Origin of the sequence: Marinobacter similis (assembly GCF_000830985.1) — a bacterium.
GTDB lineage: Bacteria > Pseudomonadota > Gammaproteobacteria > Pseudomonadales > Oleiphilaceae > Marinobacter > Marinobacter similis.
In genome coordinates, this window is sequence record NZ_CP007151.1 from 632,178 (window position 1) to 747,520 (window position 115,343).

Annotated in this window: 88 protein-coding genes, 4 tRNA genes and 27 pseudogenes (2 of these 119 cut by a window edge); 44 read left to right on the forward strand and 75 right to left on the reverse strand. The window is 55.9% G+C overall.

The genetic code is table 11. From position 1 onward, the window contains the following. From topA to fadB, 3 genes and pseudogenes are all read right to left on the reverse strand, one after another. Positions 1-822: pseudogene (topA, locus tag AU14_RS02800) on the reverse strand (type I DNA topoisomerase) (it extends 1,811 nt beyond the left edge of the window). Positions 823-1,071: 249 nt separating this feature from the next. After that, positions 1,072-2,246: pseudogene (gene fadA, locus AU14_RS02805) on the reverse strand (acetyl-CoA C-acyltransferase FadA). Between the two features lie 33 nt (positions 2,247-2,279). Beyond that, on the reverse strand, positions 2,280-4,427 hold the full coding sequence (gene fadB, locus AU14_RS02810) for a fatty acid oxidation complex subunit alpha FadB (RefSeq protein WP_041338737.1): 2,148 nt from the start codon (positions 4,425-4,427) through the stop codon (positions 2,280-2,282). A gap of 364 nt (positions 4,428-4,791) precedes the next feature. On the opposite strand from fadB, the gene AU14_RS02820 reads away from it, so the two are divergent. Together AU14_RS02820 and AU14_RS02825 are read left to right on the forward strand one after the other, a co-directional pair. Then, positions 4,792-5,610 (forward strand): hypothetical protein, encoded by an 819-nt coding sequence (locus AU14_RS02820; protein ID WP_041338743.1) that lies wholly within the window; start codon positions 4,792-4,794, stop codon positions 5,608-5,610. Between the two features lie 149 nt (positions 5,611-5,759). Next, entirely contained in the window at positions 5,760-6,191 is a 432-nt protein-coding gene (locus AU14_RS02825) for a universal stress protein (RefSeq protein ID WP_041338745.1), read from the forward strand. A gap of 55 nt (positions 6,192-6,246) precedes the next feature. On the opposite strand, the gene AU14_RS02830 is transcribed toward AU14_RS02825, so the two are convergent. From AU14_RS02830 to AU14_RS02855, 7 genes are all read right to left on the reverse strand, one after another. Further along, positions 6,247-6,915 (reverse strand): DUF6901 family protein, encoded by a 669-nt coding sequence (locus tag AU14_RS02830; RefSeq protein ID WP_041338748.1) that lies wholly within the window; start codon positions 6,913-6,915, stop codon positions 6,247-6,249. Then, complete coding sequence (locus AU14_RS24020; RefSeq protein ID WP_456237735.1) at positions 6,912-7,190, reverse strand: hypothetical protein; 279 nt, start codon at positions 7,188-7,190, stop codon at positions 6,912-6,914. Before AU14_RS24020 ends, AU14_RS02830 begins: the two co-directional genes overlap by 4 nt. Further along, positions 7,130-8,848 (reverse strand): ATP-binding cassette domain-containing protein, encoded by a 1,719-nt coding sequence (locus AU14_RS02835; RefSeq protein WP_456237736.1) that lies wholly within the window; start codon positions 8,846-8,848, stop codon positions 7,130-7,132. Before AU14_RS02835 ends, AU14_RS24020 begins: the two co-directional genes overlap by 61 nt. 8 nt (positions 8,849-8,856) lie before the next feature. Next, positions 8,857-9,651 carry an MOSC domain-containing protein gene (locus AU14_RS02840; RefSeq protein WP_041338751.1) on the reverse strand — a complete coding sequence of 265 codons (795 nt, stop codon included), beginning with the start codon at positions 9,649-9,651 and terminating at the stop codon, positions 8,857-8,859. 135 nt (positions 9,652-9,786) lie between these two features. Then, positions 9,787-9,862, reverse strand: a tRNA-Gly gene (locus tag AU14_RS02845). A 148-nt stretch (positions 9,863-10,010) separates the two neighbouring features. After that, positions 10,011-10,682, reverse strand: a complete 672-nt coding sequence (locus tag AU14_RS02850) for a murein L,D-transpeptidase catalytic domain family protein (RefSeq protein WP_407942810.1) — start codon at positions 10,680-10,682, stop codon at positions 10,011-10,013. 185 nt (positions 10,683-10,867) lie between these two features. After that, positions 10,868-11,470 carry a DUF924 family protein gene (locus AU14_RS02855; protein ID WP_041338757.1) on the reverse strand — a complete coding sequence of 201 codons (603 nt, stop codon included), beginning with the start codon at positions 11,468-11,470 and terminating at the stop codon, positions 10,868-10,870. Between the two features lie 100 nt (positions 11,471-11,570). On the opposite strand from AU14_RS02855, the gene AU14_RS02860 reads away from it, so the two are divergent. The 3 genes from AU14_RS02860 (at position 11,571) to AU14_RS02870 (ending at position 13,094) form a co-directional block, all read left to right on the forward strand. Then, the gene (locus tag AU14_RS02860) at positions 11,571-11,942 is read left to right on the forward strand and encodes a sirohydrochlorin chelatase (RefSeq protein ID WP_041338760.1); all 372 of its coding nucleotides are present in this window, start codon (positions 11,571-11,573) and stop codon (positions 11,940-11,942) included. A gap of 53 nt (positions 11,943-11,995) precedes the next feature. After that, the gene (locus AU14_RS02865) at positions 11,996-12,898 is read left to right on the forward strand and encodes a TIGR01777 family oxidoreductase (protein WP_041338763.1); all 903 of its coding nucleotides are present in this window, start codon (positions 11,996-11,998) and stop codon (positions 12,896-12,898) included. A 120-nt stretch (positions 12,899-13,018) separates the two neighbouring features. Beyond that, a tRNA-Glu gene (locus AU14_RS02870) sits at positions 13,019-13,094 on the forward strand. Positions 13,095-13,115: 21 nt separating this feature from the next. Here AU14_RS02870 and ccoM read toward each other — a convergent pair. Beyond that, positions 13,116-13,334, reverse strand: a complete 219-nt coding sequence (ccoM, locus tag AU14_RS23640) for a cytochrome c oxidase subunit CcoM (RefSeq protein WP_407942811.1) — start codon at positions 13,332-13,334, stop codon at positions 13,116-13,118. 173 nt (positions 13,335-13,507) lie between these two features. Here ccoM and AU14_RS02875 point away from each other — a divergent pair, with 173 nt between their 5' ends. From AU14_RS02875 to pta, 3 genes are read left to right on the forward strand one after another with little or no spacing between them, the layout of a single operon-like run. Then, on the forward strand, positions 13,508-15,925 hold the full coding sequence (locus AU14_RS02875) for a bifunctional diguanylate cyclase/phosphodiesterase (protein WP_041343533.1): 2,418 nt from the start codon (positions 13,508-13,510) through the stop codon (positions 15,923-15,925). Positions 15,926-15,946: 21 nt separating this feature from the next. Then, entirely contained in the window at positions 15,947-17,140 is a 1,194-nt protein-coding gene (locus AU14_RS02880) for an acetate kinase (RefSeq protein WP_041338766.1), read from the forward strand. 23 nt (positions 17,141-17,163) lie between these two features. Continuing rightward, positions 17,164-19,353 (forward strand): phosphate acetyltransferase, encoded by a 2,190-nt coding sequence (pta, locus tag AU14_RS02885; RefSeq protein WP_041338769.1) that lies wholly within the window; start codon positions 17,164-17,166, stop codon positions 19,351-19,353. Here pta and der read toward each other — a convergent pair. The 14 genes and pseudogenes from der to trmJ form a co-directional block, all read right to left on the reverse strand. Then, entirely contained in the window at positions 19,343-20,764 is a 1,422-nt protein-coding gene (gene der, locus AU14_RS02890; protein ID WP_041338772.1) for a ribosome biogenesis GTPase Der, read from the reverse strand. The genes pta and der overlap by 11 nt on opposite strands. A gap of 57 nt (positions 20,765-20,821) precedes the next feature. Continuing rightward, positions 20,822-21,988, reverse strand: coding sequence for an outer membrane protein assembly factor BamB (gene bamB, locus AU14_RS02895; RefSeq protein ID WP_094191271.1), 1,167 nt, complete (start codon positions 21,986-21,988; stop codon positions 20,822-20,824). 5 nt (positions 21,989-21,993) lie between these two features. Next, a complete protein-coding gene (locus AU14_RS02900) occupies positions 21,994-22,647 on the reverse strand; it encodes a YfgM family protein (protein WP_041338777.1) in 654 nt (217 codons plus the stop codon). Between the two features lie 42 nt (positions 22,648-22,689). Then, entirely contained in the window at positions 22,690-23,970 is a 1,281-nt protein-coding gene (gene hisS, locus AU14_RS02905) for a histidine--tRNA ligase (RefSeq protein WP_094191135.1), read from the reverse strand. A gap of 52 nt (positions 23,971-24,022) precedes the next feature. After that, positions 24,023-25,141, reverse strand: coding sequence for a flavodoxin-dependent (E)-4-hydroxy-3-methylbut-2-enyl-diphosphate synthase (gene ispG, locus AU14_RS02910; protein ID WP_041343536.1), 1,119 nt, complete (start codon positions 25,139-25,141; stop codon positions 24,023-24,025). A 35-nt stretch (positions 25,142-25,176) separates the two neighbouring features. After that, positions 25,177-25,539 carry a RodZ domain-containing protein gene (locus AU14_RS20410; protein ID WP_236744334.1) on the reverse strand — a complete coding sequence of 121 codons (363 nt, stop codon included), beginning with the start codon at positions 25,537-25,539 and terminating at the stop codon, positions 25,177-25,179. Next, positions 25,539-26,165 (reverse strand): helix-turn-helix domain-containing protein, encoded by a 627-nt coding sequence (locus AU14_RS20415; RefSeq protein WP_236744335.1) that lies wholly within the window; start codon positions 26,163-26,165, stop codon positions 25,539-25,541. The genes AU14_RS20410 and AU14_RS20415 overlap by 1 nt, the downstream gene beginning before the upstream one ends. Next, positions 26,155-26,963: pseudogene (gene pilW, locus AU14_RS02920) on the reverse strand (type IV pilus biogenesis/stability protein PilW). Before pilW ends, AU14_RS20415 begins: the two are co-directional and overlap by 11 nt. Positions 26,964-27,004: 41 nt before the next feature. After that, positions 27,005-28,117 carry a 23S rRNA (adenine(2503)-C(2))-methyltransferase RlmN gene (gene rlmN, locus AU14_RS02925; RefSeq protein ID WP_041338783.1) on the reverse strand — a complete coding sequence of 371 codons (1,113 nt, stop codon included), beginning with the start codon at positions 28,115-28,117 and terminating at the stop codon, positions 27,005-27,007. A 60-nt stretch (positions 28,118-28,177) separates the two neighbouring features. After that, a complete protein-coding gene (ndk, locus tag AU14_RS02930; protein ID WP_041338786.1) occupies positions 28,178-28,606 on the reverse strand; it encodes a nucleoside-diphosphate kinase in 429 nt (142 codons plus the stop codon). 68 nt (positions 28,607-28,674) lie between these two features. Continuing rightward, on the reverse strand, positions 28,675-29,823 hold the full coding sequence (locus AU14_RS02935; protein ID WP_041338788.1) for an IscS subfamily cysteine desulfurase: 1,149 nt from the start codon (positions 29,821-29,823) through the stop codon (positions 28,675-28,677). Between the two features lie 19 nt (positions 29,824-29,842). After that, a complete protein-coding gene (gene iscR, locus AU14_RS02940) occupies positions 29,843-30,340 on the reverse strand; it encodes a Fe-S cluster assembly transcriptional regulator IscR (RefSeq protein WP_041338790.1) in 498 nt (165 codons plus the stop codon). A gap of 77 nt (positions 30,341-30,417) precedes the next feature. After that, entirely contained in the window at positions 30,418-31,194 is a 777-nt protein-coding gene (gene cysE, locus AU14_RS02945; RefSeq protein WP_041338792.1) for a serine O-acetyltransferase, read from the reverse strand. Continuing rightward, positions 31,187-32,062 (reverse strand): tRNA (cytosine(32)/uridine(32)-2'-O)-methyltransferase TrmJ, encoded by an 876-nt coding sequence (gene trmJ, locus AU14_RS02950; protein WP_052472134.1) that lies wholly within the window; start codon positions 32,060-32,062, stop codon positions 31,187-31,189. The genes cysE and trmJ overlap by 8 nt, the downstream gene beginning before the upstream one ends. 183 nt (positions 32,063-32,245) lie before the next feature. Between trmJ and AU14_RS02955 the strand changes: the two genes are divergently transcribed. Then, positions 32,246-33,046, forward strand: a complete 801-nt coding sequence (locus tag AU14_RS02955) for an inositol monophosphatase family protein (RefSeq protein ID WP_041338794.1) — start codon at positions 32,246-32,248, stop codon at positions 33,044-33,046. Positions 33,047-33,119: 73 nt separating this feature from the next. Here the strand turns inward: AU14_RS02955 and secF are convergent, their stop codons facing one another. The 18 genes and pseudogenes from secF to AU14_RS03045 form a co-directional block, all read right to left on the reverse strand. After that, a complete protein-coding gene (gene secF / locus AU14_RS02960; protein WP_041338796.1) occupies positions 33,120-34,073 on the reverse strand; it encodes a protein translocase subunit SecF in 954 nt (317 codons plus the stop codon). Further along, on the reverse strand, positions 34,066-35,940 hold the full coding sequence (secD, locus tag AU14_RS02965; RefSeq protein WP_041338797.1) for a protein translocase subunit SecD: 1,875 nt from the start codon (positions 35,938-35,940) through the stop codon (positions 34,066-34,068). The genes secF and secD overlap by 8 nt, the downstream gene beginning before the upstream one ends. Positions 35,941-36,022: 82 nt before the next feature. Next, complete coding sequence (gene yajC / locus AU14_RS02970; RefSeq protein ID WP_041338799.1) at positions 36,023-36,385, reverse strand: preprotein translocase subunit YajC; 363 nt, start codon at positions 36,383-36,385, stop codon at positions 36,023-36,025. A gap of 41 nt (positions 36,386-36,426) precedes the next feature. After that, positions 36,427-37,548 carry a tRNA guanosine(34) transglycosylase Tgt gene (gene tgt / locus AU14_RS02975; RefSeq protein WP_041338801.1) on the reverse strand — a complete coding sequence of 374 codons (1,122 nt, stop codon included), beginning with the start codon at positions 37,546-37,548 and terminating at the stop codon, positions 36,427-36,429. Between the two features lie 14 nt (positions 37,549-37,562). Then, positions 37,563-38,665 (reverse strand): annotated as a pseudogene (gene queA / locus AU14_RS02980) (tRNA preQ1(34) S-adenosylmethionine ribosyltransferase-isomerase QueA). A 138-nt stretch (positions 38,666-38,803) separates the two neighbouring features. Continuing rightward, positions 38,804-38,890: transfer RNA gene (locus tag AU14_RS02985), tRNA-Leu, on the reverse strand. Between the two features lie 85 nt (positions 38,891-38,975). Next, the gene (gene flgL / locus AU14_RS02990) at positions 38,976-40,199 is read right to left on the reverse strand and encodes a flagellar hook-associated protein FlgL (protein WP_041338802.1); all 1,224 of its coding nucleotides are present in this window, start codon (positions 40,197-40,199) and stop codon (positions 38,976-38,978) included. 43 nt (positions 40,200-40,242) lie between these two features. Continuing rightward, positions 40,243-42,294, reverse strand: coding sequence for a flagellar hook-associated protein FlgK (gene flgK, locus AU14_RS02995; protein WP_041338805.1), 2,052 nt, complete (start codon positions 42,292-42,294; stop codon positions 40,243-40,245). Between the two features lie 5 nt (positions 42,295-42,299). Beyond that, complete coding sequence (gene flgJ / locus AU14_RS03000) at positions 42,300-43,295, reverse strand: flagellar assembly peptidoglycan hydrolase FlgJ (protein ID WP_041338807.1); 996 nt, start codon at positions 43,293-43,295, stop codon at positions 42,300-42,302. 8 nt (positions 43,296-43,303) lie between these two features. Further along, entirely contained in the window at positions 43,304-44,401 is a 1,098-nt protein-coding gene (locus AU14_RS03005) for a flagellar basal body P-ring protein FlgI (protein ID WP_041338810.1), read from the reverse strand. Continuing rightward, positions 44,398-45,099 carry a flagellar basal body L-ring protein FlgH gene (gene flgH / locus AU14_RS03010; RefSeq protein WP_052471948.1) on the reverse strand — a complete coding sequence of 234 codons (702 nt, stop codon included), beginning with the start codon at positions 45,097-45,099 and terminating at the stop codon, positions 44,398-44,400. The genes AU14_RS03005 and flgH overlap by 4 nt, the downstream gene beginning before the upstream one ends. A 3-nt stretch (positions 45,100-45,102) precedes the next feature. Continuing rightward, positions 45,103-45,890: pseudogene (flgG, locus tag AU14_RS03015) on the reverse strand (flagellar basal-body rod protein FlgG). Positions 45,891-45,972: 82 nt separating this feature from the next. After that, positions 45,973-46,724, reverse strand: a pseudogene (locus AU14_RS03020) (flagellar basal body rod protein FlgF). 86 nt (positions 46,725-46,810) lie between these two features. Then, positions 46,811-48,828, reverse strand: a pseudogene (locus tag AU14_RS03025) (flagellar hook protein FlgE). A gap of 27 nt (positions 48,829-48,855) precedes the next feature. Continuing rightward, positions 48,856-49,533, reverse strand: a complete 678-nt coding sequence (locus tag AU14_RS03030; protein ID WP_041338813.1) for a flagellar hook assembly protein FlgD — start codon at positions 49,531-49,533, stop codon at positions 48,856-48,858. An 18-nt stretch (positions 49,534-49,551) separates the two neighbouring features. Continuing rightward, positions 49,552-50,001 carry a flagellar basal body rod protein FlgC gene (gene flgC, locus AU14_RS03035; RefSeq protein WP_041338816.1) on the reverse strand — a complete coding sequence of 150 codons (450 nt, stop codon included), beginning with the start codon at positions 49,999-50,001 and terminating at the stop codon, positions 49,552-49,554. 34 nt (positions 50,002-50,035) lie between these two features. After that, positions 50,036-50,434: a flagellar basal body rod protein FlgB gene (flgB, locus tag AU14_RS03040; RefSeq protein ID WP_041338818.1), complete on the reverse strand. Its 399-nt coding sequence runs from the start codon at positions 50,432-50,434 to the stop codon at positions 50,036-50,038. A 239-nt stretch (positions 50,435-50,673) separates the two neighbouring features. Further along, the gene (locus AU14_RS03045; protein WP_041338820.1) at positions 50,674-51,228 is read right to left on the reverse strand and encodes a nitroreductase family protein; all 555 of its coding nucleotides are present in this window, start codon (positions 51,226-51,228) and stop codon (positions 50,674-50,676) included. A gap of 142 nt (positions 51,229-51,370) precedes the next feature. On the opposite strand from AU14_RS03045, the gene AU14_RS03050 reads away from it, so the two are divergent. Continuing rightward, complete coding sequence (locus tag AU14_RS03050; protein WP_041338822.1) at positions 51,371-51,682, forward strand: DUF962 domain-containing protein; 312 nt, start codon at positions 51,371-51,373, stop codon at positions 51,680-51,682. Position 51,683: 1 nt separating this feature from the next. Then, positions 51,684-53,110: pseudogene (locus AU14_RS03055) on the forward strand (adenylate/guanylate cyclase domain-containing protein). Positions 53,111-53,156: 46 nt separating this feature from the next. Here AU14_RS03055 and queF read toward each other — a convergent pair. The 3 genes and pseudogenes from queF to AU14_RS03070 all read right to left on the reverse strand — a co-directional run bounded on the left by queF (position 53,157) and on the right by AU14_RS03070 (position 55,709). After that, a complete protein-coding gene (gene queF, locus AU14_RS03060) occupies positions 53,157-53,975 on the reverse strand; it encodes an NADPH-dependent 7-cyano-7-deazaguanine reductase QueF (RefSeq protein ID WP_041338825.1) in 819 nt (272 codons plus the stop codon). Positions 53,976-53,989: 14 nt separating this feature from the next. Beyond that, on the reverse strand, positions 53,990-54,763 hold the full coding sequence (locus tag AU14_RS03065) for an ABC transporter permease (RefSeq protein ID WP_041338827.1): 774 nt from the start codon (positions 54,761-54,763) through the stop codon (positions 53,990-53,992). Next, positions 54,760-55,709: pseudogene (locus AU14_RS03070) on the reverse strand (ABC transporter ATP-binding protein). Before AU14_RS03070 ends, AU14_RS03065 begins: the two are co-directional and overlap by 4 nt. 275 nt (positions 55,710-55,984) lie before the next feature. Here AU14_RS03070 and AU14_RS03075 point away from each other — a divergent pair. Next, positions 55,985-56,746: a hypothetical protein gene (locus AU14_RS03075; protein WP_236744338.1), complete on the forward strand. Its 762-nt coding sequence runs from the start codon at positions 55,985-55,987 to the stop codon at positions 56,744-56,746. Positions 56,747-56,811: 65 nt separating this feature from the next. Beyond that, positions 56,812-57,102: a hypothetical protein gene (locus AU14_RS20425; protein ID WP_236744339.1), complete on the forward strand. Its 291-nt coding sequence runs from the start codon at positions 56,812-56,814 to the stop codon at positions 57,100-57,102. Here AU14_RS20425 and AU14_RS20430 read toward each other — a convergent pair. From AU14_RS20430 to AU14_RS03090, 5 genes are all read right to left on the reverse strand, one after another. Next, the gene (locus AU14_RS20430; protein ID WP_236744340.1) at positions 57,092-57,334 is read right to left on the reverse strand and encodes a hypothetical protein; all 243 of its coding nucleotides are present in this window, start codon (positions 57,332-57,334) and stop codon (positions 57,092-57,094) included. The genes AU14_RS20425 and AU14_RS20430 overlap by 11 nt on opposite strands. Beyond that, complete coding sequence (locus AU14_RS20435) at positions 57,334-57,837, reverse strand: HD-GYP domain-containing protein (RefSeq protein ID WP_236744341.1); 504 nt, start codon at positions 57,835-57,837, stop codon at positions 57,334-57,336. Before AU14_RS20435 ends, AU14_RS20430 begins: the two co-directional genes overlap by 1 nt. 103 nt (positions 57,838-57,940) lie before the next feature. Then, positions 57,941-58,396 carry a DUF3391 domain-containing protein gene (locus AU14_RS20440; protein ID WP_236744342.1) on the reverse strand — a complete coding sequence of 152 codons (456 nt, stop codon included), beginning with the start codon at positions 58,394-58,396 and terminating at the stop codon, positions 57,941-57,943. Positions 58,397-58,572: 176 nt separating this feature from the next. Continuing rightward, on the reverse strand, positions 58,573-59,145 hold the full coding sequence (locus tag AU14_RS03085) for a hypothetical protein (protein ID WP_094191136.1): 573 nt from the start codon (positions 59,143-59,145) through the stop codon (positions 58,573-58,575). A 1-nt stretch (position 59,146) separates the two neighbouring features. Beyond that, positions 59,147-59,425: a PilZ domain-containing protein gene (locus AU14_RS03090; protein WP_041343546.1), complete on the reverse strand. Its 279-nt coding sequence runs from the start codon at positions 59,423-59,425 to the stop codon at positions 59,147-59,149. A 182-nt stretch (positions 59,426-59,607) separates the two neighbouring features. On the opposite strand from AU14_RS03090, the pseudogene AU14_RS03095 reads away from it, so the two are divergent. Together AU14_RS03095 and AU14_RS03100 are read left to right on the forward strand one after the other, a co-directional pair. Further along, positions 59,608-60,623: pseudogene (locus tag AU14_RS03095) on the forward strand (Fe(3+) ABC transporter substrate-binding protein). Positions 60,624-60,770: 147 nt separating this feature from the next. Beyond that, a pseudogene (locus AU14_RS03100) lies at positions 60,771-62,458 on the forward strand (ABC transporter permease). 77 nt (positions 62,459-62,535) lie between these two features. Here AU14_RS03100 and AU14_RS03105 read toward each other — a convergent pair. After that, the gene (locus AU14_RS03105) at positions 62,536-62,964 is read right to left on the reverse strand and encodes a YiiD C-terminal domain-containing protein (protein ID WP_236744343.1); all 429 of its coding nucleotides are present in this window, start codon (positions 62,962-62,964) and stop codon (positions 62,536-62,538) included. Positions 62,965-63,094: 130 nt separating this feature from the next. Continuing rightward, positions 63,095-64,761, reverse strand: a pseudogene (locus AU14_RS03110) (AMP-binding protein). A gap of 285 nt (positions 64,762-65,046) precedes the next feature. Between AU14_RS03110 and AU14_RS03115 the strand changes: the two are divergent. The 15 genes and pseudogenes from AU14_RS03115 (at position 65,047) to AU14_RS03190 (ending at position 80,364) form a co-directional block, all read left to right on the forward strand. Beyond that, entirely contained in the window at positions 65,047-66,018 is a 972-nt protein-coding gene (locus AU14_RS03115; protein WP_041338832.1) for an ABC transporter substrate-binding protein, read from the forward strand. Between the two features lie 68 nt (positions 66,019-66,086). Continuing rightward, positions 66,087-66,987 (forward strand): annotated as a pseudogene (locus AU14_RS03120) (ABC transporter permease). 9 nt (positions 66,988-66,996) lie between these two features. Further along, positions 66,997-67,790: pseudogene (locus tag AU14_RS03125) on the forward strand (ABC transporter ATP-binding protein). A 552-nt stretch (positions 67,791-68,342) separates the two neighbouring features. Then, positions 68,343-70,478, forward strand: a pseudogene (locus AU14_RS03130) (adenosylcobalamin-dependent ribonucleoside-diphosphate reductase). Positions 70,479-70,506: 28 nt separating this feature from the next. After that, complete coding sequence (locus tag AU14_RS03135) at positions 70,507-71,205, forward strand: TSCPD domain-containing protein (RefSeq protein ID WP_041338835.1); 699 nt, start codon at positions 70,507-70,509, stop codon at positions 71,203-71,205. Between the two features lie 305 nt (positions 71,206-71,510). Beyond that, on the forward strand, positions 71,511-72,140 hold the full coding sequence (locus AU14_RS03140; protein ID WP_041338837.1) for a hypothetical protein: 630 nt from the start codon (positions 71,511-71,513) through the stop codon (positions 72,138-72,140). 136 nt (positions 72,141-72,276) lie between these two features. Continuing rightward, entirely contained in the window at positions 72,277-72,681 is a 405-nt protein-coding gene (locus AU14_RS03145) for a site-specific integrase (RefSeq protein WP_148312713.1), read from the forward strand. Further along, positions 72,663-73,730 (forward strand): hypothetical protein, encoded by a 1,068-nt coding sequence (locus tag AU14_RS03150; RefSeq protein WP_041338843.1) that lies wholly within the window; start codon positions 72,663-72,665, stop codon positions 73,728-73,730. Before AU14_RS03145 ends, AU14_RS03150 begins: the two co-directional genes overlap by 19 nt. Further along, positions 73,712-74,248 carry a hypothetical protein gene (locus tag AU14_RS03155; RefSeq protein ID WP_041338846.1) on the forward strand — a complete coding sequence of 179 codons (537 nt, stop codon included), beginning with the start codon at positions 73,712-73,714 and terminating at the stop codon, positions 74,246-74,248. Before AU14_RS03150 ends, AU14_RS03155 begins: the two co-directional genes overlap by 19 nt. Beyond that, positions 74,245-76,425: a hypothetical protein gene (locus AU14_RS03160; protein WP_041338849.1), complete on the forward strand. Its 2,181-nt coding sequence runs from the start codon at positions 74,245-74,247 to the stop codon at positions 76,423-76,425. Before AU14_RS03155 ends, AU14_RS03160 begins: the two co-directional genes overlap by 4 nt. Before the next feature lie 10 nt (positions 76,426-76,435). Then, complete coding sequence (locus AU14_RS03165; protein ID WP_041338852.1) at positions 76,436-76,618, forward strand: hypothetical protein; 183 nt, start codon at positions 76,436-76,438, stop codon at positions 76,616-76,618. Between the two features lie 313 nt (positions 76,619-76,931). Further along, positions 76,932-77,387, forward strand: a complete 456-nt coding sequence (locus tag AU14_RS03175; protein WP_041338858.1) for a VPA1267 family protein — start codon at positions 76,932-76,934, stop codon at positions 77,385-77,387. Continuing rightward, positions 77,384-78,481, forward strand: a complete 1,098-nt coding sequence (locus tag AU14_RS03180; RefSeq protein ID WP_094191137.1) for a helix-hairpin-helix domain-containing protein — start codon at positions 77,384-77,386, stop codon at positions 78,479-78,481. Before AU14_RS03175 ends, AU14_RS03180 begins: the two co-directional genes overlap by 4 nt. Continuing rightward, the gene (locus tag AU14_RS19300) at positions 78,415-79,599 is read left to right on the forward strand and encodes an ATP-dependent DNA helicase (protein ID WP_148312714.1); all 1,185 of its coding nucleotides are present in this window, start codon (positions 78,415-78,417) and stop codon (positions 79,597-79,599) included. The genes AU14_RS03180 and AU14_RS19300 overlap by 67 nt, the downstream gene beginning before the upstream one ends. Positions 79,600-79,713: 114 nt before the next feature. Beyond that, the gene (locus AU14_RS03190) at positions 79,714-80,364 is read left to right on the forward strand and encodes a metallophosphatase domain-containing protein (protein ID WP_041338867.1); all 651 of its coding nucleotides are present in this window, start codon (positions 79,714-79,716) and stop codon (positions 80,362-80,364) included. Between the two features lie 140 nt (positions 80,365-80,504). Here AU14_RS03190 and AU14_RS03195 read toward each other — a convergent pair whose 3' ends face one another. Together AU14_RS03195 and AU14_RS03200 are read right to left on the reverse strand one after the other, a co-directional pair. Continuing rightward, a complete protein-coding gene (locus AU14_RS03195) occupies positions 80,505-80,861 on the reverse strand; it encodes a DUF3703 domain-containing protein (protein ID WP_014420763.1) in 357 nt (118 codons plus the stop codon). Positions 80,862-80,925: 64 nt separating this feature from the next. After that, a complete protein-coding gene (locus tag AU14_RS03200) occupies positions 80,926-81,822 on the reverse strand; it encodes a cation transporter (RefSeq protein WP_014420764.1) in 897 nt (298 codons plus the stop codon). A 172-nt stretch (positions 81,823-81,994) separates the two neighbouring features. Here AU14_RS03200 and AU14_RS03205 point away from each other — a divergent pair, with 172 nt between their 5' ends. Further along, positions 81,995-82,462: a hypothetical protein gene (locus tag AU14_RS03205; protein ID WP_041343552.1), complete on the forward strand. Its 468-nt coding sequence runs from the start codon at positions 81,995-81,997 to the stop codon at positions 82,460-82,462. 468 nt (positions 82,463-82,930) lie between these two features. Here the strand turns inward: AU14_RS03205 and AU14_RS03210 are convergent, their stop codons facing one another. Further along, the gene (locus tag AU14_RS03210; protein ID WP_041338873.1) at positions 82,931-83,908 is read right to left on the reverse strand and encodes a hypothetical protein; all 978 of its coding nucleotides are present in this window, start codon (positions 83,906-83,908) and stop codon (positions 82,931-82,933) included. A 526-nt stretch (positions 83,909-84,434) separates the two neighbouring features. Between AU14_RS03210 and AU14_RS03215 the strand changes: the two genes are divergently transcribed. After that, positions 84,435-85,130 carry an aspartate/glutamate racemase family protein gene (locus tag AU14_RS03215; protein WP_041338876.1) on the forward strand — a complete coding sequence of 232 codons (696 nt, stop codon included), beginning with the start codon at positions 84,435-84,437 and terminating at the stop codon, positions 85,128-85,130. Here the strand turns inward: AU14_RS03215 and AU14_RS20445 are convergent. From AU14_RS20445 to AU14_RS20455, 3 genes are read right to left on the reverse strand one after another with little or no spacing between them, the layout of a single operon-like run. Continuing rightward, positions 85,105-85,947, reverse strand: coding sequence for a hypothetical protein (locus tag AU14_RS20445; protein WP_236744345.1), 843 nt, complete (start codon positions 85,945-85,947; stop codon positions 85,105-85,107). The genes AU14_RS03215 and AU14_RS20445 overlap by 26 nt on opposite strands. Then, the gene (locus AU14_RS20450) at positions 85,917-86,600 is read right to left on the reverse strand and encodes a hypothetical protein (protein WP_236744346.1); all 684 of its coding nucleotides are present in this window, start codon (positions 86,598-86,600) and stop codon (positions 85,917-85,919) included. The genes AU14_RS20445 and AU14_RS20450 overlap by 31 nt, the downstream gene beginning before the upstream one ends. Beyond that, complete coding sequence (locus tag AU14_RS20455) at positions 86,582-87,187, reverse strand: hypothetical protein (protein WP_041338879.1); 606 nt, start codon at positions 87,185-87,187, stop codon at positions 86,582-86,584. Before AU14_RS20455 ends, AU14_RS20450 begins: the two co-directional genes overlap by 19 nt. Positions 87,188-87,352: 165 nt before the next feature. Between AU14_RS20455 and AU14_RS03230 the strand changes: the two genes are divergently transcribed. Next, complete coding sequence (locus tag AU14_RS03230) at positions 87,353-88,366, forward strand: class I fructose-bisphosphate aldolase (RefSeq protein ID WP_041338882.1); 1,014 nt, start codon at positions 87,353-87,355, stop codon at positions 88,364-88,366. 2 nt (positions 88,367-88,368) lie between these two features. Here the strand turns inward: AU14_RS03230 and AU14_RS03235 are convergent, their stop codons facing one another. The 7 genes and pseudogenes from AU14_RS03235 to AU14_RS03265 form a co-directional block, all read right to left on the reverse strand. After that, positions 88,369-89,361: an MBL fold metallo-hydrolase gene (locus AU14_RS03235; protein WP_052471949.1), complete on the reverse strand. Its 993-nt coding sequence runs from the start codon at positions 89,359-89,361 to the stop codon at positions 88,369-88,371. A 123-nt stretch (positions 89,362-89,484) separates the two neighbouring features. Then, positions 89,485-90,468: pseudogene (locus tag AU14_RS03240) on the reverse strand (tRNA dihydrouridine synthase). Positions 90,469-90,750: 282 nt separating this feature from the next. Beyond that, positions 90,751-90,967 (reverse strand): annotated as a pseudogene (locus AU14_RS03245) (DUF2835 domain-containing protein). A 5-nt stretch (positions 90,968-90,972) separates the two neighbouring features. Next, positions 90,973-92,865 carry a molecular chaperone HtpG gene (gene htpG / locus AU14_RS03250; protein WP_041338887.1) on the reverse strand — a complete coding sequence of 631 codons (1,893 nt, stop codon included), beginning with the start codon at positions 92,863-92,865 and terminating at the stop codon, positions 90,973-90,975. Between the two features lie 133 nt (positions 92,866-92,998). Beyond that, positions 92,999-93,433, reverse strand: a complete 435-nt coding sequence (locus AU14_RS03255; protein WP_041338890.1) for a PaaI family thioesterase — start codon at positions 93,431-93,433, stop codon at positions 92,999-93,001. After that, a complete protein-coding gene (locus AU14_RS03260; protein WP_041338893.1) occupies positions 93,430-93,930 on the reverse strand; it encodes a PaaI family thioesterase in 501 nt (166 codons plus the stop codon). The genes AU14_RS03255 and AU14_RS03260 overlap by 4 nt, the downstream gene beginning before the upstream one ends. A gap of 26 nt (positions 93,931-93,956) precedes the next feature. Beyond that, positions 93,957-94,624, reverse strand: a pseudogene (locus AU14_RS03265) (DUF599 domain-containing protein). A gap of 265 nt (positions 94,625-94,889) precedes the next feature. Between AU14_RS03265 and AU14_RS03270 the strand changes: the two are divergent. The 4 genes and pseudogenes from AU14_RS03270 to AU14_RS22580 all read left to right on the forward strand — a co-directional run bounded on the left by AU14_RS03270 (position 94,890) and on the right by AU14_RS22580 (position 98,966). Next, complete coding sequence (locus AU14_RS03270) at positions 94,890-96,167, forward strand: M48 family metalloprotease (RefSeq protein WP_041338896.1); 1,278 nt, start codon at positions 94,890-94,892, stop codon at positions 96,165-96,167. Between the two features lie 167 nt (positions 96,168-96,334). Further along, positions 96,335-96,880, forward strand: a complete 546-nt coding sequence (locus AU14_RS03275; RefSeq protein ID WP_041338899.1) for a hypothetical protein — start codon at positions 96,335-96,337, stop codon at positions 96,878-96,880. Next, positions 96,880-98,063, forward strand: a pseudogene (locus AU14_RS03280) (iron-containing alcohol dehydrogenase). Before AU14_RS03275 ends, AU14_RS03280 begins: the two are co-directional and overlap by 1 nt. A gap of 654 nt (positions 98,064-98,717) precedes the next feature. Continuing rightward, positions 98,718-98,966, forward strand: a complete 249-nt coding sequence (locus AU14_RS22580; RefSeq protein ID WP_269079095.1) for a substrate-binding periplasmic protein — start codon at positions 98,718-98,720, stop codon at positions 98,964-98,966. 13 nt (positions 98,967-98,979) lie between these two features. Here the strand turns inward: AU14_RS22580 and AU14_RS03290 are convergent, their stop codons facing one another. Both AU14_RS03290 and AU14_RS03295 read right to left on the reverse strand, forming a co-directional pair. Beyond that, positions 98,980-101,466, reverse strand: coding sequence for an ABC transporter permease (locus AU14_RS03290; protein WP_041338902.1), 2,487 nt, complete (start codon positions 101,464-101,466; stop codon positions 98,980-98,982). Further along, positions 101,466-102,183: pseudogene (locus AU14_RS03295) on the reverse strand (ABC transporter ATP-binding protein). The gene AU14_RS03290 and the pseudogene AU14_RS03295 overlap by 1 nt, the downstream one beginning before the upstream one ends. Before the next feature lie 63 nt (positions 102,184-102,246). On the opposite strand from AU14_RS03295, the pseudogene AU14_RS03300 reads away from it, so the two are divergent. Further along, positions 102,247-102,878: pseudogene (locus AU14_RS03300) on the forward strand (arylesterase). Positions 102,879-102,893: 15 nt separating this feature from the next. On the opposite strand, the gene AU14_RS23145 reads toward AU14_RS03300, so the two are convergent. Together AU14_RS23145 and AU14_RS23150 are read right to left on the reverse strand one after the other, a co-directional pair. Next, complete coding sequence (locus AU14_RS23145) at positions 102,894-103,301, reverse strand: alpha/beta fold hydrolase family protein (protein WP_330217950.1); 408 nt, start codon at positions 103,299-103,301, stop codon at positions 102,894-102,896. Continuing rightward, positions 103,286-103,900, reverse strand: a complete 615-nt coding sequence (locus AU14_RS23150) for a YheT family hydrolase (protein ID WP_330217951.1) — start codon at positions 103,898-103,900, stop codon at positions 103,286-103,288. The genes AU14_RS23145 and AU14_RS23150 overlap by 16 nt, the downstream gene beginning before the upstream one ends. Positions 103,901-104,023: 123 nt before the next feature. Here AU14_RS23150 and AU14_RS03310 point away from each other — a divergent pair. Next, positions 104,024-104,099, forward strand: a tRNA-Asn gene (locus AU14_RS03310). A 56-nt stretch (positions 104,100-104,155) separates the two neighbouring features. On the opposite strand, the gene AU14_RS03315 is transcribed toward AU14_RS03310, so the two are convergent. Next, the gene (locus AU14_RS03315; protein ID WP_041343555.1) at positions 104,156-105,445 is read right to left on the reverse strand and encodes a M18 family aminopeptidase; all 1,290 of its coding nucleotides are present in this window, start codon (positions 105,443-105,445) and stop codon (positions 104,156-104,158) included. Positions 105,446-105,566: 121 nt separating this feature from the next. On the opposite strand from AU14_RS03315, the pseudogene AU14_RS03320 reads away from it, so the two are divergent. Both AU14_RS03320 and AU14_RS03325 read left to right on the forward strand, forming a co-directional pair. Then, positions 105,567-106,051, forward strand: a pseudogene (locus AU14_RS03320) (hypothetical protein). Positions 106,052-106,168: 117 nt separating this feature from the next. Continuing rightward, complete coding sequence (locus AU14_RS03325; RefSeq protein WP_041338905.1) at positions 106,169-106,789, forward strand: outer membrane beta-barrel protein; 621 nt, start codon at positions 106,169-106,171, stop codon at positions 106,787-106,789. A gap of 3 nt (positions 106,790-106,792) precedes the next feature. Here AU14_RS03325 and rlmKL read toward each other — a convergent pair. Continuing rightward, a pseudogene (gene rlmKL / locus AU14_RS03330) lies at positions 106,793-108,965 on the reverse strand (bifunctional 23S rRNA (guanine(2069)-N(7))-methyltransferase RlmK/23S rRNA (guanine(2445)-N(2))-methyltransferase RlmL). 315 nt (positions 108,966-109,280) lie between these two features. Here rlmKL and rmf point away from each other — a divergent pair. After that, the gene (gene rmf, locus AU14_RS18890; protein WP_094191138.1) at positions 109,281-109,493 is read left to right on the forward strand and encodes a ribosome modulation factor; all 213 of its coding nucleotides are present in this window, start codon (positions 109,281-109,283) and stop codon (positions 109,491-109,493) included. Positions 109,494-109,672: 179 nt separating this feature from the next. Here the strand turns inward: rmf and AU14_RS03335 are convergent, their stop codons facing one another. Next, a complete protein-coding gene (locus AU14_RS03335; protein ID WP_041338908.1) occupies positions 109,673-110,719 on the reverse strand; it encodes a quinone-dependent dihydroorotate dehydrogenase in 1,047 nt (348 codons plus the stop codon). A 403-nt stretch (positions 110,720-111,122) separates the two neighbouring features. On the opposite strand from AU14_RS03335, the pseudogene AU14_RS03340 reads away from it, so the two are divergent. Next, positions 111,123-112,282 (forward strand): annotated as a pseudogene (locus AU14_RS03340) (cation diffusion facilitator family transporter). 9 nt (positions 112,283-112,291) lie between these two features. On the opposite strand, the pseudogene AU14_RS03345 reads toward AU14_RS03340, so the two are convergent. After that, a pseudogene (locus AU14_RS03345) lies at positions 112,292-113,788 on the reverse strand (RimK family protein). Between the two features lie 200 nt (positions 113,789-113,988). Here AU14_RS03345 and AU14_RS03350 point away from each other — a divergent pair. Continuing rightward, positions 113,989-115,105 (forward strand): annotated as a pseudogene (locus AU14_RS03350) (peptidase C39 family protein). Here AU14_RS03350 and uvrB read toward each other — a convergent pair. After that, positions 115,106-115,343: pseudogene (gene uvrB / locus AU14_RS03355) on the reverse strand (excinuclease ABC subunit UvrB); it runs 1,818 nt beyond the window's last position. It lies immediately after the preceding pseudogene.

Here is a 115,343-nt window from a genome sequence, read left to right on the forward strand (position 1 = left end):
CGATTCCAGCCGGGCAACATGGTCATTGCTCTGCTGCTCGTTTACCGGCCGATAAGGCTTGTCGTCGTATCGGGTTACTTCAAATCGCACAGGCTCAGACTTGCCGGGTGCCAGATCAGCGTGCAACTGCCAGAATTCTTCCGGCACAAACTTCCGGATCTCACGCTCACGCTCGACAATCAGTCGAACCGCAACCGATTGGACCCTGCCAGCGGAAAGACCCCGGGCAAGCTTGGCCCACAACAGGGGCGAGACCATGTAGCCCACGACACGGTCGAGAAAACGACGGGCCTGCTGGGCATTAACGCGGTTGTTATCGAGCGCACCCGGGTCCTTGAACGCATCCTGAATGGCTCGCTTGGTGATCTCGTTAAAGACAACACGACGGTATTTGTCTGGCTCACCACCAATGGTCTGCTGCAGGTGCCAGGCGATGGCCTCTCCCTCGCGATCCAAATCCGTTGCGAGATAGATGTGGTCGGCAGATTTGGCCAGCCGCTTCAGCTCGCTGACCACCTTCTCTTTACCGGGCAACACCTCATAGCGGGCGTCCCAGTTCTTGTCAGGATCGACACCCATACGGGCGACCAGCTGCTCACGGGCCTTACGCTTCTTGTGCGCAGCTTTTTCTTCCGGAGCCATTTTTCGGGTTGCCGCCGCTTGGCGGGCCCGCTCTTTGGGATCGGATTGGGACCCACTGCCACTTACGGGAAGATCACGGATGTGCCCGACGCTCGACTTAACAATAAAGTCCGAGCCCAGGTATTTGTTGATGGTCTTCGCTTTCGCAGGTGACTCGACAATTACGAGACTTTTACCCATATCGGAGATCTGTATCCTTGGCGATAAATCGGTCAATTCGTCAGCAAACCGTAAACTCGCTGCAAAATCAGTCGGCTAGATAAAACAAAATTGCCGCTATTCTGTGTAAGCCCTCTGTTTTACAGGGTCAAGAATAGCAAGACAACCCATTATTTCACTTACACCCTGCTTTTCCCCGAGCTATAAATAGAAAGGCCCGGCGTGGTGCCGGGCCTTTCTGGAACGCTCTAGCTCAACGTATTGAGCGGATTAGAGGCGTTCCCACACTGTTGCGATGCCCTGCCCCAGACCGATACACATGGTGGAAACACCAAGCTTACCGCCTTTGGCCTGCATGACATTCAACAGGGTTGTGGAGATTCGCGCACCGGAACAGCCCAGCGGATGGCCCAGGGCAATCGCACCACCGTTCAGGTTCACTTTCTCTTCCATAACGCCCAGCAGCTTCAGGTCTTTCAGAACCGGCAGAGACTGACCCGCAAACGCTTCGTTCAGTTCCCAGAAGTCGATGTCTTCGACTTTCAGGCCTGCGCGCTTCAGGGCCTTCTTGGTAGCCGGAACCGGACCGTAGCCCATGATCGCAGGATCACAGCCGGCAACTGCCATGCTGCGAATGCGAGCCATCGGCTTCAGGCCCAGGGCTTCGGCACGCTCTGCGGACATCAGCACCATGGCAGCAGCGCCATCGGTCAACTGTGATGAAGTACCTGCAGTCACGGTGCCGTTCTTCGGATCAAACGCTGGACGCAACTGACCCAGGGACTCAGCCGTGGTCTCCGGACGGATGGTTTCGTCGTGCTCGATCAGCACCTTGAAGCCATTCTCGTCGTGACCTTCGATCGGCACGATTTCGTTCTTGAAGCGGCTTCAACAGTCGCTTCATGGGCCAGGCGGTGAGACCGGGCACCGAACTCGTCCTGCTGTCCGCGGGTAATGCCGTGCATCTTGGCCAGCATTTCAGCAGTCAGGCCCATCATGTTCGAGGCCTTGGCTGAGTACTTGGACGCCGCCGGGTTGTGGTCGAAGCCTTCTGTCATGGGTACGTGCCCCATGTGCTCAACACCACCTACCAGGAACATATCGCCGTTGCCAGTCTGGATAGCCTGGGCTGCGGTATGAATGGCGGACATGGCCGAGCCGCACAAGCGGTTTACGGTCTGGGCTGCAGATTCATGAGGAACACGGGTCAGCAGGGAAATCTGCCGAGCCACGTTAAAGCCCTGTTCCTTGGTCTGGTTTACACAGCCCCAGATCACATCTTCTACTTCTTTCGGGTCAAGCTTCGGGTTGCGCTCAAACAGTGCTTCGATCAGCGCAGCTGACAAAGTCTCGGCGCGCACGTTTCTAAAGCAACCGTTCTTGGCACGACCCATCGGAGTCCGCACGCAATCGACGACGACAACGTCTCTCGGATTAAGGCTCATAGATCTGTCTCCGTTCGGAAATCTCGTTCAGGGTTAACCAAAGAACTTTTCGCCAGTCTTGGCCATTTCACGCAGCTTCTCGGTCGGGCGATAAAGAGCACCGAGATCTGCATACTTGTCTGCCAGCTCGACGAATGCGTCTACACCCATATCGTCGATATAGCGCAGGGCACCACCACGGAACGGCGGGAAACCGATACCGAAGATCAGGCCCATATCCGCATCGGCCGGATCTTCAACGATGCCATCTTCCAGGCAACGAACAGTTTCCAGGCACAACGGGATCATCATCCGGGCAATGATGTCTTCTTCATCAAAGTCTTTCTTACCCTGAACAACAGGCTCAATCAGCTTGTAGGTTTCCTCGTCTACAACCTTCTTGGGCTTGCCCTTCTTGTCGGTTTCATACTTGTAGAAACCTTTGTCATTCTTTTGACCGTAGCGGTTGTTCTCGAACATGACGTCGATGGCGGACTTGTTCTCGTCCTTCATCCGGTCCGGGAAGCCTTCAGCCATAACTTCATTGGCGTGCTTGGCAGTATCCATGCCGACTACGTCGAGCAGGTAGGCAGGACCCATCGGCCAGCCAAACTTCTCCATGACCTTGTCGACTTTCTGGAAGTCGGCACCGTCACGGACCAGACCAGCAAAGCCACCGAAGTACGGGAACAGTACCCGGTTAACCAGGAAGCCTGGGCAGTCGTTCACTACGATCGGAGTCTTGCCCATGGCCTTGGCGTAGGCAACGGTGGTCGCGATAGCGCGATCACTGGTCTTCTCGCCACGGATTACCTCAACCAGCGGCATCATGTGCACCGGGTTGAAGAAGTGCATGCCACAGAAGTTTTCCGGACGCTTCAGGTTCTTGGCCAGAAGGTCGATGGAAATAGTGGAGGTGTTGGACGTCAGGATTGTATCGTCGCGAACCGCATCTTCGGTTTCACGCAGTACAGCGTCTTTTACCTTCGGGTTCTCAACGACAGCTTCAACAACCAGGTCTACGCTTTTGAAATCACCGTAGTTAAGGGTTGGCGTAATGCTGTTGAGAACGTCCGCCATCTTGCTGGCGTCCATCTTGCCTTTGGCTACTCGCTTGGCCAGCAGCTTCTTGGCTTCTTCCAGGCCGAGCTTGATGCCGTCCTGGTTGATGTCTTTCATGACGATCGGGGTGCCCTTGAGCGCAGACTGGAACGCTACGCCGCCACCCATGATGCCAGCGCCCAGCACGGCCGCCAGGTTGACGTCACTGGCTTCTTTTTCCCAAGCCTTGGCTTTCTTCTTCAGCTCCTGATCGTTCAGGAACAAACCAACCAGGCAGGCTGCCACGTTGGTCTTGGCCATCTTGGCAAAGCCCTTGGCTTCAACTTCAATGGCTTTGTCACGGGTCAGGCCAGCGTGCTTCTGCATCACCTTGATGGCTTCAACCGGCGCCGGGTAGTTCTTGCCGGCTTTGCCAGCAACGAAGGCTTTGGAGATCTCGAAGGCCATCATGCTTTCCATGGCGTTCAGCTTGATCTTGCCCTTCTTCTCTTCGCGACGGGCCAGGTTATCCAGCTTGCCCTCGTTGCACTGATTGATGATGCCAACAGCGGCCGCAACCAGCTTGTCGGATTCAACCACGGCATCAACTGCACCTACTTTCAGGGCGGCATCGGCACGGTTCTCGGTACCACCACTGATCCACTCAACGGCATTATCAACACCGACCAGACGAGACAGACGCACGGTACCGCCAAAGCCCGGGAAAATACCCAGTTTCACTTCAGGCAGACCAACCTTGGCCTTCTTGTCGATTACCCGGTAGTCCGTGGCCAGACACATTTCAAAACCACCACCCAGCGCCATGCCATTGATGGCGGTCACAGTCGGGAATGGCAAGTCTTCAACGGCGTTAAATACTTCGTTGGCCTTCAGGTTGTTGGCTACCAGATCCTCTTCCGAACCAGCAAACAGCTCGGTGAATTCGGTAATGTCGGCACCAACAATAAAGCTGTCTTTGGAACTGGTTATGACCAGACCCTTCAGATTCTTTTGCGCTTTAATTGCGTCAGTTGCGGCACCCAGTTCTTCGATAGTGAGACGGTTGAACTTGTTGACTGACTCGCCCTGCAAGTCGAAGTTCAACTGAGCGATCCCGCCTTCGATCTCTTTAACCGTGATGGCTTTACCTTCGTAAATCATCAACTGATCTCCAGTCTGTGTTAGGAACTGCTTCCAGCCATCGACACGCTGTGGTGCGATGACTGTTTGTGCAGCGAGATTTCGGTCACTGCCCGATCATTCGATCCAAAATTCATACAGTCGTTTGAATCGCGAGGGCACACGATGAAAAAAAAACGGGCGTTTGTCAATTTGTTTCTTGCGGCGGATCTGAAAAGTGGGCGCTAGCCACAGACTCCGAAACGCTAACCCCCGGATTTGATACTTGTTTACAGTTACCGCCATTGCAGCGGCCAAAACCGCTTGATTGGCCAGCGAAGTTACTTTAACTTCGACCTTCGACTTTAGTCCACAATAATAAAACAGCATTACGGAGACTCATCCGATGGAAGACACCCGCCTGAGAGTTCGCTCCCTGGTAGCCGCACTGATTCTGCTCACTTTGACCTCTCTGGGTGCCCGCGCCCAGGAAACAGCGGGAGGGTTTCTGTCAGAACTGCACGAATTCCGCGTCAACAACTACATGGCCCTGGACGCCTATTACCGGTTCAGCGGTAATGGCGACACTGACACCCTCAATGAGATCGTGATCGGCATCAACGCGGCCAACGATGCGATGAACACCATTATAAAAAGCACCACCGGTGTGCTCTCGACCGAACAGATCGAAGGCCTGAATCAGGAGTTCGACCAGTTCAAGGCGCTGATGCGTAGCAATATCAATGACGTTCGCAAGACCGGCTACCCTGACCTGCGCCTGGTATCCGATATGGCCAACCAGGCACTTGCCATGAACAACATGGCAACTGACCTTTATATGGCTGCACAGGAAAGCGCCCAAACCGAGACTAACCCGAGGGTTGAAGCGGCCCGGTCAGCAGCAGTCAAGATGGCCCAGATGATGGCCAAGTACTCAGTACGCACCAATTCGCAGGTGGCCCAGACCTTTCAGGGCTCCGCTACTGAAAAGCCACTGGACGAGCAGGCCCGCGAGTTCGACCAGTTGCTGGCTACCGTCATGCGTGGTGACTCAGGTAGCGAACTGAAAGAGATCATGAGTGACATTTCGTCCAAGTGGGAATTCATTCGTGGCTCTTACATCAACTACAACGAAAAAAACGTCGGGTTCGTGATCGACCGATACTCAAAGGGCATTCTCAAAGGCCTGGCAACCACTATCACCCTGTTGCAAGGTAACGCCTGAGCCCTTCCTTCTGAAGCTGGCAGACACCCGGTCCGCCAGCTTCCTGAATTTCCTACCCTTCATTGATGTGCATCAGTTACCAACTACACTGTTCGGATCAGAATAGAGCTACTATTCTGAACTTATGTCCGGCATGAAGGAGTGATGCAATGTCCGCTTACAGCAAGATGCTTGTTGCTATCGATCTGACCGAAGAGGCCCCGCAGGTCCTGAACAAGGCCAAGGCAGTCTGTGAGTCCCACGGCGCTGAGTTGTTACTGATTCACGTGGTAGAACCGGTCGGATACGCCTATGGCGGTGACATCCCTATGGATCTGACGGAATTGCAGGATCAACTCGACAAGGCTGCTCACGACCAGCTTGCAGGCTATGGCGACCAGTACGACATACCGAAAGCCAATCAGGTGGTCACCGTTGGCCGTCCGGAATCGGAGATTCACCGCCTCGCCAAGGAACACGAAGTGGACTTGATCATCGTAGGCAGCCACGGCAGGAAGGGGTTCCAGCTTTTGCTGGGCTCTACCGCCAATGGGGTTTTGCACGGCACCGAATGCGATGTGTTGGCGGTAAGAATCAACTAGGATCAGGAACTGAAAGTCATCAACCCCATCAGTCGGCGGCAGCGCACTGAGCCGGTCAGTGCGGCTCGCCGCCCATCTTGGCCTCGAGTTTCCGGAGCTGACTTTCCAGCGAGAAGCTCACACTGGAAGCCATTGAGAAGAAATTCAGCAACGCCTTCAGGTTACTGTCGCCCTTACAGACCGAGTGAATTCGCTGCCACAACGCCTGGTTAACCAACTGCAGGCGCTGGTTCCGCTCCACCAGACCCTTCAGCTCCCAATCCGGCTCCTCATGATTTCGCTTGGCGAAGTATTGCTGCAACAGATAGTGAGACACGCTGCGGGTGATGAACTCGTCGGTATTGGCGAATGGCAGATGGTGCATCGCCATGGGCTTCAGTTCCGCGAGTACGGGGCAACCACTGGTCGCCATCTTGAGACCCAACAATGACCTGAGCGCCTCCTCTAGAGCAGTCTGCTTTACATAAGCGCGGCGCTCATCGGTCACGGTCACATCAACTTTCTGGTAGGCGTCATCGGCCTGGAACGCCTCCACAACGGGCAGGATTTCCGTTGCGGCCGGGCAATTCTCGGTATCGCTGGACCGCAAAGGACAGTTGGAGCACTGGCAATGCTCCAATTTTACCCAGGACGGCTGTTTCGAAGCTGGCACTGCCGGCTGATCGGTTACCTTGAATTCAACTGTACGCCCGTCCTGAAACCTGAAACTGTAATTTACATTCATTGATTCGCCTGTTCCTCCAGCTCCATCCACCGCTCAATCACCTGCTCAAGACGGGATTCCTTGTCCGTCAACTCCTCAAGCGTGGCTGAGACATCGTTCGGTGGACCGGCATAAAAGTCTGAATCTGCAATTGTAGTCTGCAGTCGGGCAATATCCTGCTCTAAGGCCTCGATTTTCCCCGGTAATTCCTCGAGTTCAAGTTTAAGCTTGTAACTCAGCTTAACGGGTTTCGATTGTGTGGACTGGCCCACAGGTTTGGACGGTGACGTGGACACTTTCTCGTCGGCTCCGTTCTTCGAGCGCTTGTCCTGCTTGTCGGTCGATTGCCGCCGGCTTCAGAGGGAAAGCATCCACCCTGTCGACGCCAGTCGCTGTAGCCCCCAACATACTCGCGAACCTGCCCAGATCCATCCAGGAAGACGGTTTCGGTCACGACGTTATCGAGAAACTCCCGGTCGTGACTGATTACGATGACGGTGCCCTTGAACTCCGCCAACTGCTCTTCCAGCAGCTCCAGCGTCTCCACATCCAGATCGTTGGTAGGTTCGTCCAGAACCAGGATATTAGCCGGCTTGCTGAACAGTTTGGCCAGCAGCAAGCGAGCCCGCTCGCCACCGGAAAAGACCCGGACCGGAGATCGGGCACGCTCAGGCGTGAACAGGAATTCCTGTAGATAGCCCAAAACATGCTTACTCTGACCATTGATGTCGATGAACTCACGACCTTCCGACAAGTTGTCCAGCGCATTCTTGCTCAGATCCAGTTCACCGCGCAGCTGATCGAAGTAGGCAACCTGGAGATTGGTACCCAGGCGGATCGATCCCTCAGTGGCCTCAAGGTCACCGAGCAACAGCCGCACCAGCGTGGTTTTACCGGTGCCGTTTTCGCCAACCAGGCCGATCTTGTCACCGCGCAGGACGGTCAGGTTCATATCCCGGATGATATCGGCGCGGGCCTGATACCCAAATCCGGCATCCCGGGTTTCCACCACCAGCTTGCCAGAGCGCGCCGCATCTTCGACCGCAAAGGTTGCAGTGCCACCACGGGTCCGGCGCTGACGGTGCTCCTCGCGCATCGCCTTCAGGGCACGCACCCGCCCCATGTTGCGAGTGCGACGCGCCTTGATACCCTGGCGGATCCAGGCTTCTTCCTGTTTCAGGCGCTTGTCGAAGAGCGCATTCTGACGCTCCTCTTCTTCAAGCGCCTTCTCTTTCAACTCGAGGTATTTGTCATAAGTCGCTGAAAAGCTGACAAGTTTTCCGCGATCCAACTCTACAATTCGGGTTGCCATACGGCGAATAAACGCCCGGTCGTGACTGACAAACAGCATCGCGCCACGGAACTGGCCCAGCGCCTCTTCCAGCCAGGCAATGGCCGGCACATCCAGGTGGTTGGTGGGTTCATCCAGCAGCAAAATATCTGGCTCGGCGACCAAAGCTCTCGCCAACAACACGCGTCGCTGCCAGCCACCCGAAAGGGTGTCCAGCTGCCGGTCAGGGTCGATACCGTATTGCCCCAGAATGGTGGTCACCTTCTGATCCAGGCGCCACCCGTCCAGCGCCTCAAGGCGCTCCTGCACTTTCATCATGCGATCGAGACTGGCCTCGTCGGCCTGCTGAGAGAGACGATGGAATTCGGTCAGCAATTCACCGGTCTCTGGAAATGCGCCAGCAACAACATCGTAGGCGGTGCGGGTGTCGTGTGTGGGCAAGTTCTGAGGCAGGACTGCCAGCACGGCGCCATCATCCAAACGAACGAGACCACCATCGGGAACCACTTCCCCGCTTACAATTTTCAAAAGCGTTGATTTGCCTTCGCCGTTCCGGCCGAGCAGACACACCCGTTCGCCGGCCTCCACGATCAGTGACGCCTGGTCAAGCAGTGGGTGCATCCCATAAGCCAGGGACAAGGCATCCAGTGTTAACAATGGCACGTTACGTATTACTCCGTTTTGATCGTGGTGATTAAATCGCCAACTTGAATTCGACCCGCCGAGTCGTGAACGGCGTTCATTCCAAAGATGACCCCGTCTTCAGTTCGTCGGTAGCCAGACAGGGTTTTAAGCGGTTGTGTTGCCGGGTCTTTAACCCCGAGATCAGGATCGACCGTGATCATGACGCAACGAGAGCACGGCTTGACCAAACTGAGCCTGCAAGCTCCAACATCAAGCTCACGCCAGTGGTCTTCGTCCCAGGGGGCTGCGCCCTGAACCACCACATTGGGCCGGAACCGGCGCATTTCCACGGGCACCTGCAAACGGCTGTTAAGCTCTTCCAGGGACGACAGATTAGTAACCAGCAGCGGGAATCCGTCGGCAAAACTGACTCGACGCCGAACCGCGACCCGCTCCGGGTCCACGCGTCGAAAGGAATCGTCAGGCATATAGACAAAACGCAGGGAGCTGGAACAAAAGCGGCTCAGCGCTTCGCTGGCATCAGGCTGGCCCAGCAGCGCTGATGACCAGTCACGCCAGACCAGCGTTGTAATGCGCTTATCAGTTGGCTTCAGCGTGAAACTGCCTTGCCCGGGAATGCCCAACTGCACCTGCCCTTCGACCAGCGACACATGGATATTGGCAAGCTCTGGATGGGAACGCTGGGTAACGAAGTGACCTTCTTCATCGACGATCATCCAGCGACGATCGCCGGCAGGACCAAAATCATCCAGCTCAAGCTCATCCACACAGATACCGGCCAGGGATTTCACCGGGTACACCCAGAGAGAATGGACATTCATGCGGTGGTGCTCCCATCCTGTTTATTAATCGCCTTTTAGGCTGGCGATTATAACTGACCAGGCAGGGCAACGCCGAACTTGCTGAGGCCTGAAACGAAAAAACCCGGTTTCTTTCGAAACCGGGTTTTTAAAATCTGGAGCGGGAAACGAGATTCGAACTCGCGACCCCAACCTTGGCAAGGTTGTGCTCTACCAACTGAGCTATTCCCGCAATGCTGTTCGGTTCATGCCGACAACGGAGGCGTATTCTACGGATCAGAGCTTGGCCGTCAACCTCTTTTTCTCAAGTTTTTCGATGTTTTTTCTCTTCTGAGTCAACTCTGTTTATAGAGTGAACAAGTTGCCCAAAAGCTGATCACTTAACCCTGCTCGCCGTGACCAGCCTCGTTAACAGCCACAGCCCCACCGCCACAATTGAGGTAGTTAGAGCTGTGGAGCCAATCCTGGTCCGGGTAGAACTTGAAGACGAGCTGGCCGCCCTTGAGATTATCCACCACCCGCTCAATCACCTGGTTATCAACCGCTGGACAACCATGACTGCGACCAATCCTGCCGTACTTATTCACCCAAGACTCATTCACATAGTCCGCACCATGAATCACGATTGCTCGACGTCGGGCGTGATCATTGATGCCCGGCTCCAGCCCATCCAAGCGCAGCGAGTACCCGTGCTTGCCGTAATAGGATTCGCTGCCGCGAAACAAACCGATGCTGGATTGATAACTCCCTTCCACATTGGAAAAGGCTGTGGACTCGAAGTTACCGGAATTCTTTCCATGGGCGACAAGATCCCGAAGCACCAGCCCACCCTGCTCCAGATCAAAGATCCACAAACGTTCACGACTGGAAGGCAGTGAAAAGTCGATCACAGCCAGACGCTGTGGCATCTCCACACCAGAGAAGACCGCACAGCGGGACGCATTGAACGCGGATTCGAGTACGAGCGGATCAAGTTCAGGTGCCGCCCTGGACATCCGATGCAGCAACTCGTCGTCCAGGGAAGCGCCCTGCGAAAACGACGAGATCACCATAGAAACAGCCAAAAGAAGCCCGGAACGCAAAAAACGCACTGAAGTAAACATCCGAATTCTTCCCCAAAAATTCACGGGCACGCGATGCGCATACCCACGCCAAAAGTGTTGCGCATTCTATCAAGCTATTCCGGCTAACGGGTCACAATGTACATTTTTCATACAAACTGAAAAGAGGCCGGACATCATTGACCAAATGTTCTACCACCGGCCAGATACTGTTTTTCGGGATCGCTGGATGGTCGTCCCAATGCCTTATTTCGGTGGGGAAAACGCGAGAACCGCTCAATAATCGCCTTGTGGTCCCGGGCGGACTGAGCGAAGCTCTGCAGGAATTCTCCCAACAGTCCCGGCGTGGAGGCTGCCAGCTGCTCATAACAGTCCACCGAGGTTTGTTGGTCCTCAAGGCGCTCTGAGTGTTGCAGGGGCATATAAAGAAAGGCCCGCTGGAGCGGTGGCAGCGCCATGTCCTGGCCTTTAGCCATTGCCTGCCGACAGAGCTTTCGAGCCTGCACGTCCTGATCAAAGGCCATGCCGGCGCCACGGAAGATATTTCGAGAGAACTGATCGAGCAGAAGAATTTCTGCCAGCACGCCTCCCGGCTCACTCCGCCAATGGTCCAACCCCTGCTCTGAGGCAAACAACACCATCGACATAAAACGCCGACGGATCTCCTGATCGAACTTGCGATCGGCTCGAAACCATCGATTTCGGTGCGCCCGATCGGATAGGCCATCGGCATCCAGTTCGCCAAACCAGAAATCCAGAATCTCTTTCCAATCGAACATAAACCAACACCCTGCTATTTTTAACGTTTGTGAACCGGCTGTTAAAGCCACAGCGCGTGTTTACGATCACCACCCCAGAACTGATGACTCAGGAGCATAGATGAGCAATCGCATTATTCTGTTAGCACACGGCAGTAGTGACAAGCGCTGGTGCGAGACATTTGAAAACCTCGCTACCCCTACCCTTACCGCCGTGGCTGATTCGCGCATTGCCTACATGGAGCTGGCCGAACCTTCACTGGACGATATCGTGGCAGAAGGCGTAAAGGACGGAGTGCATCAGTTTACGATTGTTCCCCTGTTCCTGGCAGCGGGCCGACACCTGCGCAAGGACGTGCCGGCTATGATCGAAGGGCTTGAGGCAACCCATGGAGTCACTATTGAGCTCGCTCCGCCAATCGGCGAAAACCCGCAACTCGGCGAAGCCATCAAAGATGTGGTTGTGCAGCAACTGGGCGCCAACAAAAGCTGATTGGTAGATCAGTTGGCATCCGATAGGGATCTTAAGCAAGGAGGACAGAAGCCATGACCAAACGCATTCTTGTTACTGGCGGCACCGGCTTTATTGGCAAAGTCCTGTGCCCCGAATTACTGAATCGCGGCTACGAATTGACCGTACTCAGCCGTCAGAAGCCCGACGATGTCCGAGCTGCCTGCGGGCGAGTAGAAACCACGCAGGACCTGAACCAGGTTCGATCCCACCCCGGCTTTGACGCCGTTATCAACCTCGCCGGGGAAGGCATTGCTGATAAACGCTGGTCGGATAAGCGCAAGCAGGAACTTAGAGACAGCCGGATCGGCACCACCGAAACGCTGGTCGACGTAATCCGAAGCTGGGAGGCGCCGCCTCAAGTGATGGTTTCAGGATCGGCGGTAGGCTTCTATGGCAATCAAGCCGATGCCGAGGTCACAGAACAGACCGAACCCCACGACGAGTTTACCCATCAGCTCTGCCGGGACTGGGAGAATGCAGCCCTGGCGCTGGAGCAGGATAACGTCCGCGTATGCCTGTCGAGAACCGGGGTTGTGGCCGGGCCAGGCGGCGGCTTTCTGGCGCGAATGGTGACGCCTTTCAAGCTTGGGCTGGGTGGACGGCTGGGAGATGGCCGCCAATACATGCCCTGGGTGCACCGGGATGACGTGGTTGGTGCGCTTATCTGGATGCTGGAGCAGGAGGAGGCCTCAGGGCCCTATAATGTTGTCAGCCCCAACCCGGTCACCAATGCCGAATTCACTCAATGCCTGGGCAAAGTGGTTCGACGACCAACCCTGTTCCCAGCGCCGGCTCCGGTGCTCAAGATTGCCTTGGGAGAAATGGCGGGGCTTTTGCTGACCGGGCAAAAAGCCACACCGGCACGACTAACCACACAGGGTTACCATTTTGAATTTCCTGAACTTCAGGCGGCACTGGAGAATTCGGTACGCTAGTGAGCCCATAAAAGGGAATGGCTAAATTAATTCAATTTTTTTTGAAAAATCGTTGACACACCCCGGTGCCTTACTTAATATACGCGCCACCTCGACGAGGCAAGCTTTTGAAAACGTTGCGTCCCCTTCGTCTAGTGGCCTAGGACTCCGCCCTTTCACGGCGGCAACAGGGGTTCGAACCCCCTAGGGGACGCCATTTCTTCTTGCCGGTATCCGCCTACATAGGCGGTTTGTCGGGAGACGATTTCCCTCTCTGGTTTTGGTCGTGCAGTCTCTTGTCTCTGATCACGAACACCCCGACCCCGACGAAGAAACCAATCATCATTAGTACCGTTACAATTCCCGCGATTACGATTGCATCTATGTACATCTGAACCCTCCGGCTTTCTATCACTACTTTTGCGCTAAAAGTACGCGACAGCAGCAAAGCCGACATTGACTCAGGTCAAATGGGTGCGCTTGGCGGCTCTATAAATTTGCTGAACAGGCACATGTTTCTCTCTATTTTTCCAACGTTTGCACGACAGTTGAAACAAACTACTGCTATAGTCGGACAGGTAGCGGCTCGCACGCACCTATAAACCAGACCGGGTGGCAGAAGTTTACGGCATGCCAAAATTGTCGACACGTCTCCAACATTTCCGAAAAGGCTCTCCCCTGTCCTTCAGGCTGCTGGCCTGGATACTCCTATTCAGCTCGGCATTCACCCTGATTGCTTCCGGTATCCAGATCTACACCGACTACAGGAAAGACCTCTCCCAGATCGACAATCGCATGGACGTTGTCGAATCCGGCTATTCTTCCAGCCTTGCCAGAAGCCTATGGGCTCTGGACCAAAAACTGCTGCAGACCCAGATGGAAGGCATCCTGAGTCTGCCGGACATTGTTCATCTGCGACTGCGCATCGAGCCAGATTCCGAACTGGTCATGGGCGATATCCCACGCGGCGCGCAAACCCGGTCTCACAGCTTCAAGCTCGTGCACATGGGGGACGAGATGTTCGAGCTCGGAGAACTGACCGTCACCGCCGATCTTGAGCGGGTTTATGAGGAGATGGAACACAAGGTTGGCATCATTCTGGCGACGCAGTTCCTTAAAACCTTTTTTGTCTCCATCCTGATCATCTGGATCTTCCAACACTTCGTTACCCGCCACCTTTCAACCATGGCCGACTACGCCCGGGATTTCTCTCTTTCGAACCTTTCCCGGCCGCTTGAGCTAGATCGCCCCCGGACTCCGTCCAATGAGAGCGACGAGCTCGGCCGCGTATCCGATTCCATAAACCAGATGCGGGAACGCCTGAACGATGACGTGGTCCGCCAGGAGCGGGACGCCGCCGAGATTCGCAAGTTTTCCAAGGCCATCGAACAGAGCCCCTCCTCTGTACTTATATGTGATCGGCAATGGCGGGTCGAGTTTGCCAACCAGAAGTTCACCCAGCTAACCGGCTACAGCGGCACCGCAATACTTGGCAAGCACCCAGGCGCGCTCAGTGAAAATGATCTGGAAAACCGCGAGAGCCGACACCTTTGGCAATCCATACGGCTTCAGGTGCAGCGGGTTGGTGTCTGGCAGGGTGAGGTCAACAGCATGCGGAAAAATGGCGAGCGCTTCTGGGAGCAGCTCATCGTTACTCCCATCAAAGACAGCGGTAGCGAAACCACCGGCTACCTGATTCTTGGCGAAGACATCAGTATTCGTAAGCGTTACGAGCAGCAACTTCTGCGACAGGCCAACTACGACATCCTGACCGGCCTGCCCAATCGCATGCTGGCACTGGATCGGCTCAAGTTGGCATTGGCCCAGGCCCGTCGTGAAAACACCCAGGTCGGAGTCATGTTCCTGGATCTCGATAACTTCAAACACATCAATGACACCCTGGGCCATGATGCCGGTGATAACCTGCTAATCGAGGCCGCCCGTAGAATTTCCAGCTGTCTGCGTGGCACCAGTACCGTAGCCCGGCTGGGCGGGGATGAATTCCTGGTGATTCTGCCCGGACTGACCGGCCCTGATGACTCCTCACAGGTCGCCGACCGGATTCTGAAGACCTTTTCGCCACCGTATATCCTGAATGGCCAGGAAGTGTTCATTACCACCAGTATTGGCATCGCCGTATTCCCCGTCGATTCCGACAACAGCGGCACCCTCCTCCAGCATGCTGACGCGGCCATGTACCAGGCCAAACACAAAGGCAAAAGCGCTTACGCCCATTTCGCTCCAGAAATGACCGAGGTTTCCCATGAGCGCCTGCAGATGGAGTCACGTCTGCGCCGGGCGATTGAGCTCAAGGAGCTCGAACTTTACTATCAGCCAATCGTTCACACTGATTCAGGCAACCTTGTTGCAGTCGAAGCGCTGTTGCGCTGGAACAATCCCACCATGGGCATGGTCATGCCGGACCGTTTTATTCCGCTGGCTGAGGAAACCGGCCTGATCATCCCCATCGGCGAATGGGTGCTGGAGGTGGCCTGTAAAGCCGCGGTTGAATGGAAAGAAATTGCCGGAAGGAACATAGGCATCTCGGTGAACGTTTCCCCTCGACAGTTCAGGGACCCACGCTTTACCGACGCGGTCATGCAGGCACTGGACAACAGTGGCCTTGAAGCAGAACAGCTCGAGCTCGAAATCACAGAGCGACTGATTCTGGACAATTCCATCGAAACCGCCGAAATCCTGCGCCTGCTTGACCGGGAGGGTATTCGCCTGTCCGTTGATGACTTCGGCACCGGTTATTCAGCACTCAGCTACCTGAAAAGTTATCCTTTCGACACCCTGAAAATCGATAAATCCTTTGTGCAAGACGTTATGAAGGAGCCGGAGGATGCGTCGCTCGTTAGGGCCATTATCAACATGGCCCATAGCCTGGGGCTGCGGGTGATTGCCGAGGGCGTTGAAGATGAGCCCCAGACCCACTTTCTGAAGGCCGAAGGGTGTGATTTCTCCCAGGGCTATTTCTATAGCCGCCCGCTGCCCGCCACGGAATTTGAAGCCTGGCTCAAGACCAACCAGCGCGTGCAGATCTGATCGATCAGGACCCCTCGAACCATGGATGCCAACCTATTTGTCATCAATTGCGGTAGTTCATCGCTGAAATTGGCCGTTTTTGACGACCAACACCGCAAGCGGGCCTCCGCCCTTGCGGAACGCCTGAACAGCAACGATGCCTTTGCCCGGATCGCCGGTAGCGAACAGCCGGTGCCATTACCCTCCGGCGCTTCCCACGAAACTGCCCTCAGCACCCTGATCAAAGTCTTGAAGGACCAGCGCATTATGGCAAACGATCCATTCGCCATTGGACACCGGGTTGTTCACGGCGGGGAAACTTTTCGTGAGGCAGCCCTACTCGATGACGAGACCATCGCCGCCATCGAGGATTGTGCAAGTCTGGCGCCCTTACACACCCCGGTGAACCTTGCGGGAATCTCGGCAGCCCGACGCCTGTTTCCCAGCGTTCCGCAGGTTGCGGTCTTTGATACCGCGTTCCACCAGACCCTGCCGCCCAAGGCGTTTCTTTATGCCTTACCCGAGTCTTACTACCGCGACTGGGCCGTCAGGCGCTATGGGTTCCACGGCACCAGCCATTACTTCATGGTTCAGGAAGCTGCCCGGAGGCTTGGCCGAACACCTGTAACCACATCCATTATCTCGGCCCATCTTGGCAACGGCTGCAGCATCACCGCGATCCGCAATGGCATCAGTGTTGATACCAGTATGGGATTAACGCCGCTGGAAGGCCTGGTAATGGGCACTCGCAGCGGTGACGTGGATCCTGGTCTGTTCGACTTCCTTGCCGGCAAAGGTATTTCTGCCGAAGAACTGAACGAAGTACTGAACAAACAAAGCGGTTTGCTTGGGCTCTCGGGCCAGACTAACGACATGCGCTCTCTCTGTGATCTTGCCGACCGTGGGCATGAGCCCTCGGCACTGGCCATCGAGATCTTCTGCTTTCGCCTGGCCAAGTACGTTGGCGCTATGATGGTCTCACTTACCTCCCTTGATGCCTTGGTCTTCACCGGCGGAATCGGTGAAAACAGTGCAAGAGTCCGGCAACAGACTGTCAGCCATCTCCAATTAATGGGATTCCAGATCGACACAGAACTGAATGAGGCCCATGGGGCACATAATCAGGGTCATGTCGAGAGCGGCGGTTCCCGCTTTCCCGTTCTGGTCATCCCTACTAATGAAGAGCTTGTGATTGCCCAGGAGTCGTCACGGCTCGCCACCAACAGCTCGACGTAATCTTTAAATTCCAGGAATCTGTTATGGCAAAAAGTCTCTTTATCGCCCCGACGTCTTTGGGCTCCGGCCTGACCTCGGTTTGCCTGGGCCTGTTGCGATCACTCGAGCGGGTTGGCGTCAGTGTCGGCTTCTACAAGCCGTTCCTGCAATCCGTCCATCGGGGTGAGGCGCTGCACAACAACGGCAAGGACACCTCCGTCGAGTTTGTTCGTGCCCGCAGCCACCTGCAGCCACCCGACCCACTGTCTCTGAAAGAGGCCCAGCACCTACTGAATCGCGGTAAGTCGGACTTGTTGATGGAAACCATCGTCGGCGAATATCAGAAAGTTGCACAGGATGTGGATGTGGTCATCATCGAAGGCCTGGTCCCGGATCGGACGGAAGCCTACATCGCCCGACTGAATGTCGAAGTCGCCCGCAATCTCGGCTCTGAAGTCATTCTGGTCAGTTCACCCAAGAGCAGCCGACCGGCTGCTCTTGATGATGAGCTCGACTTCTCGGCGCGGCTGTTTGCCGACCCCTCCGACCCTGACGTAATTGGCGTGATCCTGAACAAAGTTGGGGAACCGGAAAGGGAGGGCCTGTCAGGCCTTTCGCTCCAGCGCCGCAATGAAGAAGAGACATCGCCCACCCACTACGGCAGCCAATGTAAGGTATTCAGCGACAAACGCTTCCAGTTGCTCGCGGAAGTTCCCTGGCAGCCGGAGTTGCTGGCACCCCGAGTCGCAGATCTTGCCCGCGAACTGGACGTCCGCATCCTGAACGAAGGTCAAATGCACAAGCGTCGGGTGCAATCGGTTTCGGTGGTCGCCCGGTCGATCAGGAACATGGCCGACACTCTCAAGCCCGGCATGCTCCTGGTCACCCCCGGAGATCGGGAGGATATAGTGGTCACCACAGCTGTGGCGGCCCTGAACGGAGTGCCCCTGGCCGGTCTGATGCTAACCGGCGGTCTGCTGCCTGATTCTCGCGTAATGAATTTGTGCCGCCGCGCCCTCGACACCGGTCTGCCGGTGCTGGCCTCAGACACCAACACCTATGAAACCGCCCACATGCTGGCCAACCTCTCCTCTGCGATCCCGGTGGACGATCCCGAACGCATCGACAGAGCCATGGAAGCGGTCGCCACCCAGATCGATACCGTCTGGCTTCAGAATCACCTTAAGGTGCAGCGTCAGCGCCGGCTTTCGCCGCCGGCCTTCCGCTACCAGCTGTCCGAACGCTCAAGAGCTGCCAACAAGCGGATCGTTTTGCCGGAAGGCAACGAGCCCCGGACCGTTCAGGCTGCCATTATTTGCCATCAGCGGAGTCTGGCTCGCTGTGTACTATTAGGCAATCCAAATGAAATCAGAAACGTGGCTAATTCCCAGGGATTAACACTACCCGACGACATCGAGGTGATCGACCCGGCCACCGTGCGGGACAACTACATCGCACCCATGGTTGAGCTGCGCAAACATAAGGGACTGGCACCGGATATGGCCCGGGCCATGCTGGAGGACCACGTGGTGCTGGGTACCATGATGGTGGCTCAGGACGAGGCGGATGGCCTGGTTTCAGGGGCGGTTCATACCACGGCCAACACAGTCAGGCCGGCCCTGCAACTGATCAAGACCCACGACCACGCCCGGGTGGTGTCGTCGGTCTTCTTCATGTTGTTGCCGGAACAGGTTGTGGTGTACGGCGACTGCGCCATCAATCCGGACCCCAATGCCGAGGAATTGGCAGACATTGCTATCCAGAGCGCAGAGTCAGCCGAGGCCTTTGGCATCGAGCCAGTGGTTGCGATGATCAGCTACAGTACCGGCGAATCCGGTACCGGACAGGACGTGGAGAAAGTACGTGAGGCAACGAAGATAGCCCAGCAGCGTCGACCGGACCTGCTCATCGACGGTCCCCTGCAATACGACGCAGCGGCGATTGAGAGCGTGGCAAAAAGCAAAGCGCCAGACAGCAAGGTGGCAGGCAAGGCAACAGTGTTTGTATTCCCTGACCTTAACACCGGCAACACCACCTATAAGGCGGTTCAGCGCAGTGCCAAAGTAGTCAGTATCGGGCCAATGCTCCAGGGCCTGAGGAAGCCCGTCAATGACCTCTCCCGGGGTGCGCTGGTGGAAGACATTGTCTTCACCATTGCCCTGACCGCGGTTCAGGCCAAACAGGTTGAGGACGCCAAGGGGGCTGATTCCAGCCCCCAACCACTCAGCGCTTGAGGCTCTTTTGGCGGGTTTTCTTGATCCGCCGGCCCTTCTTCAGATCGTTATCCTGCTTTACCTTTTGGCGCGGCGTGAGGCGATCCACCTTACCTGCAAAGGGGTTTTCGCCCGACTTGAATTCGAAGCGGATGGGCGAGCCCGTCACCTTCAGGACTTTGCGGAAGGTATTTTCGAGGTAGCGCTTGTAGGAGCCCGGCAACGAATCTACCTGGTTGCCATGAACCACGATAACAGGCGGGTTGGACCCACCCTGGTGGGCGAAACGAAGCTTGATCCGACGCCCGTGAACCATCGGTGGCTGATGCTGCGCAATAGCGTCCTGAAGGATTGCTGTCAGACGATTGGTGGGCCATTTAGCCATGGCGGATTCATAGCAGTCCTGCACCGAATCGTACATCACCCCGACACCGGAGCCGTGCAGCGCCGAAATGTAATGCTTGTCGGCGTAGTCCAGAAAGTCGAGTCGGCGCCGAACCTGTTCTTTAACCTTGGCCCGGTCGTCAGGGTCCATGCCATCCCACTTGTTTACGGCAACCACCAGCGATCGGCCAGCATCGAGGACAAAGCCAATCAGGTGCAAATCCTGATCAACCAGCCCTTCCCTCGCGTCAATCACCAGGATGACTACGTGGGCGTCATCAATGGCCTGCAGGGTCTTGATGATGGAGAACTTCTCGACCGTTTCCCGAACGTTCTTCCGGCGACGAACGCCGGCGGTATCAATCAGTGTGTATTCGTGCCCCTGGCGTTCGTACGGGATGTAGACACTGTCGCGGGTAGTACCCGGCATGTCGTAAACCACGACCCGGTCCTCACCCAGCATACGGTTGACCAGCGTGGATTTTCCTACGTTGGGTCGCCCGACCACACCAATCCGGATACCCGGGTACTTGTCGGCGCGATCGGCTGCTTCACGCTCTTCCTCTGATGGCAGCAACAATTCCAGCATCGACCGGATACCCCGGTTATGGGAGGCAGCAATCAGGAAAGTGGATTCGTAACCGAGGCTATAGAAATCCGCAGCGGCAATATCAGGGTCTTGGCCATCGGTTTTGTTGACAACCAGATGCGCCTGCTTGCCTGAGCGGCGCAGGTGGTTGGCGATAGTTTCATCACCGCCGGTCAAACCGGCACGACCATCCACCAGGAACAGAACGATGTCGGCTTCTTCCACGGCCTGCATCGACTGCCGCGCCATTTCCGCATCGAGGCCTTCTTCGTCACCGGTCAGACCGCCGGTATCAATGACAATGAAGCGCTGCCCCTCATAGTTACCCTCACCATACTTGCGATCGCGGGTAAGGCCGGGAAAATCCGCGACCAGTGCATCCCGGGACCGGGTCATCTGGTTGAAAAGCGTCGACTTGCCTACGTTTGGGCGGCCGACAAGGGCAATAACTGGGGTCATAATAGATCGCTACAAAAAAAGGAAAACAGCCCGGCGGCGTCGCCAGGCTGGAGAAATTCACTCAACGGCACGGAGTTCAAACACCGTCATGTCACCGCTGTTACCAAAGACCAGCAGATTACCATTGCGCAAGCGTTGTGCGGGTACGCGTATACCCTCATCATCGTATTCAAGCTGTCCCTGCAGACTGCCATCCTTGCTGTCCAGAATGTGCAGGTAGCCCTCGAAATCGCCGGTGACCAGGTAATCATCCACTACCATGGGCTGGGTCAGCTGACGCCAGGCCAGACGATCCTGAACCCAAAGCTCACGGCGATCAGAGCCACGAAGGGCTACGATTTCGCCATTGGCGGAAGCCAGATAGATATTGCCGTCACCAATCATCGGCGAATACAGACTGGACGCTTTCCTACTCCAGATTTCCTGGCCTGTGCGGATGTCCACCAGGGCCAGTTTGCCCTGATAACCCACCACCAGAATGGCTGAATCAATGACCAGGGGCTGGCCTGTGATGTCCACCAGGCGCTCCAGTTCAGTTCGGCCCTGGGGTTCACCAACTTCGTACTGCCACAACGGTTGACCGGCCTCGGCACTGAGTGCCACCAGCTTGCCGTTAGCGAACGACGCAATCACCACATCGCCACCAACCAGCGGCGCTGCGGCAGCGCGCATGGAAAGCACCGGCACGACACCGTCGTACTGCCAGACTTTCTCTCCGTTGTTCGCATCAAAGGCGAGCACTCGACCGTCGGTGGTCTGGGCAACGACCAGCCGTCCATTGGACTGCGGAGTAGCCAGCACTTCCGTAGGAAGTGAAACGCGCCAGAGCTCTGATCCGTCTTCGCGGGACAGCGCCAGCAGCTCGGCCTCTCGAGTAGTCAGGTAAAGACTGTCGTTATCGCCGCCAACACCGGCGAAGATACGGTCTTCCAACTCAGCATTCCAGAGCACCTTACCGTTCTCGGACTGCACCGCATAGACTTCGCCATCAGCGGAGGCGGCGTAGAGAATGTCGCCCGTATTCAGAGGCGTAAGGTAAAGAAACTCGTCGTCATGACCGTCACCGACGGACATGCTCCAAACCTGATCCAACTCAACGGAGCTCTCGATTTCCGGCACCGGAGCCGGCTGCTCAAAGGTATCCGTGGTGCTGCAGCCAGCCAACCCGAAAACGGTCAGCATGCCGGTGGCGAGGAGCGCGCGAACACACCTGGTGCGAGACATCCGCATCAGGCATCCTCCCCTACACCAAGATCAGACAGCTTCAGCTCAAGGATGCCACTGCGGCCCTGCTGACTCTGCTCTCGTGCGGCCAGATAGGCTTCACGGGCACCGTCTCGATCACCCTGTGCCAACAAAATATCGCCACGGAGTTCCGAGAAGATGGCGTTGAAGCTGTCGGCATCGGCCGCCTCATCAATGGTGGCCAGTGCTTCGTCATACTGACCTGCATCAAACTGGGCGCGGGCCAGACGACTGCGCACAACCAGGGTCAGAGCCTGCTGCTCACTACTTTTCTCGAGCGCCCATTCAAGCGATTCGACGGCGGCTTCAGATTCTCCGTCCATCAGCTGCTGACGGGCCAGAAGCAGGTTGCCATAGACCGCGTAGGCGCTATCGGTGTAGTCGTCACGAAGTGTCTGGGCAACAAAGGCAACCGTTTCGCCGCTGGTTTCGTCGGCCTGATCGCTGAAGGCATTCAAGAGGTTGGCGAACTGGTTAGCGGCTTCGGTGCGCTGTTGGGCTTCGTGGTTCTGCCAGGCCTGCCAGCCGAACACGATTGCCAGCGCAGCGCCGATACCGATCAGCAGTGAACTACCATTCTTTTTCCACCAGTCCTTGATCGCCTGGACCTGTTCCTCTTCGGTGCGCAGTTCAGCCATGATGACTCCTGTAGTCGAATTCGTTGCTATTTTTGGTAAACGTCAGTGTTTGAGAGCGGCAGCCAGTGACGAGGCCAACTCATCCCGCGCCAGATCCTGCTGGAGTTCGTCAGAGCGCAGGGGTTTAAGCCCTACGCGGCCGTTGGCCACTTCATTTTCGCCAAGGATGATGGCATAGCGAGCGCCGCTTTTGTCAGCCTTTTTCATCTGGCTCTTGAAGCTGCCGCCGCCGCAGTGGGAAACCACCACCGCCTTCGGCAGTTCGGCGCGCAGTTCCTCAGCCAATGCTAGCGCCGACGCCAGAGCGCCGTCCCCCATCGCGGTGACGTAGACGTCGGCGTTGTTATTCACATGCTCGGGAATCAGCTCGAGCGTCTCGAGCAGAAGAATAAGGCGCTCAAGCCCCATAGCGAAGCCAACGGCACGGGTGGGTTTACCACCGAGCTGTTCCACCAGACCGTCGTAACGGCCACCGGCACAGACCGTGCCCTGGGCGCCAAGGCTGTCGGTGATCCACTCAAAGACAGTCTTGCCGTAATAGTCGAGACCACGAACCAGTGCAGGATTGATGGTGTACTCAATCCCTGCTGCGTCCAGCAGCTCGCGCAAACGATCGAAGTGAGCGCGGGAATCGTCGTCCAGGTACTCATCAAGATTCGGAGCGTTTTCCAAAATGCTGCGTGTTGCCGGGTCCTTGCTGTCGAGGATCCGCAACGGATTTGTCTCCAAGCGACGCTGACTGTCAGCGTCCAGATCGGCCTTGTACTGGCTAAGGTATTCCACCAGGGCCTGCCGGTAGACCTTGCGGGCCTCTGACGTGCCAATGGAGTTGATTTCCAGCCGGGTATGCTCAGCCAATCCCAGCTCACGCCACAGGCGCGCCGTCAGTATCAGCAGCTCGGCGTCGATATCGGGTCCGGCCATGCCGAAACACTCCACACCGATCTGGTGAAATTGACGGTAGCGCCCTTTCTGCGGACGTTCGTGCCGGAACATGGGGCCGGTGTACCAGAGCCGACGCGTCTGGTTAAACAGAAGCCCGTGTTCTTCTGCTGCTCGTACACAACCGGCCGTGCCCTCAGGGCGCAGGGTCAGGCTGTCGCCGTTGCGATCGTCGAAGGTGTACATTTCCTTTTCGACGATGTCAGTCACTTCGCCGATGGAGCGCTTGAACAGATCCGTCTGCTCGACGATGGGCATACGGATTTCCTGATACCCATACTGGGCAAGAACCTTTCGTACTTTGCCCTCAACAAACTGCCAAACGGGCGTCTGCTCCGGCAGGATATCGTTCATCCCGCGAATTGCCTGAATCTTAGCCAAGTTAAACCCTTAAACGTATGTCTGGATGATGGTGCCGGAAAACCGTATGCAATCAGCTTCCTGAGCGGGCAATGATAGCGTCTTCCTCTTCCTTGCGACGCGCCACTTCGTCTCGGATCAGGCGCTCAAGGTCGTCGGTAAGGTTCGCATTATCGAGCTTCTGGTTCGGTTTACCCGCCATGTAGAACAGGTTTTTCGGGCTGCCACCGGTCAGGCCGATATCGGCCACCTTGGCCTCACCCGGGCCATTCACGATGCAGCCAATGATGGCAACGTCCATGGCCGTGTTTACGTCTTCCAGACGCGCCTCCAGATCATTCATAGTCTGGATAACATCAAAGTTCTGGCGGGAGCAGCTTGGGCAAGCAATGAAGTTTATGCCGCGGCTACGCAGACGAAGACTCTTGAGAATGTCGTAACCGACTTTCACTTCCTGGACCGGATCCGCCGCCAGGGAAACCCGGATGGTGTCGCCGATGCCGTCCATCAACAACATACCCAGCCCAATCGACGATTTCACCGTTCCTGAGCGGAAACCACCGGCCTCGGTGATACCCAGGTGCAGCGGCTGTTCAATTTGCCCCGCGAGCTTACGGTAAGCCGCCACGGTCATGAACACCTCGGACGCCTTGAGGCTTACCTTGAAGTCCTGGAAATCGTGACGGTCGAGAATGTCGATGTGTCTCATGGCCGACTCGACCAGAGCATCTGCAGTTGGCTCGCCGTATTTACGCTGCAGTTCTTTTTCCAGGGAGCCCGCGTTAACACCAATACGAATGGGGATGTTGCGGTCGCGGGCCGCGCTGATCACAGCACTGACACGGTCCTCCCGCCCGATGTTGCCTGGGTTGATGCGAAGGCAATCAACACCCAGCTCCGCCACCCGAAGGGCAATCTTATGGTCAAAGTGGATGTCCGCGACCAGCGGCACTGACACCTGCTCGCGGATCTTGCCGAAAGCTTCAGCAGCATCCATTGACGGTACCGACACACGCACGATATCGGCGCCGGCCTCTTCAAGCGCCCGGACCTGGCCAACGGTGGCGTTCACATCCAGGGTGTTGGTGTTGGTCATGCTCTGAACCGCAATCGGCGCATCACCACCAACAGGTACATTGCCCACCATGATCTGGCGGGATTTGCGTCTAACGATCGGGGATTCGTGCTTCATGGATTGCTGACCGATATCAATAAGTTCATCAAGTTTCAATTCGCCAGAGTGAATTCTGAGCGATTGTTGACCACGCGGAAATCGCCCATATCCACTGGCTCGTTCTGAAAACGGATAGAATCGACCGCACTAACCGCGCCGATCACTACCCTGAGCGGGGCGTCACCGGACACATCAATCCGGTCACCCGCCCTTTGCAAAGAGTTTACCAGCCGTTCGCCGTCGGCATCACTAACCTGGACCCAGCAATCAGCGCGAAAGCTGATCTGCAGCCGGCCGGTTTCTGTCACAGCCACCGGCTCTGACGGCGACTGGATGACCGTTTCCGTTGCCGGTTCGGCGACCGAAGCGGTCTCAACCGGCGCGACCGAGGCACTGTCGTCTGCGGCGGTATCCATCACCGGATCAGTGCTCGCTTCCTCGCCAATTTCTGCCTTGGACTGAGCAACTTCCCGGTCTTCCACCGTCGAAGTTGCAGGCTCTTGCGGTACAGAGGAGGAAGCTCCTCATCTTCAATCTTGGGCGCAGCCGGCTCCGAGTCGACCGCAGGGGATTCTTCCGGCGCCGGCGCCTCAGTGGCATCCCCTGGCGACGTCATCTCTGATTCCGGCAGGACGAATGCAAACACCAGGTAACCCGCCAACGCCGCCACACCAAGCAGCAGCACCACCTTGGCAAGGCGGCGCTTTCTCCGGCGCCGACGTTCAATGTCGACCAGGGGATTGGCTTCAACTTCCTGCTCCCGCTTCTGGCGCAGTGGCTCCAGCTCACGGTCCAGATCGGCAACAATCTTGTTGTCGTCCAATCCGACCTGGCGGGCATAGGCTCTGACATAGCCTTTCAAAAACAGTTCGCTGTCGACCTGACCGTATTCTCCGGCTTCAATGGCCTGAATTACGGCGGGCCGAAGATGCTGGGCCTGAGCGACGTCGCTGTCACTCAATCCTCGTTGTTCACGGGCCCGCTTCAACTGCAGGCCAACCGGATCGCTGGTCATTACTTCAGGGTTTTCTTCATTCGCCATTGGACATCAGTGCCTTATATTGCTGATATTCAACTGACTCCGGATAATTATTCTTGAGCTGCAGGGCCAGGCTGGCTTCCTGATTTCGGTTATTCAAATGATGGGCGATGCGAATACCGGTCAGCAGGCTTTCCGGAGAATGCCGCAGGCGATCGTTTTTCTGCATCATCATTGAAAGGCGGGAGTAATAGCGCGACGCAGCATTGAAGTCGCCCTGCTCTGCCAGCACCCGTGAGAGCGCCAGCAGTGATCGGGCGTCACCTCGGGTCAGTTCAACGGCTCTGCGGTAGGACGCCGTGGCACCCTCCACGTCCTGCAAACGCTCCTGAGTCATGCCCAGATTAAAGAACACCGAGCCCCGATCTTTGTATTCGGTATCGCGTGAGGCCAAACGGAATTGACCAACGGCCTCCTCCATTCGGCCCTGACCGTACAAAAATGCACCGTAGTAAACCCGGGCGCGGGTGTAATCAGAATCCGAGGAAATCGCTCGCTTGAAGCTCTTCTCGGCCAACGCGGCTTCGCCTTCAGCGTTGTAGATCAGGCCCATGGCGGCCAAGCACCGGCGCTATCGGAATCGAGATCAAGCGCGCGCTCAAGGTGATGACGGGCTCGTTCGAGGTTGCCCTGCCCGATGTAGGCGGTCGCCAACTGAACGTAATCAGCTATGGCTTCCTGTCGGTCCGCTTCCCGGGAGAACCGACTGTCGGTAGTGGTGACACAGCCTGCAACCAATAGGGCGACCAACGTCAGGGCCGCTACGACAGAAAAACGCGAGCTCGTTGATCTATAGGTCACAGTTGTGCATTCCTCGCTACTTGTTTGTTGTCAATTCCGTTTCAGGGATTTACCTGGCGCACTTCGATGTATCGCTGACTCCGACGTGTTCTGTCTTCAACCTTACCCACCAACTGACCGCACGCCGCGTCGATGTCATCGCCACGGGTCGTTCTGATGGTTGCTATGTGCCCGGCCTCGTTCAGCACCTTCTGGAATCGGCGCGTGGCATTCATGCTCGGCCGACGAAAATCGCTCTCCGGGAACGGGTTAAACGGAATCAGGTTGATCTTGCATGGCAGATCCTTCAGCAGTACCGCCAGTTCATGGGCGTGCTCCGGCTGGTCGTTCATGCCTTCGATTACCGTATATTCTATGGTTGCCTTGCGCTTGTCCGGAAGCCTTGCAAAGTAGCGCTTGGTCGCAGCCAGCAGCTCGGCTATCGGGTACTTCTTGTTGAGCGGCACCAGCTTGTTACGCAGCTCATCATTAGGCGCATGCAGTGAAATTGCCAGTGAAACATCGCTAACTTCAGCCAGGCGGTCCAATGCCGGGACAACACCGGAGGTACTCAAGGTCACGCGACGCTTGGAAATGCCGTACGCCAGATCCTCCATCATGAGGTTCATGGCATCGACAACATTGTCAAAATTGAGCAGCGGCTCGCCCATACCCATCATCACCACATTGGTAATGGGGCGATCCGGGCCGGGCTCGAACGGCATAAACGCCTTTCTTGCCACCCACACCTGACCGATCACCTCAGCAGCAGTCAGGTTTCGGTTGAAACCGCGCTTACCGGTGGAGCAGAAGGTACAGTCGAGGCTACAGCCGATCTGTGAGGACACGCACAGGGTGCCACGCTCGCCATCCGGAATCAGGACCGTCTCGACATTGTTACCATTGTCCATGCGCATCACCCATTTACGGGTGCCGTCTTTGGACGTCTCATCGTAGACAACTTCCGGACCGCGAATTTCGGCCACTTCCTTGAGCTTCTCCCGCAGGGATTTGCTCATATTGGTCATTTGATCGAAGTCATCGGCACCGCGCTGATGAATCCATTGCAACACTTGGGTGGCACGAAAACGTTTCTCGCCCAGGGACTCAAAGAAAGCCTCAAGTTTTGCTTTCGGCATCCCCAGAAGATTCGTTTTTTCAGCGGCCGCTGTCATCTTATAACCTCGATCAAATAACCAATTCGGGGGTGGCACCGCCACCCCCGATCAACAAAATCAACCGCGCGGGCAGATCTCGTTGTCATTGAAAAAATACGCGATTTCACGCTCTGCAGACGCTGCAGAGTCAGAGCCGTGAACGGCATTGGCATCGATGGACGATGCGAAATCAGCGCGGATAGTTCCGGCTTCAGCTTCCTTCGGGTTAGTTGCACCCATCAGGTCACGGTTCTTGAGGATGGCGCCTTCGCCTTCCAGAGCCTGAACAACAACCGGTCCAGACGTCATGAACGCAACCAGGTCGTTAAAGAACGGACGCTCTTTGTGTTCAGCGTAGAAGCCCTCGGCTTGCTCCTGGGTCAGGTGCATCATCTTGGCGGCAACGATGTTCAGGCCAGCCTTTTCGAAACGGCTGTAAATTTCGCCGATTACGTTCTTTGCAACCGCGTCGGGCTTGATAATAGAGAGCGTGCGCTCGTTTGCCATGATCTTTCTCCAGTAAGGTTCGGGTTAAAATTCAGGCCTGCGATTATACGCAGTCCGGGGCCAACTGCCTACCGCACTGCACGCAGGCGGCTAACAACATCAACAATTTGGGAGGCTGCAAAGGCGGCATCTTCGGCGGTACTGAATCGGCCGAAGGAAAAACGCAGTGCCCGATGGGCCAACTCATCACTCAAGCCGATGCCACGCAGCACAAAGGACGGCTCAATGGTCGCCGAGGCGCAGGCCGACCCTGACGAAACCGCGAGACCCCGCAGGCCCAGCATCAGTGATTCCGCCTCAACTCCTTCAAACGCCAGATTGATGATACCGGGGACCCGGAATTCACTGCTGCCGTTGAGGGTGACACCATCGAGATCCGAAAGCCCCTGCAGAAACGACGCTCGCAGCTCCTCCAGGTGCGCCATTTCAGATTCCAGACGATCCCTGGCCATGGCAAACGCCTTGCCCATACCGACAATCTGATGAGTCGGTAATGTTCCTGAGCGCATGCCACGCTCGTGCCCACCGCCGTGGATCTGGGCTTCAATACGTACGTCTGGCGACCGCCTGACATAAAGCGCGCCGACGCCCTTGGGGCCGTATACTTTGTGACCCGACAGAGACACCAGATCTACCGACAGCGCACTGACATCCACCGGCATCTTCCCGGCAGCCTGCGCTGCATCGACATGAAACAAAACGCCGCGTTCGCGCAGCATACGGCCAATGCCGGCAACGTCGGTAACGCAGCCCAGCTCGTTGTTTACCAGCATCAGGCTGACCAGCACGGTGTTGTCCCGCAGCGCCTCGGATACCTGCTCAGGCCGGATTCGACCGTCCGGCCCGGGCGTCAGCCAGGTCACTTCAACCCCATGCTGCTCAAGCCATTTACAAGTATCCAGTACAGCCTTGTGCTCGATCACGGACGTTACGATGTGCGGATTGTCATGGCCTGCCACCGCGCCTTTGATGGCGAGGTTGTCGGATTCGGTAGCGCCCGAGGTCCACACAATCTCCCGGGGATCAGCATTAATCAGCTCGGCAACCTGTCGACGCGCAGATTCAACCGCCGCCTCTGACTGCCAGCCATAGGCGTGGGAGCGCGAAGCCGGGTTACCAAAAACCCCGTCCGGGGTCAGGTACTTCACCATTTCTTCAGCGACAGACGGGTCAACGGGCGTCGTCGCCGCATAATCCAGATATACGGGCTTATTCATGGGCGTAAGGAGTATAGTTTCAGGCCGGCGCCTGGTCGGACAGGCGTTCGGTATTGATGGTTTCAGAGCCGTTGTCTGACTGACGCTGGTTCTGCCGGTCCGCAACCTGGCGGATTTCCTGCTTTTTCATCAGGTCCCCGAGGCTGATTTCGCTCAGGAACTGATGGATTTGATCGCTCAGATCTGACCACAGGTGATGGGTCAGACATTTCTCGCCCTTCTGGCAATCACCTTTGTTACCACAGCGGGTGGTGTCCAGTGATTCGCTCACGGCGTCGACAACCTCAGCGATGAACACCGCACCGGCCTCACGGCTGAGACGATAACCGCCGCCGGGGCCACGAACGCTGATCACGAGATTCTGTCGACGCAGACGAGAGAAGAGCTGTTCCAGGTAGGACAGCGAGATTTCTTGACGGGCTGAGATATCCGCCAGACTCACCGGCCCCTGATCTCCGTGCAGAGCCAGATCCAGCATTGCCGTCACGGCGTAGCGGCCTTTGGTGGTCAACTTCATAATATCAGCCCCATGATGGGATTGAATCGCGATTCACAGCAGCGAGTATGAATTGACCCAGTAAAACAGTCAAGTATTCAGCCCCGGGTGCCATCGCTGTCGTCGCGCACGCAATCGAAATCCTCTTCCTGCAATGGCGGCAAAGCGCCATTCTGGTATTCGCTGTTAACCTTACGCAACGCCTTGCACATATTCTCGATCCGGTCGTCCACTGCGTGCATGTGGTCCAAAAGCGACCGCACGGCCCGGGCAACCGGGTCTGGCATTTCCTCGGTTACGCCGTAGGCATCGAAGCCCATTCGCTCTTCCATTTCTTTGCGACGCTGGTCGTCCTCGCCCTTCGGCTTAACGATGATCCGTCCCGGAATACCAACCACCGTTGCGCCGTCGGGAACCGCCTTGGTGACAACAGAATTGGAACCCACCTTGGCCCCTGCGCCAACCTCGAAGGGTCCGAGAATCTTGGCGCCAGCACCAACCACCACACCATCACCGATAGTGGGATGACGCTTACCCTTGTTCCAGCTGGTGCCGCCCAGAGTCACACCCTGATACAGCGTGACATCGTCACCAATGATGGTGGTTTCCCCGATGACCACACCCATGCCGTGGTCAATAAAGAACCGACGGCCAATGGTTGCCCCCGGATGAATCTCGATACCGGTCAACCAGCGAGCAATGGTGGAGATCGTGCGGGCAATCCACTTCAGCCCCAGCCCCCATAGCCAGTGGGAAAACCGGTGGAACAGCAGCGCGTGCAGTCCCGGATAGTTGGTCAGGACCTCAAACGTGTTCCTGGCCGCGGGGTCGCGGTGGAACACGCTGTTGATGTCTTCCCTTAAACGCTCAAACATGGCCATCTTCCTGTCCCGTAGCCTTCGCTTCGGCCTCGGTTGATTTACTGTTATCTCCGGCATCTTTTCTGGCACTGACCGCCTTTTGCACTGACGTCAGTATGCCCCTGAGGATGTTGATTTCCATCTGATCCATCCTGGCGCGCTGGAAAAGACGGCGCAGACGCGTCATCAACTGACGCGGGTTATCCCGACGGTGAAACTCAACATCAACCAGCACCTGTTCAAGGTGCCCGAAAAAGCCTTCAACGTCGTTGACCGGAGCCGGCGGCACATCCCAGCCTGGATCGCCCGGCGCAGTCATCGGCTTTAAATAGGGGCTACCCTCACCACCTTCAAGACCTCGCAGGTGGTGCATGCGCAATTCATAACACATGACCTGAACTGCCATCGCGAGATTCAACGAGCTGTAGTCCGGGTTCGATGGGATATGGATATGATAATGACAGCGCTGCAACTCGTCGTTACTGAGCCCGTGATTCTCCCGACCAAACACCAGGGCCACGGGCCCATTTACCGCATTCTCAGCGGCTGCAACAGCGGCTTCTGGTGGCGCGATCACCGGCCAGGGCACCTTGCGCCCGCGCGCACTGGTGCCCATCACCAGGGAGCAGTCCGCAAGCGCATCTTCCAACGACGACACGACCTGTGCGCGATCGAGAATATCCGAGGCACCGGCCGAACGGGCATAAGATGTTTCGTCAGGGAACGAATTCGGGTTCACCAACCACAGATTGCCAAGCCCCATGTTTTTCATGGCGCGGGCCACCGCACCAATATTTCCGGAGTGTGACGTCTCAACCAGAACAATTCTGATCTGGTCTTCAAATGTATCGGTGCCTTCAAGCGGAAGAGCCGGTTTGTGCATTGCGAACAGGTCCAAGCTGAATGGATAGTAGTTGAAATGATACCAGAAACAGGACACCCATCGCCCCTCCGAAGATGCCCTAATCCATTGCTATCCGTGCTATTGCTAAGCCAAAAAACATACAAGAGGGTGATCTTTTGCTATGATACCCGCCCTTCACACACCCGGATAACGAACACTCAGATGCAACCAGCTATAAAAATGGCCCTGCGCGTCGCGCGTCAGGGGTCCGATTATTTGAAAGCCCATTTTGAGCGCCAAGAACCCACCGGCAAGGACGACGCTGAGCGTCGGCAACAGCTGGAGCGGGTCGAGCAGTCGATTTACGACAATTTTGCGGAGCAACTCGAAAAGGCCTACAAGGACCACAGCATCGCGCCTCTGAATGAAGCGAATGCGGGTGACAGCGAAAAAAGCTGGCACGTTTTCACGGTTCTCGGTCGCGAAAACTTCCTTCGAGGCATCCCGGAATTTGCTCTGGCCCTGGCGCAAAAGCGCAACAACCGCACCGAAAACCTTCTGGTGATCAACCCGGTCACTGGAGAGGAATACTCGGCCAGCCGTGGTCACGGTGCAGCGCTTAACAGCCGTCGGGTTCGCGCCTCTGAAATCAAACACAGCAAGCAGGCTGCTATTGCCACCAACTTGCTGGATCAGGCCCGGAAGAATGAAGACGCCCAACTGTGGGGCGAAATGGCCTCAGTCGTAGCCAGCGAATCAGCCATGTTCCGGACATCAGGCTGCGTGGTTCTGGACATTGCCCGCGTCTCAGCCGGCAGCCTCGATGCCGCGATCATCTTCCGTCCCGAACCGGTGGACTTTGACCTGGGCGTGACCCTGGCCATGGAATCCGGCGCGTTGACCGGCGACTTCTCAGGCAACCCCTCTACCGGTGGTGCCCGTCAGCTCGTCGTAGCCAATCCAAAATTGTTCCGGGAAGTACTCAAAGTACTGCACCCGTTCCGAGGGCGCCTGCCGCGTTAAGCGGTTTTAAAGGCAGCCACAAAAAAACCGCCACCCCTGAGGGATGGCGGTTTTTTTACGCCTGCAATACGGATTACATGCGGTTCAGCCACTCCGGCGGCTCTTCCTCTTGCTCATCGGTAGCGGCACCCTCTTTCGACGGCAGCGCGAGGTCTTCACGCGACACACCGAACGCTAACAGCAGGTTTGCCGACACGTAGATGGAGGAATAAGTACCCACCACAACACCGATGATCAACGCCAGGGCGAAGTTGTTGATCGCCTCACCACCAAGCAGATACAGCGAGAACAACACCACGAGCGTGGTCCCGGATGTATTGATGGTCCGGCTGATGGTCTGGTGAATCGAGGTATTAATGATATGCCAGGAATCACCCACCCGCATCTTGCGGAAGTTCTCACGGATGCGGTCAGCCACAACGATGGTGTCGTTCAGCGAGTAACCGATGACAGCCAGCAGTGCTGCCAGAACGGTCAGGTCAAAGGTCCACTGGAACAGTGAGAAAACACCCAGCACGATGATGACATCGTGGGCCAGCGGCAGTACCGAGGCAATACCAAACTTGAACTGGAAGCGCATACCAACGTAGATCAGCACAACCGCCAGGGCGAGGAGCAGACCAAGACCACTGTCTTCCCGCAATTCCTCACCCACCTGAGAGCCGATGAACTCTGAGCTCACCAACTCAAGGCTTGCGCCATCAGCTTCTAGGGCCTTGGTGACCTCAACTGCAAGTTCATCATTGCCTGCCTCAGCCAACCGCACCAGCACAGTGGTGTCGGCACCGAAGTTTTGCACGACAAACTGATCGTACCCCGCGGCATCCAGAGTGTTCCGGATCTCTTCCAGTGCCGGAGCCTCAGCATATTCGATTTCAACCGACGTACCGCCGGTAAAATCCATGCCAAGATCAAGACCCCGAACCGCCAGGAGCACCACGGAGGCAACCAGCAACGCGATGGAGAAAACGGAAGCGATCTTCCGGAACCCCATGAAATCAAATGGTTTCTTCTCGTGCTCAGACATTTGCGAGCTTCCCTCCGATCGACAACTTCTCGATCTTGCGACCGCCATATACAAAATTCACGATGCTCCGACTAACCATGAGGCCAGAGAACATCGACGTCAGGATGCCCAGGCATAGGGTCACTGCGAAGCCTTTGACCGGGCCAGAGCCCATGGCAAACAGAATGACGGCGACCAGCAAGGTGGTGATATTGGCATCGAAAATGGAAACGAATGCCCGTGAGTAACCTGAATTAATGGCCGACTGCGGTGGCAGCCCCGCCTTCAGCTCTTCACGTATCCGCTCAAATATCAGGACGTTGGCGTCAACCGCCATACCGACCGTGAGTACGATACCGGCGATGCCTGGCAGCGTCAGCGTGGCCGACAGGATCGACATGCAGGCAATCAACAGCATCAGGTTAAGCGACAATGCCACGTTGGCGATGAGACCAAACCCGCGGTAGTAAACCAGCATGTACAGCAGAACCAGACCAAAACCAAGCGCCACCGACATTACACCTGCATCGATGTTCTTCTGCCCAAGGCTTGGCCCAATGGTGCGCTCCTGCACGAAGTACATGGGCGCAGCCAGGGCACCGGCACGCAGCAGCAGCGCCAGCTCCGCCGCTTCCGGAATGGAATCCAGACCGGTAATGCGGAAGCTGCTACCGAGCGCCGACTGAACTGTGGCCAGGCTGATAATGCCCTTCTCTACCACGCGCTTGTCGACCGACGTCAGCTCGCCATCAACCATGCGGCTCTCGGTTTCTGTGCGGAACTCAATAAAGAGTACCGCCATCCGGCGACCAATGGCGTTACGGGTGGCGCGATTCATCTGGTCACCGCCCACAGAATCCATGGTGATATTGACCTGAGGCTGACCGTTCTCATCGAACGCCTGCTGGGCATTGGCGACGTTGTTACCGGTGGTAATTATGTCACGCTCAAGGCGGGCCGAACGCTGGCGATTGTCACGAAAGCTGAATTCTTCGACTTCACCCGCCGAGGCATCCTGACGGGCCTCCATGCGGAATTCCAGATTCGCGGTTGCACCAAGTACCCGCTTGGCCTGGGCCGTATCCTGAACGCCAGGCAGTTCAACGATGATCCGGTCAGCGCCCTGACGCTGAACCAGCGGCTCGGCAACACCCAACTCGTTAACCCGGTTACGGATGGTGGTCAGGTTCTGTTCCAGGGCATACTCCTGAATCGAACGCACCTCTGCTTCTGACAGCGACAGCACGATCTGGCGATCACCATCAACAGTGCGCTCGTCCATCAAAAACTGATTGTACTGGTCTCGAATCAGGTCAAAGGCCTCGCTACGACCTTCTTCGTCGCGGAAACTCAGAACAATCTGGCGATCACCTTCCAAATCGCCCCCGCGATAGCGGATGCGCTCTTCACGCAGATCACCCTTGATCTGGCTCGACAAAGCCTCCAAGCGCTGGTTAACCGCCGTGACCATGTCCACTTCAAGCAGGAAGTGAACACCACCGCGCAAATCCAGACCAAGCTTCATCGGGCCAGCGCCAAGACTCTTCAACCAGTCAGGAGTGGACGCCGCCATGTTCAGGGCAACCAGGTAGTCGTTGCTCAGAGCGGACTGAACAATTGGACGAGCCTGCAGCTGGTCATCGCCACTAGTGAGGCGAATCAGGGCATCCCGATCCTGAAGCGTACTGCTTTTAACCTCGATCCCCTCGGATTCCAGCGCCTTTACAGCACGATCCAGAACGGTTGAGTTAACTTCGGTACTGCTGCGGGCGCCAGTAATCTGAATGGCGTGATCGTCGGGGAAAAGATTGGGCAAGGCGTAAATAAACCCGATCACAAGGGCGACCAGGATAACCAGGTTTTTCCAAAGCGGATACTTATTCAGCATGGGATCCCTTTTAGCCGGCCCATCGGGCCGGCCTTGGTGTTTCAGCCAGAAAGAATCAGTCCGTCCGGTGCCGGACTCCGGCTCAGATGTCCTTCAATGTGCCCTTCGGCAGTGCTGCCGCAACAGCCACTTTCTGCACCTTGATTTCAACATTGTCAGCAATTTCAACAACGATGAAGTCATCGGTGACCTTGGTGATCTTGCCGGCAACGCCACCAGAGGTAACAACCTCATCACCCTTGTTCAGGCCAGACATCAGGGCCTTGTGCTCTTTAGCGCGCTTGGACTGCGGACGCCAGATCAGGAAGTAGAAAATCAGGATAAAGCCGGCAAAAAAGATAACCTGACCCATCACACCCATACCTTGGGCAGCGGGATCCTGTGCCAGAGCCAGTGTGGGCATCATTGCCAGAAGGCCGGCTACGAGCAACTTAATAGATTTCATTGAATATCTCCGTTGGTTTTACAAAAGTGTTTTGCGAATAATCAGGCACTACCCATCGGCGGCACTGTCTCACCGCGCAGAGCATAGAAGTCGGTTACAAAGTCGGACAATGTACCTGCTTCAATGGCGCCACGCAATCCAGCCATCAGGTTCTGGTAGAACCTCAGGTTGTGGATCGTGTTGAGCTGTGAACCAAGCATTTCTCCACATTTATCGAGATGATACAGGTAACTCCTCGAAAAATTCTGACACGTGTAACAGTCACAACGCTCATCCAGCGGAGCGGTATCGTGACGGTGCCGTGCATTGCGGATTTTCACAATGCCGGTTGAGGTAAACAGGTAGCCATTGCGAGCATTCCGTGTTGGCATGACACAGTCGAACATGTCGACGCCGCGGCGAACCGCTTCGACGATGTCTTCGGGACGCCCGACCCCCATCAGGTAGCGCGGCTTGTCTTCCGGCATCTTGGGCGGCAGGTGGTCCAGAATGCGGATCATGTCCTCTTTGGGCTCACCCACGGACAGCCCGCCAATGGCATAGCCGTCGAAACCGATGTCGGTCAGACCTTCAAGCGAAACGTCCCGCAGGCCCTCGTACATGCCACCCTGAACAATCCCGAACAGCGCCGCTGGATTGCCTTCGTGCGCCTTTTTGCTGCGTTCTGCCCAACGGAGCGACAGCTCCATGGAGTCTTTGGCCTCCTGCTCGGTGGCCGGATACGGCGTGCATTCGTCAAAAATCATGACGATGTCGGAACCGAGGTCACGCTGTACCTGAATGGCGATTTCCGGATTCAGCTTTACCGGCGAGCCGTCGACCGGAGAGCGGAATGTAACGCCCTCTTCGGTGATCTTTCGCATCTCGCCCAGACTGAAAACCTGAAAGCCACCGGAGTCAGTCAGAATCGGGCCTTTCCACTGGGTAAAATCATGCAGATCGCCATGGGCCTTGATCACTTCAGTGCCCGGACGCAGCATCAAGTGGAAGGTATTGCCGAGAATAATTTCTGCCCCGATACCGTGAATATCACGGGGTAGCATCGCCTTCACGGTGCCATAGGTACCGACAGGCATGAACGCAGGGGTTTCGACAGTGCCCCGGGGAAAGCTCAGCCGTCCGCGACGAGCGCGACCGTCTTCCCCGAGTTTTTCGAATGACATAAAACAGGACTGACTCAAAGTGATTCCCCGTTGGTGTCAGAGCTTGAATCGTTTGTGGTGCCAGCTGGTCCGAGCAACGTCCCGCGACTCGGCTCCTGGCAAGTGATGAACATGGCATCGCCGTAACTGAAGAAGCGGTACCGTTCGGCCACCGCCTCTTCGTAGGCATCCATAACATTCTTGTAGCCCGCGAACGCACTGACCAACATGATCAGCGTGGATTCCGGCAAATGAAAATTGGTGATCAAGCATCGACCGTCTCGAATCGGTAACCCGGGCTGATAAAGATGTCGGTCTCACCCCGGAAGGCTTTCAATCGGCCTCCCCTGCTCGCAGATTCCAGTGAGCGAACGGAAGTGGTGCCTACAGCAATGACACGACCGCCGCGCTCGCGGGCACGCTCGACAGCGTCAACCGCCGTCTGTGGAACCTGCACTACTTCGCTGTGCATCACATGGTCTTCGATACGATCAACACGCACCGGCTGAAACGTACCAGCGCCCACATGCAGGGTAACGAAGGTGGTCTCAACGCCCAGGTCCTGAATCGTTTTCAGCAGGGCTTCATCGAAATGCAGGCCCGCAGTGGGTGCGGCAACGGCACCCGCTTCCCGGGCGTAAACGGTCTGGTAGCGCTCGCGATCCGTGCTCTCGTCCGGGCGATCAACATACGGCGGCAATGGCATATGGCCAATACGCTCCAGCACCTCAAGCACTGGCTCGGCAGACTCACAAACCAAGGTGAATAGCGCCTCATTCCGGCTCGCCATACACAGGTTGGTACCGTCCTCAAGAACGACCCTCTGGCCTTCTTTCAACGCCTTTGAGGCACGCACGTGCGCAATGATTTCATGCTCACCGGTCACCCGCTCGACCAGGATTTCCACCTGGCCACCGGTTTCCTTCTTACCGAACAGGCGCGCCGGGATTACCCGGGTATCGTTGAACACCAGCAGGTCACCGGGCTGCAGCAGATCAGGAAGATCTGCAAAGTGCCGATGAGCGGTTTTGCCAGACATCCCATCCAGACACAAAAGGCGGGAGGCCGTGCGCTCAGTAAGCGGATATCGGGCGATCAGCTCGTCCGGCAATTCAAAGTCAAAATCAGAGACGTTCATAAGAAAGGACTGTCAAGACGCAACTGCGGTTGTGAAAAAGAGAACGGAATTTACCACGGAATGGAACTCGCCTGAACAGCAGGAGCAATTATTATGATTTTGCGAGAGTGTCAGAACGGACCAGAACACCTGAAAAGGTGGTAGCGGCGGGCGGACTCGAACCGCCACGGGTTTTACCCCAACGGATTTTGAATCCGTCGTGTCTACCAATTTCACCACGCCGCCAGCAAGATGAGATGGGCGATTATACTGAGCTTGCCCATGAAATCAATAACTCATGCGGGCAGATCGGGCCCGCTCGAGTAATTATTTAAAGCCGGTCGAACAACGACAGCTGCGACACCTGTGCAAAGGACTGCTGTGCCGCCTGCAACACGAAGCTCTGGAAGCTCAAATTGCTGATGGCTTCTGCATAATCCACGTCCTGCAATTCTGAGCGGATTTGGTTGGTGTAAACCGATGAATCCTCCAAGAAGTTCTTGGTGGATTCTACGGCGTTCATCCGGCCGCCCAGCTCGGTCTGCTTGAGGAGGATACTTTCCTGAGCGTTGTCCAGGTTTCTGAGGGAATTCGCGATTAAATCGTCGAATTCAGCACTCCCTTGAGGCGTACTCTTATCAAGTGAATCCAGACCAGCAATCAAATTCTCAATAGTACGAAAAACTGACTGCTTATCATTGATGTTCAATTCGAAAGTGTCGCCCACAGCCGCGTCCGTAATGGTTACTTCAACACCTGCAACCACGAAAGGCTCACCGCTCTGGTAAGTGCTGGGAACAACACTTCCGGCTGGCAAAGTAGCCCCGGCCGTGTCTCTGGCAATTATAGCTCCGCCGGCACCGATCTCTATTGAAACATCGTCAGCGAAGGGGCCTGGATTTGTGTTCGAGAGGGCAGCCTCATTGGCAACGCTTACACCCGAAATAAAACCTCCACCAGGTGATGAAACCACTTCGCCAGTGACCGATGCGGGAACAGATTCAAAAATTCCTTTTCCATGGTCACTGATTGGCACTGTAACGCCATCATCAATCTCAAGTACTCGCTGCCCCTCGTCACCCTGGTACTCCCAGCTTCCAGAAGCGTTCTGTTGGAATGTTTGGACCGATCCTTGGAAACCACTAAAAATATACTCGCCAGAAGCATCGCGGGTATTTGCAACGTTGGCAAGCTGCCCCAACCGCTCTTTGAGTTCTGACGAGATTGAGCGTCGATCGTTAGCTGACAGAGACCCGTTACCAGCCTGCACCGTCAACTCACGCACCCGCTGGATGATATCGGTGGCGCTTTCTAAAGCGCTTTCTTCTTGATTGAGCCGGTTGTCAGCCAGATTGACATTGCGCTGATAGGTCTCTACCCGCGACAGCTCCTGGTCCAGCTTTAGAATACGCGCCGCTGCGACAGGATCATCAGAAGGCTGATTGACCCGTTTGCCAGTAGAAATCTGCTGCTGAGTACTATTCAGGTTGCTATTCAAATCCTGGAGGCGATTGATGCCACCGGAAAAAATTTGTTGCGATGAAATACGGATCATCTCAAATTACCTCACGCTGCCATTGCGACCGTTACCAGTTCCATTACCGGAAACTCTGTAACAGCGTATTGAACAAATCCTGAGCCACGGACATGACCTGCGCCGAGGCATTATAAGCGGCCTGATACTGAATCAGTTTGCCGGCTTCCTCATCCAGGTTTACGCCCGACACACTCTCACGCTGATTGGTGGACTGCTCCAAAAGTGTTTTGCCAGCATCCAGATCTAATTGGCTCTGGCGTGTTTTAACGCCAACATCCTCCACCAATCCGGCATAGCCTTCGGCGAAACTCTGGTTTCCGCCATTTAACGTATTTGCCGTGCCAAGCGCGGCCATGCGCTCTGCGTTACGATTATCCGAAACACCGTTGGAGTTGAAGCTTATTTCGAATCTATCCCCATTAACGGGCTGACCACTAATTCGGAACTGATAGCCTTGGTACTCATCCCCATCACTTACTGACTCACTGAATATTGAATTTGCAACGCCGTCAGTAAACGGCTTGTCCTCGATGATGGGAACGCTTCCGGCAACACTTGAAGGGTTGTTGACATCAAAAACACTGAAGGTCAAACCGCCCGTCCCATCATCCTGAAAGACAACCTCTAAAGGACCATTTGCTAGCGTTTGGCTTTCAGTAAATCCAGGCAACAAAGCATTGGTATTAGGATTGCGAACATTCAGCATAGTGCCTTGATCGATTTTTCCAGTACCCGCATTCCCAGAATCCGCCTCTGCACGAATGGGACTAGCGAATGCTAGATCCTCCTCTCGATCAACCTGCAGGCTTATACTCTCTGCCGCATTCCTGCTCGGCTGAACCAGGTATTTGTCACCTGGATTAAAAGCACCGCCCTCGATTCGGATATTGAAGCCGGGCATGGAAATCTCGGACTGGACCGGATCCGGCAGGCGCCCCTGATTGACGGTCTCCCCGGAGGCCTTATCGATCAACTCAAAATTTCGGCCATCACCGCTAAACTGAAGCGTGTAGCTACCAGCGGCAAGCGCGGAGCTGTCTGTAATTTCGACAGCTAATTGCCCCGTTTGCGGTTGCTGATTATTACCATTGGCGACGACGCGGCTGCGCTGAGCCTCCTGGGAGTTAATGTCGGTGAAGAATAGCCCGCCCAGATCGCCTTCCAGATCCATGCCGATTTCATGCTGATGATTCATCGTGTCCGAGAGCGCGATGGCAATCCGACCCAATTCATCAAAGGCTGGCTTGAGCGCTTCGTTGTCAAAACGACGAAGACCACCCAGCTTGCCGCCATTGATCTGCTCGTCGACATTGACGACCCGGCCACCATTGGAGAGCGTGAAGGACAATCGGGTCGGGTCTTCTGAGCTTTCTTGAGTGCCAAAGTGAGCAGCGTTGTTACCCACCACCAGGGACAAGCCATTGCTCAATGAGACATTAACTTGGCTACCTTCAGTCTGAGACACCTTGATGCTGACCAGCTCTGACAATTGCCGGAGATTCTCATCGCGCTTGTCCAGCAGCTCGTTCGGCATTTTCCCCTGAGCAAGTCCAGGCGACTCTGAAATTGCCAGGTTTAATTCAGCAATACTCTTCAGCAGTGTGTTGGCATCTTTGACACCCTGCTGTATCTGAGTCTTAACGGACTCCCGCTGCTGAATGAACTCCTGGTTCAGCGCCTGGAATCGATTCACAACCTGCTGCGCTTCACTTAACACCAACTGACGCTGAGGCAACGACGTCGGATCTTCCGCGGCATTCTGTAATGAGGCAAAGAAATTGTTCAGCGCATTGCTCAGACCCGTGGACTCCCCACCCAGGAGATTATCCAGCCGGGTCAATTCTGAGTTCAACGCTTCCTGCTCACCAGAAAGACTGCTGTCTTCCCGAACCTGCTGAACCAAGTACTCGTCCGCCAGCCGACGAATATTGGAAATGCTAACGCCACTGCCAATCGTCCCGGCACCCGTGCGCTGGCCGGTCTGGGTTTCGAACTGAACCTCCTGACGGCTATAGCCAGGCGTGTTCGCGTTGGTGATGTTGTTACCCGTGGTATTCAAAGCCGACTGATGACTCAGAATCCCGGTAAGGCCAATACCCAGCAGTCCTGCCATAACCGTTACTCCTTAGTCTCACTGTCCATGGACAGTGTCATCAGTGAATCACGGCCCATGATCCTGCGGATCTTTTCACCGTAATTGGGGTCGGTCGCGTAGCCCGCTTCCTGAAGCTTGTCGGCAAAGATCTCCGGCTGATCGGCTACGGACAGCACGTCTCGGTAGCGCGGATTCGATTCCAGGAACGACACGTAATCACGGAAACTGGATTCGTAGTCGGGATAGGCCCGGAACTGCGCCTGCTCTTTCAAAGGCAAACCCTCACGGTATTCCGTGGTGGTGATGGTTACCGCTTCGCCCTGCCACCGACTGTCGGCCTTGATACCGAACAGATTGAAACTTGGCTGATTACCATCGCCCTTGATCATGTGCCGACCCCAGCCAGTTTCCAGGGCCGCCTGGGCCACCATCAGCTTGGGGTCGATTCCCGAATCGCCGGCAATCCGTTCCGCCACCGGTAACAGTTCCCGAACAAAGTGGTTTGGAGAATCGAACTTTTCGGGCAGTGCTTTGGGTGCCGAAGGTTTCAGCGACTGTGCTGTCGACTCTGTCTGCTTTGCCACTGCGGTAACCTGGTCCAGCTGTTCCGGCAATTTCGCCGACAATGCTGGCAGGCTGCGTTCGTAATCTGCGAGGCTAGCCTTGTGAGCCGCTAATTTGCTGCCATTGCTGGCCAGCCCGGGAGTCTGCTCACCCAGCTGACGAACCAGAGCCTCGGCAAGTCCCGTGCCCTGCCCCTTGGCCATGGTCAGGCTCAACTGGCTGTCGAACATGTCCCGGTAGAATTCAGACTGGCTGCTGTTCAAGTAGTTGCCTTCCGCGAACACATCGCCGGCCTTGCGCATGGATTTCAGCATTTCCGACAGGAACAGGCTCTCAAACTGACGCGCCACCTCTTCCAGGGCCGCCTGCTTGTCAGTGCGAGCCTGGGATTTCAGCGCATTCAGCCCGTTGAAATCGGTGTAAACCTGAGCCTGTTGAACCTGATAATCCTGCATCACGACACCTAGATCACAATCAGCTCGGCGCGCAGGGCACCGGCCTGTTTGAGGGCTTCAAGCACCGCCATGACATCCCCGGGTGCCGCACCTACCTGGTTCACTGCCTGAACAATGTCGTTCAGGGTGACTGCCGGCCCAAACTTGAACATCCGGGCAGGCTCTTCGGTAATGGCAATTTGGGAATCCTGTTCCAAAGCCGTCTCGCCCTGGGCCAGCGGATTGGGCTGAACCACGTTGGGATTTTCCTGAATGGTGACAGTCAGGTTGCCATGGGTCACCGCCGCAGGGCTGACCTGAACATTCTGGCCAACCACAATGGTGCCCGTGCGACTATTGATCACCACCTTGGCAGCATCCTGAGCCGGATCGACATTGATGTTTTCGAGGATCGACAAGAAACTGACCCGCTGGGATGGATCCCGGGGCGCCCGTACCGAAATGGAGGTGGCATCGTGGGCGTACGCCATATCCGGGCCCAAATGACCATTCACGGCTTCCACCACGCGGCGAGCCGTGGTGAAATCCGGACGCAACAGATGGAAGGTGATGGTGTCGCCCTTGGTGAACGGCGACGCCACTTCCCTCTCAATGGTTGCGCCATTGGGAATCCGGCCCACACTGGGCACATTGACGGTGATGCGGGAACCATCCTGACCCTGGGCACCGAAACCGCCAACTACCATGCTGCCCTGGGCCATGGCGTAAATATTGTTATCAGCGCCTTTTAGCGGCGTCATCAGCAGCGTGCCGCCGCGAAGGCTGTCGGCATTGCCAATGGAGGACACAGTGATATCAATTTCCTGGCCGGTTTTGGCAAAGGGCGGCAGCGTCGCGCTCACGGTCACGGCCGCCACATTGGCCAAGTTTGGGTTCACGCCCTCGGGCAGGGTCACACCAAACTGGTTCATCATGTTTCGAAAGGTCTGATTGGTGAACGGGGCCTTGTCACCGGTGCCATCGAGACCAACCACCAGGCCATACCCCACCAGCTGGTTGTTTCGTACACCCTTGATCCGCGCCAGATCCTTGAGACGATCCGCCATCACCGGTGCAGCACAAACCACCAGCATCAACGCTCCGGTCAGAAGCTTTTTCAGGCTCATAACGGCCACCACTCACTGTTAAAGAAGCGCGCAACCCAGCCCATCTGGTTGGCCTGGTCGAAATCGCCGGTACCACCGTACGCAATACGGGCGTCGGCAATGCGGTTGGAGGCAACGGTATTGTCAGGCTGAATATCCTGCGGCCGCACCAGGCCCGTCAGGCGGATGTACTCGTCGCCATTGGTCAGCGACAACCACTTCTCGCCCCGGATACGTAACACGCCGTTTGGCAGCACTTCGGTCACTGTAACCGTGATGTTGCCGGCCAGACTGTTGCTCTGATCCGCCTCGGCGGAACCTTCGAAATCCCGTTCCTGATTCAGTGCGGTGTTGATCCCGAAGTTGCTTTTCCCAAGAATCGTAGGCTCAGGCAGGCTGATTTCGTTGTCTTTGGTGATGCTGGTTTCGGCGTTCTTGCTCGCCCGTGTAGATTCTGCAAGCGTAATGGTCAACACATCCCCCACGTTCAGCGCGGTGGTGTCGCCATAGAAGTTGTAGTTGCGGGAACTCTGAAAGATCGCCCCGGAATTCGGGTCTTTCTGCATCATCGCCTGCGCCCGCACTGGCGCATATTGGGGATCGTCCGGAACCGCCCTGGGACGGCTCATCGCGGTGCACCCCTGGAGCACGATCAAAGCACCGACCAGCGCCAAGGTAGGCACTCGATCAAGCAGGTTGGTTCGAAGGACGTGTGTCATAACTTAACCAATATTGTTGGTGATGAACTGAAGCATCTGGTCGGTGGTGGACACGACCTTGGAGTTCATTTCATAGGCGCGCTGGGTTGTGATCATATTGACCAGCTCCTCAACCACCTCAACGTTGGATGCTTCCACAGAGCCTTGCTCAATGGTGCCAAGGCCGGCCAGCCCGGGCTCGCCTTCGGTCGGGTCGCCGCTGGCGTTAGTGGCCTTGAACAGGTTGTTACCAATGGCCTGCAGCCTTGCGGGTTGATGAAATCAACCAGCGTGACCTGCCCCAGATTTACCGGAGCAGCCTGATCATCGGTGATCGCGGTAACGGTGCCATCCTTGCCGATGGTGACGGTCGTCGCGTTCTCCGGCACGGTGATCGCAGGCTCCAGAGCGTAACCATCCGGATTCACCACATCACCGTTGGCGTTGAGCTGGAACTGACCATCGCGGGTGTACGCCACCTGGCCATCCGGCAGCTGCACCTGGAAAAAACCACGCCCGTTGACGGCCATGTCCAGTGGTTGCTCGGTAATCTGAAGATTGCCCTGGGAGAACTGCTTGGCCGTACCAACCACTCGAACACCGGTACCCAGCTGAAGGCCCGAAGGCAGTTCCGAGTTCTGGGTGCTCAATCCGCCCGGCTGACGGTCGATCTGGTACAGAAGATCCTGGAACACGGCACGGTCTCGCTTGAAGCCGGTAGTGTTCACGTTGGCCAGGTTGTTGGAAATAGTGGACATGTTGGTGTCCTGCGCGCTCAACCCGGTTTTGCTGACCCAAAGTGCTGGATGCATGTTCTTTCTCCTTGCCGGGGGACTGTCGAAGCGGCCATGTTTTGCCGCTTTCAGCCCACCAGGCCATGGTCTTCAATGGTTATCAGAGGTTCTGCAACAGCCGTGCCGCCGCTTCGGAATTTTCTTTAGCCGTGCTCATCACCTTCACCTGCATCTCGTACTGACGTGACAGCTGAAGGTTAGAAATCATTTCCTGCACGGCATTGACGTTGGAGCTTTCCAGAAACCGGTGGCCACTCGCAAGTTAGCGTCCGGCGGCTCAGCGCCGTCGATGGCCTGGTCCGGCTGGCGCCGCATAAAACCATCCGGGCCTTTCTCCAGTGCGTCCAGCGGTGGATTCACCAGCTTGAGCCGGTCCACTTCAACCAGCTCATCCGGAGCGCCACCAACGGGCACAATCGAAACCGTGCCGTCAGCACCAATCTGAACGTTTTCAAAAGGGGGAAGCGCAACCGGGCCGCCGTTGCCGAGCACCAGCTCGCCATCGGCCAGCCGCATCAGGCCGTTCACATCCACTTGCATGCTTCCGGTACGGGTGAAGACTTCTTCGCCGACGTTGTTCTGGATCGCCAGCCAGCCTTCGCCTTCCAGGGCGATGTCGAGTTTCCGGCCAGTTTCAATGAGCGCCCCGGCCGACATGTCGGTGCCCGGTCGCTCGGTCATGGCGTAAGCACGAGTTGGATGATGCTCGCCGTAGACCGGCATACTGCGGGCCTGAGCGAAATCCTTCTTGAACCCTGTAGTACTGACGTTAGCCAGGTTGTTGGCGTGGGCACGCTGGCCCAGCATATTTTGCTTGGCGCCAGACATACCGAGATAGAGGGCTTTGTCCATGGGAAAACTCCTGCCGGAATTTTGACTGTTTCCAGTCTTCCTGCAGGAGTTGTGCCATGTTTATCGCTTAAGGGTTAAGCAGAAGTTTAGCGGAGGTTGATGATGGTCTGTGTGACCGCATCAGAGGTCTCAATAGTCTTGGCGTTAGCCTGGTAATTGCGCTGAGCAATGATCAGGTTCACCAGCTCGGCCGACAAGTCGACGTTGGATTCCTCAACGGAACTGGCCTGGATAGAACCGAGGGTGCCAGTGTCCGGAGCACCGAAGATCGGCTGGCCGGACTCAAAGGTCTCTACCCAGGAGGTATCCCCCACCGGCGACAGACCGTTGGTGTTATTGAAGGACGCCAGAGCCACCTGACCCAACGACTGGGATTGGCCATTGGTGTAGCGGGCAAAGATCACCCGGTGTTAGACACGTCTAGCCCCGAAAGTCGACCGGTGGTGTAACCGTTCTGCTGCTGATCATTAACTCCGAAGGATGCTCCGTACTGGGTGGTTCCACCCAAGTTAATAACAAATGCCGAACTCGTCGGAGGCTCAGGAATAGGTGTCACCACATTGGCCGGATTCTGAGGTGGGCCGTCAGCACCATTGGGAATTCCATTAGTATCTTTTGGCACCCAATCGGTAATGAGGATCTCGCCACTGTTAGAAATGCTGCCAACCGGGTCTCGAACTGATTCTAGCTCGCCACTTGCATTAAACGTCGCAACGAAGGGATTCTGGTTTGTCCCACCTACCGTTTCACCATCAATCTGTGCGTAGATAGACCACTGACTGCTCCCAACCCCCTCGCCGGGAGAGGGATCTTTGACGTAAAACTGAGTCAGTTCATGAGAGTTGCCCAAGCTATCATAGATAGTTGTAGATGTTGCGTGATTGTAAGTCCGCTGGTCGAGTGGATTAAATTGATTGGTTACAACTGGATCGGCTGTCCCCGCATTAAACCTTGCCACCAAATTTGACGTTGCAGCAGGGGACGAGGGAGACGAGGGAGCCGATAAACCTTCGACACTATCATCGGCAGATAAAGTCGTTAAAAATCCCACTTGCTCACCACCCCCACTTATAGATGCGTTAGGTGATACATCTGTGTCCGTACCAGAGTAGGAGGTGTTCAATGTAAAACCGCTATTTTGCCGAATAAGCAAGTCTCCACCGTCCTCTGACGCGCTGATGCCACTCACTCCGGGAAGAGACGTAATAAATTCTGCGAATTCGGCCAGCGTTGGGACGCTCCCATTAAAGCTAGAACTATCGATTGTTGCAGATCCAGCTTCTCCATTTTCACCAACATCAATCTGAAAGCTGAAATCTGGCTCATCAAGAATTGACTGAAGATCCGCGCCACTGATGGTCTGCTCGGTCAAAGCGGAGGCGCTAAACCCATCAATACCATTGAAAAAATCAGCTACATCATTGGCACCAATTTCTGCAGAAAGGCCTGTCGGAGAGCTATTATCAATAGGCACCTGCCCCTCAAAATTTGATCCATCACGGTAAGTCACAGAAAAAGACGCGCCCAAAATTCCATTCGTCTGCGCCTCATCAGGTGCAGCAGCGCCCGGCCGGCCGATCAAGAACGCATTCCGATTTTCCAGAACAGACTCGCGTGAATCGAGGTTTACGTCCGTCTCCAAAAGCGTGGTTCTTCTGGGCGCCAAATTATCGGAATCTATTTGCAAATCGCCACGAATACCCGAAAGATTTCCGTCGTCGTCCGCCGTAAATCCCTGAACTCGCATACCCTGGTTGTTCGTAACAAATCCATCTTTGTCGATCCCGAACTGACCAGCGCGGGAATAACGTGTCTCGCCACCATTGTTCAGAATGAAGAAGCCATCACCGCTGATCGCCATGTCCAGGCCGCTATCGGTAAAGCTGACATTGCCCTGGCTGAAAGACTGCTTAACATCCTGGACACGGACGCCGTCGCCCACCGGGCTATTGCCGGCGCCGAGAAAACCACTGGCATAAAGGTCGCCAAACTGCGCCTTGCTGCCTTTAAAACCGACGGTACTGGCGTTGGCAATGTTGTTGCCGGTAACGTCCAGATCCACCGATGCTGCCCGGAGGCCACTGAGCCCTGTATTAAATGCCATGATTCACCCCTTGGTCTGACACCGGTATTAGTTAATTTGTTTGACGTCGGACAGGGCGATCGAGCCCATACCCGCGAGGTTCAATGTCACTGAGCCGCCCTGGCCCAGGGAAACGCTATCGACGTTGGCGCTAACCATGGTCGACAGTTGCTGCTGGCCTTCCGGGTAAGAAGCTTCAGCTACAATCTGATAAGGTCCTGGCGGCAATTGGTTGCCGTTGCCGTCCTGACCATCCCAGCTGAAGGACTTCACACCCGCCGGACTGCTGCCCAGATCAATCTGACGCACCAGTTCACCCTGCTGATTCTGAACTGACAGCCGCAGGCCGCCCGTGGATGCTGGCACCTCAATGGTCCCATCAACCACGCCCTCGGCGCCCAGCACCCCGATCTGAGACGGTGCCAACACGCTCTTGCCAACCATGGCCGAGGCCTGCAACGCCTGGGTTGAGCGGAACTGGCCAACGACATCATCGACATTGCCGGACAGCTTCTGCATCTCTTCCAGTGAACTGAACTGGGCCAACTGGGAGATAAACTCGCCGTTGTCCTGGGGCTCTAGCGGGTTCTGGTTTTTCAGCTGGGCCAGCATCAATTCCATGAACTCGTTTCTGCCGAGCTCACTGTTTCCCTCGGCGCCGCTCTGCTGCTTGAGCTGGTATTGGCTCAGAACATCGGAAGCGTCTGTTGCGTTAATTGCGCTCATTGCGTGCTCCTCAGCAGATTACTGCTGACCCAGCGTCAGAATACGCTGCATCATGGATTTGGCGGTGTTCATGATATCCACGTTCATTTGGTAACTGCGCGAGGAGGACATCATGTCGGCCATCTCTTCCACCACGTTAACGTTCGGGTAGAACACATAGCCCTCTTCGTTGGCCGCAGGGTGCTGTGGCTCATATCGCATCTGCAGATCGGCCTGGCTCTCAACCACGCCCTCCACACGAACACCAGCGCCAGGACCCTGCTGCCCTCCCATTCCAAGGCTCTGCTGATCCGGGTTAAGCATGGACTGCTGTATGGCGGCAAAAACCGGCTTGCGTGCCCGGTAGGTTTCTTCAGTGCTGGAACTGGCGGTTTCAGCATTGGCAATGTTGGAAGCCGTGGTGTTCAGCCGCAGTGACTGAGCGGTCATGCCGGACCCAGCGATGTCAAAAATATTGCCTAATGACATGTTGTCTCTCCTTCGCTAAACGCGTCGCTGCGGCTTACTCGCCCTTGATGGCTTTGGTCAGCCCGGAAAACTTGCTGCTCAGAAACTGGAAGCTGGCCTGGTAGTCCATGGCGTTGCGCATGAACCGGGTCTGCTCCTGCTGGGCATCGACAGTGTTGCCGTCCAGTGATGGCTGGTGCGGGGTGCGGTAAAGCAAATCACCGCTGGCAGAGTCTGTGGACGTGTCCATGTGGCCATCGTCCGTCTTGGCCATTTCAAATCCGGAAACGCTCTGCTGAGCCTTCTGCATCATCGCCTGGAAATCGACGTCCCGCGCCTTGTAGCCCGGAGTGTCAGCATTGGCGAGGTTATTCGCCAACACTTCCGCCCGCTTTACCCGGGCTTCCAGCGCCTGAGCGTGAACTCCCAGAGCGTTATCAAATGAAATTGCCATACTGCCTCCCAAATTCTGCACTCGTCTGCCGGCCAATCTTGCCGGTTGTGCTCTTTGACAGGGTTAAAGCAAAGCAGATGCCAGAATTGGAAAAGCTAGCCAGGGAGCGGCGAAACGAGGAGTTGAGGCAAGGAAGGCACTGAAAAGACGGGGCAAAACCAAGGATCACATCGGGAAAGCGGCAAACTGTTTCCCCCGACCGGCGGGCCGGGGGATGCGGCCGGCATCAGACGCCTGGTTCAGCCGTTCCAGTGCTGGACAAAATCGGAGGTTTCCGGCCTCGGCACCGGGGGCTTTTCCGACGACACCGTACCCGTGTAGAGAAAGCCGACAATTGATTCGGTCTCATTGAGACCCAGCCCCTGGTGTACTTGTGTGTGATAGGCCGGACTCCCGGTGCGCCACATCACACCAAATCCGGCTTCCTGCAAGGCCAACTCCAGAAAACTCATGCCGGCTGCTGCAGACATAATCTGCTCAACCTCCGGGACTTTGGGATGCGGCGTCGGAGACGCAATTCCTACGATAACCATCGGCGCCCTCAGCGGTGCCCTGCGCAGTTTTTCAATTGCCTGCTCGTCACTGTTATTGGCACAGGTAGAAGCAAACAGGTCGCCCAGGGCTTTCAGACCCTCGCCTTCGATGACCAGGTAGCGCCAGGGGCGCAGGAGCGCATGATCAGGCGCTCGCGCAGCACAGGCAAAGGCGCGCTCGAGGGTTTTAGAATCGGGTGCTGGTGCCTCCAGCCTTGGCTCGGAAGCCCGGTTGAGCAGGAATTCGCTGACTGCGGTCATATCGTCTCGCTATCGAATAATGGTTTCAGGAATCTTGGCCATAGTTAGGGACTCAGGTGAATTGTGGGTTACACCTAATACTGCTAACCTTTAGTCGTAGTCCGGCCTACCTAAAAATTAAAAACAACTTAGTAGCAGCACCATGAGTGAGCAACAAACGTTTAACAACTTTTCCGAATTCTATCCCTACTACCTCGAAGAACACAGCGACGTTATGTGTCGTCGACTTCACTTCGTGGGCAGTCTGCTGGTTCTGATTGTCACAGCTTGGGCGCTAATGTCCGGGAAGCTGGCGTGGCTCCTACTGGTGCCGGTCATTGGCTACGGCTTCGCCTGGGTTGGCCATTTCAAATTCGAGAAGAACCGACCCGCTACGTTTAAACACCCGCTATACAGCCTTGCGGGCGATTGGGTCATGTTCAGAGATATGCTCATTGGCCGGATTCGCTTCTAGCATGGTTAGCGTTCCGCCGGAGCTGCGCAGCCCCAGCAGCGCACTGACCATGGATCATCACAATCATCCTGTAGTGATCCCCCCGATGCCGGACTATAACGGCCGGATTCTTGCCTATACCGCGACTGCCGTCATTATCGTTACCGGCGCGCTCCAGGGAGCCTTCGAGCAATGGTTGTTGTGGCTGGTGGCCGGTGCCCTGACCTGGCCCCACATAGCTCACGCACTGACCCGCCGCACCTTCCTCCAGCACTCGCCCCGTATCCGTCATAAGATGCTAATTTTTGATTGCATGGTTGGCGGCGCCTTTATTGGCTGTATCGGTTGGTGGCCATACCATCGGTGTCTGTGGTGCTGATGTTGATGTTCAGTTGCCTTATTGTTGGCGGCATACGGCAATGGTTTCTGGGCAGCATCTTTATGGCCGCGGCCATTGCGGCCTCCGTCGCCATTGTAGGGCCTTCCGAGTCGCTGGAATCACCACTGCTGACCAGCATTCTCGCAATTTGCGCCACCGGTCTTTATATCTGCCTCACTGCCTACTACTCGCACCAGCAGGCCCAGGCACTGATGCTGGCCAAAACCCAAATCCAGAATCAGCGCGAACAATCCATCGCCCTCTCCCACAAGCTGTCCAAGTACCTGTCACCCCAGGTCTGGCAGTCGATCTTCACCGGTGAGCGCGACGTTCGCCTCGAAACCCAGCGCAAGAAACTGGCCGTGTTCTTTTCCGATATCAAGGGCTTTACCGAGCTGTCGGAAGAAATGGAACCGGAGGCGCTGACAGAACTCCTGAACCACTACTTCAACGAAATGTCAGAAGTGGCGCTAAAGTACGGCGGCACCATCGACAAGTTCGTTGGCGATTCCATTATGGTGTTCTTTGGCGACCCCACCAGCCGTGGCCAACGAGAGGACGCCTTTGCCTGCGTTTCCATGGCGGTTGAGATGCGCAAGCACATGAAGATCATGCGCCAGAAATGGCGCAGTCAGGGCATCAAGACGCCCTTGCAGATCCGGATGGGGATTAGCACCGGGTATACCACCGTGGGTAACTTCGGTGCCGAAAACCGGATGGACTACACCATCATCGGTAAGGAAGTAAATCTGGCGAGCCGGCTGGAATCACTTGCCGACCCCGGTGAGATCCTGATTTCGTATGAAACCTTCTCGCTCATCAAAGACAAGATCATGTGCCGGGATAAAGGCGAAATTACGGTAAAGGGCTTCGGCAAACCCGTGCCCATTTACGAAGTGGTCGATTTCCGCAGGGACATGGGCCCCCACCGCAGCTTTCTCGAACATGAGCACAGTGGTTTTGCCATGTACCTGGATTCCGACAAAGTGACCGAGAGAGAACGGGAGGCCATCCTGGCTGCCCTGGAGGATGCCGCAGACCGGCTGCGCCAGGAAGAAGGCGCGTCCTGAGCTAAATGAGCCGCCGTCCGCTCCCCTCTTTCCCTTTGATCTGCCGCTACTGACGAACCAGCCTGCCAGAGCTGTCCTGAGTAGGTTCAGTAGCGCGCCAAGGATTGATATCCAATCCGCCTCTTCGCGTATAGCGGGCACATACCATGAGCTTTTCCGGCTGGCACTGTGCCATTAAATCCGTAAACACCGTTTCCACACAGTGCTCGTGGAAATCCTGTTTTTGCCGGAAACTGACGACGTATTTAAGCAAACCCGCCCGATCAAGCTTGGGCCCGGTATAGCTCACCATGAGTGTGGCCCAGTCTGGCTGCCCCGTCACCGGACAATTGCTCTTCAGGAGGTGCGAGCACAGCTTCTCGGTGACCACTTCACCGCTGGCACTCAGCGACTCCGGGGAATACTCGTAAACCACATCGCTGACCGGCTCATCGTCAATAAGCTCGTAACCCTGGGGCCGGCCAAAGGCATCACCCGGCTCATCCACGCTCTTCATATCAACCTGAACAGCGGCACCGCAGGCGCTGGAGAGGTCATCAGTGATGGTTTTGGCAACCTGCTCAGGCGATGAAAACGCGCTCTGGTTGAACGAATTCAGGTACAGCTTAAGGGACTTGGACTCAATGATGGACGGCGATGCGGCCGGAAATCGGATTTCCGCCCAGGCCACAGCCGGCACACCACTCAAACGAAGCCAGGACACCTCCCAGGCCTGCCAGAGATCTTCTCCAAACCAGGGCCAGCGGCCATCGTTTAGCCCAATCCGGCGACGGTTTTCATCCCGGGCAACCGGGAACAGCAAAGATGGATCATACCGGTCCGGGTATTCGCTGGCTTTCCCCAGCGGTGCGTTGTGAAGCGCCATAAAAGTTCCTGAAATCAGTGACGGATGCCTTTGCCCCGGGCCAGCATTTTCAGGGCAATGAACGCCAGCAGGGAAATAAAGACGAGAATCATACCAAGAGATACGAACGGATTAACGTCCGAGACCCCGAGAATGCCAAACCGGAAGCCATTAACCATGTACAGAATCGGGTTAGCCATGGACACGCCCTGCCAGAACTCCGGCAACATATCGATGCTGTAGAAAACGCCGCCCAAATAAGTCAGCGGTGTCAGCACAAAGGTCGGCACGATGGAGATGTCGTCAAACTTAGTGGCCAGCATGGCGTTGATAAAACCGCCAAGGGAGAACAACGCAGACGTCAGAAACACCGTCACCACCATCATCGGCAAACTGTGAATGGTCAGACTGGTAAACGCCAGCGACAGCAGGGTAACGATCAGGCCGATACCAAGCCCGCGAGCCATTCCGCCACACACGTAGCCAGCGAGGATGACCCAGTTCGGAACCGGTGAGACCAGCAGCTCCTCGATGCTGCGCTGAAACTTCATTGAGAAGAACGACGACACCACATTGGCGTAGGAGTTGGTGATCACCGCCATCATGATCAGACCAGGAACGATAAACGCCATGTAGTCGAAGCCGCCCATCTCACCGATTCGCGAGCCAATGAGGTTGCCAAAAATGATGAAGTACAGGGTCATGGTGACCGCAGGCGGCAGCAGGGTCTGGGCCCAGATTCGAGTAAAACGGCGGATTTCCCGGGTCACAATAGTGTTGAATGCGGTAGCTAGCGCCTGGGCCCTCATGCGACACCCTCCAGGCTATTTTTCGATTCCGAGGCGTTTTCCTCCACCATACGAATAAACAACTCCTCGAGGCGGTTCGCCTTGGTTCGCATACTGACTACCTTGATATCCAACCTGTCCAACTGAACGAATACCTGATTCAAGCCCTGGCCCTTCTGTACATCCACCTCCAGCGCCCCTTCCCCATCGATGCGAGTGGAAAAATCCGCCAGCTCCGGCGCTGATGTCAACGGTGTGGCCGTATCCAGCACGAAGGTCTCGACGCTCAGCTCCTGCAACAAGTCTTTCTTGCTGGTGTTCTTCAGAATCCGACCGTGATCAATGATGGCGATGTTGCGGCACAGGGCTTCCGCTTCCTCCAGGTAGTGAGTGGTCAGGATTATGGTGGTGCCCTGACGGTTCATCTCCTCAAGGAAGGCCCACATAGAGCGACGAAGCTCGATATCCACCCCCGCGGTAGGCTCATCCAGAATCAGTAGCTTGGGCTCATGAACCAGGGCCCGGGCGATCATCAGCCGCCGTTTCATACCGCCGGACAACATACGCGCAGGCGTATCCCGCTTCTCCCACAAACCCAGTTTCTTGAGGTATTTCTCGGCCGACACCGACGCCTGTTTGAGCGGAATGCCGTAGTAACCGGCCTGGGTCGTGACAATGTCGAAGACCTTCTCAAACTGATTGAAATTGAATTCCTGTGGCACCACGCCAAGGTTCAGCTTGGCATCTGACAAGTGGGTGTCTATGTCCTTGCCGAACACTCGCACCTTGCCGGCAGACTTGTTTACCAATGAACAGACAATACCCAGCGTGGTGGATTTGCCGGCACCGTTGGTCCGAGCAATGCAAAGAAATCACCTTCGACGACGTGCAAGTCGATTCCCTTAAGGGCTTCGAAACCATCACCGTAGGTCTTGATCAGACCTTCAATCTCAAGAGCGTGGGTCATAAACCATCCTGAATTCCGCGGCACTAACCCCCAGCAGGAACATCCACCGGGGCCAACATTTAGAATGCTATAGAAAGTGCTATTGATTGTGGCAGCTCGGGCTATTTCAAGGTGCAAAACCCACCGCCGGAATCCGGGGCAAAAACGGAAACTGCGACGAGTATCCCGATATCCGCAGCACCCCATCCCTATAATCCGGTTACAACAACTTACAAACGACGAGCTCACTCTTCGATTGGAGCGTGACGCCCGCGTACCGGGAACCGAAGCAAACCATGAGATCTGCGCAATTGATTCGAGTGTCAGCGACCCTGGTAATTACCCTCGCCCTCACCGGATGCCTGGACGACGGTGGCTCGGACAGCAACGACACCAGCGTCGGCCGGCTTAACTACAACGGCTTCAGCGGACTGACCTATCAGACCCAAAGCCAGCGTGGCACTACCAATGCCAAGGGCGAATTCCACTATTATCCGGGCGAAACCCTAAGTCTTTGGGTCGGTGACTTGGCTCTCGTTAAAGATGTTCCCGCCCAGAAGTACGTCACCCTCCTGGAGTTCGTGCCAGATATTCGAGCCGCTCTGACCGATCCCGCAACCGACGATGAAGGCTTGAGCACGCACATCATCAGAGAGCAGCTGCTGCTAGATAACGCGGAACTGAGGAATATCACCCGATTTCTGATGAGCCTGAACTGGAAGGGAGACGTAGCTAAGGGCCAGGGTGTCGACATCCGGGAAAGAGTCATCAGCCAGCTGAACGCTGCCCTGCCCAACCTGCCTGAACCGATCAACTTCAGCGTCAGCGAAGCGGCGTTCACCGGTTCGGATGAGGACGTCTCACCCGCCAACCGCATACTGGCAGAAATCTGTTTCTACCCGGAAGGTCATTCTTTATGTGACGAACCGCCAACAAAAGAGGAAATAGAACTGGCGCCCTCCCGGCCGGAAAACGAAGCGATCGAGACCCAAATATTACCTATAAAGAAGACCTGGAAAACACCCGTAATCGCATCCTCGACGCCATCCGAACTCTAGACGACACACTGTCGAACGACCTGGAGTCCTATCTTTCCCGGGAACTCACAGCCATAACAGCAGCGGTGGCGAACCGCTATTACCTGGATGAGCACGTTGCCAGCCATACGGCCAGTGATACCTGGGTGCAGTCTGTGCGCATCCGGAGGATTGACGGCGCTGCGGAAATAGGAGATATCGAAGCCATCAGCACGCGAACGGATCAGGTCGCCATTCACGCGACCAACTGGCAGGAAGCCGAATTCGACTACTTCGTTACGGGAGACGCGGGCGGAGAGTCTGAGCTGGTGGTCAGTTTCCGCCCGGAAGATACTTATCGGTGGATTCGCAAACAGTTGCGGGTAATCATCCGCTGATCAAACGGTTCAAACTCCAGCGGGACTCCGCGCCGGTCACATCATAACCCGCCGGATCCAGGTCTTCCGTGCCATGAGGCAGGCACTCCCGAATGGTAACCGCCTCGGCAGCCGTCCTGGCTGCGTTGTGGCGGGCAAGGTCGATAATCTTGGCCGACTTCAACGGATTGCAGTCGCTGTCCGTCATCAACATGATGCGCGGCCACAAGCGGCGCTCGGGGGAATGTGACATCACCATCCCACGCTGGCCGTCCGAGAGTTCCACCAGGCTACCCGTTGGTAGATACCGATGGACTGAATGAAGCTCTCCACCAGATCATCCTGGAACTCGATGTTCCTCATTTCATACAACAGGGCAACGGCCTTGTCCGGCGTGACCGGCACTTCAGCTTCTCTGGGGCCAATCAACGATTCAAAAAATTCGGCGATACCCGCAATCTTGGCCAACAGCGGAATACGGTCACCGCGGACACCTTCCGGGAAACCTGAGCCGTTATGGCGCTCACGATGCCCCTGAACAACGCTCAGGACCGCCCGGGACAGGCCGCTGTCCGACAGCATCTCCACCCCCTTGTCCACGTACTCCCGATACTGGACGTATTCGTTGGCGTCCAACTGACCTTCGCGACTCAGAAGCTCTTTTGGCAGTGCACTCTTGCCCACCTGCGACAACAGGCACCCCAGCCCAAGGTGATTCAGTAGGCCTTCGTTCAGCCCCAGGTGCCGACCGCACACCAGAGCCCATACTGCTGTGTTCAGGCATGCCGGTAGACATAATCGTCGTGCTGACGTGTTCGACTCAGCAACAACAAGGCATCAGGTTGACGCACCACACTGCTCACCATCTTGCTGGTGACTTCGGCAATGGCTTGAGGTCAACCACGCCATTAACCCTAACCGTGTCAAACAGCCGGTGAAGTGCCATATCCGCATCATCCAGAAGACGTTTTGACGCTTTAGCTTCTTTTTTCAGGGTGGTCACTTCTTCGTAGCGAACCGGCTCACGGATAGTCAGCGGCGGCAACTGCAGGACATCTCGACCCTGACCTCTCCGGCCAGCCTTACGGCCGAAACGGGGAGCGCTGCTTTCAGGCGACTCATGGACACCACGTACCTCGGCAATGTCCACCATCACCCACTTGCAGTGAGAAGCCAGGGCCCGAACGTCGTCCTGAGATCGCACATGAAATCCCTGGATGGGGAAAGGAGTCTGGTGCCAGGGCCTGTCCAGATCAGACACAAACATGCCCACTTCCAGATCATGCACCGCAATTTTCTTTTGCTGGACGCCCACAGGTCACCTCAATACGGAAACTTTTCGATGGCTACCATTTTGGCGAAGTGACCAATAGAGTCCATAACAGTTTGGTAGCACGAAGTAACCAGAGAGCGACGAAGGGTAACGTTTTAGCTCAGAAGGAAACAAAATGTAGGATTGTGATGACGGTCACACGGCAACGTCAAAATGTGTCACTTTGCGTCACACACCGAGTCATCGAATTCTGGCATTTTAGCGCGAAGCGAGCCACGGGGCGCCTTTCGGACATACACGGTATAAGGAACCGGAGAGGCCCGTAGGTAGTCAAGGTTACGTTCTTCGTCACCTGCCTGCACCGTCCTGGAAACCGGAGCACAGGAAACCAGGAGGTCAAGGCTGCCGCCAATTTCTGCGACTCTGGCCTGAGGATCGGAGGGTTCCGCCACCATGCAGCTCACGCCATCTGTAGCCAACTTGCCACTCGGCGCGTGCAGGTCCTGGCCGGCCTCACCGCATGCGCGGATACCTGTGCCACACTCACCGGCTTGGGGATCAGCGCTGTCTCGCAACCGCCAGACCCGCTCACTGCATTGGGTTTCAACCCGAATCGCAGTGGCCTTGTCACTCGTGAACCACCAGTCCGGGTAATCTGCGCTTTGCCACGACAACCGGATTTGGCGGGATTCACCGGCAGAGTTCTCGGCAGGGAACATCGCATAATGGGAATGATAAGAGGCACAACCCGAGGAGACGGCGGCAACAAGCACCAGGCACAGCAGTTTCATGCTAGGCGTCCCTGAGTTCGAACTGCAGCCCCAGACCATCGTTGGTTCTTCGCACTATTACCATTTCGAGCACGGGTGCGGGTACGGGAAGGCCCTGCACCTGAACGGTCACCGTGTCACCAATATTCGGCTCAAACGGGTCCGCATCAACAATAATAAACACGCCACCATCCGAAATATCCCGGGTGGAGAACATGAACTCACCCAATTCCGGATGTACCACCTTCACTTTGGCGCTCATCGCGGTGCGGATGTACTCTCTTCTGTCTATCCCTGTCATCGGCCTACCCACTACTTTTTGCATAGTTTTTATAGTCTTCCGAAGCATAGCACCATTTTCGATTAAATAGACCACCGATAATATTGACTCCGGACCCGATACAAATGAGAATGGTTGACGTTTTAATTCCGAGTGCATTTACGCTCAGCACAGCCACATCATCTCGTAACAAGGATACGACCATGCACATGAAGCTCGCAGCTGCTGCAGCCATTACCTTGACTGCCCTGCCCCTCAGCGCTTCCGCCGAGGGCGACGTCAATATTTACTCCTATCGCCAGGCCTATCTGCTGGAACCGCTTCTGAATGCCTTTGAGCAGGAAACGGGTATCGATGCCAATGTTGTCTTTGCGAAAAAGGCTTGGCCGAGCGACTGGAACGTGAAGGCCGTAATAGCCCGGCCGACGTGGTGATGACGGTCGATATTTCCCGCATCAACGAACTGGTCGAGCGTGATCTTGTTCAGGGCGTCGACAACGACGTACTCAACCAGAACATTCCAGAGAACCTCCGCCACCCCGAGGGCAAGTGGTTCGCATTGACCACTCGCGGTCGTCTGATCTTCACCTCTAAGGAGCGTGTCGAGGAAGGCGAAATCACTACCTATGAGCAACTGGCCGATGACAAGTGGAACGACCGCATCTGTACACGGAGCGGCAAGCACCCGTACAACATCGCCCTGTTCTCTTCTATGCTGGCCCACCACGGCGAAGCAGACACCAAGGCCTGGCTAGAAGGTCTGAAGGATAACCTTGCCCGTAAACCTCAGGGCGGCGACCGTGATCAGATCAAAGCGATTGCCGAAGGCGTGTGCGACATTTCCATTGGCAACAGCTACTACTACGGCAACATGCTGCAGGATGAAAATCAGCGCGGCATTGCCGAACAGGTTCGCCTGGTATTCCCGAACGCCGAAGGTCGCGGCACTCACGTGAACATCAGCGGCATTGCACTGACCAAGAGCGCGCCCAATCGTGACAATGCCATCAAACTGATGGAATTCCTGTCGTCGGCAGAAGCCCAGCGCATTTACGCGGAAGCCAACACCGAGTACCCGGCCAATCCTGACGTTCAACCGTCTGGCCTGGTTGCGGAGTGGGGCGAAATCAACCCGGATCAACTGTCCCTGCAGGAAATTGCAAACAACCGCAACGCAGTAGTAAAGCTGGTTGACCGCGTCGATTACGACGGCGAGTAACCGGAACCGGGCCGGCGTCGCCATATGCGACGCCGGCCCTCATAATCCCCGGTCAATCGGCGTGAGCGGCGTCTGTCCATTGCAGGCAGCACGTCAGCTGTCTACAATCGGCAGCCATTCTCATTTCGAACTATTCACAGGAACGCTATGACCGAGGCCGTTAGCAGAGTTGACCCAGGGTTAACGGAACCCCTGCTGGCGAAGCGTACCTCTCGGCACTGGCTTATTGCCGCCTTCCTTACGACAACGATCGTAGCGTTGCCGGTACTCTCAGTAATCTTCCTCGCCTTTTTCCCGGAAGAGAACATCTGGCCTCACCTGCTGGATACCACCCTGCCCCGCTACCTCTCCACTACCCTGCAGCTGATGCTTGGAGTGGGTGTGTTGACACTGGTTATTGGGTTGTCGTCTGCCTGGGCCGTCACCATGTGCGAATTCCCCGGTCGACGTTTTTTCGAATGGGCGATGCTGCTGCCCTTCGCCGTGCCCGCCTACGTCATCGCCTATGTCTATACCAGCTTGCTGGACTATGCCGGACCGGTCCAAAGGAACCTGCGGGACTGGTTCGGCTGGGAGAATGCCAGTGACTACTGGTTCCCGGAAATTCGCAGCCTCGAAGGCGCCATCCTGATGATCGGACTGGTGCTCTATCCCTACGTTTACCTGCTGGCTCGGGCCGCGTTCCTGGAACAGTCGCCTTCGCTATTTGCGGTCAGCCGCAGCCTCGGGCACTCCGCCCTGAGCACCTTTTTCCGGGTAGTTCTGCCGATCGCCAGACCGGCCGTGGCGGTGGGCCTGTCTCTGGTGCTGATGGAAACCCTGAACGACTTCGGCACCGTGGACTTCTTTGCGGTCCAAACCCTGACCGCCGGCCTGTTCGACACCTGGATGAACCTGGGCAATCTGGGCGGCGCCGCCCAGATTGCAACCACCATGCTCATTTTTGTGGTTATTCTGGTAACGCTGGAGCGCTATTCACGACGCCGACAGCAGCAGTTCGCCGCACGTGACAACCGCGACCCCATCCAGCGCTTTACCATGTCGACTCCTAGACAATATGCATGCCTGGCGGTTTGTGCCGTTCCGGTGCTGTTCGGCTTCCTCATTCCCGCTTCACGCTTGGCCTGTACGCCTGGGAATACTTTGGCGAGAGCTGGAACACTGATTTCATCCGGAACACCCTGAATAGCCTGTTTCTCTCCGGCACCGCGGCGCTCACCACGCTGCTGATCGGCATCACCCTGGCGTATAGCCGCCGCTTGCATGACACCAAAGGCATGCAGGTGCTCATGCGCCTGTCGAGTCTTGGTTATGCGATGCCAGGCGCTGTTCTTGCGGTAGGTGTCATTGTGCCGTTGGCGGGTTTCGACAATTGGCTGGACAGCCTGGCCAGGGACGTATTCGGCGTCAGTACCGGTCTACTACTGAGTGGCTCGACCTTTGCCCTGGTTTTCGCCTACACCGTGCGTTTTCTAGCGGTATCTGCAGGCAGTGTCGAAAGCGCTTTGCAGAAAATCACCCCCAGCATGGACATGGCGTCGCGCTCACTCGGCCACACCCCGGGCAAAACCCTGGTGCGCGTGCATCTGCCGATGCTTCGCGGGACGCTGATGACGGCAGCGCTGGTGGTGTTTGTGGATTGCATGAAGGAGTTGCCAGCCACTCTGATTCTGCGACCCTTCAACTTTGAAACGCTGGCAACGTACGTGTATCAGTTCGCGTCTGACGAGCGGCTTTATCACAGTGCCCTGCCGGCACTGATAATCGTGTTGGCGGGCATCATTCCCATCATCCTGATGAGTCGCTCCATCTCCAAGACCAGAACCATGGGTTAAGCCTACCGGGCCACCAGCGACTCAGAAACTGACCCGGGAGTGAACATCCTGGACCACAAAGCGGCCCTGAAACACGGCTACCGGCTCACGCTCGGCTGGGTGGTCGGCTCACCGCAGAATACTTCCGCCGTCAGGTCCAGGCGCCCCTTGCCATGACGGGCCAGGCTTTTCCGGAACCGGGGGGGAATCTCGCCCGCCGGCAACCGACAAATCACATAGAAATCCTGATCAACAGGCTCCACATAATCAATATTGCCGCTTTGCACCACAACCGCACCCATAAGTCCCATGTCTCCCAACGCCAGCTCTGTCAGGCCCCAAGCAGCGGTAACCGCAGCGGAGTATACGCTGCCACCGAAACCAGTGCCCTGGTGGTTGCGATTTGGTTGCAGGGGTGCCGCAAGTAACAGGGCGTGACCATCCCAGGAAATCAACCGAATGCCCAAGGCTTCCGACAACGGGATTTCGTTATTGATGCGTTTCTGGAAAAGACTCAGCCGACTCATATCATCCTCCTGATCTTATTCCAGTTTATTCCCACGCCCTGGGTTTCCCTATGCGACTTACGTCGGTTCCAGAACGCAAAAAGCCCGGCTATGCCGGGCCTTTTGACGCACTCCAGGTGTCACCTTGGCATCACTGCCAGATCACCGCCTGGCGCTGTGCGTACCAGTTATCGACCTTTTCCTGATAGGCATCCTCAACTACATTCCGCTTCAGTTTCAGGGTCGGCGTCAGGAAGCTGTTTTCAATCGACCACTCATCACTAACCACAGTGATGAAGGCGAGCTGCTCATGGGGGTCGACAGTTTTGTTGACTTCCTGAATCAGGTTCTTGAAGCTGGCCTCCAACTCTTTGCGGAAGTTCTCATCCGCGGTTTTCGGACGAACCTCCTCACCAAGCATCACCAGAGCATGGGGCTGGGTCTGATTGGCACCAGACACACACACCATTTCAATGGCGTCGTGGGACATCAGACGATTCTCAATGGGCGCTGGCGCGATGTACTTGCCCTTGCTGGTCTTGAAGATTTCCTTGATGCGACCGGTCAGCTTCAGACGGCCCATCTCTCAATCTCACCTTTGTCTCCGGTTTTCAGGAAGCCATCGTCGGTGAAGGTTTCGCGGGTTTTCTCCTCGTCTTTGTAATAGCCCATCATGGTAGCCGGACTCTTGACCAGCACTTCGCCCTGCTCGCTGATCTTGACCTCCACACCCGGCAGCGCCTCACCCACATAGCCGGTACGTGAGCGACCCGGTTTATTCATGTGGGAGTACGCGAAGTTTTCGGACATTCCGTAGCCTTCGAGCAACTCAAGGCCGAGGTTGCGATACCAGTCGAGCACATCGCTGGACAGAGGCGCTGAGCCACTGCCCGCCAGCTTGACTTTGCTCAGGCCCAGGCCCTTGAGGACCTTCTTCTTTATCAACTTGTTGACCACTGGGATCTTCATTAACCGCTCCAGCTTCTGCTTCGGCAGTTTTTGCAGAACACCGTGCTGGAATTTCACCCACAGGCGGGGAACGGAGAGGAACAGCGTAGGCTGGGCGCGCTGAAGATCCTGGACAAAGGTATCCAGCGACTCTGCGAAATACAGCTGGAAACCGGTATAAAGTGAGCCAAGCTCAACGAAGGTCCGCTCGAACACGTGGGCCAGAGGCAGATAGGAGAGCATCCGCTCTTCCGAACCCACACCCAGCACTTGGGTTCCGCCTTCAGCAGAAAACGCCATGTTACGGAAGCTCAGCATGACACCTTTCGGACGTCCTGTGCTGCCGGAGGTGTAAACAATGGTCGCCAGCTCGTCCGGATCGCGATGAGTGTTCTCTTCCAGCGGCGGGTACTTGGCAACGATGTCGTCCCAGGACTCGAAATCGTTGGGCGGGCTCAGCGGGAAGGAAAGGCAGCGTACTGATTCCGGTACCCCAGGCTTCATCATATCCCAGTCGTCAAGCTTGCCGACGAACAGCACATCGCACTCGGCGTGATTCAGGATGTAATTGACGGTGTCGGCGTTCAAGGTTGGGTACAGCGGCACAGAAATGTGGCCGGCCATCCAGATGGCCCAGTCGGTCATCACCCATTGGGCGCAGTTCTTGGAGATCAGCCCAATCCGGCTTTTTTCCGGGAGGTTGAGCGACTTCAGATAAGCTGCAACACGCCGAGCCTCATCAACGGCCCTACCCCAGGTATACTCCACCACTTTCCCATCACCAATTGGCTGGGTCATGTACAGGGAGTTCGCCTTGGTGTTCTCCCAGTGATAGACCATATCCAGGGGGAGCTTGTTTGTTGTGTCCATGAATCTTCCTTGCATTCGTTGTTCGAATTGTTGGGGACTATTATTAGACTTTCGTAGGGTATTTCAACACATAACGGCCCGTCAAAGTGTGACACACGCAAAACTATTCCAGTTCGCAACCTCCTCGTGCGCCGCCTTGTGCGCCCTCTGCCGAACCTTAGAATCCCTACCCAGAATCCCGTCCGCCTGTGGTAAACTTGCGCACCTTTAAAGCACTGAACACCAAAATAGCACTGAACATCAAAACCCTACCATAACCAGACACTGACTCGGAGACACAGGCATATGGCCAAGAGAACTCTGCGCACCCTGATTGGTGCAACACTGCTGGCAGCAGCAGGCCTGGTGCAGGCTCAGGACGTTCGTACCGTAGCCATCACCCAGATCGTAGAACATCCGGCACTGGATGCTGTTTATCAGGGCGTTAAGGATGAACTCGCAGCGCAGGGCTTCAAGGAAGGTGAAAACCTGAAGGTGATGCACGAGAGCGCTCAAGGCAACTCGGCCATTGCCTCCCAGATTGCACGTAAATTTGTCGGTGACAGCCCGGATGTAATCGTGGCCATTGCGACCCCGTCAGCCCAGACGGTTGCTGCTGCGGCACGCGATGTCCCTGTCATTTTCTCCGCGGTTACCGATCCGGTCGGCGCCAAGCTGGTGCCCGCCCTCGAAGCCTCCGGCACCAACATTTCCGGCGTAAGCGACATGCTGCCGATCGACAAGCACCTGGATATGCTGCTGCGCGTCATGCCTGACGCCAAGCGTATCGGCACGGTCTACAACCCGGGCGAAGCCAATGCGGTTTCCCTGGTGAACCTGCTGGAAGAGCGTCTTGCCGCCCGTGACCTGAAACTTGTCAAAGCTGCCGCCACCAAGACCTCGGAGGTGCTCGGTGCCTCCCGCTCCCTGGTCGGTGAAGTCGACGCCATTTATCTGACCACCGACAACACGGTGATCAGCGCTGTGGAAGCCGTCATTTCTGTTGGCGAGCGTGCCAGCATTCCGGTATTTGCCGCCGATACCGCCACGGTGTCCCGCGGTGCGGTAGCAGCCCTTGGCTTCAACTATTACAATCACGGCCGCCAGACCGGCGCGATGGTTGCCCGGGTTTTGAATGGCAACAAACCTGGCGATATGCCGGTTGAAACCATGGACACCCTGGATCTGTTCGTAAATCCCGCTGCCGCCGAGCGCATGGGAATTACCCTGTCGGATGACCTGATCCAGGACGCCAAAGAAGTCGTCAAGAACGACTAGTAACGCCTGACCAAAACGGGCGGACCCCAAAAGGGCCCGCCCGTTTTCTTTCACAGTGAATATTACCCATGCTCAGTGAAATCGCACTATACGGCGCCATTGAGACCGGTCTCATCTATGGCCTGGTCGCCTTTGGCATTTACATCTCTTTTCGGGTTCTCGACTTTCCCGACCTCACCGTGGATGGCAGTTTCCCACTCGGTGCGGCTGTTGCAGCCATGCTGATCATCGCAGGCTGGAACCCATGGATTGCTACCGGGGCAGCTATTCTGGCAGGTATGGCAGCAGGTGCAGTCACCGCCCTACTTAACGTCAAACTGAAAATCCTGAATCTGCTGGCCTCGATCCTGACCATGATCGCGCTCTATTCCGTGAACCTGCGCATCATGGGGCGCCCCAACGTGGCCCTGCTGACCGAAGAAACAGTACTCACCCCCTGGTACAACCTGGACCTGGCCTACCACCATGTCCCTGTGCTGCTGTTTGTGATCGTGGTGGCCATATCCCTGATCCTGTTGTGGCGCTTTATGAAATCTGAAACCGGCCTGGCCATGCGTGCCACCGGCGCAAATCCGCGGATGGCCCGCGCTCAGGGCATTGCCACCGGCGCCATGATTGTTCTGGGTGTCGCCCTGTCCAATGGCCTTGTCGGTCTGGCCGGCGCTCTGTTTGCCCAGAGTCAGGGCGCAGCCGATGTCACCATGGGCGTTGGCGTTATCGTTATTGGCCTGGCTCCCTGATTGGCGGTGAAGCGTCATTACCCCGTCAACCGTAGTGCGTGCCCTGATCGCCTGCGTTATCGGTGCCATCATCTACCGCCTGGCCATAGCCTTTGCTCTGAATGCCGATTTTCTTGGCCTTCAAGCCCAGGACCTGAACCTGATCACTGCCGTACTGGTCACCCTGGCCATCGTGCTGCCCGGAGTCCGTACCTCTGTGATTGGCAAACTGACCCGCAACAAGGCCTGAGGAGGCGACATGATCAGTGCAAGCGATCTCCGACTTACCTTCGGCAAGGGAACTCCGCTGGAGAACCCCGCACTCCGGGGCATGAGCCTGACGGTCAATCAGGGTGAGTTCGTCACCGTCATTGGCAGTAACGGAGCCGGCAAGTCGACCTTTCTTAATGCCCTCTCCGGCGAGGTGCTGGTGGACAGTGGCGAAATCATCGTCGATAACACCGATGTCACCAAGCTGCCTACTCACAAACGCGCAGGCCAGGTTGCCCGGGTATTCCAGGACCCTCTAGCGGGAACCTGCGAGGCTCTATCCATTGAAGAAAACCTGGCACTGGCCATTAAGCGCGGTCAACGCCGCGGCCTCACCGCCGCGGTCAAGAAACAGTATCTGGAGCAGTTCCGGGACAGCCTGTCGTCACTCAATCTCGGCCTCGAAAACCGCTTGGGCGACAAGATGGGCCTGCTCTCCGGCGGCCAGCGCCAGGCTGTGAGCCTGCTGATGGCAAGCCTTACCCCGTCCAGCATTCTGCTGCTGGATGAGCACACGGCCGCGCTGGATCCGAAAACGGCGGCATTCGTGCTGGAACTCACCACCCAGATCATTGAAGAGCAGCGACTTACGGCCTTATGGTCACTCACAGCATGAAGCAGGCTCTGGAAGTCGGCAGCCGCACGGTCATGCTGCACCAGGGTCAGGTTGTGTTCGACATAGCCGGCAAGGAACGGGAAGGACTGGAAGTAAAGGATCTGCTCGGGCTGTTCGAGAAACAACGCGGATTATCCGTGGATGATGACAGCTTGCTACTCGGCTAAAAAACTGGATACGGGCTGGCTGGCGACGGCAAGGGCTGCTCACTGCCTTTGAATTGCCACCGGCCCGGTACCGGTTCTTCCTGATCGCCCTTTCCTGAAATGATAAGTGCTTACCCGCCCATTTTTTAAACACAAGATGTAGTGTTTATGAATAATTGCCCGCAAGCCGTGGTTTTACGGTGGTTTTCGCCGTTGCAACCGCAGGGCGATTGATTTTCTTTGCGCCTCAACGCTATTCAATAGTTCCGATCTTCTTCACAGAACACAATATCCTGTTATACTTTTTGAAATTAAGCCCATATATAGGGCCAAGATTCGATACGACTGACCGCCGCCAGGCGGGCTTATAAAGGGCCCCACCGGGCCAAAAACAACGATCAGAGATAGATACCGGCACATCCAGGCGCGTTTTTGCTCAAGAAACAACCACCATATATAGTGGTCACTAACGTACCAGGGGCATAGCCGGTTTGTGAGAAATTCAAGGGGTGCAGTGCTGTCACAAGGACGGCGCTGTCAAAAGAAGACATACTGGAAATTCCGAGGGTGGCAATGAACGCTAAGGCACAGGCAGTGTAACTACGATTCCGATGCAGGAAGCTTCACTCGACATCTGGAACAGCAAATATCAGCTGAAAACCAAGACTGGCGAGCCTGTCGACAAGGACATTAAAGCGACGTACGAACGCGTAGCGAAAGCCCTGTCCGAAGTAGAAAACAAATCGGTGCGCGAAAAGCACAAGAAGGATTTTGTCTGGGCCCTTCAGCACGGTGCCATTCCGGCTGGACGTATCACCTCCAACGCCGGCGCCGAAGCCCACAAGCCTGCCACCTCCACCATCAACTGCACCGTGTCCGGTTCTGTTCAAGATTCCATGAACGATATCCTGGAAAAGAACCACGAAGCAGGCCTGACCCTGAAAGCGGGTTGCGGTATTGGTTATGAGTTCTCCACGCTGCGCCCGAAAGGTGCCTACGTTGCTGGTGCCGGCGCGACCACTTCCGGCCCGCTGTCGTTCATGGATATCTTCGACCGCATGTGCTTCACCGTCTCTTCCGCCGGTGGCCGCCGCGGCGCCCAGATGGCCACTTTTGACGTGCACCACCCGGACGTCATCGATTTCATCCAGGCCAAGCGTGAAGACGGACGCCTGCGCCAGTTCAACCTGTCGCTGCTGATCACCGAAGATTTCATTGAAGCCGTTCGTAACGGCGATGACTGGCACCTGTCATTCCCGGTCACCCAGAAAGAAGTTGAGGACGAAGGTCTGGATCTGAGCGATGCCAGCCAGTTCGTGTACCGCGACTTCCCGATCCTCAAGGGTTACGTGGTCAACGATGAAGGCAAAGTGGCGTGCCGGATCTACCGCACCCTGAAAGCCCAGTTCATCTGGGACACCATCATGACTTCCACCTACGATTACGCCGAGCCTGGCTTCATCCTGATCGACAAGGTCAATCAGATGAACAACAACTGGTTCTGCGAGGACATCCGCGCCACCAACCCTTGTGGCGAACAGCCGCTGCCTCCTTACGGCAGCTGCCTGCTGGGCTCGGTGAACCTGACTATGTTCGTGGACTACCCGTTCACTGACAAAGCCAGCTTCAACTATGAGAAGTACCGCAAGGTTGTGGGCATCTTCACCCGCATGCTGGATAACGTGGTTGAGATCAACGGCCTGCCGCTGGAAGAGCAGCGCCACGAAATCACCTACAAGCGTCGTCACGGCATGGGCATCCTGGGCCTGGGCTCCACACTGGCGATGCTGCGTATGCCTTACGGTTCTGCAGAATCCGTTCAGTTCACCGAAGAAGTGGTACGTGAGATGGCCGTAGAGGGCTGGCGCCAGTCGTTGGCCCTGGCTGAAGAGAAGGGTGTCGCTCCAATCATGGACGACGAGTTCGAAATCACACCCAAGATGCTGGGCAAATGCCCGCAGCTTTTGGAAGACGGCTACAAGTTGGGTGATAAGCTCAAAGGCCGCGTTCTGCACGCCAAGTACAGCAAGTACATGCAGCAGATCGCCAGCGTTGAGCCGAAGCTGGTGGAAGAGCTGGCCGAGAAAGGTGGTCGCTTCACTCACCACACTTCTATCGCGCCGACTGGCACCATCAGCCTGTCACTGGCCAACAACGCCAGCAACGGTATTGAGCCGAGCTTCTCGCACCACTACGCCCGGAACATCATCCGTGAAGGCCGTAAGACTAAAGAGAAAGTTGATGTGTTCTCCTTTGAGCTGCTGGCTTACCGCCACATGGTCAATCCGGGTGCAATGCCGTTCTCTGACGACGAAGACAAGAAGCTGCCGAGCTACTTCACCACGTCTGACGATGTGACGCCGTCTCAGCACGTAGATATCCAGTCTGCAGCCCAGAGATGTAGATTCCTCGATTTCCAAGACGGCCAATGTTCCGACAGACTTCGCCTATCAGGATTTCAAGGACATTTACCTGTACGCCTACGACATGGGTCTGAAGGGTTGCACCACCTTCCGATTCAATCCGGAAGCCTTCCAGGGCGTATTGGTTAAAGAGAAAGATCTCGAAAACACGGAATACGAGTTCACTCTGGATGATGGCAGCAAGGTGACTCTGAAAGGCAACGAGCAGGTCGAGTACGACGGCGAGATCCACAACGCCGCCAACCTGTTTGACGCATTGAAAGAAGGCACTTACGGCAAGTACTGATCCGGGAACCCGACACAGGACAACGAACATGACAGTTAAAATCAGCAACAAAATCGTCGGCTACCGCGTTAAGAAAGCCGACACAGACAGCAACGCTGAAGCCAAGGCAGCAGCGAGCCAGGAAGCCAAGCCCGTTCAGATGAACGAACACATCGAACGGCCGGATTTCCTGCTGGGCACCACCTACAAGATCAAGCCGCCGATTGGCGAGCATGCGATGTACATCACCATCAATGACATCCTGCTCAATGAAGACACGGACCACGAGAGCCGTCAGCCCTACGAGGTGTTCATCAACTCCAAGTCGATGGAGCACTTCCAGTGGGTTATCGCCCTCACCCGCGTTATTTCCGCGGTCTTCCGTAAAGGCGGCGACGTGACTTTCCTGGTGGAAGAGCTGCGCTCGGTGTATGACCCCAACGGTGGTTACTTCAAGAAAGGCGGTGTCTTCATGCCGTCGCTGGTCGCTGAAATCGGCGCGGTAATCGAGAAGCACCTGAAGGCCATCGGTCTGCTCGAAAGCGAAGAGATGAGCGAAACCACCAAGCGCATTCTCGCTGAAAAGCGCGCGGAGTTCGAAGCCAGCCACACCACGGCAACGAACGATGAGAAGGCCAGCGACTACCCGGCCAACGCCACCATGTGCGGCAAATGCAGCACCAAGGCGGTGATCGTCATGGACGGTTGTGCTACCTGCCTGTCCTGCGGCGACAGCAAGTGTCAGTAGCCCTTAGAAGTGGTTACTTATGAATAGTTAAGATTTTGCATGCTATAACCCTCAGAGCCTACCGCTCTGGGGGTTTTTTATGAATATCTTCATCTATCAAAACTCGACAACTTCTCTTGCCAATCAGATTAAACGCCCTATACTAATGGATATATAAACAATTCCTCCCCAAGCCATTGTATTAAATGGCTTTTAGGTTTTAAATTATCCAATTTTGGGGATTAAGTATCCAATCTGTCCAGCACCAAAAATCGCCATATAAGATTGTTCAGTTTACGCACAGCGAATCTGGCGAGATACGGTTTATGATCGTGGATCGTAAGAAGGAGACACCGGTTGAGGCCGCGTCTCTTTACGAGTGCCACCTAATCCATAAGCACGATTCACACAAAACACGCCGACAAGCCCTGGATCGCTTGGTTCATTTGTATACCTGGGCAAACGATGTTGGTGTTGATCTGGACCGCCAATTGCTATCGGGGGAGGGGTTCACACAGCCTCAAGCCCGATCCTTCGCTGCGTGGCTTCGTAAACGATGGATGCAGGATAACGGCGTGCTTCCCTACACCAAGCGCAAAACACTCAATAGCACACTCATGGGTTGCTCTGTAATCTGCCGTTGGTTTATTTCTCAGTTTGCACGACCTGAGTCAGAGACCAGGCATAAGCGTGTCATCGATCTTGAGATCTTGCTTAGCGCCCAAAAGCGGATCTGGAAGGAACTTAACGTAAAGATCCGAAAGGAATCCGTTGCGGAGGACCTTTCTGACGAAGAAATCATGAAGATCGAGAGCTTCCTTCGTCCTGAAAACAGAAGTGGTTTAGTTGGTTGGGACATTGCCACCAGAGACTATTTGATATGGCGAATAGCCATCGAGTTTGGCTTACGAATTGGTGAAATCTTGGCACTTCGTCGAAGATTGCCCAACTCGTAGTACCCCTTATTTCCGGGTTATGCGCATTGAGGAAAGAGACCTGAATTACTTTGATCCTCGCCGCGATCCCCCTCGCCCAAAGACACTTTCCAGAGACTTGGGAATCCTCTTGGATAATTCACGGTTTCCCAATTTGGTGAACGAATACGTATCCACGAACCGATACGTTCCGGTAATTCATAAGGGAAAGAAAAAGAAACGTTTTAATCTACCACACAGATTCCTGATCACTGCTCGGAGCGGCAACCCTCTATCCCAAAAGATGGCCAGCAAAATCGCTCAAAAAATCAAACAAGGAACCGGAGTGGACTTCCACTGGCATTTGGCTCGCCATGCTTTTTTTAACCGTGCTTATGCCGCAGCAGCTGAGATACAAGACCGCGAAGAGAAAAAGATAAGAATGGCGGATCTGATCGTCTGGGGTGGATGGGAGTCCCCGGACAGTTTGGACATTTACAGTCGAAGAGCACGGCGTGAGCGCGCCAAGACTCCTTTGAAAATTTGGCAACACGGTGGAAACGTATGGAACGCTCTGAACTGACGGAAGATTTTGAAACGGGGCTGTTTAGGCACCCAGATGGACGCGTTTTTGTTCGGTGTGAGTTTAATCCCGAGGACCCAGTTTGGATCGATGTTTCCAGCGACTCATGGAGTGCCACCTATAGTGGCAATCAGCATATTTGTGATTGGAGTAAGATTGATGCTTCGCCGAAGCTCATATCTTCGCTCCAAGACGTTCTGAAAGACCGCCTTCGCACGAATTCACCCTCCTATTTGTCAAGGTGTGAAATTTCTCTCAGGAAATTTTTCCGGATTTCAGAGGATATCGGCCTAGTTCTCGGGGACGACTTTGCCCTATTGGACACGTCCTCGTTTCTTGAGATCTGGAGCGTTCTCACCAGTTTCGATAGAAGCCTAATTCGATCCATCTACATGGAGTGTGCAGAGAAGAACATTGCAGGAGCAGATTACGGACTGGCCCGAGAGATTAAGGACTGGAGAGCGCGGAACGACGTCGTACAACTGCGAGATGTAGTACAATGGAATCCAGAAAAAGGTGCATTCACCGCTGCTGAATGGGAAATAGTCCGGGGCTTTCTTGAGCAATGGACCCCCGATGAACACCCCCATATCATTGCCACTAAAATTTTCGGTCGAATCATGACCGAAACCCTCAAAAGGCCTTCCCAAATTTGGTCAATGCCGAAGGATGCACTTTGGGTTGTCCCCTCCCACGACGGGCCTGACGAGTATTTCCTGCGTATTCCGAAAGCAAAAGCTCAAACCGGGGAGCGGCCTGGCGTATGGCAAATCACGGAGTCACTTGGTAAAGCCATACAGGAATATTCCCAGATTCCAGAAATCCGGACCCTTCAAGAGCAAGTCAATCGGCTTGCGGTTTTGCCCGGACGCCAGGGAACTCCCCGATGGGTTCAGTACGGACAGGTAGATGCCCAGTCCGGTAAAACCTGCCTCCAGAATCTGATAAGAAACGAGGAGCTAATCAGCCTCGTACAGGTCAGGTCATCAACCTCACGCCCTACCGCATCCGCCACACGGGCGGCACAGCTATGGCTCTCCAGGGGATAGCAAGGGAGCAAATTCAGGAAATTCTAGAGCATGACTCACCATTTACATGCGATGCCTATATTCAGGCCGTGGGATCGGACCTGATGCCAGCGCTCGAAAGAGCAACAGATCGCGGCGTTGGGGAAGTTTTCGCCATTCTAAGCGAAGCCTACTTCTTCAAGGGGACAATCACCGATGATATTGGAAAGAAGGCCATCGCCATCCCCACTGTTAACCTCCATGAGCCACCTGCAAATGATGCCCCAGTGCCTGCTGTCGTTGGTGGCTGTGGCAAGCACGGGGCTTGCACCAAGCATCCGTTCTGGGCTTGTTACAACGGCTGCCCCCATTTTTTGGCCTGGAAAGAGGCAGATCACCGAAAGTCCTTGGATTACGTGGAGTCAGAACTGACCCGCTGGAGCAAGGCTGAGGGAGGAAAGGAACGGAGTAAGCTCTACAAAGACTTTGACCGGATCGCAGCCTCCATTCGGGAAGTTGTTCAGCAGGTGGAAGCAGTTAACGGGGATGCAGCAGTATGAATGCAACTGAACTCAGGCAATGGCTTTCTGAGATTCCAGCCAATACTGTTCTGATAGACAAAGTCTCCCCTTTGTTAGAGGAACTCCCGCAAGGTGCTTCCTTTCAGGACGATGAATGGGAGGTTATTGACTGGTTAACTCGCGGGGTAGCCAGAAGACGAAGCGCTATCCTGCGATTCTCCGGCATCACTCACACGGAACTTCGGAGCCTGACCAAGTTGTGGGTACTAGACGGTCGGCTCAAGAAGAAAACAGGTAAAGGAACAGCAGATAGCAAAATTAATGTCCTGACAGTGCTGGCTGAGGTTCTGGGTGCGCGCCCAATACTCACGTTCAAAACCGATGACTTCTACCAGGCAGAGAAACTGATTTCTGAGAGGTACGGTGAGGGCACCGCATTTAGGCAATCGGGATACCTGGAGGCGGCGTCGTCATGGTTGGGTGTCAGCCTCGGCCTCTCGCTAGACTATCAAAGCAGGCTCACCAACCCCGCAGTACATGGGCGATATGGTACGGACGAAGGCAGGGCCAATAAGCTGGTTCCGGATACGGTATTCCGCGACCTCATTGCAGCGAGGCATCGCGAAGAACTCATAGCAAAAGACACGTTCTTCCTGAACGTCTTGGCAATTCAGATGGCGACGGGGTTTCGTATCAGCGAACTGATGGCCCTGCCAGCCAATTGCCTTCTCCGCGAGGGCGGCCATCTTCAAATTCTTCACTACCCAGCCAAGGGCGGGCTTCCGGTGCCTCGCCCCATTCATCCGAGCATGAAGGACGTCGTGGACGACGCTGTAGAGGCCCTCTTCGAGTTAACGTCAGATGCCCGAGCCGTGGCTGAGCGAATGCGCTCAGAATCGGGTCTCGACTGGTCCGCAATCTATGCTGATCCAGAAGCGTTACGATACTTCGTTGCCCAATGGGCTCACGAATGGACCCGTAATCCTAATCACTTGATGATCAATCCCAAAGGTGCCTGGTACAACCAAGGTCAATGTTTTGTTGATGCGATTGGCGCTCTCGAAGAAGTCGGTGGAATTAAAACCAAGGCTACCCGAGCCCTTGGGGTCGACAGAAGCACTTTTTACATGCTCTTAGCCGCACAAGAGGCGGCTCAAAGAGGCGAATTACCAGCTATCGCCAACTCTAGGAACAAGGGCCAACAGCGAACCAGTTGGGACACGGATCTCCGAGTGGTTTCCTTCATGAATTTAGAAAAGCACACCTCTGTTCTTATCCCGCAAAAGACCAGAGACGTAGTCCGCGACATCTTGGATGAAGCACAAGAAGCGCAGTTGGCTGGCAAAGTTTATGCGGCCCCGGACCATAACCAGGAGCTGGAAGAGCGCTTTCGCTTTGAAATGCGACCATTGCTGAAAACCAACGAAGGTAAACCGGTCATTTACCCCTACGAAGCCCTGCTAGTGACGCAGAAGTACGCACTCAGCGAGACTCGTAGCACCAAGGCCGATGAGTTTTCGGTAGTCGGTGACCGTCAGTTCTCTTCTTGGCTCGCAGGCGAAGCTCGATCAAGGGGAACCGGCAACCACGAAGACAGCGTCTTCTCCCGCCTCGAGATCATTGATCCACGAAACGAAGAGTTCGTCAAATTTACGACTCATGACGTGCGCCACTGGCTCAATACCATCTACCAAAATGGCGGTCTAACCGAGGATCAGATTGCGCTGATCTTCAACCGCAAACATAGGCAGCAAAACGCTGTTTATGACCAAACGAGCAACCGGGAACGCTCCGAACGGATGAAGCAGGCCATCCGTGACAAAATTGCCGTAGGCAATGCCACCAACACCTATTCCGCGCTGGCTGAGTTCTCCAGGGATGAGGCGGAAGAATACTTGGCGGCTGTCGTCCGGATGGTGAATCCGATGCCTCACGGCGTATGCATGCTGGATTGGAGCACGGCCCCATGCCCTCACAATTTGAGCTGTTTCAGCTGTGAAACAGAAGACCCCGGACCCTGTGAGCACTTAACTGTAGATCCCGGCAACAAGGAGCACGTTCAGGAACTGCAACGAATCGCCAGAGAGGCTGATTTAATCATTGACGCCATTGAGGTGCAGGGGTTCGAGGAATCACCCCAGATTGATTACTTCAAGCGCGTTCGAACGAACGTCGGTGTGGTGCTTAACCGGATTCCGGCAGTCGAGATTGAATAGGACATGTGTGATGAAGAAAACCGGTAAGCGCCAACTACGTGGAGAAGCCCTTGAGCGCCGGATTGAGGCCGTCATCCGTGAGCTGGCTGCCGAGGCAAAGCGGGCTGGGGAAAGCTTCACCTACAACGCCACCAAAGTGGCTGGGCAAGTCCCGACAACACGCAAGACCTTGAGGCTCACGACGACCTTGTAGAGAAGGTTATAGCCGACCTGGACGCCCGCCGAAGAATGGTCGATGGCAATGCCACCGTCGAGCACTTGCGCGAACAGAATGCTCGCCTCAAGGAACAGATTGAGGAAAGAGAGAAGACTATCCTCGCCTTACGGTCCCATTGCGCAAATATCTATGAGCGCCTCCACGCCAACTCAATTGAGGCAGCACATTTGATTAGGCCTATTGTCGAGGCGGAGAGCACCAATGCTGGCCATTGCATTCTGTGTGGCGGAGAGGCCCCTACATCATCGCGGCAGAGCAATGTCGTCCCACTGAAGGAGCGCAAGTAACTATGGCGAGTGGCCAACAAATAGCAGCCGCAAACATTAAAAAGTTCAAGGATTGGATTAAAGAACGCAAAGCCGCCGAGGACTGGAAAGACTACCTTCGCGGGCGGCAGCTCAATCGCACCGACATCGCCAAAGAATGCGGCTTCGCAACGTCCGTCCTTCGCCAGAATCCGACCGTAAAAGGCGATCTTGAGGCCCTAGAGAAGGAATTAGCCGATTCCGGCATAATCCCCAGTCCAAGTGGCGAATCGTCGTCTCAGGCCACCTCTACGCCCTCAGAGAGAGCCACTGATGATCGCATCATCCTAATTAACGACAAAGCGCAAAAGCGCATTAAGGCCCTTGAGGAAAAAAATGCGGCTCTCTCTGCCGAACTGATGGAACTCCGCGCAAAGCTCAAGCGCTACGAAATGATCGAAAAACACCTGACTGAGACCGGTCGGATGGTGCGTCCATGACAGATCTATCAGTCGAGTTGACCATCACATCGATCTTAAGTCGAGGTAGAATCGGCGGTGTTATTATGGCCGGGACTAGCCCGGAGGGAATTCGGTATATCGCTCAATGCAATTGGAAGCTGATTCCCGATTCAAGCTTTCCTTCCAAGGGGCAGCGCTGGCATGTAGAAGGCCCCGTCGAGATGACGAAAACAGTCATCAAGGGGTTCGTCAAGCATGATCGTCAAATCTACGCAGAGACGGCTAGAATCCTCCGGCCATCAGGTCAAAACATCATTGCCTGGATCGCCGAAAACCCTAACATTATCGGGGTTGGTCACGTTAAAGCTCGCAAACTTTACGACCGCTTTGGGCCCGATCTGATCAACCTGATAGAACAGCGGGAAATTCCTGCCCTTACCACCGTCGTTACTGAGGAGTCAGCTCAGTTAATCTGTCATGCTTTCCAGCAACACAATGTTGGAGAGGTCCTGCTGTGGCTCGATCAAATGGGCATTAACCGTTCAATCGGCCAAAAGGTCATCTCCTGCTATGGCGATCAGGCCCGAGATAAGGTCGAATCCAATCCTTACCTCCTGATCAGCTTTGAAGCGAAATGGAAAATCGTAGACGGGCTCGCAAGGAATCGATTCGGTGTCTCCGAAAACGATCACCGTCGCCTAGAAGCCGCTGTTGAGGAAGCCTTGTACCGTGGCCTTTCCAAAGGCCACACCTGTCTTCCGGAAACCAATCTACGGCAAGCGGTTAATCGGCTATTGCTGAAAAAAGACCTGGTGGATCAAGCTCTGGCATTGGGAGACAGCACTCAATACCGCAAGGTATCAGACCGCTATCAGCCAGCAGGCACCTATATCATTGAGAGCCAAGTCGCTCAGCGCCTCCATGAAATCATTGAGGGTGAAAACGCCTCTCAAGGATCAATCTTTCAAACCGGGGCTCCGAGTCACGAATCCGTTGAATCAGCCATCGAGCAGTACGAACAGGCACAAGGCTTCGAGCTTTCTTTGGAACAGAAACAAGCAGTTCAATGCAGCGTTACCTCCAAGGCCAGCTTAATTCTAGCGGTGCGGGAACCGGCAAAACAACTGTCCTAAAGGCCCTCTACGAGGCCATAGAAGCCGTTTCACCAAGCACCGCCATCTTTCAGGTCGCACTTGCAGGCCGGGCCGCACAGCGAATGAGCGAAGCTACAGGCCGGGGCTCAATGACCATTGCAGCATTTCTCCACTCAGTGGAAGAAACCATGCTTGGCGAGGGATCGCTGGTCGTAGTGGATGAAGTTTCCATGGTGGACGTGATCCTCTTCTATCGGCTCTTAGCACACATTCCACCGGGCACACGGCTAGTGCTCGTCGGAGACCCGAGCCAGCTCCCACCGATAGGCCCAGGACTTGTTTTGCACGCGCTTGCGGGACACCCCTCTATTCCGCAGACCGAGTTAAAAGTGGTAAAACGCCAATCCGAAGCCAGCGGGATTCCATTGGTAGCCTCAGCAGTCAGATCCCATCAAATTCCCAGCTTTGCTGAGTTCAAAGGAATCGGAAACGGGGTTTCAATGATTGAGTGCCCGGAGAATTCCCTGGACCAAACGGTTCAGGGCCTATATCGACAGCTTGGAGGGACCGGAACTGACTACAGCGTTCAAATACTCTCCACCACCCGATCCGGGAATGGAGGCGTCCAGCACATTAACCAACTGTTCAGGGACCACCTTCAACGTGATGCAGAACCAGTATTTTGCTTTAACTCAGAGTTCGGGGTGGTACAAGGCATGACGCTCGAGCGTGTGCTTCTCTCCGTTGGCGACCTGGTCATGTTCACCAAAAACGACTACGCCATTGACTTACGAAATGGATCCTTAGGCCGCATTGTCTCAGCGCTGCCTGTCAATAACGAACAGTCGGACTGCTGCGTGGTTGATTTCGAAGGGACGGAAATCGCCCTCAAGTCGCATCAACTAGAAGCGCTGACCCACGCTTATTCAATCACCGTACACAAGTCTCAAGGCAGCCAATTCAACCGGGCTATTATCCCTATTCGGCGATCTCGCCTGCTGGATCAAACGTTAATTTACACCGCCATAACAAGAGGCGTAGATCAGGTTGTGCTTGTCGGTGATCGAAAAGCAGCAGAAGAGGCAATTCTGGCACCCGCTTCTGCGGCTCGTCGAAACGTTACTCTTCCGGACTTAATGCAATCATCGACAAACTGAACCAAGTCGGTTCGAGTTTCCTTTCAGTAATTTTATATGGCGACGTCAAAGGATTGAAATCCAGTTTTAGGACATACTAATGCGGACTGAATCAACTCGCGGTACTAAGCGCTCATGAGACTGGTATGCATATCTGACACGCACAGCCGGCATGAAAAAATGTTGCCGATTCCCGATGGCGATGTGCTAATACATGCAGGCGACCTGACCGGCAGTGGGAGTATCCCTAAAGGCTTCGAGGCTATCGAGTGGCTTGGGTCCCTTCCTCACAGCTACAAGCTTTTGATCGCCGGCAATCATGACTTTTGTTTCGAAGATTACGGGCCGTGGATGCGCGAGCAATGCGAGAACTGCGGCGTCATCTACCTGGAAGACGAGTCCACGGTGATCAATGGCGTCAAGTTTCATGGCAGTCCATGGACTCCATTCTTCCGGAACATGTCGTTTAATGCGCATCCGGATCTGATGGCCAAAAAGATGGCCCTTGTGCCAAATGACACCACTGTCTTGATTACCCATGGCCCGCCCTTGGGGATCTTCGACTGGATTCCTGATCTCGGTGAACGTGTCGGTAGTTTTGAACTTGCGAAGACTATCGATCGTCTGCCAAACCTTAAAGCCCACATCTTCGGTCACATCCACGAAGGATATGGGTTTGGAGTTCGCGAAAGCGATGGGATTAAGTTCGCGAACGCGTCAACGTGTACAGAAAGGTACAAGCCGACAAACCCACCGATCATCATCGACCTTGATGTGGAATTTTAAACCCCTGCTCGACAGCTCATCAGGAGGCTTGCCTGTCTGTGTTCTTGACACCATGTTTTGGCAGCTACGCCAGGTTTTGGTGACCTACGCCGCCAGTTTTGGCCGCGCACCTGTTCTCACTTAAACAAAAAGCGAACATTCTAGTCACGCCTTCCCTCCGCCTCCGAAAGCACCACTGCCAAATCCTCGGGCACCGGCATGGGTGCAAACGCGCTGACGTTTGCACGACCGGTGTTTCCGACCGGAACCCAAATTCGGGAAAAGACCAGGGCGGCAATGGTTCGGGTCAACTGCCCCAGCACCTCACGAACGTCTCTTGTTCGCCAACCCAGTCTGAGCATCCGTAAGTGGGTTGCAGCGTGCGCCAGAGCATATTTCTGGCTGAGGATATGGGCACGTTCCAGATGGGTGAAGGCTGTCTGGAAATCGCCTGCGCCTTCCGCCCTGCCTGTCGCCTCAAGCTCCGCAATATAGGATGGCTTCAGTTCACTGTGCATTGATGTTTACTCCCCGTAGATTGGCAACGGCAAGCCGATAATCGACCGCCTGCCCCCGAAAGGTTCAGCCTTTCAGTGCCAGTATGCGTTTGGCACCCATCAAGACGATGCCACCGACAATTCCGCCAATAATCAGATCTGGGTAGTTGGACCCGGTCCAGGCAACGAGCAGCCCCGCAAGTATTACCCCCAGGTTGATGACCACGTCGTTGGCTGAAAATATCCAGCTGGCTTTCATGTGAGCACCGCCTTCACGGTGTTTTGCGATCAGGAGCAGGCAACTGATATTCGCAATGAGAGCAACAGAGGCGACGGCCATCATCATTAACGACTGAGGATCACTGCCGAACAGAAAACGTCTGCTAACTTCAACCAATACCCCAGCGGCAAGGATAAGCTGGAGGATGCCTGCCACATGGGCCGCTCTGACCTGCATTTTGATGCCGTGCCCAACGGCGTAAAGTGCGAGACCGTAGACGGCGGCATCGGCAAGCATGTCTAGCGAGTCTGCAATCAGGCCAGCGGACTGGGCGATCAGGCCCATCGTCATCTCGACCAGAAACATCAGGCCGTTGATTGCCAGCAGTATCCATAAAGTGCCGGATTCTTCGCTTTCGTTGGCCTTAGAAGATTCAGCCGCTCTGACGGATTCAGCGCTGGCGTCTTCTGTCCGCTGCAAGGAAGCACCCAGGCCCAGGTTTTCCAGTTTGCTGGTAATAGGACCGGTTTCTCCATGGTGGATAATTTCCAATGTACGACCCGATAAATCGAATGACAGCGACTGAATGTTTTCAACGCCAGTCAGTGCCATTCGAATCATTCGCTCTTCCGAGGGACAATCCATTTTTGGTATTTTGTAGGTGCTTAGCTGGCTACCTGTTTCGGCGGTGGCGCGTCCCTGAAACTTGTCATCTACGACAGAGTCTTCACTACCACACTGCCCATTGCAGGGTTTGCTCATTTTCTCGGCTCCGGTTTTCGTACAAATGATGCAATTTAAAACCCTGTAGCCACTACAGGGTCAATAACTAATCTACACTAGTAGTCGTCAAAATCGGCGTTTGTCTGGATAAAGATCTACAATGATAAGTGCGATGGTGTGGACGTCTAATTTTATTTCGAGGGTAAACTTTATGATTTCATTTAAAGGACTTACAGCAACCGCTGCGTTGTTGGTTTTTCCTGCATTCGTGCTAGCGCATGGTGATCAAGGCTCATGGCAAGGGCATGGTCCTGGCATGATGATGGATCAGGAGCAAATGCAACAGATGCACCAGAACTGGTCTCACATGAACCAGCTGATGCAACGCATTCCTGATGAAGCTTCACCGCAAGAACGGCAACGATTGATGCGAGAACACAGGGAGGCGATGCAAGAGCAAATGGGTTTTATGCATCACGGTATGATGGGCCCCGGCATGATGCGTGGACAAAACGGCATGATGGGAGGTCAGCACATGATGAACGGCGGCGGTAAATCAAAGAATGGTGGTAGTCTGTCTAACGAGCAACAAATTCAGATGATGCAGGAGCGCATGGATCAAATGCAGCTGATGATGGAGCAAATGCTGCAATACCAGCAAAATCTAAAGGTAGAGTGATCGAGAAGCCTTCAAATACTTTTACTTAACAGACGCGTAGTAACTGGCGAGTTTGATAGGCTGAAGTTTGTGAAAACGGCGCAGTAGCTGGGTTTCGGTCTCAACGAAATCCCTGGCCTCTTACGGCTGGAAGATGGCGCTCTGGGCACCACTTCGAATGTTCGCTTTGCGACCGGAGCGGCCAAAGTGTGATGTCATCACCAGCTATCGTAGGGTTACGCGTCTTGGGAGCGACTCGGATACCCGAAAATCCCACTTTCATAGCAGTTCATCAATCCTGGTTTTAAAAGCTCAGGCTCATGAATAGAAAAGCGGCCACAAGGGCCGCTTGTCTTCTCCACGGCCATCGGGACCTCTCCCTGTACCGCGCTATCAAGTTATAGCGCCGTGTCTTCTTCGTCAAATACCTGCGGGGTGAATCAGCGAAGCTGAGAGGGGCTGGCGAAGCCCCTGATAACCGCAGCAACGCTAACCGGCAAGTCGGTATTTCCTGCCGTGAGTACGCTCCAGGATCGCTTGTTCCACGGTATCAAGGAACTCGGTAATCTGCTTCTTGGTATACTTGCGGTTTCCTGGAAGAAACTGCAACTCTGCGATTTTTCGCCTGTATTCATTGTTGCGGGTCATGGCACAAAGAACAGATACGTTCTCCGGGGAGCAGAAGCGATCAAAATTTCTCTCGAATTCGTCCAGTTCGGATACGCAATTCGCAATGTCGTCGAAGTGCCTTACCCATCTTTTCATATCAGACACTTTCGGCGAGGATCCCGCAACAGCGCTTTCGTGCCAAGACGTTAGGCTTTGCCCTAGCCTTTTCCGAAACTGAGCGAATCGGTGGTCATTGAAGATTACTGTATGGTGGAGTCGGCCAAAGTCCTGATTTATCCACTCGTGCTTTTCGTTGCCATCCTCATCCTTCTCAATGTATCCGACCTTGATTACCACCTGTCTCCGAGCAGTTTTCTCCATGTTTTTGATTTGCGAAATCACGTGATTGTTGAAATGTGCAGCTATTTTTACCCGATGACGCCACATGCTAGAAAGGCGATCCTGTTCCATATTGATCTGAGAAATAACGTGCCCCCCGAGCTGTCGATAATTCTCAAGTTTCCTGCTGTACATTATACGATCATAAGCCTCATTTGCGCGGTTGAGCTGAATCCTGAAGCTCTTATCTGCCCCAAAGTGATTCTTCGCACAGTCGCACCCGGCTATCACCTCCACACCATCACATCTCCTGAAAACCCATCCATGTCGATGCTTCTGGTGGCAGTGCTTCCCTTTTCGGCTCACCTGGCAAATCATATCGTCTTGGAATAGATAAACGCCGATGAAGGACTCGAACTGATCAATAGAAATCGAAGCATCCTCATCAAAATCAGGGCGCTCAAATATCTCGCTCGGGTGCTGAAAGACAATGATATCTTTGGATTTCTCAACGCTCACGGCAAAGTACCTCTCGGGTGGGAGTAGAAAGGACAGGTCGCAAACTTGATAATTTCTAGGCAGGGTAGTTTTGGTCGAATCTTAGGCGATTCGACAGAAATCAGACTGTGGGAGTGGAAAGGATGAAGATGAACCAATCAGTGGAACCTTCTCAGCCTAAGTACTGTACAAATAATACTGGGTTAATATACAGCTTTCAAGTTTTCCGGTTGAATTTTGATCAACAAATTCCTTCCGGTGGTTCTCTTACCTTCACCTAACCACCCAAGATTTGAAGAACACCATAGGTTACTGTTTTTAAAACTCTTAATCTCACAAGTAACCAGCTTTAGAAGACTTATTAGTATCCGCTAAAAAATGGACTATACGACTACAACCCACTTTTTCACTCACTCACCGCATTATGTAACCAGTTTTTTGGTAGAATATTGAAGTGCGGCTAAGCGACGCGCCATGAAGCTGTAACCGAAAAGCCCGAAAGTATCCACTTTCGGGCTTTTTTCGTTTTATAAGGGAGGTTGCCCGGATGAAAACGATTGGCCTGCTGGGCGGAATGAGCTGGGAGTCCAGCCAGACTTACTACCGCCTGCTGAACGAGGGAATCAAGAAACGCCTGGGTGGCCTACACTCAGCGCGCGTGATCCTCTACAGCGTGGATTTTGCCGAGATTGAGGCGTTGCAGCACCAGGGAGACTGGGAGTCTACCGCCAACATACTCGCCGAAGCCGCCCGATCGACCGAGGCCGCAGGTGCTGATTTCCTGTTGATCGGCACCAACACCATGCACAAGGTAGCGCCAGAGATCGCCGAGTCTATCAATATACCGCTCCTCCACATTGCCGACGCAACCGCCCAGGCGTTGCAAAATGATGGCGTTAACCGTGTCGGCCTGCTCGGCACCCGATTCACCATGGAGCAGGCGTTCTACCGCAGCCGCTTGGAGCAGGCGGGGATTGAAGTACTGGTTCCAAACGAGGCAGAACGCAATGACATTCACCGCATCATCTACGAGGAACTGTGCCAGGGGCAGGTTTTGTCCGGCTCCCGAGATAACTATTTAGCGACAGTCGACTCCTTGGCCCAACAAGGCGCCCAAGCGGTCATTCTTGGCTGCACCGAAATCGGATTACTGGTTCGACCATCGGACACCTCAGTGCCGCTGTACGACACCACCGAAATTCATGCCGACGCCGCGGTCAGGCTCGCTTTGGGTGAGATTTAACGGTAGAGGGTTCGCTTTCGAGCGCCCTCACCCGCGCTCTCACTCGTTCATAGTCATCGTCGCTGAACACCCCGTTCACTCCGGAAACGGAGGCCAGCTTCATGCCGTGTCTCAACCCCAGTTTGTAAATCTCGCGGACTTTTTCCCACTCGATGTTCCGGCCCAGAGTGAAATTCTCAAAACGCCCCTCGAGCGCGAGAACGATGGTTTCGGCCAGGCAGGCGTAGGCAATTCCCCGGGGCAGACCGATATCCTTCATGATGACGTCACCAGGTAGCTGAATTTCACCGGACTCTATCACCAGCACATCTGGCCGCTTGGCCACATCCGCAGCAGGAATATCCAGCGGCCGGGCGACATCGGTAATCACACAGCCCGGCTTCACCTTCATGATGTCCAGAATCCGTTTACCCGCGCCCGACGTGGCAGTGACAATCATATCCATGTCGGCCACATCCCGGTCGGCGGTACCCGCCACGTGCACCTGAGCCCCCGGCGTTTCCTGCTCAATGCTTTCCTTCAGGGCCAAGAGCTTGGCTGGCTCTGGTGCGGCCAGGTAGATTTCGTCCACCGCTTTCGCCAGTAATCGGGCACAAACCGAACCAATGGCACCCGTCGCACCCACTACCATCGCTTTCCCCGCCATTTTTCCGCTGGGACCGATGTGCACACGCCCAATCCGCTTCACGGCATCGTGGGCAGCCCAGAGCGCGCCGGAGGCGCTGTAACTATTACCCGTGGTAATCGGTAGTGGCGCCCGCTTGGCCACCGTAATGCCGGCATCCCCTACCACCTTGGTAAAGGCCCCCAAACCCATGATCTGGCCCCCAGTTTTTTTGCCAACTTGGCCGCCGCCAGTAACCGGGAATAAGTGAACTCCGGACCATGGGCCATGATCTCCCGGGGTGTGCCACCCACCGTTATTAACCAACCCTCAACCTCGTCGCCGGTGGGCGAGCGAATGCCGGAAACCTTTGAATAGATGAACGGCGGGGTGTAAGCCACTGCCTTCTCCACCAGATTCATCACCGCCGGCGGTGACATACTGGCGATCCAGTCCAGCGGAGGGGTTTTGGTCAGGTACTGCTGAGACAGGGGATGAATCACGAAGGCGAACCGGTTTACCCGGCGATAGCCGAGCGGATACAGGATCCGGGGTTTGATTCCAAGGGTCTCAATCACCCCCAGGTAATCGTCCGGTTTCAATTGCCCGGGGCTGCGGGAAAGCACCGCACTGATCATGGCTTCCATTACGTTCATACCCACTGGCCGATCATCCAGCCAGGGACTGTAATCCACCACCATTGCCACCCGCCGGGAGCGCATCCAGTCCAATCCCGACTCGGTCACCCGTGAGGTAATAATGGTTTTTCCATCCAGCAACTTCTGACTGAAATCGGCCAGGTCGGACATGCTGCCCACAATCACATGGGAATTTTCGACAGCATGATTCAGTGAGCCTTTGACCACCCCCTCACCAAGCCGGTACAGAGGCTGCGCCGCAGGTTCGTCAGGGTCGCAACGGCGGCTGGCCGGAACAGCAGGGGCGCAGTCAAACTGGTATAGGTCTCGAGCTGGCCAAGGCTGGTGAGTAATCGGGGCACACCAAGATCAATGAAAGGGTCGGCAAACATCAGGTTCTCAGTATGCTCCGAGACCGCCTTGGCGATGCGATAGCCGGCCTGCCCGTTCAGGAACAGCACCCGTGCATTATCAAAAAAATGGCTGAGTTCTGACTGCGTGTGTCGAATGGCCCATTCCTGCAGTATTCCCCTCAGCCCGGCGCCGGTGGTAACGGGCTTGTCCGGCACGCAGGCTTCCAAGCGCTCGGTGTCCGGGTGTCGGAGCCGCTCCTTTCCGACCTGATAGTGGTCATGCACCATGCTCAGCCCGATAGCATCGGCCTGATCCCGGACCGATTCGAGCAGCGACTCGGCACGTTCCAGATCGCCGTCAGCTCCGAGCCGAACGATACGAAAATTCTGGCCCAGGAATTCAGTTTCCGTCTCATAATCGAACTCCGAAGAGCCCTGGCTGATACTCACCACTGTTTTCATGGTCTGGACCGATCCTCATTTTCCAAGGTTGATACTTTCAGAGTAAGTCAGGCTGGCTCTTTGTGCTTTAGCGCAGATCAAATTTCAGTCATCCGCTAACCGTCTACACTAGTCAGGAACACACACGGAATCCTTCAGCCCTGAACCGCTACGGAGGCATTACCAATGAGTATTCAGGATGAACTCTCAGCCACTACCCAAAAACTTATTCAGCCCGGACAGGGAATTCTGGCCGCCGATGAAAGCCACCCAACCATTGCCAAACGGTTTGCCTCAGTCGGCGTCGATTCCACCGAGGAAAAACGCCGGGAATACCGCAGCCTGATCCTGTCGGCGCCAGGCCTGGGCGAATTCATCAGTGGCGTAATCCTGTTCGAAGAGACGCTCAACCAGCAAAGTCTGGACAACCTGCCGATCCCGAAAATGTTGGAAGCTCAGGGCATTGTTCCGGGGATCAAGGTCGACAAAGGCAAACAGCCGTTGACCAATGCGCCGGGTGATGAAATCACCGTAGGCCTGGATGGTCTCGAAGACCGGCTGGAGATCTATAAGAACGCCGGTGCCAGGTTTGCGAAGTGGCGCAACGTGTTCCACATATCGGATACCCTGCCCTCGCGTCAGGCTGTCGAAGCCAACGCCGAGGTCCTGGCCCGCTACGCCGCGATCTGTCAGTCCATCGGCATCGTGCCTATTGTTGAGCCCGAAGTGTTGATCGATGGCGACCATAGTCTGGCGCGGAGCGCTGAGGTCAGTGAAGTGGTTCTGCGGGAGGTGTTTAATGCGCTGGCCCGGCATCGGGTGCAGTTCGAGTACATGATCCTGAAGCCGAGCATGGTCACTCCCGGCAAGGACAGCCCCAAGGCCAGCCCTGAGGAAGTGGCCGAAGCAACCGTTTCAATATTCCGACGGGTGGTGCCTGCAGCGGTCCCCGGCATCAATTTCCTGTCAGGCGGCCAGACTCCTGAGGAGGCGACCCTGAATCTCAACGCCATCAACAGCCTGGGCACCCAGCCTTGGGAATTGAGTTTCTCCTATGGCCGCGCCCTGCAGGAACCTGCCCAGAAGGCCTGGGCCGGTGAGCTGGACAACGGCCCTGCAGCTCAGGAAGCCATACTGAAGCGGGCACGGCTCAATGGAGCGGCCCGCTCAGGTAGCTACAGCCCCGACATGGAACACTAAATTCAGTCGCAGCCCTGAGTGCAGTCTGCGTCACCATTGAAAACCATGGTGCGTCCACTCAGGGGAACATGAACCGGCACCTTCACCAGGTCCCGGAACTGTGCGGTACGGGTGCCTTCCCTCACTTTGCCACCGTCAGTGGCCGGCTCATTGGCATGGGAGGCAATGACGGCCTTTGGCTCTACCAGCTCGTTGATGACATAAGCCGCTTCTTTCGGGCCGGTGGTGTAGGTGTCACCAATGTTCATCACCACCAGTTCGGCGCCGTAGTGATCTTTCACCACCAACTCCTGCTCGGCAGTAATGCCGGTATCGCCGGAAAGATACACCACCAGGCCATTAGAGAAGGTCAGGACATAACCAGTGGGCGGGCCAACGCTCGCCCCAACACCTGCTGCCTTGAGATATTCCGCCAGCGGTCCGGTCAGGAAACTGGGCGACACACCATTGCTGTGGACCGCTGGCACAGTGGTAATGGCCACGCCACCCAACTCCTGCTCTGCGCCGAAGCGTACCAGCATGGAATTGCTGGCATCACCTCCCTCTGCACTGAGTTTGGCTGCAAAAAATGCCGGCATCTCACTACCCGTTAAAATCTTGGCCTGCTTTTTCACAGCGATGTCTATGGTATTGGATTGCGGCAAAGTCGACACCGATGTGTCGGGAGCGGCACAGGTGCCAGAATTGGTCTTGGCGATGCGGGCGTCACCAACGTGATCACCGTGCATGTGCGACACGAGAATGACATCTATATCCCCAAGCCGGGGATCATCCGGCCCGGCCACGGTGCGACCGGCATCGTAAAGAATCCGGGTGCCGTTGGGGTCCTCGAACACCAGGGCCCGGTCGCGACTACAGAACTCTCCGTCGTGGCTGCCCAGCGGCGTCACCTTTACATCGCCCTCAGCCGCACCCGCTCCGGCGACCAGCCCAATTGTCAGGCACACACTGCCAGCCATTGTGCCGAGCGCTCGCCGAGATAATCGATCAAACATGGTTCATTCCTCCCTGGTGGATTGTTCTTCTACAACCACAACAGTTACGAGCATCAGTCCGCTTCGTACCAGTGTAGTTGGCAATCAGGGAGGAAAAACGATCGAAGGGAGATCAAAGAGTAATCAGGCGGCTCGAATTCCGGAGCTGACTGAGCTATTCGAAACAGCGCCCTGTTCCAGGCACGCCATCATCGGAGCAACTTCCCGAATCTTTCTGGCCTGGGGCCAGATTGCCTCAGCCTCGGCGAAGCCTGCCGGAGGAAATTCATCCATTGTTTAATGCGCCCGGTCACGTAGCGGTCTTCCAGCCAACCTTGCAGCACTTCGGCGTACTCCCGAACCAGAGCGACTGCTTCAGGCCAGGTCATGTCGGGAATCTCTTCACCACGCTGGCTGGCTTTGATTTTGCGGGCCAGATCAGGCCGGGCGATCAGCCTCTGCCGATCATGACATCATCACAGCCGGACACCTCACGACAACGCCAGTAATCATCGACGGTCCAGATCTCGCCATTGGCAATCACCGGGGTTGCCACTGCATTACGCACTTTCGAAATCTCTTCCCAGTAAGCCGGCGGCTTGTAGCCATCAACTTTGCTCCGGGCGTGAATTACGATTTCGGCCGCCCCGGCTGCCTCCAGCGCCTGGCCGCAAGCGACGCCCATGGAACGGTCGTCGTAGCCCAGCCGCATCTTGGCAGTCACCGGAATAGCGTCTGGCACAGCGCGGCGCACGGCCGCGGCAATTTCGTACATTAGCTCGGGTTCCCGCATCAGTACGCAGCCGCCTTTGTGCTTGTTGACGGTTTTGGCGGGACAACCAAAGTTGATGTCGACTTGGGTCGCGCCCAGTTCCACAGCCCGGGCGCCGTGCAACCCCATCTGCTTGGGGTCAGAACCCAGCAACTGCAACGCCACTGGCGTACCAACCCGGGTCAGCGACTGGTTGTAAAGTTCCGGTGCGTACTTGTAGAAAACACGGGGAGCAGCATGCCGTGAGTCACGCGAACAAACTCGGTAACGCACCGGTCTATGCCGCCAACTTTGGTCAGCGTTTCACGGATGGGTGCATCTACCAGCCCCTCCATAGGGGCGAGGATTACTCGCATGTCGGCTCCGGACGTGGGTAAAGATTGAGCGGGCCGGCATTGTAGTCAGTTTTGAGGACAGAATGAAGCGTGGCAAACCAAGCTAAGGCCCTTACTGGGACATCGCGTAATTGACGCAGTAATCCGCCAGCACCTTACTTTGTTGTTGCCATTGTTCAGACCAGGACGCCATCCAACGAACCATCACACAACTCCCTTTCCAGTGTGGATACCCGAAGAATAGTCAATGCGCAGCCGCTGTGGGAAATAAAGGAAAGAAAAACTAACGGTAGGTATTAGCTATCAAAGCCGCTCGATGCCCGCGAACTTGCCCTGACCATCGAACAGGATTCGGAAGGATCCGCGCACACCATCGCGCAGGTAAAAACGGGAGAGAATACGGGCCGGGAAACGGACAGAACGTCCGTCCCGGGCCGTGGTGTGAACGTCGGTGGCAACGCCCTGATAGAGCTTGATCCACTCGTCAGCTGATGCTGATGTCCACAATAATCTGCTGCATACGGCTTAGTTAGCCAGTTCCAGCAACAGACGGTTCAGGCGGGTGACATAAGCGCCCGGATCTTCCAGCTGCTCACCACTGGCCAGTGTTGCCTGGTCCAGCAGTACCGCTGACAGTTCACCAAAGCGCTCCTCGCCCTTTTCGTTTTCCAGGCGCTGAACCAGGGGGTGATCCACGTTGATTTCGAAGATCGGCTTGCTGTCCGGCACTTTCTGGCCAGCCGCTTCCATGATCTTCTTCATCTGGGCACCCATGTCGAAGTCGCCTACAACCAGGCACGCCGGGGAGTCGGTCAGGCGGTTGGTCACACGAACTTCCTGCACGCGGTCGCTCAGCGCGGTCTTGATGCGCTCTAACAGATCCTTGTGCTCCTCGGCAGCCTCTTCCTTGTGCTTCTTGTCTTCTTCGGTCTCTACTTCGCCGAGGTCCAGATCACCACGAGCGACGTCCTGGAACTGCTTACCGTCGTACTCGTTCAGGTAGCCCATCATCCACTCATCGATGCGATCCGACAGAATCAACACCTCGATGCCCTTCTTGCGGAAGACTTCCAGATGCGGGCTGCTCTTGGCGGCCATGAAGTTGTCGGCGGTGATGTAGTAGATCTTCTTCTGACCGTCCTTCATCCGGCCGATGTAATCGTCCAGCGATACTGACTGGGCACATTCACCGGTGTGGGTGGTGGCAAAGCGCAGCAGGCCGGCAATCTTTTCACGGTTGCTGAAGTCTTCCGCCGGGCCTTCTTTCAGCACGGTACCGAACTCACCCCAGAACTTCTGGTACTGCTCTGGGTCCTTCTTGGCCAGTTTGGACAGCATGTCCAATACCCGCTTGGTCAGCGCGGTACGGATGCTTTCCACGGTGCTGTCGTTCTGAAGAATCTCACGAGACACGTTCAGGGACAGATCGTTGGAATCAATCACACCCTTGGCAAAGCGCAGGTACAGCGGCAGGAACTGCTCGGCGTCGTCCATGATGAAGACACGCTGAACGTACAGCTTCAGGCCACGCGGCGCTTCGCGGTTGTACAGGTCAAACGGGGCACGGGCCGGGATGTACAGCAGGCTGGTGTAGTCCAGCTTGCCTTCCACCTTGTTGTGAGACCAGGTCAGCGGGTCCTCGAAATCGTGCGCGATGTGCTTGTAGAACTCTTTGTACTCTTCGTCTTTGATCTCAGTACGCGGCAGTGTCCACAGCGCAGTGGCATCGTTGACGGTTTCGTCTTTGCCCTTCTCTTCTTCGTCTTCCGACTCGGACTTCATGACGACCGGGAACGAGATGTGGTCAGAGTATTTCTTGACCAGGTTACGAAGACGGAAGCCATCGGCAAATTCGCTGGCGTCTTTCTTCAGGTGGATAACAATCTCGGTACCACGGTTCTCGCGGCTCACCTGCTCAATGGAGAACTCGCCGTCGCCCTTGGATTCCCAATGCACGCCCTCTTCGGCTGGTGCACCGGCACGGCGGGTAAAGACGTCTACCTTGTCGGCGACGATAAAGGCCGAATAGAAGCCCACACCAAACTGACCGATCAGTTTGCTGTCCTTCTTCTCGTCACCAGACAGCTGCTTCAGGAACTCCGCGGTGCCTGAACGGGCAATGGTACCCAGGTTCTCGATCACGTCTTCACGGCTCATGCCGATACCGTTATCGGCCAGCGTGATGGTGTTCGCCTCTTTGTCGTAGTCGAGACGGATCTTCAGTTCCGGATCGTTTTCGTACAGACCATCGTCTTTCAGTGCCGCGAAACGTAGCTTGTCTTCGGCGTCTGAAGCGTTTGAAATCAGCTCACGAAGGAAGATTTCCTTGTTGGAATAGAGGGAGTGGATCATCAGGTGAAGCAGCTGCTTCACTTCGGTCTGAAAACCCAGGGTCTCTTTTTGCGACTCAACCGTCATGGCTTATGTGTCTCCTACATTCAACGTTTGGTGAGGACTCGGGTACGCACCCGTGTCGTCCGACTACGGTGTTAACTTGCAGACAAAAGTGGGGGCACGCCGGGGCATTTCAAGCCCCGGTATCGGAGGGAAATCAGTCTTCGAGGAGAAAGTGCGCCCGAGCCGTGGCAATGGGCTGAGCACGGGATTTCTGCCAGGCGGTGACCATCACATTGGCAACCCGATTACCCTGCCGGGTGAGCCGGCATTCGGCGTAAGTTTCGCGGTCAAGGCCTGCCCGCAGGTAATCCAGAGAGAAGTCGACAATGCGCGGCATCCGCATGCTGTCCTGGGACATCATCAGGTAGATCGCGGCAGAGAGCTCCATGAAGCCACCAATGACACCGCCGTGAATGGCGGGCAAAATGGGATTACCCAGATTTTCCTCTTGCTTGGGCAGGCGAAAAATTAGATCGTCACCGAACTGATCGCACTCCAGGCCAATGAAGGTGGCGTAAGGGATGCTCTCCAGCAAACGGGTGAAATCCCCGGTTTCACGGGTGTGACGATAGATCTCCGGATCGGTCATTGGGCACCTCCGGTAATCAGGTCACGGTAATGCTTTGGCGTGGCTTCCTGGCCAATGCGCATGAACGTGCCGACGCAGTTGGCTATGGTCTCAATACCATTTTGTTCACCACCGTCCTGCTCGTCGCACTTCTGGTAGGCCTCACACCGGGTGAAAATGATGTTGCGGGTAACCTTGTAGGTTTCGGCGCGGGCATAAACCGGTTTGTGGGGTGCTGCCGGGCGCATGTAATCCACCCGCAAATCCAGTGTTGGACACAGTTCGAACTCGTCCAGAGCACACAGGATCACCGAGCCCGAGGTAGTGTCCATCAGAGTTGTAATGGCACCGCCGTGGATAACGCCGGTATCCGGGTTACCAATAATACGATCGCTGTACGGCAGACACAGCGTGAGGCTGCCTTCGCTGGCCTGAATTACCGACAGGCCAAGTTCCTTTGCCTGTTTGAGGGTGTCGATAAACCGGGTGACCCGGTCTAGTCGGATGTCGTCATTCATTCAAAGCAAACCTGTGGATCAAGAATTTAATTGGGTGTTTTCTCGGCTTTGGCTGGCACTTCCTCTTCAAACACCTTCCCCGAGCGCAAGGCGCCCAGCGCGTTCGAGCAGAACTCCCGCCGATACAGAACCACCACCACGAGTGTGGACCCGGCAATAAAAACCAACGGGTGAATAAACCAACCGACAACGGCCATCGCGTAATAGTACGACCTCAAGCCCAGGTTAAAGGCGTCACCCGCCAGGTTGCAGACTTTGCCTGCACTGCGGGCGAAGGCCTCGCGCGCAGCGGGGCTTGTCTTGGTATCGTCCGGTGGCGGCGCACTGCCCACCATTACCGACACGAAGTTATACATCCGCATGGACCAGGTGAACTTAAAGAAGGCGTAGATAAATACCACCAGCAACAGCACCATCCGAAGCTCCCAGATTTCACGGCTGGGCAAGGTGCCAAATGGCAGGGTGCTGAATACCTCCATCACTTCCTGAGTGTAACCGAGGGCGGTAATGATACCGGCCAGGATCAGAAGGCAACTGGATGCAAAGAAAGCCCCGTTGCGCTCCAGGTTGCCAACCACCGAGCGTCGGCAATGCGGTTTTCGCGCCTGAGCATGACCCGCATCCAGTCTTCCCGGTACATGTCCAGCGTATTGGACAAACAGGGTCTGTCCCCTGCCCGTCGACGCGAGTACACGGTATAGCCCAGCCAACAGGTCAGAAACCAGAGCAAAGCTATTACTTCCAGAATATTACTCATCGGCGGCCTTTGGTGATAAATACGGAATCAAATGTCGCTGGAACAGGCACTTATAATACGCTAAGGCCATCTGGTCACCACAACGATGGGGGATTTTCAGGCGGCCAAAGCCGTGTAATCATGTAAGCAGAAGTGTAGGACAGAATGGGCGGCAAATGCCCCGGCCTGTTCGCCTGAGAGCCATTCAAAAAGGGAGTTTCGTGTGAATCAGTACCTCTTGCAACGCTGCATCGCCCCGGTGGTCGTGGCTCTGTCACTGGCCGGCTGCTCGGTCAATCCAGTTACTGGCGAAAGTCAGCTGTCGCTAATCCCGGAAAACCAGGAACTGTCCATGGGCGCGGAGCAATACACGCCCACGCAGCAGACCCAGGGTGGCCAGTTCTACCTGGATCCGGAACTCACGCTTTATGTTCGCGAGGTTGGCCAGAAGCTGGCCGAGGTCAGCGACCGCCCGGATTTGCCTTACGAGTTCGTGGTGCTTAACAGCAGTACACCCAATGCCTGGGCGCTGCCCGGTGGCAAGATCGCCATCAACCGTGGCCTGCTCACCAAGTTTGACGACGAAGCACAGCTGGCCTCTGTGCTCGGTCATGAAATTGTCCATGCCGCTGCCCGCCACAGTGTTCAGCGCATGCAGCAAGGCATGTTGATCAGCGCTGGTGTTGCCGGCCTGGGCTTTGCCCTGTCGGACAATGAGTGGGCGGGTGTGCTGATGGGCGGTGCTGCAATAGGCGCCCAACTTGCACTGGCGCAGTACAGCCAGTCGGATGAGCTTGAGTCCGACTACTACGGCATCCTGTATATGAAAAAGGCGGGCTATGACCCCACCGCCGCGGTTGAACTGCAGCAGCTGTTTCTGGAGCTGTCAGAAGGCCGGGACAGCAGCTTTATTCAGGGCATGTTTGCCACTCACCCACCGTCAGCAAAACGGGTTCAGCGAAATCGGGAGCTGGTCGACGAGATAGGAGCTGGCGGCTATCGGGGCGAGGATGTTTACAAGCGCAAACTGGCAACCCTCCGCAAGCTCCAGCCTGCCTATGACGCCCACGACGAGGCCCGAAAGCTGGCCTCGGAAGACAACATGGACGCCGCCCTGAAGAAGATCAACGAGGCCATTCGCCTGGCACCGGACGAGGCCATGTTCTATACCCTGCGCGGCCGCATCTACAAGGAGCAGGAGAAGCTGCAACAAGCCTCAGACGATTTCGACAAGGCTGTGTCGCTGTACCCGGAAATGTTCGTGTACAGGATCTATAACGGTCTGAATGCGTTGGAATTGAAAAACCTTGATAAGGCCCGTACTAACCTTGAGCGCGCCAACCAGGTGGTACCCACCTCTATCGCTTACCTGCGCCTGGGCGACATCGCCGCGCGGCAGAACCGCCGGGACGAGGCCATCGCCTACTACACCAAAGTAGCCGAAGCAGGCGGTGACATCGCCAAGGAAGCCCAGCAGAAACTCCAGGCGCTCAGAAACTAAGCCCCGAATTGAGCGAAAAGAGCCGACGGAGCCCCTCCGCCGGCTCTTTTTTTATGGTTTCTCCGTTAGTTGGCCGCACTGACGCATATTACTTGTCATCACCACATTGACTTTTAGAGCAATAACTCTAAAAATCAGATTACATAAACAACAAGTGGATTGCAGCAATGCTGGCGAAACGTATCCAACCGATGGTATCCCAGGCTCGGCGCCTGTATGTGGAACTGATGTTCCAGGTAATGGGACGGGCCCTTCAGGCCGTGAGTGAAGTCGACGATGCAGTAAAAAAAGAGACCCAGGCCCTGCCGGCCGGTTTCCTTTTCGAAATGATGGTGATGCCGGACGGACCGCGTCTGATTGTGGAGCATACCGGTCTGGGACGCCTTCATTACCACGGCGACTCTGCGCCCCGCCCAGTCGATCTGTCTATCCAGTTCAAGCACATCACCCACGCCTTTCTGGTTCTGTCGTTTCAGGAGAAGACAGCGGTAGCCTTTGCCAATGACCGCATGCTGGTGGACGGCGACATCAGCTACGCCGTGCGCATGACTCGTGTTCTGAACCGGCTAGAATCGTTCATTTTGCCCAAACTGATTGCCGAACGAGCGGTCAAGGAATACCCCAGCAATCTGCACCTGCCGCAAAAGCTGGTCAGCGCAGTGCGGATCTACCTGAAAGTTGCCACTAATTTTGTTGAGACGGTGAGAGCGTAATGACCCAAAAATATTATGAGTTCTTTTGCCCGGTCAAAGTCATTGCCGGCAAATCAGCTTGAGCACATTCCCTACGAGCTCACGGGGCTGGCCGCAAAGCGACCAATGATCGTGACCGACAAGGGCGTTCGGGCAGCAGGCTTGCTGGATCCGGTCATCGCCGCCTGTGAAGAGAGTGGCCTGGAGATTGTCACCATTTACGATGACGTGCCGCCGGATTCCTCCACTACCGTCGTTCGGGACATCGCCGGTATCTATCGCCAGGAAAAGTGCGACTCGATCATTGCCGTAGGCGGTGGCTCTGCCATCGATACCGGCAAGGCCGTAAACATCCTGGTATCTGAGGGTGGCGATGATATCGCCAAGTACAGCGGTGCCGGTGTTATCAAGCACCCGCTGAAGCCGTTCTTTGTGGTGCCGACCACCGCGGGCACGGGGTCTGAGGTGACTTCCGTTGCCGTTATCACCGACGAAGCCAAGGGCGTGAAACTGCCGTTCACCTCGTCGTTCTTGCTGCCCAATGCGGCCATCATTGATCCGCGCATGACGCTGACGCTGCCCCCGCACATCACCGCCGCAACCGCCATGGACGCCATGACCCACTCGGTTGAGGCGTTTACCTGCATGGCCAAGAATCCACTTAGCGATGCCTATGCCACCGCAGCGGTGAAGAAAGTCAGTCAGTCGTTGCTGACCGTCATGGACAATCCAAAGGACGTGGAAGGCCGGCTCGAACTTGCTCAGGCGTCCACCATGGCCGGCATTGCCTTCTCCAACTCCATGGTGGGTCTGGTGCATGCCCTGGGCCACGCTACCGGCGCTATCTGCCACCTGCCCCACGGCCTGTGCATGAGTCTTTACCTGCCGTACGTGCTCGAGTACAACCTCGAAACCATCCGCGAACCACTGGGCGACCTACTGCTGTCACTCGAGTCCAGAGGTGTTTTCGGCAACGCCAGCCGCCCGCCGGGCCGAAGCCAGCATCTCGGCGCTACGCAAGCTTCGGGACCAACTGCACAAGCGCTGCCAGTTGCCCCGCACGCTTAAGGAAACCGGCAAAGTGACCGAAGACCAGCTTGACCAGATTGCAGAGATGGCCCTGGACGACGGCGCCATCATGTTCAACCCAAAAGAAGTTTCCCTGGAGGACGCCCGAGCAGTTTTGCAACGGGCCTGGGCCTAATCTCCTTCCGCCAGGGGCCTTATCTGGCCCCTGGCCCCTATCATTGAAGTTTCCAAGCAAAAACGTGAAACTGATCCCTACACTGGCAGGACGGCCGGACACTTTTCACCAACAAGGGTCCAGCACAATGATAAAAAATCGGTCGGACCGACTGGCCTATTTACTACAGCTGGTTATTACCTTCGTGTGGGTCTTGGCCCTCAGCTTTAACATCAGCGCGGCCTCACACCAGAAAACTTTCCACTTCAACGTTTCTCCCAACGGCTATCCACCCTACCTGATTGTTGAGCAGGAACAGCCTTCCGGAATTATTTGGGATGTCGTCTCACTGATTGGTCAGCGACTAAACTATAACGTCGTACCCAAAAAAATACCCAGAAAGCGCGTCGACGAGATGTTGCTGGACGGGGTGATAGACGGAACCTCACGAGCCCGTGAGTGGACCGAAAACCCCAACCGTTTCCTGTTCACCGATTCGGTGGTACCCATTGAAGAGGTTTTCTTCGTGCCTAGGGAATCGAAGCTGGAATACCGGTCCCCCCAAGATCTTTACTCGAAGACCGTGGTGACCCACCTGGCTATCACTACCCGGAACTTCAGGTTCACTTTGATGCCGAAAACATCCACCGTTTCGATGTTCCGAGGGATCAGGACATGTTTACTTTTGTCCTTCACGGAGACCGCTTTGACGCAGCTGTCGCCGACCGGCTGGTAGGCCAGTGGATACTTAAAAAACAAGGGCTTCAGGACCAATTCCGCAGCACTCGCCGGGGTATCAGTCAGCTTGATTTTCGGATCATGCTGCGGAAAGACTCGAAAGAGTTTGTTGATGCCTTCAATGCAGAGTTAAAGAGCATTCGCGAGAACGGCGAACTGGACGCCATTCTCGCGAAGTATCGTTAGCCGCCCTGCCCGGTCACTCCAACCGACGAAGCAACAGCATCGGCGACACATTCAGCACCGGGCGCAATTGCCAACGGCCAAAGAACGCCAGCACCAGGGCGCTGATCAGCGGCACCGGCAAAACAACCTGCCAGTGCCAGCTGAATGAGCCTTCAAACATCCGGAACTGCAGCGCCCAGACCGCCACTTCCGCCGCCGCGACACCCAGCACCCCGGCGAAGCCGCCGAGCAGGGCGAATTCCAGCATAGTGCTGCGTACCAGCAACGACTGCCTCCCACCCAGGGTCCGTAGCAAGGCGCCTTCTCTCTGGCGGTCATGAAGGGTGGCACTCACCACTGCCGCCATCACCACCAGTGCCGCAGCCAGAATCAGCGCCAGTATGGCTTCAATGGCCTGAGTAACCTGGCGGACGATCTGCTGGATTCGCTCAATGATGTGATCAATCTCCAGCACCGAGATGGTCGGGAACTTCCGAGAAAATGCATTCAACGCCGTCTTCTCATCCGAGGGCAAATAGAAACTCGTGATCCAGGTGGCCGGCATATCGGTCAGGCCGCCATCGGGAGGAAACGCCATATAAAAATTGGGTTTCATGCTGTCCCACTGCACGGTACGAATGCTGGTCACCGGTTCCGTCACCTTTTCCGAGCCGATGGTAAACGTCAGCCGGTCGCCCAGCACCAGACCCAGACGCTCCGCCAACTCGGCTTCAACGGAAACCCCTTCAACGGCATCCTGGCCAAACCACTGGCCCTGCACGATCTCATTGTCCTCGGGCAATGCCGACATCCAGGTCAGGTTCAACTCACGGTTCAGGGCACCAACTCGCTCATCCTTGCTGACGGCTTCCTTGACCGGCTCGCCATTCAGCTCCGTCAATCGACCTCGCACCATCGGGTACAACTGATTCAGCGGCTGCCCACGCTCCTGCCAGAAGGCATCAACCTCTTCCACCGTATCCGGCGCGATGTTGATCAGGAAATGATTGGGAGCGTTTTCCGGCAGTTGCGCCTGCCAGTCATTCAACAACGATGTACGCACCAGCACCAGAGTTGCGGCCAGCATCAGGGTCATGGCAAAAACAGCCATCTGCGACAGGCTCGCACGACGGTGACGGTACAAGCCGACAAGTGCCAGGCGCCATGCGTTGCCACCGCCCCTTACTTTGCGCAACAGGGCAACCAACAACCATCCCAGCAGCCCAAGTGCGCCCAATAGCAACCCGAGACCTGCCAGCAGCGACACCACCAGGCTAATCTCGCCGGCATAGAGCCAGACCAGGCCAAAGACCGCAAGAATGGCAATAGCAGCATCGACTAAGGCGCCCCGTCCCGTTTCACCGGGCTGGCTTCGAAGCACCCGCATGGCCGGCACATCCCGCAGCCTGCGAATGGGCGGATAGGCAAATGCAAACAGGGATACCAATGCAGTCAACAACGCCGGGATCAGCGCCTGCGGTGCCAAGTGAAATTCAACCGGTCGCTCCAATACTTCACCCAGCAATCGGGTGAGTAGCCAGAACAACGGCAGGGCTACGAGCAAACCGCCGACCACGCCAGTTATGCCCCACAGCACCAATCGGCGCAGATAGAGTCGGCCAATACCCCGGCTCCGCACACCCAGGGTTTTCAGTAGCGCCACGGTGTCCCGCTGCGCCAGCGCGTATTGTCGGCTGGCCACGGCCACCGCAACGGCGGCCAACAAAACCGCAAGGCTGCCACCCAGTAGCAGGAAACGCTCAGCCCGCTCCAGGGAGTTAGAGAAGGTCTCGCCATCGCGAACGCCCTCCCACTCGTGGCTGGGTTCCAGACGCGGCTCCAGCCATTGGTAATAGTCTTCAATGACCGTGTCATCGCCGGCAAACAGGTACACGTACTCAACGCGGCTACCTTCCTGAATCACACCGGTCGAAGTCACATCATCGACGTGCATCATTACCCTGGGAGCCAGCGCCGACAACCGAAACCCGCCATCCGGTTCCCGTACCAGCAACGACGACACTTTTAAATTTCGGTTACCCACTTCAAGGGAATCGCCGATTTCCAGCTCCAACAGGCGCAGCAATCTCGGATTGATCCAAACCTCGCCCGGTGGCGGCCCCGAACGCACCAGATCTCTTGGCTGGTCCGGCGCACCCTGGGTCTCGATCTGGCCTCGCAGGGGGTATTCATCGCTGACGGCTTTTACCGAAACCAGCTGGAATCCCCCGGAGCCAAAGACCATGGTGGAGAACTCCACCATGCGACCGGTCTCAAGCCCACGGGACTGCGCCTCGGTGAGCCAGTCAGGCGGTATTTCCCGGCCGTTTTCCGCTTCCAGCTGACGATCTGCCGCCAAAAACGAACTTGCCGACGACACCAGGGTGCGTTGCAATTGCGCGGCGAAGAGCGCGATGGTGGCGACCGTGGCCACGGCGATGATGAGTGCTACCAGTACCACCCGTACGTCACGTTCGCGCCAGTCCCGGCGCACTGACATTAGTTTCCGTGCAGCGGCCATCAGTGGGTCAACTCCTCAGCCGCCGCCGGTTCAGTCAATACCCCAGCCTCGATGTGAACTGGCGGCCACAGCGCGCCGCGAGTTGCTCATCGTGAGTAACCATAACCAGCGTGGTGCCCTGCTCCCGGTTCAGCTCCATCAACAGATCCGACACCGATTGCCCGGTGCGGTTGTCCAGGTTGCCGGTGGGTTCATCAGCGAACAGGATGGCAGGATCCGAGGCGAACGCCCGCGCGATGGCAACTCGCTGCTGTTCTCCCCCAGACAGTTGCCGAGGGCTGTGTTGAGTCGCTCGCCTAACCCCACACGCTCCAGCAGCTCACGGGCCCGGTCTTCGGCCGCTTCAGAGCCGGCCAGCTCCAGCGGTAGCATGACGTTCTCCAGCGCAGACAGCGCCGGAAGCAGCTGGAACGATTGGAAGACAAACCCGACCCGATGGGCACGAAGCTTGGCGCGCTCGTCTTCCGACAGCTGGCTGATCATGGCACCATCCAGTTCAACGGTGCCGTCGCTGGGCGTATCCAGCCCCGCCAGCAGCCCCAACAAAGTGGTTTTCCCGGAGCCGGAGCGACCAACGATCGCCACCGACTCGCCGCGATTGATTTCCAGACTGACCCCCTGCAAGATCGTTAACGTATCGGTTTCCAGGCGAACCCGGTGCGTCAGGTTGTCGACCCGCAACATCGGTGCTGCACGGTCGGCTTTAACATTGGTCATCTGGTTCACGGACACTCCCGATTCTGGGTTCAATTCAACGGATTTAGGGTACTCGATTTGTTTATGCATACGGCACGGCTGTGGGTCAGATCAATCCTTTTCATTGCACTGGCCTGGATGATGGCGCCAGTGGCACTGGCCAATCAAAACACACTTCTGATAGTAGGCGACAGCTCAGTGCGGCCTACGGTGTTCCGTCGGACCGGGCATGGGTTCAGCTGCTGCAGGAACGCCTCAACAATAATGGCCTGAGCCAGTGGAACGTCGTCAATGCCAGCATCAGCGGTGAAACCACCGACGGTGGCGCGCGGCGCCTACCCGGCCTGCTGGCCGACAACAGCCCGGATGTTGTGGTTATTGAGCTTGGCGGCAACGACGGCCTGCGCGGTTTTCCGCCGAACGTCATTGAGTCCAACCTGGCCCAGATGATCACTCAGGTGCAGGATGCAGGTGCCCGGGCCATCCTGATCGGTATGCAGATCCCGCCGAACTACGGCCAACGCTACACTCAGATGTTCGCCGATATCTTTCCGAAACTGTCGGACCGCTACAACACCGCGCTGGTTCCCTTCTTTTTGCAGGGGGTATACGACCAGGAGGGCATGATGCAGGACGATGGCATTCACCCAAGTACCGAAGCTCAGCCAAAACTGCTGGAGAATGTATGGCCGGTGCTCAAACCGGCCCTGAACTAAGCTTCCGCTGATCGACTAAGAGCAGATATTGCGGAGGAACGCGATGGCACGGCGTTCCGACCAGTAATAGCCGTCCCGGGCGTGCTCAACAAAGCCGACATGCCCACCCCAGCGTGGCGCCTCCACGTGCACATGGGCACCGAGAAGATTCCGTGATTCTGGGAAGCAGCTGCTGGAAAGGAACGGGTCGTCAGCGGCGTTGACCATCAACGCCGGCACCCGGATGTCCCGGAGCCGCCCAAGTGCGGACGCCTGCGCCCAATAGTCCACCGCACTGCGGAAGCCATGCAGTGGCGCGGTGTAGCGATCGTCAAACTGATGGAAATTGCGAATAGACTCGAAGCCGGACACGTCGATCAAATCCGGGAACCTTTGCGCTTTTTCGCGCATTTTCCAATGAAGATCCTTCAAGAAACGCTGCATGTAGATGCGCCGCGTTGGCCGGGAAAGCACCTCGCGCTGCCCGCCAAATCGCACGGCACTGAATAGGTAACAGCACCGCAAATCCGGCTGTCTATCCGCTCTCCCTGCTCGCCCAGGTAAAGCAAGGTCAGGTTGCCCCCCATACTGAAGCCGGACAGAAATAGCTTGTCGTAGGCCTTGCCCAGGCCATGGTGAATAACACGCTCGAGATCAGACGTTGCCCCACTGTGGTAAAAGCGGGGCTGCCGGTTCATTACACCGCCGCACGATCGATAATTCCAGGCAAGCACATCCCAGCCCGCACTCAAAAGGGCTCGGGTGATGCCCAGCACGTAGGGCCGCCGGCTATGCCCTTCCAGGCCATGGGAGACAATAGCTAGGCGATCACTACCCTGGCGATACCAATCCAGGTGAAGTTCATCGTCATCGTCGGTGGGCAGAATCTCTGCCTGGGGCGAAATCATATCGACTTTGCGAAACAGCGTCGGCCAGACCGACTGAATGTGGCCGTTACGCAACCAAGGTGGTGGGTGATACTGCAGGCGGTCCGGCTTTACATGCGCGGGCAAAGGTTGGGGGGCGGATTCGAAAGCAGTCATAACGACACCTCCCTGTCACTACGCACTACTGAACACTGGCTTTCGTACAATTTTTAACCTTTTAATTCAGGGGGTTGACCCGGCCCATCAAAGCACTTAATATGCGCGCCACTCTGATGCTGTTCCCCGATAGCTCAGTTGGTAGAGCAACGGACTGTTAATCCGTTTGTCGCTGGTTCGAGCCCAGCTCGGGGAGCCACTTTTTCCGGAATGCCGCTACTTCATACGAAGCAGCGGCATTTTTTGTTTCAGGCCTCACAAAACCTGTTCGCGCTGCATGAATTCGGTTAACACCCTAAACAGAGTATAGCCATCCTCAGTGCCGATGAGCTCCCGAATCGAATGCATACCGAATTGCGGCACACCAATGTCCAGCGTGGTGACACCCAGATTACCCGCCGTAATTGGTCCAATCGTGCTGCCACAGCCCATGTCACTGCGCACCACAAACGACTGATGCGGCAAACCCAGTTCATCGCTGATGTGACGATAGACCGCGGCTGACCGGCTGTTGGTCGCATAACGCTGGTTGTGATTGATCTTGATCACCGGCCCCTGATTCAGCAACGGACCGTGGTTTTCATCGTGTCGGTCCATGTAATTGGGGTGAATGCCGTGAGCATTGTCCGCGGAAATCATCATGGAACGGGCAATAGCGCGGGCCCTGCCGGCACCACACCAGCGATCCAGAACCGACGACAGGAACGGCCCTTGGGCGCCCTCAGCAGACATGCTGCCTACTTCCTCATGGTCATTGCAGACCAGAAGCGCGGCTTCGTCTCTGGAGGCGGTCAGCAGCGACTGCAGGCCGATGTAGCAGCTGAGCAGGTTATCGAGCCGGGCGGAGGCGATGAATTCATCACGCAGGCCGACAAACGAGGCTTCGCGGGCGTCGTAAAAGCTCAGCTCGTACCCCAGCACCTTGCGCACCTTCAATCCGGACTCGGTCGCAATCTGCTGGCGCAGCAGGTCGGCAAAGCTGGTGGAGTCACCTTCTGGCACCTGCATCAGCACCGGCGGCAGATCAGTCTGTGGGTTTACGGTGCGGTTGCTGTTCGCTTCACGATCGAGGTGGATTGCCAGGCTGGGAATGAACGCTACCGGCTTGCGGAAGTTGATCAAGCTGTCCCGAACCTCGCCCGCTTCATCAAGCACGGTAACTCGACCGGCCAGGGACAGATCGCGATCAAACCAGGGATTCAGCAGCACGCCGCCATATACCTCGACACCAAGCTGAAAGAATCCTTTGCGACGAACTTCCGGGTTCGGTTTCACCTTCAGACAGGGACTGTCGGTGTGCGCGCCGACCATTCGAATCCCGGAGGTGGTTACATCCCGCTGGCCGGTCCGAAAGGCAACAATGGACGAGCCGTTGCGAATGACGTAATAGCCCTGCGCTGAGGCCAGCGACCAATCGTCCTTTTCGTCGAGCTCGACAAAGCCAGCGGCGTCCAGTCGGTCTTTCATCGTCGACACGGCATGCCAGGGTGTTGGCGATGAATCCAGAAACTTCAGCAAATCTTTGTTAAATTCAGCGTGTTCCATGATGTCCCTGATTGAATGATAATTGCCACAACAGTATGGCATGAAGCATGATGCCTCATACTGGCTGCACGGACATTCCTTATGCCCTAATCACACTCACCCGTCGCAAGCGGAGCTCAGCGTGCAAGCACCCAGATTTCTTGATATCGAATACTGCCAAACCGACGATGCCCTGTTTCCCGTTGCCATGGCCTGGTCCCTGGCCGATGGCCGCATGAAGACCGTGGTGATCAGCCCGAGGACGCATGGCTGCCGGACGACGGTGACCTGGGTGACTTCGACCTTCGCTACCTGGAAGAACAGGGCGTGCCTCCGCTGGAAATAGCGCGCGAACTGCACGAAGACCTGCCGGACCAGACTGTCTACGTGGACGGCCTGGACCCGGATGAGATTCTGATCGACAAGATTTTCAGCGCCATCGGACAAGATGCCCCGTTCGAAATCGCCCCCATCACCGAGCTGATCACCAGCCTGGACAGTGACACCCTTGAGGACCGCCGCCGCCAGTTGATGATCGATGAAGGCCTCGAGCCACAGCTTCCGGAAAACGGGGTGTACGCCCTGCTTCTGCTGGCCCGCGAAGAAGGCCTGTTTGACGCCGACTGACACCTAAAGGCACCCACCGGCAACCGACACAGGGAAGTGTGACACGGGTCGACGTAACAAACGGTTACACAAGGCAAGATCAGGCCCGTACCGTTGACGTCAGGAAGCCCGATAATAATGAACAAGGTTGTGCGAACATCCCTGCTTGCCGCGCTGATTCCAGCGACACTGATGACCACTTCGCCTGTTTTCGCCCAGGAAATGGCCTCTGACAAGGCCCGGGAAGACATGCACTACGTGGGATTGCTGGCCACTGCCTTTAATCATCGCTCTGTCGGAACCGTCACCAACGAGGCAGCCTGGGGCAATGGCGCCACACTGGTCGTCGGCGGCCATATCACCGATCTGTTTCACGCCGAAGTCCGCGCCGGCGGCGGCATCACCGAAGCTGACGTACCCAACAGCAACCTGACCCTGGCCATCGACTATTTCGCCAGCTGGTACATCGGTATGCATCACCCGATCACGGACTACGCGAACGTCTATGGCCAGTTCGGTTTTTCCCACATCAGCGGCAAGTCTGAACTGAAGCGGCCCGAGGCCGCCCAGAACCGCCAGTTTCAACTCTTCGAGGAAGACTTTCCTGGCAGCAGTTTCAGTGTCAGCTGGCTGGTCGGCCTGGACATCGAACTGCTCGACAACACCTACCTTGCCTTCGAAGGCGGCCGGCTGTTCGAAGACACTGAAACGGAGGTAAATACATTCCAGTTCTCCGGCGGGTTACGGTACGAGTTCTAAAGCTCAGCTCTGGTGACGGATATGCCAGCACCGGTGAATCCGGGCATTGCGCTGAAAGTCCTTGTCCAGCGTGCTGGCGCTGACCTCTTCGATATCAAATTCCGCGGCCAGATCTTCATCCAACTTAAAGCGACGGAAGTTGTTGGAAAAAATCAGCAAGCCTTCGGAGTTCAGGCGAGCCATGGCCTGGCGCACTAGCCGGCCATGATCTTTCTGGATATCCAGCACTCCGGCCATTCTCGCTGAGTTGGAAAAGGTCGGTGGGTCCATGAATATCAGATCGTATCGCTGATCCGCAGTCGCTTCGACGCCAGCCAGGCCAGGCAGTCAGCCTGTTCCACGACATGCTTCTTGGGATCTGCCCCGTTCAGGGACAGATTATCCTGGGCCCAGTTCACGTAGGTTTTCGACATATCCAGGCTCAGCGAGCGACTCGCGCCCCCGGCCACAGCGTGCACGGTAGCCGCTCCGGTGTAGCAAAACAGGTTCAGGAAGCGCTGACCCTTGGAGTGCTGCTGAATCCAGTGCCGAACCGGTCGATGATCCAGGAACAGGCCGGTGTCCAGATAATCCTTCAGGTTTACCTTCAGCGCACAGCCGTGCTCGTGCACCTGAAAAAACTCACCGCTGGCCGCCTGCTTTTCGTACTGGCTGGTGCCTGACTGGCGCTGGCGTTGCTTGCATACCATATCCTCGCGCTCGATACCCAGAGCCTCGGGTATCACCGCCAGCGCCTCTGCCAGGCGCTCTCGGGCGGAACGCTCGTCCACGGTCTTCGGAGCAGCGTATTCCTGAACGTGCACCCTGCCCTCGTAAACATCGATGGCCAGGGCAAACTCGGGCATGTCGGCATCGTAGAGGCGATAGCAACCGATGCCCTGCTTGCGCGCCCACTGGCCAATGCTCTTGCGGTTTTTCTTCAGCCGGTTGCTGAGCATCGCCGCCCGTTCTTCATTGGCGATCTTGGGGGTGATCTCGCCCGGTACGTCCGGCTCATGGGGCGTCATCGCGCTGGCGTCGTCCACGGTGAACAGCAGCAGCTGAGCCGGCAGCTTGCCATTGAACAACCGGTACTGCTTGTAGCTGCGCAGACCAATGGACTTGCCGTATTCAGGTGCACCGGTAAACACACCCAGACGCCAACCCGGCAGCAGGCGCTTGACGGTATCGCCCAGCGCCCGATACAGGTACCCAGTTCACGTCGCTCGCTCAGCCGTTCGCCGTAGGGCGGGTTGACCAGCACCAAACCTGAGGATGCCCAGTCACCTTCCAACGCCAGATCGGCAATCGCGCTACTTTCCACCTGCACCAGGCCCTGCAGCCCAGCCCGTTCGATGTTGTTCCGGGCGGTCGAAAGCACGCGACTGTCCTGATCAAAACCAGCCATTCTTGGCAGTTTTCGCTGCTTGCCTTCATGGGCCCTGCGCTCAGCCTCCTGCCGCAACCCCAGCCAGAGGTCGGGCTGGTGCCCAAGCCATTTCTCAAACCCGAAGCTCTCCTGCTTGCGTCCCGGCGCCAGATCCAGCGCCATCATGGCCGCTTCGATAACCAGGGTGCCGGAACCACACATGGGATCGACAAAATCGCCGCCGTTTTGGGCCAACTCAGGCCATCCGGCACGCATCAACAAGGCCGCAGCCAGGTTTTCCTTCAGAGGAGCCGCGCCTTTTTCGGTGCGGTAGCCGCGCATATGCAGGCTGTGACCACTAATATCGATGCCCAACGACAATCGGCCACGATTCAAACGTGCCGATACCGTGACGTCAGGCATCTTGGCCGCCACAGAGGGGCGCTGACCACCACTGGCGCGGAACCGGTCGACGATACCGTCTTTGACGCGCTGAGCCCCGTACTGGGTGTTGCGGATAGCGTCGTTCTGCCCGAGAAAAGTCACCCGGAAACTGCCGGTCACAGGAATGTGCTGCTGCCAGTCCATGTGCACCACGCCGTCATACAGCTGGTCACCGCTGGTGGCATCAACCTCATCCAGATGAAGGATGACCCGGTTAGCCAAACGCGACCACAGACAGGCCCGGTAACCGCCTTCCAGACTACCCTCCGCCCAGACACCAGCCGGTGCATTGCGCACCGGTTCCAGGCCGAAAGTACTGAGTTCGTCTGCCAAGAGGTATTCAACCCCTTTTGGGCAGCTTACGAAAAAGACGGATTTGGACAAGTTCAACTCCTGGTTCACTCGAGTTCGGGTAAGTTTCCGGAATAGCAGACTTTACGCAGCCAGCCACTCTTCGTTATTTCATACAACTATAAGAAAAGCGTCATATAGATGAAATTATTAGTGTACATCCGCTCGACGTTCGAACTACCTTGTAAGTGACGCGTCGTTCCGGAGGCAAATATAAGTCTCCGTTAACAGGATCCTGACTGCTCTGGCTTGAGCTGACAATAGTGGGTTATCCCGGAATGGGCCCTCTGTCCTCGCCACTGCAGATGTGTACACGCTTGTTCTGTTAATCCATCAGTGAGGAACGGCATGAAAAGACAGAAGAGAGACGTTTTCGCTCGCGCATTCAAACGGGGTTATCTAGCCGGCGTATCAGGTAAACCTAAAGACAGTTGCCCCTCAGAACAAATGGAAGTTCGCCAGGAATGGCTAAACGGGTGGCGTGAAGGCCGCACCGATAACTGGGAGGGCATGACCGGAGTTTCCGGCATCCACAAACTTTCAAACGTCACGTCGGCGTGACAATTCAATACAACCCCGGATCTTGATCTGGTCTTTTGTACACAATTTGAAGCAGTAACTTAAAAACCAAAGTGTAACCCAAACGGGGCCTCCCGCCCCGTACCATGCGAAGAAGCGCCACGGGGTTCATTCCCCGCACGGGCCCGCTAAGCGGGCCCATTTTTTTGCCTGCTGAAAACTCAGGGCGCTGTCGCTAACTCTCCATCCTGCTCCAGATGGCGAATCGCTTCCACCGCCTCCCGAATCAGCTCGGGGCCACGGTAGATAAACCCGGTATAGATCTGCACCAGCTTGGCACCGGCGCGAATTTTTTCTGCCGCACTCTCGCCATCGGTAATGCCGCCTACCCCAATGATCGGCAGTGACTCACCCAATTCCGCGTACAGGCCCTTGATCACTCTCAAAGACGCCTCCCGGACAGGTGCACCGCTAAGCCCACCCACTTCACCCGCGTGCGCGTGACCGGCAACAGCGTCGCGACTGATCGTGGTGTTGGTGGCTATCACCCCATCCAGGCCGGTTTCTTTCATGGCGGAGGCCACAAAGCGAATTCCGTTGTCATCCATATCCGGCGCAATCTTTACCGCGATGGGGACGTAGCGACCCAGCTGGCTTTGACATTGAAGCTGCTCGTCTTTAATTGACGCCAGCAACTGTTTCAGCGAATCACCAAACTGAAGGTCCCGCAGGCCTGGCGTATTGGGCGATGACACATTGACGGTGATGTAGTCCGCCCGCGTGTAGACCGCACGGATGCCTTTGCGGTAGTCGGATTCTGATTCTTCGTTCGGCGTGTCCTTGTTTTTACCCACATTGATACCGAGAACGCCCTGGTAGCGCCGCTTGTCCACCCGATCCAACAGGTGCTCAAGCCCCTCGTTATTGAAGCCCATGCGATTAATGATCGCCTGATGCTCCGGTAACCTGAACATGCGCGGCTTGGGATTACCCGGCTGAGCCAGCGGAGTTACGGTACCCACTTCGATAAAACCGAAGCCCAACGCACCCAGGGCATCCAGATGATCGGCATTCTTATCCAATCCGGCGGCCAATCCCACGGGGTTGGGAAAATCCAGCCCCATAACATTCACTGGTAATGCATCTATTCTGGGCGAGAGTGCATTCAGCAAGCCAATCCGGTTGATCGCATCGAGGCCATTCAGTGCCAGGTTGTGAGCCTGCTCGGGCGGCAGCCGGAAAAGCAGGTTACGAATTAAGCCGTACATCTGAAAACTCCTTGCATTTCGGTGGGAGGAGTATACCGGAAGTTGTCCACAGCATCGCCACACGTGAAAAATATGAGGTAAATAGCGGCTGGGAGACGCTCTTGAAATCTTTTCCACGGAATCTGTGGATAAACCTGTTGAAAATCCCGGGGCAACGGGTGCTATCCCTTGATAACTGCGCCTGCCTACAGATTGATCATTTTTAACCAGTTAAAATTCTCTTTATTTTCAGCACCTTATAAATATTTTTATAAGGTGTTGAGTAAACATGGACAAAATGTTAACTGGTCACGGTTTCGCAACACTGTGCATAAAAAAGTCAAAATGGGCCTTAAAAAGCGATTCAGCCCTTGACGGGGAATAACGTTATAATTAGGCACTCCCCTCGATTCCGGAGCCCTTCATGAACGAGCCCGCTTCACCCGCTCAACAACACCGTCAAAACCTGGCTGGTGAAAAAACGCAGGCATCCCGGGTCACCATCATTGGCATGATTCTGGATGCGGTACTCGGTCTCATTAAAGTCATTGCAGGTGTTCTTTTTCATTCCCAGGCCCTGCTTGTTGACGGTATTCACTCATTTACTGATGTTGCCTCCGATCTGGTAGTGCTCGGAGTGATGCGGGTATCCCGAAAAGAGCCCGATCAGGATCACCCTTACGGTCATCAACGGATCGAAACCTTCGGAACCCTGGTTCTGGGCAGCATCTTAATTGCAGTGGGTGCAGCGCTGGCGTGGGAAAATACCTTACGCCTGATCGAGGGTAAAGCGGACATTGTTCCTGGATGGCCAGTGCTGGTGGCAGCGGCTATATCGGTCGCCAGCAAAGAGTGGATTTACCAATACACTCGCCGCGTTGGCTGGCCATTCGCTCCGATCTTATCCTCGCCAACGCCTGGCACAGTCGATCGGATGCTCTTTCGTCTGTTGTCGTATTGCTTTCAACCACGGGCGCGATGGCAGGCTTTCTCTGGCTCGACGTGCTCGCAGCGGTCGTCATTGCCGGCATCATCATCCACATTGGCTGGAAATTTTCCTGGGACAGTGTAAAAGAGCTGGTGGATACCGGCCTGTCTCCTGCTGATACCGAAATGCTCAAGGACATTGCCCGACAGACCGATGGCGTGCGTAACGTGCACGAGCTGCGGAGCCGGCGTATGGGCCACGACATTCTGCTAGACGTCCACCTCCTGGTCCGGCCCGACATCAGTGTTTCCGAAGGCCACCAGATCGGCATGCAGGTTGTCAGTGGCATGCGGCACGCGCTCGACAACATCCGTGACATCAACTTCCACATTGATGCCGAAAACGATGAAGACCACTTACCCACGTCCGAGCGTTTACCTCACCGTGATGAAATCCGCAGTGTACTGGTAGACCACGTTGGGGAATTGCCATCAAACACCCGGCTCCGGCTGCACTACCTGAAAAACAAAGTGCACCTGGAACTGTTCTTTGACACCTCGGCAGGCAGCGACATCCTCACCGCCGAACGAATTCGGGGTGAGTTGGCGGGTTACAGTTGGCTTGGCAGTGTACGGGTGTGGGTCAGTGGTCCCTGACGCCCGGCATTACCGGCGCCGGTTGGCTCCATCCGGGACAGGAACTCCTGCATGATCAGGGTGTAGAGTTCGCCACCCAGGAACCGATCCTCTACCCCGGCATCGATACTGGGGTTATCGTTCACTTCGATAACCGCCACGCGGTTGCCCGACTGCTTGATATCAACACCGTAGAGCCCATTACCAATCAGCTTGGTGGCGCTCAAAGCGGCTTGAATCACATTGCGCGGCACCTCATAGGTCGGCATGGTCTCAAAGTCACCGCTTTCACTGGTTGATTCGCCGTGCTGATAAATCTGCCAATGGCCTTTTACCATCATGTACTTGCACGCATAGATGGCACGGCCACCGAGCACTCCGATACGCCAGTCGTAATCGGTGTACAGGTATTCCTGGGCCAGCACCAGGGCCGACTGCTTGAACAGCTCTTTCAGCCCGGCACGCAGTGAAGCCTCGTCTTCCGCCTTGGTCACGCCCCGGGAGAAAGCACCGTCCGGTATCTTGATGACCACCGGGAAGCCCAGCTCATCCATAACCTGCTCCACGGCCTGTTTCTGGTCTTTCGACAGAATCAGGGTCTTGGGCGTAGGCACCTTGTTGTTCTTCAACAAGTCGGCCAGGAACACCTTGTTGGTGCAGCGCAGGATGGACACCGGATCATCAATCACCACCATGCCCTCGGCTTCGGCCTTGCGGGCAAACCGATAGGTGTGATGGTCGATGGCGGTGGTTTCCCGGATAAACAGTCCGTCGTATTCCGGCAGCCGCATGTAGTCGCGCCGGGTTATCTGCTCAACGTTGATACCCAGCTTGCGGCCGGCTTTTTCGAATCGTGTCAGGGCCACCTTGTCGCTGGGCGGCATTTCCTCGTCCGGATTCACCAGCACCGCCAGATCAAAGCGGTAACGGCGACGAGCCCTGGCTTGCGCCAAACCATGCTGCTGAAACGGTCCAGGGCGGCGGCAAACACATCCTGCTCGCGCTCTTCCAGATCGGCCGGAGCGGCCGGCTTCATGGATTCAATCTGCCAGCCTTTGCGTCGCTTGAACACCACCTCGAGAATCGGACAGGGGAAACGCTCAAACAGCGCCCGAGCCACCGGCTTCAGTTCCGGATGTTCGACCTGACCAAAATAGGTCCGGATACGCACCTCGTGGGTGGCATGGCGTTCATCCTTGGACGGATCGATGGCCGAGCCCGAGGCTTCCAGCCATTCCAGGACGCTACTATCCAGCTCTTCCAGCTCAAGTGAGAACAGGCCCTTGCGGCTAAGGTCGTTCAGCGTCATCACCGAAGGCACCACATGGTGACCACGGCTTCCGCCAACAGGGAGCAGTAATAGCCCCGACTGAGGTACTTGGCGCTCTGGCAAAGGTTGATCACCCGTACCCGGCCATTGGCCGGTGTCGTAAATTGCAGGTACTGGTCAAACGTCAGTACGTCTTCACTGGGGTAATACGGAGACCAGTCTTTCGCGCGGTCCACCACAATCAACAATCGAGACATCGGGGGCAATCCTCCCTGAAGGTTAAGCCTGATTAATTTGCGCAACAATACGCCTGGACGGGTACCCGCACAATCTTCGAATAATGCGTGCTTTTACGCATACTTGAGCTATGTTCCAGTAGCACACTCTCTCTCATAATACCCAGGTAAGGGAAGCTCCCTGCATGCCCCGACCCGTTACTCGCCAAGGCTCCATCACCATGACCGACCTCCTGCTCCGACAGGCAACGACTGCCGACCTGGATGCGCTCGTCCGTCTCGAAAACCTGTGCTTCGATGAAGACAGGATTTCCCGTCGCAGTTTTCGCCGTTTTCTCGAGGTGCCCCGAGACCGTTTGATTGTTGCAACTCTGGCCGGCGAGCTCGTGGGCTATGCCTTGGTGCTGATGAATGCGGCCACCCGGTTGGCCCGCATTTACTCCATTGCCGTTTCTCCTTCAGCCCGGGGCCGCGGTGCCGGAGAAAAACTGGTTCGGGCAGCGGAACAGGAAGCGGTCGAAGCCGGCCGTATTGTGATGCGCCTGGAAGTTCGTGAAGACAACCAGTCTGCCATCGGCCTTTACGACCGCCTGGGCTATCGCCAGTTTGGCACATACCGTGACTATTACGAGGATCACGGTAATGCGCTGCGCTTCGAACGACGCATTCTGTTTTACGAGCCCTCCGGGAATTTCCCGGAAGTACCCTACTACCCTCAAACCACGGATTTTTCCTGTGGCCCGGCGGCCTGATCATGGCTATGGCTGCGCTGGACGAAGGCCAGTCCCTCAGCACTCTTGAGGAATTAAAGCTCTGGCGCGAGGCCACCACCATCTTCATGCTCGCGGGCCACGGCGGCTGTGGCCCCCATGGTCTGGCACTGTCTGCTGGAACCGTGGCTTTCATGCCAGCGCGTGGATCAGTAAAGAAGGCGCCCTGTTCAAGGACACGGTGCGGAACGAGGACAAGAAACGGGTACTGGAGTTGGTGCACGAGGGTTTTCTGCACGACATCGGAAAGACCGAGATAGAGCTGCGGCACGACCCGCTAACACTTGAAGGAATGGAGCGAGCACTGCTCCAGGGTCGCATCCCGGTTATTCTGATCAGCACCTGGCAACTGAACCGGAGCCGAGTGCCGCACTGGGTAACCGTGTGTGCCATCGACGATCAGTTCGTCTACCTGCACGATCCGGAAATCGACGTCGAGGCCGGTGAAACCGTGGCCGACAAGCAATATCTGCCCATCGACCGCCGGATATTCGACAAGATGTCCCGCTACGGAAGTGTGCAGCCGCTCCAGGCCGCTGTCATCGTCGGCCCGAAGCGAACGCCCTGATCAACCGGTCCGCAAGGCAGCCTCTTTAAGCTCCGAGATCTCATCCCGGAGCCGCGCCGCGGTCTCGAAATCAAGATCGGTGGCTGCCTTGTACATCTCATCCTCAAGGCGAGAAACTTCCTTGAGCACCTCCTCAGGCGACTTGTTGCCGGTCTTGGCCCGATACTTCTCGGCTTCTTCCGCGGCCTTTTCACCCGGACGCTCGGCCTTACGACGACCACGACCGCCGCCACCGGCA

What these genes read in the sequence shown, in the direction of transcription:
- flgH (WP_052471948.1), bottom strand. Translation starts at nt 45,099, where the DNA reads ATGACACACGTCCTTCGAACCAACCTGCTTGATCGAGTGCCTACCTTG.
- AU14_RS03135 (WP_041338835.1), top strand. Translation starts at nt 70,507, where the DNA reads ATGACAGTTAAAATCAGCAACAAAATCGTCGGCTACCGCGTTAAGAAA.
- AU14_RS03140 (WP_041338837.1), top strand. Translation starts at nt 71,511, where the DNA reads ATGATCGTGGATCGTAAGAAGGAGACACCGGTTGAGGCCGCGTCTCTT.
- AU14_RS03290 (WP_041338902.1), bottom strand. Translation starts at nt 101,466, where the DNA reads ATGGCCGCTGCACGGAAACTAATGTCAGTGCGCCGGGACTGGCGCGAA.
- AU14_RS03325 (WP_041338905.1), top strand. Translation starts at nt 106,169, where the DNA reads ATGAACAAGGTTGTGCGAACATCCCTGCTTGCCGCGCTGATTCCAGCG.
- AU14_RS03175 (WP_041338858.1), top strand. Translation starts at nt 76,932, where the DNA reads ATGGCGAGTGGCCAACAAATAGCAGCCGCAAACATTAAAAAGTTCAAG.
- cysE (WP_041338792.1), bottom strand. Translation starts at nt 31,194, where the DNA reads ATGTTTGAGCGTTTAAGGGAAGACATCAACAGCGTGTTCCACCGCGAC.
- AU14_RS23150 (WP_330217951.1), bottom strand. Translation starts at nt 103,900, where the DNA reads ATGACTGCTTTCGAATCCGCCCCCCAACCTTTGCCCGCGCATGTAAAG.
- bamB (WP_094191271.1), bottom strand. Translation starts at nt 21,988, where the DNA reads ATGTCTCGCACCAGGTGTGTTCGCGCGCTCCTCGCCACCGGCATGCTG.
- AU14_RS02935 (WP_041338788.1), bottom strand. Translation starts at nt 29,823, where the DNA reads ATGAATAAGCCCGTATATCTGGATTATGCGGCGACGACGCCCGTTGAC.
- AU14_RS20415 (WP_236744335.1), bottom strand. Translation starts at nt 26,165, where the DNA reads ATGGCGAATGAAGAAAACCCTGAAGTAATGACCAGCGATCCGGTTGGC.
- AU14_RS03105 (WP_236744343.1), bottom strand. Translation starts at nt 62,964, where the DNA reads ATGAGTCGGCTGAGTCTTTTCCAGAAACGCATCAATAACGAAATCCCG.
- AU14_RS02830 (WP_041338748.1), bottom strand. Translation starts at nt 6,915, where the DNA reads ATGAATGTAAATTACAGTTTCAGGTTTCAGGACGGGCGTACAGTTGAA.
- AU14_RS02820 (WP_041338743.1), top strand. Translation starts at nt 4,792, where the DNA reads ATGGAAGACACCCGCCTGAGAGTTCGCTCCCTGGTAGCCGCACTGATT.
- AU14_RS03115 (WP_041338832.1), top strand. Translation starts at nt 65,047, where the DNA reads ATGGCCAAGAGAACTCTGCGCACCCTGATTGGTGCAACACTGCTGGCA.
- ccoM (WP_407942811.1), bottom strand. Translation starts at nt 13,334, where the DNA reads ATGTCGGCTTTGCTGCTGTCGCGTACTTTTAGCGCAAAAGTAGTGATA.
- flgJ (WP_041338807.1), bottom strand. Translation starts at nt 43,295, where the DNA reads ATGCAGGATTATCAGGTTCAACAGGCTCAGGTTTACACCGATTTCAAC.
- AU14_RS03215 (WP_041338876.1), top strand. Translation starts at nt 84,435, where the DNA reads ATGAAAACGATTGGCCTGCTGGGCGGAATGAGCTGGGAGTCCAGCCAG.
- AU14_RS03315 (WP_041343555.1), bottom strand. Translation starts at nt 105,445, where the DNA reads ATGGAACACGCTGAATTTAACAAAGATTTGCTGAAGTTTCTGGATTCA.
- der (WP_041338772.1), bottom strand. Translation starts at nt 20,764, where the DNA reads ATGACCCCAGTTATTGCCCTTGTCGGCCGCCCAAACGTAGGCAAGTCG.
- fadB (WP_041338737.1), bottom strand. Translation starts at nt 4,427, where the DNA reads ATGATTTACGAAGGTAAAGCCATCACGGTTAAAGAGATCGAAGGCGGG.
- AU14_RS02955 (WP_041338794.1), top strand. Translation starts at nt 32,246, where the DNA reads ATGCAACCAGCTATAAAAATGGCCCTGCGCGTCGCGCGTCAGGGGTCC.
- AU14_RS19300 (WP_148312714.1), top strand. Translation starts at nt 78,415, where the DNA reads ATGCAGCGTTACCTCCAAGGCCAGCTTAATTCTAGCGGTGCGGGAACC.
- flgB (WP_041338818.1), bottom strand. Translation starts at nt 50,434, where the DNA reads ATGGCAATTTCATTTGATAACGCTCTGGGAGTTCACGCTCAGGCGCTG.
- iscR (WP_041338790.1), bottom strand. Translation starts at nt 30,340, where the DNA reads ATGAAGTTGACCACCAAAGGCCGCTACGCCGTGACGGCAATGCTGGAT.
- AU14_RS03195 (WP_014420763.1), bottom strand. Translation starts at nt 80,861, where the DNA reads ATGCACAGTGAACTGAAGCCATCCTATATTGCGGAGCTTGAGGCGACA.
- AU14_RS03005 (WP_041338810.1), bottom strand. Translation starts at nt 44,401, where the DNA reads ATGAGCCTGAAAAAGCTTCTGACCGGAGCGTTGATGCTGGTGGTTTGT.
- AU14_RS03085 (WP_094191136.1), bottom strand. Translation starts at nt 59,145, where the DNA reads ATGAAACTGCTGTGCCTGGTGCTTGTTGCCGCCGTCTCCTCGGGTTGT.
- AU14_RS02865 (WP_041338763.1), top strand. Translation starts at nt 11,996, where the DNA reads ATGACCAAACGCATTCTTGTTACTGGCGGCACCGGCTTTATTGGCAAA.
- AU14_RS03155 (WP_041338846.1), top strand. Translation starts at nt 73,712, where the DNA reads ATGGCTCTCCAGGGGATAGCAAGGGAGCAAATTCAGGAAATTCTAGAG.
- pta (WP_041338769.1), top strand. Translation starts at nt 17,164, where the DNA reads ATGGCAAAAAGTCTCTTTATCGCCCCGACGTCTTTGGGCTCCGGCCTG.
- AU14_RS03160 (WP_041338849.1), top strand. Translation starts at nt 74,245, where the DNA reads ATGAATGCAACTGAACTCAGGCAATGGCTTTCTGAGATTCCAGCCAAT.
- AU14_RS03200 (WP_014420764.1), bottom strand. Translation starts at nt 81,822, where the DNA reads ATGAGCAAACCCTGCAATGGGCAGTGTGGTAGTGAAGACTCTGTCGTA.
- AU14_RS02850 (WP_407942810.1), bottom strand. Translation starts at nt 10,682, where the DNA reads ATGGTGATCTCGTCGTTTTCGCAGGGCGCTTCCCTGGACGACGAGTTG.
- tgt (WP_041338801.1), bottom strand. Translation starts at nt 37,548, where the DNA reads ATGTCATTCGAAAAACTCGGGGAAGACGGTCGCGCTCGTCGCGGACGG.
- flgL (WP_041338802.1), bottom strand. Translation starts at nt 40,199, where the DNA reads ATGATCCGTATTTCATCGCAACAAATTTTTTCCGGTGGCATCAATCGC.
- AU14_RS20445 (WP_236744345.1), bottom strand. Translation starts at nt 85,947, where the DNA reads ATGGGTTTGGGGGCCTTTACCAAGGTGGTAGGGGATGCCGGCATTACG.
- flgK (WP_041338805.1), bottom strand. Translation starts at nt 42,294, where the DNA reads ATGGCAGGACTGCTGGGTATTGGCCTTACCGGGATTCTGAGTCATCAG.
- AU14_RS20455 (WP_041338879.1), bottom strand. Translation starts at nt 87,187, where the DNA reads ATGAAAACAGTGGTGAGTATCAGCCAGGGCTCTTCGGAGTTCGATTAT.
- AU14_RS03065 (WP_041338827.1), bottom strand. Translation starts at nt 54,763, where the DNA reads ATGAGGGCCCAGGCGCTAGCTACCGCATTCAACACTATTGTGACCCGG.
- rlmN (WP_041338783.1), bottom strand. Translation starts at nt 28,117, where the DNA reads ATGACAGCGGCCGCTGAAAAAACGAATCTTCTGGGGATGCCGAAAGCA.
- AU14_RS03190 (WP_041338867.1), top strand. Translation starts at nt 79,714, where the DNA reads ATGAGACTGGTATGCATATCTGACACGCACAGCCGGCATGAAAAAATG.
- AU14_RS20410 (WP_236744334.1), bottom strand. Translation starts at nt 25,539, where the DNA reads ATGGATACCGCCGCAGACGACAGTGCCTCGGTCGCGCCGGTTGAGACC.
- AU14_RS03075 (WP_236744338.1), top strand. Translation starts at nt 55,985, where the DNA reads ATGAGATCTGCGCAATTGATTCGAGTGTCAGCGACCCTGGTAATTACC.
- ndk (WP_041338786.1), bottom strand. Translation starts at nt 28,606, where the DNA reads ATGGCAAACGAGCGCACGCTCTCTATTATCAAGCCCGACGCGGTTGCA.
- AU14_RS03275 (WP_041338899.1), top strand. Translation starts at nt 96,335, where the DNA reads ATGCTGGCGAAACGTATCCAACCGATGGTATCCCAGGCTCGGCGCCTG.
- AU14_RS22580 (WP_269079095.1), top strand. Translation starts at nt 98,718, where the DNA reads ATGTTTACTTTTGTCCTTCACGGAGACCGCTTTGACGCAGCTGTCGCC.
- AU14_RS02875 (WP_041343533.1), top strand. Translation starts at nt 13,508, where the DNA reads ATGCCAAAATTGTCGACACGTCTCCAACATTTCCGAAAAGGCTCTCCC.
- AU14_RS03090 (WP_041343546.1), bottom strand. Translation starts at nt 59,425, where the DNA reads ATGACAGGGATAGACAGAAGAGAGTACATCCGCACCGCGATGAGCGCC.
- trmJ (WP_052472134.1), bottom strand. Translation starts at nt 32,062, where the DNA reads ATGCACAAACCGGCTCTTCCGCTTGAAGGCACCGATACATTTGAAGAC.
- yajC (WP_041338799.1), bottom strand. Translation starts at nt 36,385, where the DNA reads ATGAAATCTATTAAGTTGCTCGTAGCCGGCCTTCTGGCAATGATGCCC.
- htpG (WP_041338887.1), bottom strand. Translation starts at nt 92,865, where the DNA reads ATGACGGTTGAGTCGCAAAAAGAGACCCTGGGTTTTCAGACCGAAGTG.
- AU14_RS03205 (WP_041343552.1), top strand. Translation starts at nt 81,995, where the DNA reads ATGATTTCATTTAAAGGACTTACAGCAACCGCTGCGTTGTTGGTTTTT.
- AU14_RS20430 (WP_236744340.1), bottom strand. Translation starts at nt 57,334, where the DNA reads ATGTCACATTCCCCCGAGCGCCGCTTGTGGCCGCGCATCATGTTGATG.
- secD (WP_041338797.1), bottom strand. Translation starts at nt 35,940, where the DNA reads ATGCTGAATAAGTATCCGCTTTGGAAAAACCTGGTTATCCTGGTCGCC.
- AU14_RS03150 (WP_041338843.1), top strand. Translation starts at nt 72,663, where the DNA reads ATGGAACGCTCTGAACTGACGGAAGATTTTGAAACGGGGCTGTTTAGG.
- AU14_RS03180 (WP_094191137.1), top strand. Translation starts at nt 77,384, where the DNA reads ATGACAGATCTATCAGTCGAGTTGACCATCACATCGATCTTAAGTCGA.
- AU14_RS03255 (WP_041338890.1), bottom strand. Translation starts at nt 93,433, where the DNA reads ATGACCGATCCGGAGATCTATCGTCACACCCGTGAAACCGGGGATTTC.
- AU14_RS03165 (WP_041338852.1), top strand. Translation starts at nt 76,436, where the DNA reads ATGAAGAAAACCGGTAAGCGCCAACTACGTGGAGAAGCCCTTGAGCGC.
- rmf (WP_094191138.1), top strand. Translation starts at nt 109,281, where the DNA reads ATGAAAAGACAGAAGAGAGACGTTTTCGCTCGCGCATTCAAACGGGGT.
- AU14_RS02840 (WP_041338751.1), bottom strand. Translation starts at nt 9,651, where the DNA reads ATGAATGTCCATTCTCTCTGGGTGTACCCGGTGAAATCCCTGGCCGGT.
- AU14_RS03260 (WP_041338893.1), bottom strand. Translation starts at nt 93,930, where the DNA reads ATGAATGACGACATCCGACTAGACCGGGTCACCCGGTTTATCGACACC.
- AU14_RS03230 (WP_041338882.1), top strand. Translation starts at nt 87,353, where the DNA reads ATGAGTATTCAGGATGAACTCTCAGCCACTACCCAAAAACTTATTCAG.
- secF (WP_041338796.1), bottom strand. Translation starts at nt 34,073, where the DNA reads ATGTCTGAGCACGAGAAGAAACCATTTGATTTCATGGGGTTCCGGAAG.
- AU14_RS03050 (WP_041338822.1), top strand. Translation starts at nt 51,371, where the DNA reads ATGAGTGAGCAACAAACGTTTAACAACTTTTCCGAATTCTATCCCTAC.
- AU14_RS03335 (WP_041338908.1), bottom strand. Translation starts at nt 110,719, where the DNA reads ATGTACGGCTTAATTCGTAACCTGCTTTTCCGGCTGCCGCCCGAGCAG.
- AU14_RS02900 (WP_041338777.1), bottom strand. Translation starts at nt 22,647, where the DNA reads ATGGCTGAACTGCGCACCGAAGAGGAACAGGTCCAGGCGATCAAGGAC.
- ispG (WP_041343536.1), bottom strand. Translation starts at nt 25,141, where the DNA reads ATGAAGCACGAATCCCCGATCGTTAGACGCAAATCCCGCCAGATCATG.
- queF (WP_041338825.1), bottom strand. Translation starts at nt 53,975, where the DNA reads ATGGCGCTTCACAACGCACCGCTGGGGAAAGCCAGCGAATACCCGGAC.
- AU14_RS02825 (WP_041338745.1), top strand. Translation starts at nt 5,760, where the DNA reads ATGTCCGCTTACAGCAAGATGCTTGTTGCTATCGATCTGACCGAAGAG.
- AU14_RS03235 (WP_052471949.1), bottom strand. Translation starts at nt 89,361, where the DNA reads ATGTTTGATCGATTATCTCGGCGAGCGCTCGGCACAATGGCTGGCAGT.
- flgC (WP_041338816.1), bottom strand. Translation starts at nt 50,001, where the DNA reads ATGTCATTAGGCAATATTTTTGACATCGCTGGGTCCGGCATGACCGCT.
- AU14_RS02860 (WP_041338760.1), top strand. Translation starts at nt 11,571, where the DNA reads ATGAGCAATCGCATTATTCTGTTAGCACACGGCAGTAGTGACAAGCGC.
- AU14_RS03030 (WP_041338813.1), bottom strand. Translation starts at nt 49,533, where the DNA reads ATGAGCGCAATTAACGCAACAGACGCTTCCGATGTTCTGAGCCAATAC.
- AU14_RS23145 (WP_330217950.1), bottom strand. Translation starts at nt 103,301, where the DNA reads ATGCAGCGTTTCTTGAAGGATCTTCATTGGAAAATGCGCGAAAAAGCG.
- AU14_RS03045 (WP_041338820.1), bottom strand. Translation starts at nt 51,228, where the DNA reads ATGACCGCAGTCAGCGAATTCCTGCTCAACCGGGCTTCCGAGCCAAGG.
- AU14_RS02880 (WP_041338766.1), top strand. Translation starts at nt 15,947, where the DNA reads ATGGATGCCAACCTATTTGTCATCAATTGCGGTAGTTCATCGCTGAAA.
- AU14_RS02855 (WP_041338757.1), bottom strand. Translation starts at nt 11,470, where the DNA reads ATGTTCGATTGGAAAGAGATTCTGGATTTCTGGTTTGGCGAACTGGAT.